At 44.7% G+C, this 84,180-nt stretch carries 69 protein-coding genes, 1 tRNA gene, 1 rRNA gene, 2 riboswitches and 1 other annotated feature; of the genes, 12 read left to right on the forward strand and 59 right to left on the reverse strand.

The genetic code is table 11. From position 1 onward, the window contains the following. The 46 genes from G9G57_RS23165 to G9G57_RS23390 form a co-directional block, all read right to left on the reverse strand. Window positions 1-172: ribosomal RNA gene (locus G9G57_RS23165) — 16S ribosomal RNA — on the reverse strand; the annotation flags it as partial. Window positions 173-718: 546 nt separating this feature from the next. After that, on the reverse strand, window positions 719-2,392 hold the full coding sequence (locus G9G57_RS23170) for a LysM peptidoglycan-binding domain-containing protein (protein WP_164965605.1): 1,674 nt from the start codon (window positions 2,390-2,392) through the stop codon (window positions 719-721). A 158-nt stretch (window positions 2,393-2,550) separates the two neighbouring features. Beyond that, entirely contained in the window at window positions 2,551-3,435 is an 885-nt protein-coding gene (ilvE, locus tag G9G57_RS23175; RefSeq protein WP_164965606.1) for a branched-chain-amino-acid transaminase, read from the reverse strand. A 17-nt stretch (window positions 3,436-3,452) separates the two neighbouring features. Then, on the reverse strand, window positions 3,453-4,352 hold the full coding sequence (pheA, locus tag G9G57_RS23180; protein WP_016818437.1) for a prephenate dehydratase: 900 nt from the start codon (window positions 4,350-4,352) through the stop codon (window positions 3,453-3,455). Next, window positions 4,349-5,317 (reverse strand): homoserine kinase, encoded by a 969-nt coding sequence (gene thrB, locus G9G57_RS23185; RefSeq protein ID WP_164965607.1) that lies wholly within the window; start codon window positions 5,315-5,317, stop codon window positions 4,349-4,351. Before thrB ends, pheA begins: the two co-directional genes overlap by 4 nt. A 27-nt stretch (window positions 5,318-5,344) precedes the next feature. After that, window positions 5,345-6,631 (reverse strand): homoserine dehydrogenase, encoded by a 1,287-nt coding sequence (locus tag G9G57_RS23190; protein ID WP_164965608.1) that lies wholly within the window; start codon window positions 6,629-6,631, stop codon window positions 5,345-5,347. A 41-nt stretch (window positions 6,632-6,672) separates the two neighbouring features. Further along, the gene (locus G9G57_RS23195; protein ID WP_013372659.1) at window positions 6,673-7,110 is read right to left on the reverse strand and encodes an ACT domain-containing protein; all 438 of its coding nucleotides are present in this window, start codon (window positions 7,108-7,110) and stop codon (window positions 6,673-6,675) included. A gap of 157 nt (window positions 7,111-7,267) precedes the next feature. Next, window positions 7,268-8,578, reverse strand: coding sequence for a GTPase ObgE (obgE, locus tag G9G57_RS23200; protein WP_019688406.1), 1,311 nt, complete (start codon window positions 8,576-8,578; stop codon window positions 7,268-7,270). A 13-nt stretch (window positions 8,579-8,591) separates the two neighbouring features. Continuing rightward, the gene (locus G9G57_RS23205) at window positions 8,592-9,329 is read right to left on the reverse strand and encodes a Spo0B domain-containing protein (protein WP_164965609.1); all 738 of its coding nucleotides are present in this window, start codon (window positions 9,327-9,329) and stop codon (window positions 8,592-8,594) included. Window positions 9,330-9,475: 146 nt separating this feature from the next. After that, the gene (gene rpmA, locus G9G57_RS23210) at window positions 9,476-9,793 is read right to left on the reverse strand and encodes a 50S ribosomal protein L27 (RefSeq protein ID WP_013311590.1); all 318 of its coding nucleotides are present in this window, start codon (window positions 9,791-9,793) and stop codon (window positions 9,476-9,478) included. 5 nt (window positions 9,794-9,798) lie between these two features. Beyond that, the gene (locus G9G57_RS23215; protein WP_164965610.1) at window positions 9,799-10,137 is read right to left on the reverse strand and encodes a ribosomal-processing cysteine protease Prp; all 339 of its coding nucleotides are present in this window, start codon (window positions 10,135-10,137) and stop codon (window positions 9,799-9,801) included. A 13-nt stretch (window positions 10,138-10,150) separates the two neighbouring features. Next, the gene (gene rplU / locus G9G57_RS23220; protein WP_013372663.1) at window positions 10,151-10,462 is read right to left on the reverse strand and encodes a 50S ribosomal protein L21; all 312 of its coding nucleotides are present in this window, start codon (window positions 10,460-10,462) and stop codon (window positions 10,151-10,153) included. Between the two features lie 13 nt (window positions 10,463-10,475). Continuing rightward, window positions 10,476-10,562, reverse strand: a sequence feature (ribosomal protein L21 leader region). A gap of 96 nt (window positions 10,563-10,658) precedes the next feature. Next, window positions 10,659-11,843, reverse strand: a complete 1,185-nt coding sequence (locus tag G9G57_RS23225; RefSeq protein WP_164965611.1) for an Rne/Rng family ribonuclease — start codon at window positions 11,841-11,843, stop codon at window positions 10,659-10,661. Window positions 11,844-11,891: 48 nt separating this feature from the next. Continuing rightward, entirely contained in the window at window positions 11,892-12,770 is an 879-nt protein-coding gene (locus tag G9G57_RS23230; protein ID WP_016818430.1) for a M50 family metallopeptidase, read from the reverse strand. Further along, window positions 12,763-13,608: a peptidoglycan DD-metalloendopeptidase family protein gene (locus G9G57_RS23235; protein WP_019688408.1), complete on the reverse strand. Its 846-nt coding sequence runs from the start codon at window positions 13,606-13,608 to the stop codon at window positions 12,763-12,765. The genes G9G57_RS23230 and G9G57_RS23235 overlap by 8 nt, the downstream gene beginning before the upstream one ends. A 292-nt stretch (window positions 13,609-13,900) precedes the next feature. Further along, window positions 13,901-14,698 carry a septum site-determining protein MinD gene (gene minD, locus G9G57_RS23240; RefSeq protein WP_013372668.1) on the reverse strand — a complete coding sequence of 266 codons (798 nt, stop codon included), beginning with the start codon at window positions 14,696-14,698 and terminating at the stop codon, window positions 13,901-13,903. Window positions 14,699-14,701: 3 nt separating this feature from the next. Then, window positions 14,702-15,364, reverse strand: a complete 663-nt coding sequence (minC, locus tag G9G57_RS23245; RefSeq protein WP_017427422.1) for a septum site-determining protein MinC — start codon at window positions 15,362-15,364, stop codon at window positions 14,702-14,704. A gap of 82 nt (window positions 15,365-15,446) precedes the next feature. Continuing rightward, the gene (gene mreD / locus G9G57_RS23250) at window positions 15,447-15,977 is read right to left on the reverse strand and encodes a rod shape-determining protein MreD (RefSeq protein WP_013372670.1); all 531 of its coding nucleotides are present in this window, start codon (window positions 15,975-15,977) and stop codon (window positions 15,447-15,449) included. Further along, window positions 15,977-16,798: a rod shape-determining protein MreC gene (gene mreC, locus G9G57_RS23255; protein ID WP_016818427.1), complete on the reverse strand. Its 822-nt coding sequence runs from the start codon at window positions 16,796-16,798 to the stop codon at window positions 15,977-15,979. The genes mreD and mreC overlap by 1 nt, the downstream gene beginning before the upstream one ends. 55 nt (window positions 16,799-16,853) lie before the next feature. Next, window positions 16,854-17,888 carry a rod shape-determining protein gene (locus G9G57_RS23260; RefSeq protein WP_013311600.1) on the reverse strand — a complete coding sequence of 345 codons (1,035 nt, stop codon included), beginning with the start codon at window positions 17,886-17,888 and terminating at the stop codon, window positions 16,854-16,856. 106 nt (window positions 17,889-17,994) lie between these two features. Then, window positions 17,995-18,687: a RadC family protein gene (gene radC / locus G9G57_RS23265; protein ID WP_016818426.1), complete on the reverse strand. Its 693-nt coding sequence runs from the start codon at window positions 18,685-18,687 to the stop codon at window positions 17,995-17,997. A 14-nt stretch (window positions 18,688-18,701) separates the two neighbouring features. Continuing rightward, window positions 18,702-19,310 carry a Maf family protein gene (locus G9G57_RS23270; protein WP_044788183.1) on the reverse strand — a complete coding sequence of 203 codons (609 nt, stop codon included), beginning with the start codon at window positions 19,308-19,310 and terminating at the stop codon, window positions 18,702-18,704. A 22-nt stretch (window positions 19,311-19,332) separates the two neighbouring features. Continuing rightward, window positions 19,333-19,575 (reverse strand): DUF4321 domain-containing protein, encoded by a 243-nt coding sequence (locus G9G57_RS23275; RefSeq protein WP_013372674.1) that lies wholly within the window; start codon window positions 19,573-19,575, stop codon window positions 19,333-19,335. A 121-nt stretch (window positions 19,576-19,696) separates the two neighbouring features. Then, complete coding sequence (locus tag G9G57_RS23280) at window positions 19,697-20,974, reverse strand: SPOR domain-containing protein (protein WP_164965612.1); 1,278 nt, start codon at window positions 20,972-20,974, stop codon at window positions 19,697-19,699. 166 nt (window positions 20,975-21,140) lie between these two features. After that, window positions 21,141-22,520 (reverse strand): UDP-N-acetylmuramate--L-alanine ligase, encoded by a 1,380-nt coding sequence (murC, locus tag G9G57_RS23285; RefSeq protein WP_038978209.1) that lies wholly within the window; start codon window positions 22,518-22,520, stop codon window positions 21,141-21,143. Window positions 22,521-22,526: 6 nt separating this feature from the next. Continuing rightward, the gene (locus G9G57_RS23290; RefSeq protein ID WP_016818421.1) at window positions 22,527-23,903 is read right to left on the reverse strand and encodes a bifunctional folylpolyglutamate synthase/dihydrofolate synthase; all 1,377 of its coding nucleotides are present in this window, start codon (window positions 23,901-23,903) and stop codon (window positions 22,527-22,529) included. A gap of 36 nt (window positions 23,904-23,939) precedes the next feature. Next, window positions 23,940-26,606 carry a valine--tRNA ligase gene (locus G9G57_RS23295; protein WP_017427418.1) on the reverse strand — a complete coding sequence of 889 codons (2,667 nt, stop codon included), beginning with the start codon at window positions 26,604-26,606 and terminating at the stop codon, window positions 23,940-23,942. A gap of 434 nt (window positions 26,607-27,040) precedes the next feature. Beyond that, window positions 27,041-28,372: a LysM peptidoglycan-binding domain-containing protein gene (locus G9G57_RS23300; RefSeq protein ID WP_044788185.1), complete on the reverse strand. Its 1,332-nt coding sequence runs from the start codon at window positions 28,370-28,372 to the stop codon at window positions 27,041-27,043. 125 nt (window positions 28,373-28,497) lie between these two features. After that, window positions 28,498-29,409, reverse strand: coding sequence for an RluA family pseudouridine synthase (locus tag G9G57_RS23305; RefSeq protein ID WP_164965613.1), 912 nt, complete (start codon window positions 29,407-29,409; stop codon window positions 28,498-28,500). Next, on the reverse strand, window positions 29,406-30,710 hold the full coding sequence (gene hemL, locus G9G57_RS23310) for a glutamate-1-semialdehyde 2,1-aminomutase (protein WP_025365649.1): 1,305 nt from the start codon (window positions 30,708-30,710) through the stop codon (window positions 29,406-29,408). Before hemL ends, G9G57_RS23305 begins: the two co-directional genes overlap by 4 nt. A 31-nt stretch (window positions 30,711-30,741) precedes the next feature. Next, window positions 30,742-31,740, reverse strand: a complete 999-nt coding sequence (hemB, locus tag G9G57_RS23315; protein ID WP_017427414.1) for a porphobilinogen synthase — start codon at window positions 31,738-31,740, stop codon at window positions 30,742-30,744. Window positions 31,741-31,788: 48 nt separating this feature from the next. Further along, complete coding sequence (cobA, locus tag G9G57_RS23320) at window positions 31,789-33,345, reverse strand: uroporphyrinogen-III C-methyltransferase (protein ID WP_017427413.1); 1,557 nt, start codon at window positions 33,343-33,345, stop codon at window positions 31,789-31,791. Between the two features lie 4 nt (window positions 33,346-33,349). Next, on the reverse strand, window positions 33,350-34,276 hold the full coding sequence (gene hemC, locus G9G57_RS23325) for a hydroxymethylbilane synthase (protein WP_017427412.1): 927 nt from the start codon (window positions 34,274-34,276) through the stop codon (window positions 33,350-33,352). A 1-nt stretch (window position 34,277) separates the two neighbouring features. Further along, window positions 34,278-34,925, reverse strand: a complete 648-nt coding sequence (locus G9G57_RS23330) for a precorrin-2 dehydrogenase/sirohydrochlorin ferrochelatase family protein (RefSeq protein WP_016818413.1) — start codon at window positions 34,923-34,925, stop codon at window positions 34,278-34,280. Window positions 34,926-34,933: 8 nt separating this feature from the next. Beyond that, a complete protein-coding gene (ccsA, locus tag G9G57_RS23335) occupies window positions 34,934-35,761 on the reverse strand; it encodes a cytochrome c biogenesis protein CcsA (protein ID WP_016818412.1) in 828 nt (275 codons plus the stop codon). A 16-nt stretch (window positions 35,762-35,777) separates the two neighbouring features. After that, the gene (gene hemA / locus G9G57_RS23340) at window positions 35,778-37,172 is read right to left on the reverse strand and encodes a glutamyl-tRNA reductase (RefSeq protein WP_017427411.1); all 1,395 of its coding nucleotides are present in this window, start codon (window positions 37,170-37,172) and stop codon (window positions 35,778-35,780) included. Between the two features lie 246 nt (window positions 37,173-37,418). After that, window positions 37,419-37,817, reverse strand: coding sequence for an adenosylmethionine decarboxylase (gene speD, locus G9G57_RS23345; protein ID WP_025365654.1), 399 nt, complete (start codon window positions 37,815-37,817; stop codon window positions 37,419-37,421). A 265-nt stretch (window positions 37,818-38,082) separates the two neighbouring features. After that, window positions 38,083-38,670, reverse strand: coding sequence for a hypothetical protein (locus G9G57_RS23350; protein ID WP_016818410.1), 588 nt, complete (start codon window positions 38,668-38,670; stop codon window positions 38,083-38,085). Window positions 38,671-38,957: 287 nt separating this feature from the next. Beyond that, a complete protein-coding gene (gene yihA, locus G9G57_RS23355) occupies window positions 38,958-39,569 on the reverse strand; it encodes a ribosome biogenesis GTP-binding protein YihA/YsxC (RefSeq protein WP_013372691.1) in 612 nt (203 codons plus the stop codon). 18 nt (window positions 39,570-39,587) lie between these two features. Continuing rightward, window positions 39,588-41,924 carry an endopeptidase La gene (gene lon, locus G9G57_RS23360; RefSeq protein ID WP_044788190.1) on the reverse strand — a complete coding sequence of 779 codons (2,337 nt, stop codon included), beginning with the start codon at window positions 41,922-41,924 and terminating at the stop codon, window positions 39,588-39,590. A 110-nt stretch (window positions 41,925-42,034) separates the two neighbouring features. Continuing rightward, window positions 42,035-43,762 carry an ATP-dependent protease LonB gene (gene lonB, locus G9G57_RS23365; RefSeq protein WP_016324658.1) on the reverse strand — a complete coding sequence of 576 codons (1,728 nt, stop codon included), beginning with the start codon at window positions 43,760-43,762 and terminating at the stop codon, window positions 42,035-42,037. Window positions 43,763-43,979: 217 nt separating this feature from the next. Then, entirely contained in the window at window positions 43,980-45,098 is a 1,119-nt protein-coding gene (ispG, locus tag G9G57_RS23370; RefSeq protein ID WP_017427410.1) for a flavodoxin-dependent (E)-4-hydroxy-3-methylbut-2-enyl-diphosphate synthase, read from the reverse strand. 110 nt (window positions 45,099-45,208) lie between these two features. Beyond that, window positions 45,209-46,465, reverse strand: a complete 1,257-nt coding sequence (gene clpX / locus G9G57_RS23375; protein ID WP_013372695.1) for an ATP-dependent protease ATP-binding subunit ClpX — start codon at window positions 46,463-46,465, stop codon at window positions 45,209-45,211. Between the two features lie 12 nt (window positions 46,466-46,477). Continuing rightward, entirely contained in the window at window positions 46,478-47,068 is a 591-nt protein-coding gene (gene clpP, locus G9G57_RS23380; protein ID WP_016324659.1) for an ATP-dependent Clp endopeptidase proteolytic subunit ClpP, read from the reverse strand. Window positions 47,069-47,477: 409 nt separating this feature from the next. Next, window positions 47,478-48,791 carry a trigger factor gene (gene tig / locus G9G57_RS23385; RefSeq protein ID WP_017427409.1) on the reverse strand — a complete coding sequence of 438 codons (1,314 nt, stop codon included), beginning with the start codon at window positions 48,789-48,791 and terminating at the stop codon, window positions 47,478-47,480. Window positions 48,792-48,934: 143 nt separating this feature from the next. Further along, window positions 48,935-49,867: a hypothetical protein gene (locus tag G9G57_RS23390; RefSeq protein ID WP_016818406.1), complete on the reverse strand. Its 933-nt coding sequence runs from the start codon at window positions 49,865-49,867 to the stop codon at window positions 48,935-48,937. Between the two features lie 237 nt (window positions 49,868-50,104). On the opposite strand from G9G57_RS23390, the gene G9G57_RS23395 reads away from it, so the two are divergent. After that, window positions 50,105-50,178: transfer RNA gene (locus G9G57_RS23395), tRNA-Arg, on the forward strand. 216 nt (window positions 50,179-50,394) lie between these two features. Continuing rightward, complete coding sequence (locus G9G57_RS23400) at window positions 50,395-51,159, forward strand: exodeoxyribonuclease III (RefSeq protein WP_016818629.1); 765 nt, start codon at window positions 50,395-50,397, stop codon at window positions 51,157-51,159. A gap of 75 nt (window positions 51,160-51,234) precedes the next feature. Here G9G57_RS23400 and G9G57_RS23405 read toward each other — a convergent pair whose 3' ends face one another. The 5 genes from G9G57_RS23405 to G9G57_RS23425 all read right to left on the reverse strand — a co-directional run bounded on the left by G9G57_RS23405 (window position 51,235) and on the right by G9G57_RS23425 (window position 59,097). Continuing rightward, on the reverse strand, window positions 51,235-54,474 hold the full coding sequence (locus tag G9G57_RS23405; RefSeq protein WP_164965614.1) for a cellobiose phosphorylase: 3,240 nt from the start codon (window positions 54,472-54,474) through the stop codon (window positions 51,235-51,237). A gap of 18 nt (window positions 54,475-54,492) precedes the next feature. Beyond that, on the reverse strand, window positions 54,493-55,839 hold the full coding sequence (locus G9G57_RS23410; RefSeq protein WP_164965615.1) for a GH1 family beta-glucosidase: 1,347 nt from the start codon (window positions 55,837-55,839) through the stop codon (window positions 54,493-54,495). A 23-nt stretch (window positions 55,840-55,862) separates the two neighbouring features. Further along, a complete protein-coding gene (locus tag G9G57_RS23415; RefSeq protein WP_017427404.1) occupies window positions 55,863-56,681 on the reverse strand; it encodes a carbohydrate ABC transporter permease in 819 nt (272 codons plus the stop codon). After that, complete coding sequence (locus G9G57_RS23420; protein WP_016818625.1) at window positions 56,681-57,574, reverse strand: carbohydrate ABC transporter permease; 894 nt, start codon at window positions 57,572-57,574, stop codon at window positions 56,681-56,683. Before G9G57_RS23420 ends, G9G57_RS23415 begins: the two co-directional genes overlap by 1 nt. 194 nt (window positions 57,575-57,768) lie before the next feature. After that, a complete protein-coding gene (locus G9G57_RS23425) occupies window positions 57,769-59,097 on the reverse strand; it encodes an ABC transporter substrate-binding protein (RefSeq protein ID WP_164965616.1) in 1,329 nt (442 codons plus the stop codon). A gap of 293 nt (window positions 59,098-59,390) precedes the next feature. Between G9G57_RS23425 and G9G57_RS23430 the strand changes: the two genes are divergently transcribed. Next, on the forward strand, window positions 59,391-60,431 hold the full coding sequence (locus G9G57_RS23430; RefSeq protein WP_164965617.1) for a LacI family DNA-binding transcriptional regulator: 1,041 nt from the start codon (window positions 59,391-59,393) through the stop codon (window positions 60,429-60,431). 90 nt (window positions 60,432-60,521) lie between these two features. On the opposite strand, the gene glpK is transcribed toward G9G57_RS23430, so the two are convergent. Together glpK and G9G57_RS23440 are read right to left on the reverse strand one after the other, a co-directional pair. Further along, window positions 60,522-62,015: a glycerol kinase GlpK gene (glpK, locus tag G9G57_RS23435; protein ID WP_164965618.1), complete on the reverse strand. Its 1,494-nt coding sequence runs from the start codon at window positions 62,013-62,015 to the stop codon at window positions 60,522-60,524. Window positions 62,016-62,046: 31 nt separating this feature from the next. Next, window positions 62,047-62,871, reverse strand: coding sequence for an MIP/aquaporin family protein (locus tag G9G57_RS23440; RefSeq protein WP_164965619.1), 825 nt, complete (start codon window positions 62,869-62,871; stop codon window positions 62,047-62,049). A 318-nt stretch (window positions 62,872-63,189) separates the two neighbouring features. Here G9G57_RS23440 and G9G57_RS23445 point away from each other — a divergent pair, with 318 nt between their 5' ends. The 4 genes from G9G57_RS23445 (at window position 63,190) to G9G57_RS23460 (ending at window position 67,916) form a co-directional block, all read left to right on the forward strand. Next, window positions 63,190-64,671, forward strand: a complete 1,482-nt coding sequence (locus tag G9G57_RS23445; protein ID WP_164965620.1) for a PTS transporter subunit EIIC — start codon at window positions 63,190-63,192, stop codon at window positions 64,669-64,671. Between the two features lie 197 nt (window positions 64,672-64,868). After that, window positions 64,869-66,158 (forward strand): ABC transporter substrate-binding protein, encoded by a 1,290-nt coding sequence (locus G9G57_RS23450; protein WP_107734856.1) that lies wholly within the window; start codon window positions 64,869-64,871, stop codon window positions 66,156-66,158. Window positions 66,159-66,191: 33 nt separating this feature from the next. Further along, a complete protein-coding gene (locus tag G9G57_RS23455; protein ID WP_016818618.1) occupies window positions 66,192-67,067 on the forward strand; it encodes a carbohydrate ABC transporter permease in 876 nt (291 codons plus the stop codon). 21 nt (window positions 67,068-67,088) lie between these two features. Further along, a complete protein-coding gene (locus tag G9G57_RS23460; RefSeq protein WP_107734857.1) occupies window positions 67,089-67,916 on the forward strand; it encodes a carbohydrate ABC transporter permease in 828 nt (275 codons plus the stop codon). A 546-nt stretch (window positions 67,917-68,462) separates the two neighbouring features. Here G9G57_RS23460 and G9G57_RS23465 read toward each other — a convergent pair. From G9G57_RS23465 to G9G57_RS23480, 4 genes are all read right to left on the reverse strand, one after another. Beyond that, on the reverse strand, window positions 68,463-69,995 hold the full coding sequence (locus G9G57_RS23465; protein ID WP_102998265.1) for a radical SAM protein: 1,533 nt from the start codon (window positions 69,993-69,995) through the stop codon (window positions 68,463-68,465). Continuing rightward, window positions 69,961-71,634 (reverse strand): ATP-binding cassette domain-containing protein, encoded by a 1,674-nt coding sequence (locus G9G57_RS23470; RefSeq protein ID WP_164965621.1) that lies wholly within the window; start codon window positions 71,632-71,634, stop codon window positions 69,961-69,963. Before G9G57_RS23470 ends, G9G57_RS23465 begins: the two co-directional genes overlap by 35 nt. Before the next feature lie 246 nt (window positions 71,635-71,880). After that, window positions 71,881-72,528: a hypothetical protein gene (locus G9G57_RS23475; RefSeq protein ID WP_017427401.1), complete on the reverse strand. Its 648-nt coding sequence runs from the start codon at window positions 72,526-72,528 to the stop codon at window positions 71,881-71,883. Then, window positions 72,522-73,850: a radical SAM/SPASM domain-containing protein gene (locus G9G57_RS23480; protein ID WP_017427400.1), complete on the reverse strand. Its 1,329-nt coding sequence runs from the start codon at window positions 73,848-73,850 to the stop codon at window positions 72,522-72,524. The genes G9G57_RS23475 and G9G57_RS23480 overlap by 7 nt, the downstream gene beginning before the upstream one ends. A gap of 575 nt (window positions 73,851-74,425) precedes the next feature. Here G9G57_RS23480 and G9G57_RS23485 point away from each other — a divergent pair. Continuing rightward, window positions 74,426-75,172, forward strand: a complete 747-nt coding sequence (locus G9G57_RS23485) for a LytR/AlgR family response regulator transcription factor (protein WP_017427399.1) — start codon at window positions 74,426-74,428, stop codon at window positions 75,170-75,172. Window positions 75,173-75,570: 398 nt separating this feature from the next. Then, window positions 75,571-76,191 carry a sensor histidine kinase gene (locus G9G57_RS26100; protein WP_226888823.1) on the forward strand — a complete coding sequence of 207 codons (621 nt, stop codon included), beginning with the start codon at window positions 75,571-75,573 and terminating at the stop codon, window positions 76,189-76,191. 125 nt (window positions 76,192-76,316) lie between these two features. On the opposite strand, the gene G9G57_RS23495 is transcribed toward G9G57_RS26100, so the two are convergent. Next, window positions 76,317-77,735, reverse strand: a complete 1,419-nt coding sequence (locus G9G57_RS23495) for an alanine/glycine:cation symporter family protein (protein WP_038978208.1) — start codon at window positions 77,733-77,735, stop codon at window positions 76,317-76,319. A gap of 158 nt (window positions 77,736-77,893) precedes the next feature. Further along, window positions 77,894-77,988, reverse strand: a riboswitch (glycine riboswitch). Between the two features lie 11 nt (window positions 77,989-77,999). Then, window positions 78,000-78,084: riboswitch (glycine riboswitch) on the reverse strand. Window positions 78,085-78,252: 168 nt separating this feature from the next. Beyond that, complete coding sequence (locus tag G9G57_RS23500) at window positions 78,253-79,710, reverse strand: glycoside hydrolase family 1 protein (protein WP_164965622.1); 1,458 nt, start codon at window positions 79,708-79,710, stop codon at window positions 78,253-78,255. A gap of 211 nt (window positions 79,711-79,921) precedes the next feature. Between G9G57_RS23500 and G9G57_RS23505 the strand changes: the two genes are divergently transcribed. The 3 genes from G9G57_RS23505 to G9G57_RS23515 all read left to right on the forward strand — a co-directional run bounded on the left by G9G57_RS23505 (window position 79,922) and on the right by G9G57_RS23515 (window position 84,058). Then, window positions 79,922-80,893, forward strand: a complete 972-nt coding sequence (locus tag G9G57_RS23505) for a LacI family DNA-binding transcriptional regulator (protein ID WP_017427396.1) — start codon at window positions 79,922-79,924, stop codon at window positions 80,891-80,893. A 233-nt stretch (window positions 80,894-81,126) separates the two neighbouring features. Continuing rightward, complete coding sequence (licT, locus tag G9G57_RS23510; RefSeq protein ID WP_016818607.1) at window positions 81,127-81,975, forward strand: BglG family transcription antiterminator LicT; 849 nt, start codon at window positions 81,127-81,129, stop codon at window positions 81,973-81,975. A gap of 226 nt (window positions 81,976-82,201) precedes the next feature. Next, complete coding sequence (locus tag G9G57_RS23515; RefSeq protein ID WP_164965623.1) at window positions 82,202-84,058, forward strand: beta-glucoside-specific PTS transporter subunit IIABC; 1,857 nt, start codon at window positions 82,202-82,204, stop codon at window positions 84,056-84,058. The last annotated feature ends 122 nt before the right edge of the window (window positions 84,059-84,180 follow it).

Raw genomic sequence — 84,180 nt, forward strand, 5'->3', positions numbered from 1 at the left:
TAGCTACCGTTTCCGGTAGTTATCCCTGTCTTGTGGGCAGGTTGCCTACGTGTTACTCACCCGTCCGCCGCTAGGTTAATTAGAAGCAAGCTTCTAATTAACCCCGCTCGACTTGCATGTATTAGGCACGCCGCCAGCGTTCGTCCTGAGCCAGGATCAAACTCTCCATTAAAGACGTTACAAAGTAACGTCAACCTGTTTCATCTTCATCCACTCCAAGGAGAAGAACCGAAGATGAAACAATATAGAAAGAGCGATTAGCTCATGTTGAAACTGACGAGATAAAATATCTCTTTTGGATTTTGTAAACAAAATCCGTACTCACTCGTTGTTCAGTTTTCAAAGATCAAACTTGCGTAACTCTTTACTTTAACTCACTTTGTTTCTTCACCGCATCTCAGCGGCGACTTAAATAATATATCATGTTTCTTTTATCTTTGCAACACTTTTTTTAAGAGAATTTTTCAATTAATTCTAATTTGTTTTTATGTTGCTAATCATCTTGTAAAAGACAACTATAAGAATATACCACATGACTACGCTAATTAGCAACATCTTTTTTAGTGACATTATTCATGTGTAGGATTACTGCATTAAAAAAAGAGACTATCATTCTCAACTAGCAGAATAACAGCCTCTTTAACATTTATTCCTTTCACCTTATGACTAACAAATCGGGACGGTACTAGTGTTTACCTCTTTCTTATATTTATCTGCGTCAGTCATTAATCCATGGATTTTGACGTGCACGAGCACTATAGGATGAGGAGCGAGATCTTCCTCCTGTCGATTTACGGGATTTATGCTTCTTAACAGTAGCATGTTCACTTGAAACCTTGGCTTTAGATGTTTCTTCCTTGGATGTACTGCTAGAGTTGTCTTTTGATTTGCCTTTAGACGCGCTATCGTCTTTTTTTGAAGAAGCACCTTCATTTTGCGATGGAATAGTCAGATTGTTACCTACCTCTTGCGTTCCCGGAGAGGCTGACGCCGACTCGATGTTTCCTTCCCGGCATCCGCAGTCTGGCATAAACATATAGGGCGTTGTATATCCCTCTAATGGATACATAGGTGCATTTCCATGTGCGAACGGATGATATGGATGATTCGCGGCGTGTTGAGCCATTGGTTGGCTAAAGTCGGACACGTATCCACTTGCAGGCATACTATATTGTGGTCCTCCCCATGCGTTGCCCCACTGGCTACCCTGGACTGCACTCTCTGGTTGCTGCTGCGGACCCCCTTGGTGGATAAATGGAGGATAGACAGGATAGGATGTATTTTCAGACGCTTCATGACTCGGATAATATCCAGGGGTGCAGCAGCAATCTGAATAGGCAGGATAAGGTGTGGGATGAGCATGTATGGGTGCTGCTGTCTGCACAGGTCCCCAGCACCATGGATGCTCACAGTCATGATGATAGCCCTGATCTGCAACTACAGTAGGAGAGGCATGTTCTGCAAAGGAAGTATTTACAGGAGCATTCCCCCAATTCTGAGGAGACCCAATCCCCGGATACAACGAGTTCGGCATTGCATTTATTGGCGGACTGTAATCAAATGTCGGTTGCTGTAATGGCCATGAGGAATTTTCCATCGGCTTCGAGCTTGTGCAGCCACAAAACTTTTCAGTTACAGGTTGCTTTTCGATATTAATTGGAAGCTGCGGTTTAGGTGCAATCGGTTGAGTGACTATAGGTTGGGTGACTATAGGTTGCATTTGTTGAGGTGGGGCAGGTTGAGTAATTATGGGCTGCAATTGAGGTGGAGCAGGATTTACAGGCGCCATATTGACAGGTGCCATGTTCACGGGTGCCATATTGACGGGCGCCATAGGAGCTTCAGGCAGTTTTAATTCAGGAAGCTTAGGAGGATTCACTGTTTCTTTCGGCTGTGTCATTTCTTCTTTAGGGCTAGGCATATTCTCCGGTTTAGGCTGTGTTAATTCCGCCTTGGGCTGGGTAAGTTCTTCCTTGGTCGGGGATTCGGTTTTAGGCTGTGTCATCTCTTCTTTCACTGCGGTATTTTTTTTATTCATAGAAAGATCAGATGCGTTTTCTTTGTAGTGTGGAATATTAACTGTTTCTCCAACCAGAAGTGCGTTCGGGTTTTTAAGTTGGGAATTGGCATCAATAATTATCTTAAGCGGTACATTCCACGCCTTGGACAACTTCCATAACGTATCACCTTGCTTAACCTTGTGTTGATAGACCGTTGACGGCTGTGTTTCCATCGTAACAGGATCTGTCGGAATTTTGATTTTCTCACCGATGCTCAACTGATTAGGGTCTGCCAATTGGGGATTGGCGGCAATAACTTTCTCTAGTGTCACATTATACTTCTGTGCCAGTAAGTATAGAGTGTCACCTTTTTTGACGATGTGTATTTTCACAGGTCACAAACCTCCTAGACTTTCGTTCGGGCGGGATAAACGCCCGGCTTCTGTTATTACATCCTATGCACCTCCCGGGCGAATGACCCCCTACAAACAAAAAAATCCTCTCAACCGAATACTCTTACAAGCATTCAGTCAAAAGGATCTCGATTATTTTAGTCCTGCCACACTTTATAGCCATCCTGATCCACAATCTTCCGGAACTCAGCCAGAAGCTCCAAAGTCACTGGACCAGCAACACCGGAGCCAATCGTACGACCATCTACTTCATAAGCTGCAATCACTTCTGCCGCAGTTCCCGTAAAAAACACCTCGTCCGCGACATATACATCATGCAATGTAAAAGGTTGCTCCTTAAGCGAATATCCAAGCTTAGCACACAAATCGATGATAGCATTACGAGTAATCCCCTCAAGCGCTCCCAAATAACAAGGCGGTGTGTACAACACTCTATTTTTGACAATGAAAATGTTGTCAGCAGAACCTTCCGTCACATATCCTTGGGAATTGAGCATAATAGCCTCACCTACACCAGCATAGTTAGATTGGATCTTCACCAGGATATTGTTGAGGTAGTTCAATGATTTAATCTTTGGATTCAAAGCATCCGGGATGTTGCGACGCTGAGAGACAGAGATTGTCTTCAGGCCTGTCAAATAAGCTTCTTCCGGGTAAATGGCGAGCTGCTCGACGATAATGATGACACTCGCTTTTGCACAACGAAGGGGATCCAAACCTAGATTTCCAGCACCACGGGATACAACCAATCGAATATATCCATTACGCATTTCGTTAAGTCGAATCGTTTCAGCCATGGCTTCCAACATTTCATCAGGAGACAACGGAATGTTCAACTGAATAGATTTCGCAGAATCATACAGACGCTCTAAATGCTCCTTACATTTAAAAATATTTCCGTTATAAATACGAATACCCTCAAATATACCGTCTCCGTACAAGAAACCATGGTCATATACGGAAACCTTTGCGTTCTCCTTAGTTACATGCTGCCCATCCAGATAGATCCATTGTTCTGCCATTACAACCACACCTCCGATTAATGTTCCTTCAAAATAGGTTCGATCGCTGCTTCAACATACTTGTAGCTTGGATAAGAGCCAAGAATGCGTACATGGCACCCCAAAGCCTCGATCTCTGCAAAGGCTGCCGGAAGCAAAACGGAATGCAGAGATTCCAGAACTTCAATGTAAAAATAATAATTCCCCAATTGCTTTTTGGTCGGACGCGATTCAATACGAGACAGGTTTAACCTGCGCCATGCAAATGCAGATAAAACCTGATGCAGCGCTCCCGGGAAATCCTGTGGCGGCGTGACCAAAATACTGGTTCGCTGGCCTTCTGGCGTACGCGGGAACCTTACAGGTTCATGTCCAATCAAGACAAAGCGGGTAAAATTGTTATCGTGATCCGTCACCTTGCTGGCCAAAATGTCCAATCCGTGTTTGGCAGCCGCAAGCTTGGTTCCGAGAGCGGTCCAACCTTTACCTGGGTTATGTTTAACAATTTCGACGGCTTCGGCCGTACTTCCTGCACTCTCCAGCTCAGCTTGAGGAGCGAAAGCTTGTATGAATTCTTTACATTGGGGAAGCGCTACAGGATGGGACATAATTTTGACCACTTTGCTCAAATCCAGCTCGTCCTGATCCCCAAGAAATTCACTACGATGTCCAATAAGATTTTGAATCGAAGGATATACCCATTCCGCCTGCATTGGAATGTCTACCTCATGTACAAGCCAGTCCATATGCAAACTCACAGAGCCGTCAATCGTATTTTCAATAGGAATTACACTATAGTCTGCCTGTCCCTTGTCTATTGCCTGAAATACGTCTGCTATATGTTTGTAAAATAGAAGTTCACAGGGTGTATCTCCTAACAAATATTTAATCGCTTCATGAGAAACAGTCCCCTCAGGAAGAAGTGCAATTCGTTTCATATCGTAAGTTCCCCTTTAATCATATCCATAAAAGGGTGTGTATTCCCTTCCGTATATACTTTAACCCCTTCAACCTCTGGGCGCAATTTCAAAACAGACGCAGTGATCCCTTCTTTGTTCATTGTCTCCGTTAAATACTGTTCAAGCTCCGCTTTGCGATTTTCCCGTTGATCCATCAATGCCAGCAACGTCGGTCCAGCACCACTAAGGGCCACACCCAATGCACCATAATGGTGCGCATCCTGTAGGATCTCTGTCATACCCGGCACTAGTGCCGCGCGGTAAGGCTGATGAAGCTGATCCCGCATCGCTTCGGCGATTAGATCTGTTCGGCCCGATGCCAATGCCGCTACCAGCATTGAAGCATGACTTATATTATATACAGCATCCTTCAAGGATACGTGGGTAGGCAGGACCTCTCTGGCCTTCGACGTAGACAGTTGAAAATCTGGAATAACTACCATTACCTCTAGATTAGCATCCGGTTCAATCCGTAAGTGCTTGGCATGCTCGCCATCCCACATAGCAGTAATAATACCACCAAACAGAGAGGCTCCGACATTGTCCGGATGCTTTTCGATAGCGCTTGCCATGTCAAATAGCTTGGAATCCGACAGAGGCGAGCCAATCAGCGTATTAGCAGCCACCAGGGCACCTACAATGGCGGAAGCACTGCTGCCCAAACCACGGGTAAGCGGAATATCCGAGTACATCGAAATTTCCAGCTCAGGAACAGATACACCTGCTTCACGAAAAACCATTTGTGCTACCTTGTAAATCAAATTGGTTTTATCTTGGGGAACGCCATTCATTTGATCTCCGTACAGATGGTAAGCTGTCTGCTCGGCCTCTTTTAATTCAATCCATGCGTATAGAGACAACGCCATGCCCAATGTATCAAAGCCAGGTCCTAGGTTAGCCGTACTCGCAGGCACGCGCACTCTTGCTGTTTTCAAAACGGTCATACAAATGATTCCTCCTGCTTTTATTGACTATCCCTCTACCCGATATACACTCTTGATGCGGCGAATCACGTCCAAAGTTTCAAAATGCTCTAAAACCTTTTTCATACTTGCTTTGCTAGCTAAATGAGTCACGATAATAATTTCAGCATCGGGATTAGTCTCATTCGGTTGCTGCACGACAGATGCCAAACTGACATTGAATTCAGCAAATACCTGCGTAATCTGTGCCAATACCCCCGCTTTATCATCCACGTGCAAAAGCACGAAATTTTTGAAATACACGTCTTCGTCATTGCAAATTTTTTTAGGATTGTAGGGTACGATTGCTTTAAGCCCATTTACGCCGAGTTTGAGGTTTTTCACTACAGCTACCAGGTCAGCCACAACTGATGTAGCTGTTGGCATTTCACCTGCACCTGCACCATAAAACATGGTTTCACCCACCGCTTCACCATGTACATAAACTGCGTTGAACACCCCGTTCACCGAAGCTAATGGATGCTGCTTGCGCACCATAGTTGGCTGAACATTAATCGTAAATTCATCACCTTGACGCTCTGCAATGCCAAGTAATTTCATTTCATATCCTAATCTTTTAGCAAAAGCAATATCTTCACTGGTTACCTTGGAAATGCCGCTCACGCTTACATCCTTGAGCTCTACATTGGAACGGAAACCAAGGGTCCCAAGTATCGCCATCTTTCGGGCCGCATCCAATCCTTCGACATCTGAGGTCGGATCAGATTCTGCGTATCCAAGCTCTTGGGCTTCCTTAAGAACCTCCTCATACGAGGCTCCTTCCTGGCTCATTTTAGTTAAAATATAGTTTGTTGTCCCGTTCACAATCCCCATAATGCGGGTAATACGGTCAGAGGAGAAACCTTCGATGAGCGTACGAATGATCGGTATACCGCCCGCTACGCTAGCCTCATAAAAAATATCACATTGTTTTTCCTGTGCCTTTGCCAATACTTCAGAACCGTGCAATGCCATTAAGTCCTTGTTGGCCGTTACAATGTGCTTGCCCCTCTCTAGCGCTTCGAGAATGTACTCCTTCGTCTGATCAATCCCACCCATGACTTCGATAATCACATCAATTTCAGGATCTCGAATGACTTCCCACGGGTCCTCCGTAAGCTTGGCGGTGTCCACTTCAATGGCACGATACTTATCTATGTTTTTTACAGCTATTTTTTCAATGACGATCGGTGAACCGACTTGTCTGCTCAAGTCTTCCTGATTACCCTCAACGATTCGAACGACTCCCGTACCTACAGTCCCCAAGCCTAACAATCCTACTTTGACCGGTTTCATCCATTCCCCTCCTGCAACTTTTATCTAACGAACTGTATCGCTCAGCCTTGCCCAATCAGGCGGACCCGCTTGACTCCAGAAATGCTCTCCAAGCCCTCCAGCAGAACACCCAATTCATCACTAAGCCTGGACATTTCTACTGAGATGACTACGTTGGCTCTGCCTTGCAGTGGAATACTTTGCTGGATCGTCAGCACATTACCTCCGTAATCTGCCACTCTACCGAGCACCCTGGACAGCATGCCGGATTGATGCTCTAGATCAATAGAGATATTGACAATTCGCTCGCGCTCCAACTGGTTAACCAAATGTATGCCATCTTTATATTTATAAAAGGCGCTTCGGCTTAGCCCAACTTGCTCCACGGCATCATGCACGGTTTTAACATCTCCCGAAGCCAGCAGCAGTTTTACCTGTATGGTCTTAACAATAGCTTCAGGCAAAATATCTTCCCGTACCAAGTAATAGCGCTCTTTCAAGAACGTCCTCTCCTCAAAGACTTATGTTTTTGTATAGAGGACATTATATCGAAACTCTTGAAAATCGGCAAGCTAACAATACAAAAAACGGCTACTGCCTTCTATAGAATTCCCTATAGTGCAGTAACCGTTCAGGTTTTAAAGCCTTATTTAATTTTTAGTAGTAGCTGCTACCTTCTACAAATTCGAACTCGAAATCAGCAATGCGGACAGATGTACCATCTGTGGCACCACGCTTGCGTAGCTCAGCATCCACACCCATATGACGCAACGTTCTTGCTAATTTTAAGATAGCATCGTGTGAGTTCATCTGCATACGCTTCATCATGCGCTCAATTTTGGGGCTGTGCACCACGAATGTGTCGTTTTCACGTACGATCGTAAAGCCCTCGTCTTCGGCCGTATCCAACTTAAATACCTTACGTTCATTGACTTCTGCTACTTCCTCAACAACCGGCTCGTCCGGTATTTGATCCAACAGATCAGCAGCCCGATAGAGCAGTTCCTTTACACCCTGACGTGTCAAAGAGGAAATAGGCATGATTTCAAGGTCAGGACGTATCGCAGCAATTTGCTCTTTGAAGTGAGCAAGATTTTCTTCAGCTTCCGGCATATCCATTTTATTGGCCGCCACAATTTGTGGACGCTCAGCCAGAGCTGCATTATATTGCTTTAATTCGTCGTTTATTTTGGTCCAGTCTTCAAACGGGTCACGCCCTTCAGAGCCCGCCATATCCACAACATGGATAATGATTCGCGTCCGCTCAATATGCCGCAGGAATTCATGACCCAGTCCAGTGCCTTCATGAGCTCCTTCGATCAAACCAGGCAAATCGGCCATCACAAAGTTCCGCTGATCCCCCACATCTACGACGCCCAGATTTGGGGTAATCGTTGTAAAGTGGTATGCGCCAATTTTAGGTTTTGCGGAAGATACAACTGACAACAAGGTAGACTTTCCTACACTAGGAAATCCGACCAAGCCTACGTCAGCCATCACTTTTAACTCAAGTGTAATATAACGTTCTTGCCCCTCCGCACCGTTTTCAGCCAATTCAGGCGCTGGATTGCTCGGTGTAGCAAAACGAATATTACCGCGTCCTCCGCGTCCTCCTTTAGCTACAACGACCTGTTGGCCATGACGTGTCATATCTGCCAATACTTCACCAGTGTCATCATCCATGATAACTGTTCCCGGTGGTATACGGACGATCATGTGCTCTGCGTTGGCTCCGTGTTGGCTTTTGTTGCGACCTTTTACTCCACGCTGGGCTTTAAAATGCCGTTGGTATCGAAAATCCATCAAGGTGCGCAAACCCTCATCTACACGGAAAATCACATCTCCACCGTTCCCTCCGTCACCACCAGCTGGGCCACCATTAGGAACATATTTCTCACGGCGAAACGCAATTAATCCGTCTCCACCGTCACCGCCTTTAACAAAAATCTTCGCTTTATCTACAAACATGGTTACACCTTCCTTATGTCTGGCACTGCATTCGAATTTGAAGCATATCTCCTGTAGGGAGCTTCTCTGTTCGAAGGCGTTCACTTCCGAGTACGGATCTGACCTGCTTTAGTATATTTAAATCGGCAGGTATGTCACTTCCTTCAAAGCGGACGATAACATCATTCTGATCCATACCGAAATAAAGTGTCAATCTGCGCACTTCTCCCCAGGACGACCGGCCCCCGCCATATTGATACGCACGCACCGTTTGTATGACGGCCGAGGCAAGCGACTCGCCGTCTTCGGGAGACATGACAGCGTCTAACTTTAACTCTTCCTCAACCTGTACCGACAATTGTAAATTTCCGGCGTTCACGCGAAAAGACTGCAAATAAAACACCAGCGAGGGAATACCCAGCTTAGATATTTTACTGTCTTCCGACACCCGCCCTTTTATTGTTTCCACATAAGCAGCTGATTTATCATGCTTATTCATACGAATATAGCCATAAAGCACCTGTAAATCATTCATCCAGTCATGCCGATGATGGTTAAGCGTCGCTATCGCTGTACGCTCAAAAGAACGCAAAGCAGCTTTCCGCTCAAGTTCAACCTGTCTATGGGTATACCACATACCAAAACAAGCAGCAGCTACAGCCCACACAGCTAGTATGATAATCGTTAATGCTTTGGGATAGAGCAGTGAAAAAACCAAAGGAATCAGAATGGAACCCAACGCCAGATAAGGCGCTCTTATCCGCTGGAACATGGCTTCTCTCCGTTCTGCGATAATTAAATGGACTAGTCAACAACCTTAATCCAGTATAGCACAGACTAACTTTCCAGTTCATTACCATCATGCAAAAAAGCCTCCGACAAAAGTGCCGGAGGCTTTTCAGCGTGTCTAAGCCGCTATTAAGCTTCTACAGTAGCTGCTACTGGAGCAACGTCGATCGGGTAGATGCTCACCTTTTTGCGATCACGGCCCCAACGTTCGAACTTCACAACGCCGTCCACTTTCGCGAACAGAGTGTCGTCCTTACCGATGCCCACGTTCGTGCCCGGGTGAATTTTCGTTCCGCGTTGACGAACCAAGATGCTACCGCCGGTAACTGCTTGACCGTCAGCACGTTTCACTCCAAGACGTTTCGATCTGCTGTCACGTCCGTTTTTTGTGGAACCTACACCTTTTTTCGATGCGAATAACTGAAGATCCAATGTCAATTTCAACATGATGTCTACCTCCTTCTTTGTTTATTTTCTATTTGAATATACTTACCGTATGATTCAGCAATGCTTGTCAGCATAATCACCATGGACTCCAACAACAGTTGAACCTGTGCGTTCGCATCATGATAACTTTCAGGAGATAGATACGCGCTTAAAAAGCCGTTTTCCATTTCCGTTTCCACTTCAACGTCCGTAAGAGCTACAATCGAATTGACAGTTCCTACGGTTACCGCTGAAACACCAGCACACACGATATCTTCGCCAGACTTAGCAAAATTCGCATGGCCTTTAACAGAAAACCCCTGTATGCTGCCATCCTCCAGTCGTATAATACGCACGATAATCAATTATCGCACCCTCTTACGCTTGGATTTTTTCAATCGTCACTTTCGTGTACGGTTGACGATGACCTTGCTTCACATGGTAGTTCTTTTTAGGTTTGTATTTGTATACAACGACCTTTTGACCTTGACCATGCTTCTCAACTTTAGCCGTTACAGAAGCTCCAGAAAGAAGCGGTGTACCTGCTGTCAAGCCATTGTCGCCGGACACTGCCAGAACACGATCGAACGTTACAGTTTCACCATCATTAGCTTCCAACTTCTCGATGAACAATACGTCGCCCTCTTGAACTTTGTATTGCTTACCACCTGTTTCGATAATTGCGTACATTTGCTTGCACCTCCTTATGTCTCAGACTCGCCTAATAGCAGGTGGCAGTTTCTTTAAGATACTGCACTTCAGTACCTGATTGGAGCGGTTACAGCATGTGCAGCCAATCTTACGCATCACACATACTAAATGATTGTAGCACAAGCTTCGTACACATTCAACCTTTAGTTTTGAAATAATTTTGATTACGCACGTTCTATACGAGAGTCTTTTCTTCACGCACTTTTTTGCGGGTCATTTCCAGTAAACCTAACCGCGTCCAACCGACAACATAGGATTTAGTCCGGTCCTTTTTTAATCTTGCCTCCAGCACAGAGGATACTTCCCTACGATTCTCCTCTTGTTCCATATCAATAAAATCAATGATGATAATACCACCAATATCACGGACACGTACCAGGCGGGCAATTTCTTCTGCTGCTTCAATGTTAGTCTGGGTCACCGTCTCTTCCAGATTACTGCCGCCCGTAAACTTCCCAGTATTCACATCAACGACGGTCAATGCCTCCGTATGATCAATGACAATGTATCCGCCACCCTGAAGCCATACCTTTCGCGCAAAATCGCGTTCCAGCTGCTCATGAATGCCATAAGCTTTGAAAATCGTTTCTTCTGCACTGCGAAATATACTTACATGAGCTTTCGCAGAACCGATCTGTTGCAGCATTATTTCTGCATCCTTTGCTTGCTCCTCACTGTCAATGACCAGTTCATCCTGCTCAGGTGTAAACACATCGCGAATTAAACGCTGAACGATACTCAGATCTCGGTGCAATTCACACGGTGCGGAGTGTTCGCTCGCTTTACGCTGAATAGCCACCCATTGCTTACGTAGTTGATTCAGATCATTTTCAATCGCCTCTATACTCATTTCCTCTGAAACCGTACGAATGATGAGCCCTTCCTCACCCGTGCGTAGCTGCTCTCCCATGGCTTTCAAACGGGCACGTTCTCCCTCACGCTCAATCTTCTTGGATACGGCCACATAATCAGCCCGGGGCATATATACAATCCAGCGGCCCGGAAGTGAAAAATGAGTGGTCACCCTGGCTCCTTTGCTACCAACCGCCTCTTTTAATACTTGTACTACAATTTCCTGCCCCACCTTTAACAGTTCAGAAATGGACGGCTTTACCTCTGGTTGCTTGTCCAAATGGGCATGAAGTACGTCATCCACATACAAAAAGGCATTCTTGCGCTGTCCAATGTCAACAAAGGCGGCTTGCATTCCCGGTAGCACATTGACCACCCTAGCTTTGAAAAAAGAACCTAGAATTCCCCGTTTTCGCGGTAGTTCAGCCGCATATTCAACCAACCGTCCCTCTTCCAACAGTGCCATTTGGGTCATCTGCTGTTGGCATTGTACAATCATTTGCTTCATGGTTTTTCAACCTCTCTGAATACAGCCTCTTCCTCAATTCATAAAACATTATTTGGGCTTGGATTCTCCACCATTTGGCGGGCGTGCCGCAAAATAAGAACGTATAAGTCGTTGTTCCGGCAATACAGCTACAATCCGTCCCTGTTCATTCATAACGTAAACCATATGATATCGATCTCTTCTGAAAAGACGCAAAACAGGCTCCAAATGTTTCACTGGCAGGGATACAATAGGTAAAGCAATGCTTCCTTTAGCCGCTTCGCGGTAAAAAAGCTCGTCCCTCCCCAGCAAAAAACGTATAAAACGGTAAGGGATATTCCGATAATCCACAATATTAGAATAAAGCAAAAAAATCCCTACCGCCAGCAGATTTAAATGTAAAGGCTCATCTTGCCTTAATAACGGCGAAATACCATACAGGCAAAACAGCAGACTGGTTACGATACTGGCTCTAAAAGTCCATACTAATGTGCGATGATAAGAAAAGAATAAGCTGATCAGCGACTGTAATATTTTCCCACCATCGAGCGGTAAAATGGGCAACAAATTAAACAATGCAATAACAGCATTCCCTTGAATTATATAATTTACATAATCATGCTCCAACCCACTCACATGCCTAAGCCACAAAAGGATGATGATCATGATTCCGTTTTGCAGGGGGCCCGCTAGGGCAATGACAATCTCCTTCCACGCATTGAGCTTCCCCTGATCTTCAATGACAGCCACTCCTCCAAAGGGTAACATCTGTATGGAAAGTAAGCGCGCTCCCAGCAACGAAGCAGCTGTCGCATGACCTAGTTCATGTATAAACACCAGTGTAAATAAAGTCATGATCTCAATGAAATGTCCAGTTAATACAGAGGTCAGCATAACCAGTACAAACAGTGGATGCAGTGATAAGGTCACCCCTCGGACATTAATCAAGGGCTACCACTTCCGACGGGTCAATGTATTGATCCCCTCTTTGAATTGCCAAAAATAAAGTTGCCACCTCACTACCGCCGTGATTTGCTGGCAATACACCGATCTCTTCACCCTCCTGAACCCAATCGTTCACTTTTAAGATAGAGCGTGAAAGTCTTCCGTAAGTTGCTGTGATGCCACCAGTGTGACGAACTGTAACCGAAATCCCACTTTTGGGATGGTTTAATACGTCTAATACACGTCCTGCATCTATACTTTTAACAGCGATTGCCCCGTTATCGGTAACATTCGGCGTAATTTCTACTCCTTTAAGGCTCAGTACAAACGGCTGTGTTATATTGCCTTCAATCGGTGGAGAGCCCTTTCGACTAGCGTCTACCTGGTTCGTTTCATGCTCCTCGCCAAAAATCGGTAAAAAGGAAGGAGCTCCGTCAAAATAAGTTTTATACCATTGTCCGGCGGCTACAAAATCCATGTCCTTATTCAAGGCATCCGCGACAAACATTCTCAAATTTACTGCATAGGGAATATCCCAGCGAAATAAGCCCCATACCACTCCAAACAACACTGTTGCTATGACAGTTCTGCGCCAAAAGGAACTCCAAAAAGACGGACCACGATTTGCCCCAAAAGATTGCTGCCAACGTTGTCGATCATTTTTCCACTCGGTTTCTGGGTCTCTGGGCGAGTTGGCACTGACTACAGGCATCGATTTCATTTCTCTGTACCCATACCTGTTCTGATCTATGCCTGAGGAATACGCCTCCGCTTTGTTTCCCTCGATTAGCTGCTGTATACGTTCTTTTCTGCGCTGCTTGATTCCGGAATTTTTGTCCATCTTATTCAGCCCCCTCAGCGAGGTAAGTTTATTACATCTTATGAGGACGGGCTTCAACTTATGTTGTCCGGGTGGGAATTACATACCCTAAAAAATCAAAAAAACCGGCGCTAGCGCACCGGATATGTTTTGTATTTATAACATTTATGTAATGACCTAAATTTACGAACCATTATCATAGAAATTAAAAAAGCAAACCAAAAACACTTAAATAAGTTGCCACTTATTTAAGTGTCTAGTATTACAAATGAACGCTACTGTAACACTTACCTTAGAAATCTTCCTGTTTTCCTTATCCACCCATACCAAAAAATTTCTTAAAGCGTGTCATCACGCTCTTCTTCTGGTCCAGCTGCATAAGAGGCACAGTATCGCCCAAGATTCGTCTCGCAATGTTCCGATAGGCAATCGCTGCCTGTGCATCCGGATTCATAACAGTAGGCTCTCCTGTATTAGCTGCTTTAATTACCATTTCATCATCCGGTACAATCCCAATAAGGTCTATGCTAAGCACTTGTAGAATCCCATCAATATCTAACATATCTCCGGATTTAACCATACTATTGCGAATGCGGTTAACCACTAATTTAGGTGATATCACATGTGAACTTTCCAGTAAACCAATGACCCGATCTGCATCGCGTACAGCAGCATTTTCTGGAGTAGTTACAACAATGGCCTGATCCGCACCGGCAATGGCATTTTTAAAGCCTTGCTCAATACCCGCAGGGCAGTCGATCAATATATATTCAAAATCCTTCTTAAGCTCTAAAATAATATCCTTGACCTGCTCCGGCGTAACAGCACTCTTGTCCTTGGTTTGAGCAGCTGGCAGCATATACAACTCCTCAAAACGCTTGTCCTTAACCAGTGCCTGATTCAGACGGCAACGACCTTCCGCTACATCAACAAGGTCATAAATAATCCGGTTTTCCAGACCCATCACAACGTCTAGATTACGCAAACCGATATCCGTATCCACCAAACACACCTTTTTGCCGAGCAGTGCAAGCGCTGTTCCTATATTGGCTGACGTCGTCGTTTTGCCGACGCCGCCTTTTCCTGAAGTGACGACGATAGCCTCTCCCATGTGCTACACCCCTTTGAACACGTTAAAATCGCGGCCCAGACGCACAATATTGCTCATTTTGTCTATTTGCATAGCGCCATCCTTGAGATACGCAAATTCCATGCCGGATTCACGCGTCTCCCATTCATCTGGTGGACGGCTGATCATTTCGGAAATTCGCAGCTGTGTTGGTGCAAAATAGGAGGCCGCGATAATCGCTTCACTATTTCCCTCCATCCCTGCATGCGCCATGCCCCGCAGAGCGCCAAGGACATAAATATCACCGGTACAAGTTATAATTCCACCCGGGTTAACATCTCCCAAAAAGAGTAAGTTTCCATCGTGATGAAGCACTTGTCCTGAGCGGATAATCCCTGTCACCGTGTGAATGGGGGGCTTGCCCTGCACTACCGCAGGCAATCCGGGTGATTCTACAGACCTGATGAGCAGATTACCCTTCTGCTTTAAAATCTCCAGAATACTTTCCTTCTGCTCCTCCGTTACTTCCCGACTTCCCAGCTTAATATCCACATGAATGATCGGGCCTGTTAAAATATTTTGATGACTGTGCTCCAGCTTAAAACGCAGCTCACCCAGCAAATCCTCAAATTCGCATTGATCGTCCAGCAGGAATACCAGGCCATCTTTGATGCCTTTAATCGTGACATGATTCGATTTCACCGCCATTAGCCTGTCCCTCCTATCTCAATCATTTCGTCCCCGGGACGTCAAATCCCTGCTAACCCGGACAAAATGTGTGTAAAAAGACCTAGACAGTCTCTTCCTTTTTCACACGGGTACCCAAACGCTGTAATTGCTTGCGAACAGGGACATAAATGATGAGGGCAAACAGAAAATGGATAAATAAATCAGGAATCATATACTGGGCAAGTGCCCAATTGAAAGTCTGATGATTCAGCTGGAACAGCTGATCAATGGCAAAGAGCATAGAATCCAGCAAGAAACTACCAATTAACACGGCCGCCATCATAATGGGCATCGGTGCACGTCTAGCTGTAAACACAAGCCCTAATAAGTATGCAGACAATCCCATTGCAAAAGAATAAGGGCCAATGATAAACCCGTAGTACACTACGTCATGAATAAGTCCAAAAACAATACCTAGCACCAACGCTGTATGACGGCTGTAATACACAGATACAAACAAAATTACGACATACACAAAATTTGGGACCATTCTTGAATGCCAACTATCCGGGAGAAGCCACGGAAGAATCGTTCCTTCAGCTATAAACAAGACAAACAGCAGCAGTATCAAAACCTGACCGCGCATCTTCATTATTCCGGTACCTCAGGAGTGTAGAGGACGAGCAGTTCTTTCCAATCCACAAAGCTGGCTGCCGGTTTAATAATCGCTGTCCGTGTTTTGCCGAACTCTCCAACCTGAATTTTCTCCACCGTTCCAATCATTAGGTTTTTGCGGAACTTCCCGCCTGCACCAGACGTAATAATCTGATCACCCTTTGCGATTGGATCTTTTTCTTCAATGCGAGTCATTTGAAATCTGTTCGTACCCGGATCATAGCTTTCAATCATACCAAACGATTGATTTTCCTTACCCAAGACTGTCGCTGCAATAGCATAAGAATTCGGATTTTTAGGGTCCAATGTAGTCAACAGCGTAACGGTAGACGTAAAATTCCCCGTGCGGCTAATGACTCCAACAAATCCTTCAAGTGAACTGACTTCCTGACCAACCTTGGCTCCATCCTTCTCACCAATATCAATCACGAGCGTTTTGGAATCATTGCTAACACTGTTCACTTGAGCAACACGATAATCATAATTATTTTTCGCCTTTTGCGTTTGGGTGAACTTCAGTTCATTCTGCAATCTGGCATTTGTCTCAACATAATTATGAGTCTGAATCTGGTCACGAGTCAGCTTAGCCACGGCTATTTTTAACCGCTCATTTTCTTCGTAAATACTACGCATATTGCCAATATCTTCAAAGAAGCCCGCTATTGCTGAAGCGGGCCTGTAAAAGATACCTTGCACAAAGCCAATTGAATCTCTGGCGAACTTCTCGGGCCAGGTTAAGGAACTTCTCTGTCCAAGTGTAATCCCCATAAGGGCAATAAACAGAACGATTCCGATCAATAGAACAAATAGTCTTTTATTGCCAAACAGCTTAAACAGTTCCTACACCCCCGATTCAACGTTTGGAACGGACGGCAGAACTGCTGCGCGATTTGAACAAATGGATATTTTCCAGTGCTCTACCCGTACCGATTGCCACACAATCCAGAGGATTTTCCGCTACGATCACCGGCATTCCGGTCTCACCTGCCAACAGCTTATCCAGGTTGCGCAGTAGTGCTCCACCACCAGTCAGTACAATTCCTCTATCCATGATGTCCGCCGCCAGCTCGGGAGGGCATTTTTCCAATGTTACTTTGACTGCGTCCACGATCGCATTCACGGTGTCTGACAATGCTTCGCTAATTTCATCGGAGGTAATCGTAATTGTCTTCGGCAAGCCTGTAACCAGATCGCGTCCGCGGATTTCCGATGTTTCCACTTGCTCTAATGGCATTGCTGAACCAACTTCCATTTTCAACTGCTCAGAAGTCCGTTCACCAATCATCAGGTTGTATTGACGTTTCACGTATTGAATAATAGACTCGTCCATTTCATCGCCAGCCACTCGTACAGAACGACTTGTTACGATCCCTCCCAAGGAAATGACCGCAACTTCGGTTGTACCTCCACCGATATCGACAACCATACTGCCCGTAGGCTCCCATACCGGCAGATCAGCGCCAATTGCCGCTGCAAACGGCTCTTCAATCGTGTACGCCTCTCTTGCGCCTGCTTGCTTGGTCGCATCTTCAACAGCACGCTGTTCCACTGCAGTAATGCCCGAAGGCACGCAAACCATCACGTTCGGATGGCGCGGAAACAATGAACGTTGTGCTTGCGCCTGACGGATGAAATATTTAATCATCGTTGCAGTCGTATCAAAATCGGCAATGACTCCATCCTTCATTGGACGAATTGCACGGATATTTCCCGGTGTGCGGCCGATCATTTTTTTCGCAGATTCCCCAACAGCCTCAATGGTTTTTGTATCTGTACGCAAAGCGACTACAGATGGTTCACGAACCACAATTCCCTTACCTCTTACGTATACAAGCGTGTTTGCCGTCCCCAAGTCAATTCCCAAATCTTTTGTAAAGCCACCCAGCATGATGTTAATCTCCTTTTCTCTTCCCTGAAATCTGTTATCCCTGTATAAACGGTTTATTCAGGCCGGTTTATCCGGTCGTGTTTAAATGTTTGATTTAAATATTATATTATATCAGACCTTGTTCCTTCAAACTTACAAAGGTCCCGTCCCCGATCACAATATGATCAAGCACGTCGATGCCTACGATGTTGCCCGCTTCCATCAGGCGGCGGGTCAACTGGATATCTTCCGGGCTTGGCTTCGGATCACCGCTCGGATGGTTATGAGCGCAAATAATCGAAGCACTGCTGCACTTGATTGCAGCCCGGAATACTTCACGAGGATGCACGATGGCGGAATTCAGGCTGCCCATAGATAGCGTTTCCTGAGCAATGACATGGTTTTTGGTATTTAGAAACAGGCAAACAAAATGCTCTTTCTGCAAATAACGAAGCTGCTCGAACAGCAGATCTGCCACATCCCGCGGGCAACTAATCACCGGGGTCTCCAAGTGGCGTGACAATGCCAATCGACGCCCGAGTTCGATACCCGCTTTTAGCTGTATCGCTTTAGCATTTCCAATACCCTTAATCTGGGTCAACTCGCTCAGACTCATATCCACCAGTTGACGCAGATTCCCTGCCTGCTGCAAAATACGCTGCGCTAAATGCACAGATGATTCACTTTGTGTTCCTGTACGCAGTAGTATTGCTAGCAACTCCGCGTTGCTCAAGGCATCCGCCCCATATGTCATCATGCGCTCTCTTGGTCGTTCTTCATGGGGGAGGTCGCGAAGCATCAGTATTGGCGACTCCAGCATATGTTTATCCCCTTTTATGGACGCAGCACATTTACTCCAAAATCGGACAGCATGTCCGACAGCAAAGAAAGCGGCAATCCTACGACGTTAAAATAACAACCCTGAATAGATTCCACCAACGTAGCACCCATGCCTTGAATGCCATACGATCCTGCTTTGTCAGACGGTTCACCAGTATTTACGTATGCCACAATTTGTTCTTGGCTCAAAGGCTTCATTGTGACCTCCGTTTGGCGATGTCTAACAAGCATCTTGCCGGTTCCGGTATGTATGCAGGCTACCCCGGTGTACACACGGTGTGTTCTTCCCTGCAATGCAGTCAACATGCGAACTGCGTCCGCATGGTCGGCAGGCTTGCCCAATACCGAATCCTCCAGCACGACAATCGTATCACTGCCAATCACCAATCCAGCTTCCTGGGACTGTGCGGCAGTGCGCACGACCGCTTCGGCTTTGCGGGCCGCAAGGGTCTCCACGATTTGCTGAGGCGTCCAGCTCTCAGGCGTGTTTTCATCCGCATGACTCGGCACCACCTCAAAGGGGAGTCTCAAATATGCGAGTAATTCCTTCCTTCTTGGTGAAGTCGATGCCAGAATAATGCGGGGCGTAATTTTCCCGTCCATAAGGGAAGCTCCTTTTCATCAGTTAGAGCCTGCGGTACAGCCAGAATGCGGCGATGATGCCGATCAGACTAAGCAGGCTCAATTCAAAATTTATCGTTATGTTGTAGCTGATAATATCCAGATCCGCTCTCGGCGACCAGGATATCGTAGTGGGGTGGGTCAGAAAGGAAAGGACTTTGACCGATTGAAGGGCCTTAGCAATCCAGGCACCCAAAAGCCAACCGAGCAACAAAAACAGTATAAGCATTCCTACATTTTTTTTCATCCTGATCTTCCCTCGCCATTTTTTGACACCTTCATTATTATACGGTGATTTGTACTGCAATACAAACAGAAATCCGGCATGGGGAACTATTTCCAGTTCCTTGCCGGAAAGTATGGTTAGTCTACTGTTTTATGAATTGAATAAATTCCTTCTCACGCAAAACATATTCCATCATGGAGGACTGAATCTCCCAAATGTGTTCCTTGGCTGTATTCTTGTTATATTCTCCAAGTGCAGAGACTGCGCTGTTCATCGCCTTTTCAAGCGAGGTTGCGGTGGCAGCCGCTTCCTTCGGAAGACCAGTGGGAAGTGCAGCGACATTTTGTGTCCACTGCTGATGCAGATCGTTCAGCTCGCTCATGTCGGAGGCTGACACCGTATTTGAGCCTTCTTCTCTGAGCAAAGTTGAGGAAAGCCCGCTCAGCTTCCCCACTAATAAGTTGCTTAACTGAAAAAAGGTAGTCAGTTTATCACCATTACCTCCGTAAGCCGCTTTTTCGAATCCAGGTAATTCGAGCTCGCGGACATACAATTCCACTCCTTGTGTCTTCAATTGATTACTGAGCAACTTGGCTTGCTCCCTATCCGACGATATTCCTGCATATACCCGGTTTTGATCCTCGCTATCCCCTCCTGCTGCAATGCCTGCCTTCAACAGTTCTTCCTTTGCCTGTAAAGCCCGCTCTGGAGTGCTGAAAACCCCATATTGCAGCAAATAATAGGTTTGTGGAGGCACTTGAGTTGCTACGACGGCGACAGGGGCAGCATTCTCTTTTGCATACGTGTTATCGACATCAACAGATTCTTTAAAAACAGGCACAGCCTCATCAGCAGAAGGATCAGATCCCGGGACCATACCGCCTCCGTTAAACAGTAACAACAAAATATATCCGAACATGCCTCCAGTCACCAACGCGCTGGCTACAGAACCGATTAATCTCCATCTGGAAGGGTGAGGTGGACGCTTTCTATACTCTTGACCGGAATAATAGGTTTCCTCAACCTCAACATCGTCCTCTTCCGGACTTTCCGGTAGAATGTCCGCATCTGACCAGGAAGCTGCCGAACGACCAAAAGGGTCGTCCCATCCCTCTTGTACCCTCAATGTTGGAGTAAAGCGCCGAGTTGCAGTGCGTTTGTTCGTCTCCACAGGCTTACCAAGCTCTGAATGTTGTGTAGTTCGAGTATGTTTCTCCATACTGCTAGTCCGTTCCATCCCTTTATGCTGGTTATCCGTTTGATAAAGCTCTTCATCGTGATATAACTCCGTATCTCTGATCGGGTCACGCTGTCCGTTCGTAAATGACTCATTTTGGTTCGGAAGCACCTGTAGCTTATCCTCCCGGCTTGTTTCCGGCAACTGTTGATCGAACCGGAATGTCATCTTGGCCTTGTTCATGGATGCACTCCCTCCTTGTCCCATACTTCCTCATAGTCTGTTGTATGAGTCAAGCTGAGATAATATGCCTCAGCTTTACAAAAAAAGGGTATCCCGAAACACCTTCGTGTTCGGAATACCCTTCAAAGCTATAATACATTGGCGTAACAGCCCATGTTCATACGTATTACACTTGTTGCCCGCGAAGATGGCGTGCTAACGCGTCGCCAGCTTTCCAGATATCTCCTGCTCCCATTGTCAGCACAAGATCGCCTGGTTGTAACCGATCTTTCAGCTCTTCGATCACAGCTTCTTTGGTTGGTAAATAGATTGCATTCGCATTGCTGTTTTGGACGATTAAATCCACCAGTTTGGAAGAATGCACACCTTCAATCTGTTTTTCTCCCGCTGGTGAATAAATATCGGTAATGATCACTTCACCAGCCTCGCTAAACGCACGGCTGAACGCATCCAGCAGGAAAAAGGTACGACTGTAGCGTTGTGGCTGGAACACGGCAATAATACGCTTGCCAGTTGCTCTCGCTGCACTGATCGTAGCCTCAATCTCTGTTGGGTGATGCGCATAATCATCAATAATCAAAATGTCATTGCCTTCACCTAGCACTTGAAAACGACGTTTCGCTCCATGAAATTCCACAATAGTTGCAGCAATTTGATCAAATGGAATCCCTGCTTCCAGACATGAAATCACGGTAGCCATCGCATTATACATGTTATGTTTACCAGGTACAGACAATTCAATCGTTCCGAGTGCTGTTCCCTTACGGCTCATCGTAAAGCTTAATCGGCGGTCACCCAGTTGGATATCTGTCGCCATGTAATCCGCTTCATGCTCTACCCCATAAGTAATGACCCGAGTTTGGAGCTGAGGCAGCATCTCTCGGATGTTCTGATCATCTGCGCATACAATAGCTGCTCCATCCGGCCGAATTTGGCTCAAGAATTGCACGTAAGCACTTTTTAGGCGATTGAAGTCCCCATCGTAATTTTCCAAATGATCTGCTTCAATATTGGTTACGATCCCCTGCCAAGGATGATATTGTAGGAAAGAACCATCGCTTTCATCCGCCTCGGCAACGACAAACTCGCTTTTCCCCGCTTTGGCGTTCGTCCCCAAATTCGTGATTTCGCCGCCGATAATATACGTTGGGTCAACGTTACATCTCTCCATAACCAGAGCGATCATAGAAGAGGTTGTCGTTTTCCCGTGCGCACCCGCAACCGCTATACCCTTACGTTCGTTAAGCAAGCGAGCCAGCATCTGCGAACGGTGCAGTGTTGGAATATTCAATTCTTCTGCTGCCACCCGCTCTACATTGTCACGTGACAATGCTGTTGAATAGACGACGATATCTGCGCCCGCAATATGTTCAGGCGTGTGTCCAATATATATTTTTGCGCCTTTTGCCGCCAGTTTTTCTGTCAGCTCCTGTGATGCCACATCTGAGCCAGTCACGGTATATCCCATCTCCAGCATGACCCGAGCAATCGCGCTCATCCCGTAGCCGCCGATACCGATAAAATGAACATGTTCCGAAGTAATCAACAAATTTCACCAACCTTTTTCCGAATCGGTTTGATACATAAGGGTAGCCCGTACATCCGCAATAAGATACAGCGTGCCGGACACCACCCCCAGATCTTCCGCTTCCGTATGTGACTGAAGCAGGTTTAAAGCCTTTTTCCAGTCACCTTCTACAATAATTTTTAAATCCGTTTTGGCATAAGACGGCCGCAGCTTCTCCACGAGATGAGCCAAATCAGCGGCATTCATTTTGCGGCGAAAATCGGGCTCGGTCAGGATAAGCGTATCCACTAGTGGCAGTATATGCTGCAAGTATGCCTCATGATGCTTGTTTGATAGCATCCCCATCATTAAAACCAATTTTTTGTACGAATACACTTGTGGGAGACTCTTGGCCAGCGTTTGCGCCCCTTCTGGATTATGAGCCCCATCAAGGACAATTCTCGGCGAGGTACTGACTTGTTCGAGACGCCCTGCCCAGGCAGCTTGCCTAAATCCCTCCAGCAGATCCTCATCATCCAACACAAAAGCCATATACTGACGTAGGACTTCAAGTGCCATCAGAGCTCCTGCCGCATTAGAACATTGATGCTCACCTAACAACGTGATGTCGATTTCCATATGTCGGAAGGGTCCGGCGAATGAAAAGGTCTGACCTGTTTCATTCCCGTTTAACCGTTCATACGTAAATTGTTCTCCTGCCAGGTACAAGGTAGCTCCTTGCTTGGCCGCCGTTTCACGTATGACCTGAATAGCCTCGGGCTGGGAAACACAACTGACGACAGGTACACCCGGCTTGATGATCCCAGCCTTTTCTCTTGCAATCTGTTCCAGTGTATCTCCCAAAATGTCCGTATGGTCATAGCCGACATTCGTAATGACCGAAACGATAGGACTCACGATATTAGTTACATCCATCCTTCCCCCGAGGCCTGTCTCCCATACCACAACATCTGGAAAAGCTACCGTAGCATAGTACAAAATAGCCAACGCTGTGGACACCTCAAACATCGTAGGTGATCCCAACTCACTATCTGCGATTTCTTTCACCAACGGATACAAACGATTGGCCAGTGAAACCAGCGTTTCATCTGGAATATCGGTCCCGTTGAATTGAAAACGGTTCGTAAATCGGGTGATGTACGGAGAAGTAAAGGTCCCAACATCGTATCCACATTTCAGAAGCACAGAGGTTAGAAAGGCACAAGTCGAGCCCTTACCGTTGGTTCCTGCAATATGAATAAATTTCAGATGTCGTTGCGGATCACCCAGCCTACTCATCAGCTGTTCGATTCGTTCCAGTCCGGGTCTAATGCCAAACGGAATCAACCCATTAATCCATTCCACTGCTTCATCATAACTTTGTAAAGGGGCTATGTCGCCGCCCCTGATCGTATCTGACATCCTCTTCACCTTCAGGTCATTTTATTGTGAGTGAAATTATCCCTTGAGTTCTTCAATACGTGCGATAACTTTAGCGCGCTTATCTGAGTAATCGGCTTGCTTGGCCTTCTCTTCCTCGATGACTTTGGCTGGTGCCTTCGCCACAAAGCCTTGGTTGGAGAGTTTTTTCTCCACGCGCTCCACTTCACTGTTCAAATGCTGAAGTTCTTTTTCAAGTCTGCTAATTTCCTGGGCAATATCTAGCAGTCCGGCTAACGGCAGGTATAGCTCTGCGCCGCTAACAATAGATGTCATGGCTTTATCTGGAGCGGTGAACTCTAAGCCTGCGTCGAATTCAGACGTGTTACAGAATCGACGTACATACTCCCCATTGCGGTTAATGATATCAAGAACGGCTTGATCGCCGGGTTTTATGAGCAATTCAATTTTTTTACTCATCGGCACGTTGACTTCAGCGCGGATATTGCGCACAGCACGAATCACGTCGATCAGCAAATTCATTTCAGCGACCGCGTCCTTATCCTCGAAAGCAGGATCGTAAGCAGGCCAAGCGGCCAGTGTGATCGTTTCTCCCTCATGCGGAAGATGCTGCCATATTTCCTCGGAGATAAACGGCATGAACGGATGAATCATGCGCAGTGTCCGATCCAAAACGTATGCAAGTACGGATTGTGTTTTCTTTTTCGCCTCTGCATTATCGCCATATAGGGAAAGCTTCGCAAACTCAATGTACCAGTCGCACAAATCATCCCAAATAAAGTTATACAGAAGGCGACCTGTCTCGCCAAATTCATAAGCATCTATTAGACGCGTGATGTCGCGTGAAGTTTCGTTTAGACGGTGCAGAATCCAACGGTCAACGGTGCTCAAGTCACCAGTAATGTCTATATCTGCCGCAGTGACGCCTTCCAGATTCATCAGCGCAAAGCGTGATGCATTCCAGATTTTATTGGCAAAGTTACGCGCCTGCTCCACACGTTCCCAGCGGAAACGAAGATCTTGTCCAGGTGTGCTGCTGGTGGAGATCATATAACGCATTGCATCGGTACCATATTGGTCGATCACGTCGAGCGGATCAACACCATTGCCCAGGGATTTGGACATTTTTCTTCCGTCCGCGTCACGAACCAAACCGTGCATAAGTACATCCTTGAACGGAATCTCTTCCGTGAACTCCAGCGCGGTAAAGATCATACGCGATACCCAGAAATAAATAATGTCATAGCCTGTCACCAGAACATTCGTCGGATAATAGCGTTTGAGATCCTCTGTCTGCTCAGGCCAACCTAGGGTCGAAAACGGCCACAAAGCAGAGCTGAACCAAGTATCGAGTACATCCTCATCCTGTTTGAGCTTTCTACCGGCATATTCAGGCAAAGTGGTAGGGTCCTCCGCCGATACAATAACTTCTCCGGTTTCCTCATCATACCAAGCCGGAATACGGTGTCCCCACCATAATTGACGGGAAATACACCAATCCCGCACATTTTCAATCCAATGCAGATAAGTACGCTCAAAGCGATCCGGTACAAAGTTTACACCGTTGCCAGCCTTCTGTGCTTCAATCGCCTTAGCTGCCAGAGGCTTCATTTCCACGAACCATTGCGTCGACAGATAAGGTTCTACAACTACGCCAGAACGCTCACTATGACCTACTTGGTGTACATGCTCTTCAATACGAATCAGTACACCCTGCTCTTTCAAATCAGCGACGATTTGCTTACGGCAATCGCTGCGATCCAGTCCCTGATATTTGCCTGCTTCAGCATTCATCGTTCCCGTCTCGTCCATCACCGTAATTTGAGGCAACTGGTGACGTTGACCCATTTCAAAGTCATTCGGATCGTGAGCCGGTGTGATTTTAACCGCGCCGCTACCGAAATCTTTATCTACATAGTCATCCGCAATGACCGGAATTTCACGCCCGATGATTGGAAGCACAAGCGTTTTGCCGATCATTTGCTTATAGCGTTCATCTTCTGGATGTACAGCTACAGCCGTATCGCCCAGCATCGTTTCAGGGCGTGTAGTGGCTACAGTAATAAATCCGCTACCGTCTTTCAGAGGGTATTGCAGGTGATACAGATTTCCGTTCACCTCTTTGTATTCCACCTCAATATCCGACAATGCGGTACGTGCAGCGGGGTCCCAGTTAATGATGCGTTTACCGCGATAAATCAGACCCTTTTTGTACAGTTTAACGAATACTTCGCGTACCGCTTTGGACAGTCCCTCATCCAATGTAAAACGTTCACGAGAATAATCGAGAGAAAAACCCATTTTCTCCCATTGATTGTGGATATTGTCCAGATAAAGATCTTTCCACTCCCACACTTTCTCCAAAAACTTCTCACGGCCCAAATCATAGCGAGTCAAACCTTCTTCACGTAGCTTCTGCTCTACTTTTGTTTGAGTAGCAATACCTGCATGGTCTGCCCCTGGCAGCCACAAGGCATCATAACCCTGCATCCGCTTGGCGCGGATAATAATATCCTGCAAAGTAAAGTCAAGAGCATGTCCAATATGCAACATACCCGTAACATTCGGTGGTGGAATAACGATAGTAAAAGGCTCTGCCTCTGGATGTTGCCCGGCACGGAAATAGCCCTTCTCCATCCACGTTTTGTACCATTTTTGTTCTGCTGATTTGGGATCGTACGTTGTTGGCATTTCCAAGGTTGTCTTGTTGTCTTGTTCTGACATATCAGGATACCTCCATGATTTTCAATTGGCAAATAAAAAAAGCCCTTCATCCTCAAAGGACGAAAGGCTGTTCTCTCGCGGTACCACCTTTGTTTCACCCCTAGTGCATGTATCCACTGATCCATTACACATGGTGTGACACTTTATGCAGATAACGGTTGCGGACCGGCCTTATTCTACCGTGAACCTCTTACCTTCCGAAGGAATGAAATGAGGAACCGTTCAAACAGGCGACTCCCGGGTGACTTCGGCCAGTAGCTTCCTGCGGAACCTCACAGCGCTGCAATTCCACTCTCTGAAGGGCTTGCTGCCTACTCTTCCCGATCTCAGTCTTTCAATAACTATACCACATCATACATTTCCCATTGACTATAGTCAACACCCATTTCTCATTGACGATAGTCAGCACTTCGTCGCATGTTTCAGCAACCGAATCAAGGGATGTACAATACCTGCCCTTCTTCTACATGATGCTCTGCCAATCTATTATACAATTGAAGCTCCCGTGTGCTGAGCTGATAACGGTCTGCTATCGTTTCCAGTGTATCCTCGCGCTGTACAATGCATAACCGCACCTTGCGGAAAGGCGTTTCATCCTGTGTATGGAAAAAAAGATTTTTCCACTTGGCATCCTCACGCTCTTCCTCGGCTTTCTGATCCTGACCTTGCGGTTCATGTTCCAGCTGCTGCTGGTGTTCGGCTTCCTTCACCGAACGGCTGGATTGAAGCAATGATGAGTAGACAACCGGGTCCGGCTCGTCTGCTCCTTCATTCTTTTTACTGTTAAGCGCCACGCGCATCTCTGGCTTTTCCTCAGTAAAGGTATCCTGAACTTCATGGTTTACCTGTTCTGACGCTTCAGGCCTGAAGTCAAAGTCATTCGCCTGACTTGCTTCCAACTGCGGCTCCAGATAAATCTCCGACTCTGTGGCAGAATGGGGCTCTGACAGCAAAGGGTCGTATGCTACATTGGGAGATGCAGAGGATACTTTGGGCTCGTTCCCTTCCGTCTCTGCTTCCTCTTGCTGAAATGCCCACACTTCCGACGCCTCCTGCTCACGCTTAACTTCGGAAGAGCTGTCTTCAACTACTTTTCCCGTCCACGGCTCATAATATCGGTTCGGATCTACTATCGGATCATAAGCTTGATGCTCCAATGATGGCTTCTGTTCCCCTTGATCCTCTGACGACTGTTCCCAGTAAGCTGACTCTTGTTGTGCTGGTACTTTGTATGAAGTTTCCGGGTCTGAAATGTTGTTGTATACCGAGTCTTGGGTAGAATAAGCCTCTTCGTGACGATGCTCTCCAGCGCCGTAAAGAGATGGAGCCGGATGTTCAGGTGCATGCACCACAGTAAATTCCTCGTCCAGCCAAACCGCCGTCTCCTCTGCATGCGAGCTTTCCACCCCATGCAAAGAAAGCACCCCTGTAATGTTTAGACTACGTAAAGAGAGCAGGTCCACATCAAAATTTTCAATCTCCACGGAGATATCTTCCAATCTTCCTACCCGGTTAAGCGGAATGGTAATTTCCACAGGGATCAAATGATGAAGCTCGCTCGTGATCTGTTCAGGTGTGCGGTACACGCCCTCCAGCAGTAAATGCCCTCGCAAAGCGGCATGGTCGCCGTGGGTTACAACCTGAATGCGTGGCAGAAGCTCAATTTCCTCCAACTCGGCAATCCCGGCAGCTTCCTCCGTCAAATGAATGCGTTCATAGATATCAAAACGCAAGCCTTGCGGCTGATCATTCTGTTGTTTATTCAAGGATGGCATCCTCCTTTGGGCAGCCTCCGCACATCCTCTGACTCGTGTCAGGCGCACGGAAACTCCATATTGCAAACCGTTTCTAGGTTCAAGTATATGCGCCAAAATAGAAGGCATGCCATCTTTTATAGCTGTTTGTGCAGCTTTTGAAAATCATCCGGCCAAGCATCCTCGACGATAATCGTTTCGCCGCTCAGCGGATGACAGAAGGTAAGGCGCTCTCCGTGAAGGGCCTGTCTGCCAAAATCAGCAGCACGACCGCCGTATAATACGTCCCCAAGTAAAGGATAGCCAGCATGACTAAGATGTACGCGTATCTGGTGCGTCCGACCTGTCTCCAGCGTCAGATACACGAGACTGACCGCACTCGGACCACTCCCCCATACTTCTCCAACTTCCACATGGGTAACCGCCTTCTGTCCAGTTGGGGATACACGGCGGCGCTGTTTATGATGCCTATCCTTGCCAATCGGCCAATCCAACGTCCGCAGCGATGGAGGTACTTTCCCTCGTACCAAAGCTACATAACGACGACCGATGTCCTTAGCTCGCATTTGTTCGTCCAGCTTGAGCAACGCAAATTCATTTTTGGCATATAGCACCGGGCCTGTCGTGTCCACATCCAGACGATGTACATGCCGTACTGCTGTATGAATGTCGTTGATTTCATAATAGGATGCGACAGCATGATCCAATGTTAGCGGACCATCCTTTACACCACCGTCTGGATGGACCGCCATCCCCGCTGGTTTGTGTACAACCAAGCAAAAATCATCCTCGTATAGTATCTTCAAATCATACCAACGTGGGATGACGCCGAGGTCCACTACAGGAAAAAGGGCCAGCCGCAGCCGGTCCCCTGTAAGTTCAATCCCTTTTTCATGCCGTAGCCTGCGCCACAGCTTGTCCGGTAATCCCAAACGGTTCAGCAACCAGCGGTCCACAGCTTCAGCGCGATTTTCATCAGTTGCAATTTCTCGCCCTGGTGTGACTTCCAGCCACGGTCCTCTTCTTTTCCAGCTACCTTTCCAACTCATAGACGTTTGAGCGCGCGATAGTTCGCTTCAATGGTCGCATCAATATCCTCAACGGTATGCACACCTGATACGAACATGCCCTCAAATTGAGATGGAGCTACACTAACGCCCTCATTGACCATTTCAGTAAAGTAACGGCGGAAGTGGTCCTGATTACTCGTTTTAGCAGTGTCAAAATTGACAACCTTCTCGTCTGTGAAGAACGGACACACCATAGAACCGACACGGTTAATCGTGACAGGAATCCCCAGCTCTCGCGCGTTACGTTCGAATCCGGCTTGAAGCCGTGCTGCCCGTTCTTCCAAACGATCATATACTTCCGGTGTCAGCAATTTTAGCGTCGAATAACCTGCTGCCATAGCCAGCGGATTTCCGCTCAGCGTACCCGCTTGATAGATCGGGCCAGATGGTGCAATTTGCTCTAGAATGTCGCGACGGCCGCCATATGCACCTACAGGTAGGCCACCACCAATCACTTTGCCCAGACACGTAAGATCCGGCGTCACACCAAAGCGCCCTTGAGCAGAATGAAGTCCTACCCGGAATCCAGTCATCACTTCATCAAAAATCAGCAGACTTCCGTACTGTCGGGTTACCTCACGCAAACCTTCCAAAAATCCAGGCTGTGGCGGTACAACACCCATATTGCCGGCTACTGGCTCGACAATAATCGCAGCAATCTCTTCGCCAAATTTCTCAAAAGCCAGCTTCACCGACGCCAAATCATTATAAGGGACAGTGATTGTATGTGTGGCCACGACTTCAGGTACACCCGGACTATCAGGTAGACCTAGGGTCGCAACACCAGAGCCCGCTTTAATCAGCAAGCTGTCCGCATGACCGTGATAAGAACCTTCAAATTTAAGAATTTTACTGCGTTTCGTAAATCCACGCGCGAGTCGGATCGCACTCATTGTTGCCTCGGTTCCCGAGTTGACCATTCGAACAATGTCCATAGAAGGAACACGCTCACATACGAGCTTGGCCATTTCCGTTTCCGCAAGCGTTGGGGCTCCGAAGCTGGTTCCTTTTACAACAGCAGCCTGTAAGGCTTTAACCACTTCAGGGTGCGCATGACCCATAATAAGCGGTCCCCACGAACATACATAGTCTATATAGGATTGACCGTCGATATCATATACACGTGATCCTTCCCCACGATCAATATATACCGGTGTTATACCCACGGATTTAAAAGCTCGAACCGGACTGTTTACGCCACCCGGAATATATTGTTTTGCCTCATCAAAGGCTGCTTTGGAACGCGTATCCTTGCGTACCGTTCGTTGTTCGTCGATCATTCTAATCACTCCTGTCTTCTGAAAAATACACTTATTGCTTCAACCATCTTGCCGCATCCTTGGCAGAATAGGTAATAATCATATCTGCACCGGCACGCTTCATGCTTGTCAGAATCTCCAGCACCATCGCCTTTTCATCAATCCAGCCTTGGAGGGCTGCCGCTTTGACCATTGCATATTCACCACTGACATTGTAAGCCACCATAGGCAAATCAAATTGGTCCTTAATGGTGCGCATTACATCCAGATAAGAAAGAGAAGGCTTCACCATCAGCATGTCCGCACCCTCCATCACGTCAGACTCCGCTTCCCGCAACGCCTCACGTGCATTGGCAGGGTCCATCTGATAGGATTTGCGGTCACCAAACTGCGGCGCAGAATCAGCAGCTTCACGGAAAGGACCATAAAAAGCAGACGCATATTTGACGGAATACGACATAATCGGAATATGTGAAAAACCTTCCAGATCGAGTCCCTGCCGAATCGCCTGTACAAAACCGTCCATCATATTAGAAGGAGCGATAATATCTGCACCGGCTCTGGCCTGAGAAACGGCTGTACGTACCAGCACCTCCAGAGATTCATCATTCAATACTTCACCGCACACTTCACCATCATGCTCATGCATGTGTACCATTCCGCAATGTCCATGGTCCGTAAACTCACACAAACAAGTGTCTGCTACGACCAGCAGTTCGGGATAACGCGATTTGATCAAACGAGTAGCTTCCTGAACAATACCGTTGTCTACAAAAGCTGAAGTCCCTACACTGTCTTTGGTTTCTGGTATGCCAAACAGGAGCACAGCAGGAATGCCAAGCTCACTAATTTCTTTCAGTTCTTCCTCCAGCCGATCCAGAGAAAAACGGTATACACCTGGCATGGAGCTAATCTCCTGTTTCACTCCAGTACCAAATGTTACGTAGATCGGTTGGATAAAATCAGACGGATTCAATACCGTTTCACGCACCATACTGCGGATGGCAGCTGACTGACGCAAACGACGATGTCTGGTAAAAGGGACACTCATAATTACAAACCTCCATTTTTTTATACATTCATTTGTAAAAATTAAAATTTATAATGTCATAACCGTACTTGATTGTTTCCAGTCACATAGAGATTGAATTAGACTTTCGATAGTCGCCTTCTCTGACATCAAACTGACAGTCAATCCGGCTTGGGTTGCTGTCTCACCAGTCAAGGGGCCAATCACAGCGATAGTAACTCCCTCCAGCAGCGATACTGGATCACTGATCCCCATTTGTCTGAGGGCTTCCATGAAATAGGTTACGGTTGAGGAACTGGTAAACGTAATCGCGTGAATGGCACGCTCCTCCAGCAGCTTGAGAAGTTCATCATCCTGTGTGTTGGCAGCCAGCACCGTTTGATACAAATCAGCCTCGGTCACATGCAGTCCCATCTCTCTCAGCTGCTCCGGCAGCCATGAGCGAGCGAGATCACCTCTTGGAAGAAATACGTTTTGCCCTGCTTGCAAATCTTGCTCAAACGTTTCAAGCAGTCCCTCTGCCTGAAAAGGACCTTCGATCTGTTCTGCTACAATTCCGTGTTTTCGAAGTGCGGCTGCTGTAGCTGGTCCCACTGCGGCAATACGAGCTTTGTATAGCGCACGTACATCCTTGCCCTGTTCCTTTAAATGAGTGAAAAAGTATTCCACTCCGTTAACGCTGGTAAAAAACACCCAGTCATATTCAGGAAGTCGCGCAAACGCCTCTTTGATTTTCTGTTTTGCCTGCTCGTCCGAAGGGACGACGGTCTGGATAACTGGGAACTCATAAGGTTCGCCGCCAAGCTCCTCAATCCGGTGAACCAGACTGCTGGCCTGCGCGCGTGCGCGAGTAACCAAAATTCGCTTCCCAAACAAAGGCATATCCTCTGCCCATTTTAACTGTTCACGCTGATTGACCACTTCTCCGACAACGATGACGGCGGGCGGTTGAAAATTCGCTGTCTTCACCTTGGCTTCAATATCCGCCAGCGTACCCACTAGCGTATCTTGCTCGGCGCGGGTCCCCCAACGGATCAAAGCAACTGGAGTATCGGACGGCTTACCATGCTTTATCAGTTGATCACTGATATAGCCGATCTTCGCTACACCCATCATAAAGATCAGTGTACCCGTTGCGTTCGTTACTTTATCCCAATGAATACTTTTATCTAGTTTATCAGGACTTTCATGACCTGTAATGATAGACAGCGACGAGGCCATCTCCCGATGCGTAACAGGAATGCCTGCATAGGCAGGCACGCTGATGGCTGATGTGATGCCAGGTATGATTTCATAGGAAATACCGTGTTTACGTAGTAGCCCGGCTTCCTCGCCGACTCGCCCAAAAATAGTGGGGTCTCCCCCTTTGAGCCGGACGACTGTCTTTCCTTCCAAGGCTAAATCCACCAGCAACTGATTAATTTCCTCTTGCTTCATGGTGTGACGATCTGGCAGTTTGCCGACATATATTTTTTGGGCCCCTGGCTTCATCAGCCCCAAGAGGCGAGGGCTTGCCAGTCTGTCATACACAATGACATCGCCCAGTTGAATGCACTCCCAACCCTTGACCGTAATTAATCTTGCATCTCCGGGTCCTGCACCTACTAAATATACCTTTCCCACCATTCCACTATCCCCTCACCTGCGCCAGAATCTGTTCCGCTCCTTTGGCTATCAAACTGGCCGCCACCGCTTCTCCCAGCTTCTGCGGATCATTTCCCTGGAGCGTTTCCTTCAAAATAACCTCGCCATCTGGCGAACCTACCATCCCTGTGAGGCTGATTTCTTGATCAGCCCAAACCGCATGAGCTCCGATTGGCACTTGGCATCCCCCATTTAACACACCCAGAAAGGTTCGCTCAGCCGCAACCGTGGCCGAGGTATCCTGGTGGTTGTAGAGTTTCAACAATGCCAATAGCTCTTCATCGCTCGCACGGCATTCAATACCGAGCGCTCCCTGTCCCACTGCCGGTAAGCACGCCTCCTCTGGTATATAGGACGTAATTCGGTCTTTCCAGCCCATCCGGTGCAAACCTGCTGCTGCCAAAATGATGGCGTCAAAACCTTCCGTCTCCAGCTTTTTCAGACGGGAATCAATATTGCCACGTACTGGCTCTAATTGTAGATCAGGTCGCATGGACTTGATTTGACTGGCTCTGCGCAAGCTGCTTGTGCCTACCTTCGCTCCTGAAGGCAAATCCTCCAGACTCTTGGCGCCCAATGTAATTAGGCAATCGCGTGGGTCCTCACGGCGCGGTACAGCGCCATTGACAAGACCTTCCGGCAATTCGGACGGCATATCCTTCATACTATGTACTGCCATATCAATCTCACCAGCCAGCATGGCCTGTTCAATCTCTTTGACAAAAAGTCCTTTGCCACCCACTTTGGACAAGGTTACATCCAATATTCGATCACCCTTGGTCAGGATTTTTTTGACGACAAATTGTAAATCCAATCCATGCTCCGCGCACAGCGCATTCAAATCCTCAATGACATGCCCGGTCTGAGTTAACGCCAGAGCGCTCTGTCTGCTGCCTACCACAATTGTTCGCATGTTATTCCTCCTGATTTTGCGCAATCCATAGATCTATTTCTTTTTCGGTCCAAGCCATAAATTCATGACGTTGTATCTGTTCCAAAATTCCGCTGCTCGCCAAGCGTCTTAATAGTTTGGTCCTTTGCTGTGGGGAACTTATCTTACGTTTGATGACCTGTCGCATATCGTGCATAAAATCCAGATAAGGCTCATATTCACTACCGAACAACGTATCCAAGGCTGATGTAATATCAGCGGTCACAGCGGGGCCTGCCCCTTCGGTGGAAATACTAATCGTCAGTCTCCCTCGTCGGATGATGCCCGGCGTTATAAAATCTCCCTCTTCCGAGCGATCCGCCACATTTACCAGTATACCCCTTTGTCTGGCCTCATGCGCAACCTTATTATTCACTTCTCTCTGGTTCGTAGCGGCATATACAAGAAAGGCTCCCTGGAGGTCACCCTCGCGATATACGCGATTTACCCAGTGGAGCTGCTTGTGATCGGCCAGGATCTGCAAATCCGGCGTTATATTCGGGCTAATGACGGTAATGGATGCCCCACTTTCCATCACCCCCTTAACCTTTCGTTCCGCAATCCTGCCGCCGCCTACAACACAACAGAGCTTATTGTTACAATTCAACGAAATCGGGACAAAATGCTGCAAGTGGCTTTTCACTCCCCCGTCCACTGATGAAATACAGACCAGGAATTCAGCAAAAAATTAAGAATGAGTAGCGTGTAGCCAACCAAAGACCACTTTGCCATGACCAGGCCAGAACGCTGGTTCAATCTTTTGCTCACTAAAAATACAATATACACGCATAAGGCAATCGCTGTCATCAGCACTTTGGTATCTAGCAAAAGACGCCAGCGTTCCTCGGCAATAATAGAAATAACAGCAACAACAATAGAAACTCCCAGCAAAGGAGTACCAATTAAAAGCGCCATATGTGTATACCGATCCATCATTTCCAGACTCGGCAGGCGCTTGATCGTGTCATTCCATTTCTTGACTTTCAATTTACGATGCAAAAACAGATACAACCCCGAAAATACAGCCGCTACCGTCATCGCGACAAAGCCAAGATTAGCCAGCGCAATATGAATCAGAAGCAGCCCATGTACGGTATGCCAATTTCCAAGCGGGTTGTCGATCGGCTCCATCCATATATTGTTGAGCACAAGAACAGCAAAACTAATGATATTAAGCAGCAACACCGCAAATTCCGATCGCTGATAACGTGACAGAATCAAAGAAATCAGTACCAGGATAAATGAGAACAGAAACAGAAAGTCGTAGGTCACAAAAATAGGAAGATGCCCTTCATTCCAGGTTCGCATTCCCATAAAAACAAGCTGGAGCATTACAACGACAATAAGAAGCCCTGTACCTGTCCGTTTAGCATTCGCATTGCGACGAATTCCATCCGAAAATACAAACAGAAGGCTCAGGGCAAAAACATAAATCATTGAATCATATATAAGCATGCCTGAGGCCACGTCTGTTCACCCACCTTTACAGGCTGGCCGGCGCAAACGACGCTGGCAAAGCCTGAGCCTGACCGGTTTTTCCATGAACACCAGCCTCCGGTTTTATTAACGCAGATGCATCGCTTTTATCTACTTTCTGAGCGGCGTCCTCCAAACGATCCTCCAGAGCAAAAATGTGGCTAAACATGTCTAGCGCCTCATTTCCCTGCTTTTGGACAGCCAGTTCCTTAACCCGATTGATCGGATCATGCATCATCTGATTCAGCATACTCTTCGTCAAACGGCTTATCACTTTACGCTGCCGTTCATCCAGCTCGGGAAGCTTGTTATACAAGCTTTCCAGCGTATCCTGATGTATAGACTCCGATTTTTCCTGTAATGCACGAATCACCGGACGCACTCCCATCGTTTTCAACCATTGATAAAACTCGCTAAGCTCATCTTCAATCATATGCTCGATTTTTGCAGCTTCAGTACGGCGCATTTCCAGATTGCTCTCCACGATCCCTTCCAGGTCATCAATGTCATATAGGAAAACATTCTGCAATTCGCCAATAGCTGGGTCCAAATCGCGTGGAACCGCGATATCAATCATAAACAAAGGACGAGACTGACGACGTTTCATACTGGCTTCGACGCGATTGCGATCCAGAATATACCCCTGAGCACCAGTCGAGCTAATCACAATATCCACATCCGCCAACCGATTTATGCCTTCCTCCATCGTAACTGGCGTTCCGTTAAACTTGGAGGCCAGATCCTCGGCGCGGGACAAAGTTCGATTTGCTACAATAACCTCGGCAGCTCCGCCGCTGTACAAATGCTTAACGGTAAGCTCGCTCATTTTACCGGCACCGAGAATCAGTACCTTTTTATCCGTAAACATCCCGAAAATCCGTTTGCCCAACTCAACTGCTGCATAGCTAACAGATACGGCGCTTTCTCCAATAGACGTCTCCGAATGGGCACGCTTGCCCAATGTGACGGCCTGCTTAAACAACATATTAAACCACGTTGCTGTAATTTTTTGAGATTGAGCCTGAAGAAAAGCATTCTTTACCTGTCCCAAAATTTGTGTTTCTCCGATGACCATAGAATCCAGACCACAAGTCACACGGAACAAATGCCGAATTGCCTGCTCGTCCTCATATATATATAAATGTTGTGTAAACTGATCACGAGGAATACCAAACCATTGTTCCATAAAACTGCGTATAAAATAACCGCACATGTGAAGGCGGTCAACCACAACATATATTTCAGTCCGATTGCAGGTTGCGACAACTACGCCCTCCAACACACTTTTGGTAAGTTTGAGTTGTTCCAGCGCTTTTGGCAAATCCTGTTCTGCAAATGTAAACCGTTCTCTGACTTCCACAGGCGCCGTACGATAATTCAACCCAACAACGACGATGTGCATTGTAAAATTCACCTGCCTAAACTGTAATAAGAATACTCACTGTTATCATAAACTATGTTAATTATATCACAGAAGTCCGAATCCCCTTCGGCTGTTTTATGAATTGTTTATGAAAATTGGATGGCTTTCATAAACATCCAGCACGTTCTGTATGATTTAGTTTAGTGTAAACCACTTTTAAAACAAATAACCATGGAAATGTTCCATGGTTATGATATAGGACGCACACGGCTCCATAAAGGAGATTTACACCAACTCAGCCAGCTTGCACTCCGGGGATTCCACCTGAAGTTCTCCCAAGCCGCGAATCAGCTTCTTCGCATATGTTTTTTTCGGTTTTAGAACGGATACCAGGTAATCAATAGCTAACTGCGGATCAACAGTCTCACCGCAAGTATAACAATCAATAGCGGCAAACCCTCTCTCAGGATACGTATGAATAGAGAGATGACTCTCCGACAACAGTACAAGCACGGTAGCTCCCTGTGGTTCGAATTGCTTGGATTGAACGGACATCACCGTTGCTCCGCAAGCTTCAGCAGCTTCAACTAATTGAGCCTCCAGAAACTGCGCATCATTCAGTAATTCAAACTCAACACCCCAAGTATCTACGGCAACGTGTCTTCCGAAAGTTGAGTATTCCAATTCCATCTTTCGGTTCCCCCTTCCTAGGAATAAAATGTTCGAAAAAAATTTCATCCGCTAGGACCTACGTCATTCACTTCCCGAGGGATAACCTCTCGCAACATTCAATGTCCTGAGTGAATCCTGGTTCCTATATTCATTTTCAACGAGATTAAAAATAACATCTATGTGCAGCAAATGCAATCATTTTTTTGGAATAAAAAAGCCCCTTTCGGTAAAGAAAGGGACTACACTGTATAACAATTCATTCCATATATTCAGCCTTCTAAGCTTCCAGGGCAAATAATTTGGAGCAACTCATCCGAAGCTTGTGGTCAATCAGTTCCAGCTCAGAGAAAGTACGCGCCAGATTCCGCTCATCAAGTAACGAATTAATGAGATTGTATACATCTGCTATTTCCTTTTCGACGTTCTGATGTTGAAAAAGCTGTTGCAGCTCTTGCGCTGTATTTCTATATTCAAACACCAGCCTGGAGCCTTCTGCATTCTTTTCCATAATTTTGCGAACCGCACCTTCATTATAAAAATACACCATAGTGAATCCTTGATACATGCGGTAAACAATACCTTCACCCTTAAAACGAACAAATAGTTGGCGTATAAACAGGGTTAGCTGTGGATGAACTAAGCGGCAAGTTAATTCACAGACAAACGCTCCCTCTTTGGCTTCAAAAAATAAATGAACTTCCTCACCCGCAATATGCTCCAGAACGATTTCCTGTCTTCCGTTATCCAGAACTTTAATGCGGTAATGCACCTGAGGATCATTCACTGCCTGTAAAAATTCGTCCATTTGGGTTTCTGACAAGGTCAAAGTGGTTTTTACATACTCTGTGGCTAACCGCTGTGCCATACCAATCTCCTCAATTCTTTCCTCAAACCTGTAGTGTAAGCTTTATGCTTTATTATACATCAGACCCGCAGCGCTTTCTTGCGCATCAAATCATAAATATCCGGCATTCATCGGAAATAAACGGAAAATAACGGAGTCGCAGCTGCATTATCCACCATATGCTCACTTTTATGCTTAAATCCCACGATTTCCTTTGTTTATTATATATTATTCCTACCAATTTAATGAGTTTAACGTTTTTAATCCAACATCACGAAAAAAAGGCGTCCTTCAGGACGCCCCTAACCTTACAATTCCGTCTGCTCTTCGTCGTCATTCTCGATATAGCTGGAGATGACCGACCACAGCTCTTCCTTGCCCATGCCTTCTTCGGATGAAAAGGGGATAAACAAACCCCCGGGAAGTATTCCGAGTTCCTGCTTGATTACCTTATAGTGCTTTTCTCGCCGTGTTTTAGGGATTTTATCTGCTTTTGTGCCTACAACACAGACCGGAAGCCCATTATGACGCAGCCAGTCGTACATCATGATATCATCCTTGGACGGTGGGTGGCGTAAATCCACCATTTGAAGCACCAGTTTAAGCGGCTCACGTTCCAGCAAATATGATTCAATCATCTGCCCCCAAGCCTTGCGAGACGTTTTGGATACCTTAGCATAACCGTAACCGGGAAAATCCACAAAATAGAGCTCATCATTAATCCGGTAATAATTGAGTTGCTGGGTTTTACCTGGCGTAGAACTGGTACGAGCCAAATTTTTACGGTTAATCATCCGATTAATCAGTGATGATTTTCCAACATTGGAGCGCCCCGCCAGAGCAATCTCTGGCAAAGCGTCCACAGGAAACTGATCCGGGCCAACCGCACTTATTATAAATTCTGCTTTTGTTACTTTCATTGTGTCTTTAATTCCTCTCTAATGTACCCTTGCCTGCTCAACCAAAGCATGCTTTAACACCTGATCCATATGGGCAACGGGGACAAATTCAACATCCTGCCGGATACTGTCGGGAATATCCTTCAAATCCCGTTCATTATCTTTGGGAAGCAGAATTTTTTTGTAGCCTGCCCGATGGGCAGCCAGCGACTTTTCTTTCAAACCGCCAATCGGCAATACGCGACCGCGCAAGGTAATTTCGCCCGTCATCGCTACATCCTTGGATACATGACGGTTGGTTAAAGCGGAAATTAATGCGGTAGCAATCGTAATTCCAGCAGATGGGCCATCCTTTGGTATCGCTCCCTCAGGAATATGAATGTGGATATCATTTTTCTCATAGAAGTCCAGTTCAATGCCCAGATCGACTGCCTTGGAACGAGTGTAGCTGAATGCCGCCTGCGCGGATTCTTTCATAACGTCTCCCAGTTTACCCGTAAGAATCAGTTTCCCGCTACCAGGCACGACCGTCACTTCAATCATCAGTGTTTCACCACCGACCTCGGTCCATGCCAAGCCTGTAACCGTACCGATCTGATCCTCCAGTTCTGCTACACCGTAACGGAATTTGGCGATACCCAAATAATCTTTCAAATTATCCGGTGTGATTTGAATCGGTCCTTCACCACCGGAAACAACTGACTTCGCTGCCTTGCGACACAGAGAAGCCATTTGCTGTTCAAGATTTCGCACACCGGATTCACGGGTATATTCGCGAATGACACGCAGCAGCGTATCCTCCCCAATAACCAATTGTTCCTCTCCCAAGCCATGCTCTCTCTTCTGCTTAGGCAATAGATATCGATTGGCGATTTCCAGCTTCTCCAGTTCGGTGTAGCCGGGAATATAGAGCGTCTCCATACGATCCATCAGCGGACGTGGGATATTATGTGCAGCATTGGCTGTCGTAACAAACATCACGCTGGACAGATCAAACGGCAACTCAACAAAATGGTCACTGAACGTGTTGTTTTGCTCAGGATCGAGCACTTCGAGCAATGCCGCCGATGGATCGCCCCGGAAGTCGGAGGCCATTTTATCAATCTCATCCAGCAAAAAGACTGGATTAGATGTTCCTGCGGTCTTCATTCCCTGAATAATCCGACCCGGCATCGCGCCAACATAAGTCCGGCGGTGACCACGGATTTCCGCTTCATCCCGCACACCTCCGAGAGAGATGCGAACAAATTCCCGACCCATGGATTTGGCAATCGAGCGAGCCAGCGAGGTCTTGCCGACTCCTGGCGGACCTACGAGACACAGAATGGGTCCCTTAATGGTCTTCACCAGTTTGCGCACGGCCAAATACTCCAACACCCGCTCCTTGGGCTTATCCAGCCCGTAATGGTCGTTATCGAGTATTTCTTCTGCTTTGACAATATCAAGATCATCATCGGTAAACTTGTTCCACGGCAAGCTTAACAGCCAATCGACATAATTGCGGATGACACCACCCTCGGCAGAGCTTGCCGGCATTTTTTCCAGACGGTCAATTTCCTTTTCGACCTTCTCCTTCACCGGAACCGGCAACTCTTGTTCACTTAGCTGGTTGCGTAGTTCTTCAACTTCTCCTGCGCGACCTTCCTTCTCACCAAGTTCCTTCTGAATCGCCTTCATTTGTTCACGCAGATAATACTCCTTCTGCGTCTTTTCCATCTGCTTCTTCACACGCTGGTTGATTTTACGTTCCAGCTCCAGCACTTCACGCTCATTGTTTAAAATATCTAGAAGCTTCTCCAGACGCTGAGTTACGTCGATCGTCTCCAATATATCCTGCTTTTCCTTAATTTTGAGCGTCAAATGGCTTGTGATCACATCAGCCAGGCGTCCTGGCTCCTCAATATCAGATACCGCAGCGAGAGTCTCCGGTGTTACCTTTTTGGACAAATTGATATAATGCTCGAACTGAGTTAATACAGTGCGCATAAGCGCATCCGTTTCAGGCTGCACATTTTCTGCCTCGTGCAGTTCCTTCGCCATTACCTCGTAATATTCTTCATTGTCCGTATATTGAATAATCTCAGCACGTTCCAGCCCTTCCACCAATACTCGAATGGTTCCGTTGGGAAGCTTGAGCATTTGGCGTACTTTGGCTACCGTGCCGACTCGAAAAATATCCTCTTGTGTGGGTTCTTCAATATTAACTTCTGATTGAGAACACAGGAGAATCAAATTGTCTTCAACCATCGCTTTTTCCAAAGCCTTGACCGATTTTTCCCGGCCCACATCGAGATGTAGAACCATGCTCGGGTAAACCAGAAGTCCTCTTAAAGGCAGCAAAGGAAAACGACGACCTTTTGTCTTGGTGGGTCCCATCGCTTTCGCACCTCCAGTGATTCTCAGGTTCCGGATTTTACAATCCTCACGTTGCTATCTTTCATATTTTATCAAATGTTTTATAAAAAAACCAATGAAAGACTAGTTCATTAGCAAGATCCTGTATCTGAAATCGTCCCATTATGCGTTCCATCCGCCTGTAACAAGGAGGACTGGGATGGGCGAAAAGTCTCAATTGGCGCATGTACAGGCGCATCCGTCGTCATCTCTTCTCCAAACACATGACGGAACACTTCGGTCACCGACTGTACAGGGATGACTTTTAGGCCTTCAATGCTATCAAAAAGAGCTTGCCAGTTGTCCTGCGGAATGATCACTTTTTTGGCTCCAGCCTGAAAAGCAGCTTCGACCTTGGCTAATACGCCGCCAATCGGCTTGACTCGGCCATGGATGCTAATCTCGCCAGTCATGGCAATTTCATGATCCACTGGAATTCCCCGCATTGCAGAAGCAATAGCTGTTGCCATTGCAATCCCTGCCGACGGACCATCTACTGGTGTCCCCCCAGGAAAATTGATATGCAGATCGTAATTGGAGGGGGATAAACCGAGCGTACGCAAAACAGTCAGAACATTTTCCACAGAGCCTTTAGCCATGCTCTTACGACGTAGTGTTCGGGAGTTACCTCCGATCTCTTCTTCATCCACAACACCCGTAATATTATAGCTTCCCTTTCCTTCGGGAACCGGAACCGCAGTAACTTCAATTTCCAGCAGCATGCCCATGTTCGGACCGTATACAGCTAATCCGTTAACGAATCCGATTTGCGGCAAGCCCGGTATTTTTCGATCAGGACGGGGTTGAATTTGGCTACTACCCGCTACCCATTCCACGTCCGAAGCATCGAGTCGTTCCCTTTTCTCGGTAAGCGCCAAACCAGCAGCAAGCTGGATCATATTGACTGCCTCCCGGCCGTTGGTCGCATAACGCTGTACAACCTCTACTGCCTCTGGACAAGGGCCAAAGCCTAGCTTGTGTACAGCATCTTCAGCAATACGAGCAATCTCCTGCGGTTGCAGGGCACGGAAATAAATTTCCATACACCGGGATCGAATAGCAGGTGGCAGCTCGTGCGGCGAACGGGTCGTCGCACCTACCAAGCGGAAATCCGCTGGCAAACCGTTTTGGAAAATATCGTGAATATATGCAGGAGTATGCGAATCTTCAGAATTGTAATATGCACTTTCCAAAAATACCTTTCGGTCCTCCAGCACTTTCAACAGCTTATTCATCTGCGTTGGATGCAGCTCGCCAATCTCATCAATGAACAGCATCCCTCCATGAGCCTTCGTTACAGCTCCGGGTTTAGGTTGAGGGATACCTGCTACACCCATCGCTCCTGCCCCTTGATAGATTGGATCATGTACTGAACCAATTAACGGGTCCGCAATACCACGTTCGTCAAAACGGGCCGTTGTGGCATCAATCTCCGTGAATTTAGCATCCCCCTTGAACGGGGAAGACTGATTTTTCTTAGCTTCTTCCAGCACCACGCGCGCCGCAGCCGTTTTCCCTACACCAGGGGGGCCATAAATAATGACATGCTGCGGATTCGCACTGCATAACGCCGCCTTGAGCGCACGTAGCCCGTCCTTCTGACCGACGATATCCTGTAACGTGGCAGGCCGTGTGCGTTCAGCTAGCGGCTTAGTAAGTGAAATAGAGCGCAATTTGCGCAACTTATCCAATTCCTTCCGAGATTCCCGATCCACCGCACTACGGTTCGTTTTCTGGCTCCGCAGAAGGTTCCAGAAATACAGACCAATAACAATCCCGAAAAACATTTGCACCAATAACAATATCATAGTCAAGTCCATCGTATTCCCTCCGTTTCTCATCTCAGCAATTTGAAAATGCTGTTCTATGAAAGACAGTATTTCCTTTTCCACGAGAGCTAAACGGCTGTCTTTCAAAAGATCAGAGAGAAATACAAAAACGCCGCGAAAAACAGTTCTGTAGCAGAGCTGCTCTCCACGGCGCTTAAACGATGACCATAGTTTATGATTATACCTGTTTTAAAATAACCGCTTTTGCCTACACCTTCTCGGCAGTGTGACGCTCTTCACGTCCCGGTATTTTACCTGTTTCCTCATAAGCCTTGACGATGATATCAATTTCTTTTTTCAATTCGTCAACCATTTCAGCCTCAGGGACTTTGCGAATCATCTTTCCATAACGGAACAATAGACCTTCTCCACGTGCTCCGGCAATTCCGATATCAGCTTCCTTCGCTTCACCCGGACCGTTAACTGCACACCCCAGTACGGATACTTTAATCGGCACCTTGAGTTTTGCAATGTAATCTTCTACTTCGTTCGCAATAGAGAACAGATCAATATCCAGACGCCCGCAAGTCGGACAAGAAATCAATGTAGCTGCATTCGTGATCAACCCAAACGTTTTGAGCAACTCCCGTGCTACCTTCACTTCTTCGACCGGATCGGCACTTAGCGAGATACGCATGGTGGACCCGATACCAGCTGCCAACAGTGCTCCCATACCCGCTGCGCTTTTAACCGTTCCAGTAAAGAGTGTACCGGCTTCGGTGATGCCCAAATGGAGGGGATACTTAATAATTTCAGCTGCCTTCGTGTAAGCCGCAATCGCCATTGGAACGTCAGAAGCCTTCAGTGATACGATAATATCATGGAAATCAAGTTCTTCGAGTATCCCGATATGGTACAGTGCACTTTCTACCATCGCTTCTGGCGTAGGGTAGCCATACTTATCCAGTAAATGCTGTTCCAATGATCCGGCGTTCACACCAATCCGAATCGGAATCCCTTTTTCTTTACACGCCTTAACGACTGCTTCCACTTTTTCACGTCGTCCAATGTTGCCTGGGTTAATACGAACCTTGTCAATCCCATTTTCAATCGCCAGTAGAGCCAGCTTGTGATTAAAGTGAATATCTGCAACCAGAGGAATATGAATCCGCTTCTTAATTTCCTTAATAGCTGCGGCAGCTTCCTCATTGTTGACGGTAACCCGCACTATCTGACATCCGGCTTCTTCCAAGCGAAGAATCTCAGCTACTGTAGCTTCCACATCTGCCGTTTTGGTTGTACACATGCTTTGGATGATGACTTCATTGCTGCCGCCAATCGTCAGATTCCCGACTTTAACGGGACGTGTGTCTTGTCTTAAGAACATGTACTTTTCTCTCCCATTAACGCCAAACCTCCACCCCATAAAACCTCATACGGGTTTAGTGAAGTGGAGATCTGGCTTCTCATATTGTAGAGATCGCGAAGTATCAATCCTTAGGCGCTCTCTTCTTGTTTTTTATCCTTATCTGTACCACCGAGTTCCGGTGCGATTTTATCTTTTACTACCTGCTCGTTGATGACGCAAGTCGTCACATCATCACGGGAAGGAACTTCGTACATAACGTCGAGCATAATACCTTCGATGATTGCACGAAGGCCACGGGCACCCGTGTTACGCTTGATCGCCTCACGAGCAATGGCTTCCAGAGCATCTTGCTTAAATTCCAGCTGCACATTGTCCAGTTCCAGCATCTTCTGATATTGCTTGGTCAAGGCATTTTTTGGTTCAGACAAAATACGAACCAATGTCTTCTCATCAAGCGGCTCCAGCGTAGAAATAACTGGCAAACGTCCTACGAATTCCGGAATCAGACCGAATTTCAGCAGATCCTCTGGCAATACCATGGAGGTATATTCGCCTGGTTTCAGATCTTTTTGTTCACTAGTCGCGTTAAAGCCGATGACCTTCTTACCGATACGACGTTTGATCATTTGCTCCAGACCATCAAAGGCACCACCGCAAATGAACAGGATATTCGTGGTATCAATTTGAATGAATTCTTGATGTGGATGCTTACGACCACCTTGCGGAGGTACAGAAGCAACTGTGCCTTCCAAAATTTTAAGCAGCGCTTGCTGTACACCTTCACCCGATACGTCACGCGTAATGGACGGGTTTTCGGATTTGCGGGCTACTTTATCAATTTCGTCAATGTAGATAATGCCGCGCTCGGCTTTTTCTACATCATAATCGGCTGCTTGAATCAGTTTCAGCAAAATGTTTTCAACGTCTTCACCCACATAACCCGCTTCCGTAAGGGAAGTGGCATCTGCGATAGCAAATGGGACGTTCAAAATTTTAGCCATGGTTTGCGCAAGTAACGTTTTACCCGAACCTGTAGGTCCAAGCATCAGAATGTTACTTTTTTGCAATTCCACATCATCAATTTTGTTTTGTGTATTAATACGTTTGTAGTGATTATATACCGCAACAGACAATGATTTTTTCGCTTGATCCTGACCAATAACATATTGGTCCAGAATTTCACGGATTTGCATTGGTTTTGGAATGTCTTTCAGATCTACTTCTTCTTCATGACCCAATTCTTCCTCCACAATTTCCGTGCACAACTCGATGCATTCGTCACATATATATACGCCCGGTCCGGCAACAAGCTTGCGAACCTGATCCTGAGATTTACCGCAGAAAGAACATTTTAATTGTCCTTTTTCATCATTAAATTTAAACATAGAGCCACCCCTTTACAGATTAATCGGTTTAGACAGCACCTGGTCAATGATACCGTATGCTTTCGCCTCTTCCGCTTCCATGAAGAAATCCCGGTCAGTATCACGTTCGATTTTTTCGAGGGGCTGACCTGTACGCTCCACATAGATTTGATTCAGCTTGGCACGTGTTTTGATAATCCAGTCCGCATGAATCAGCATGTCGGAGGCTTGCCCCTGAATGCCGCCGAGCGGCTGGTGAATCATAACTTCACTATTGGTAAGTGCATATCTCTTGCCTGGTGCACCAGCTGTGAGCAATAAAGAGCCCATACTAGCAGCCATACCTACACAAATCGTCGATACATCCGGCTTAATGAATTGCATTGTATCATATATACCCATGCCTGCAGTAACAGAACCGCCTGGCGAGTTAATGTACAAATTAATGTCCTTCTCCGGGTCTTCCGCAGAAAGGAACAATAGCTGTGCAATGACGAGATTGGCGACATCGTCATCAATCGGGCCACTTAGGAAAATGATGCGATCCTTAAGCAACCGCGAGTAAATATCGTAAGATCGTTCTCCTCGATTCGTTTGTTCCACAACCATAGGGACGAGACTCATCACGACCAACCTCTTTTCTTTATTAAAATGAACACCTGTATTCATCCGCTTCCTTAAGTCCCATTAAAACGGAAGCGGCAATCATGAAACGTGAACACCTTACAAAATATTTTAACATGTTCAGAGTCTCGTGTCATATTTGCCTGTGCTCATATATAAAATGCAGGCTATTTACAGACGTCCTGCCGAGACCTTCTCATATTTAACCATGTTTCGTATGTATGTGCAAATGTACGGTAGTGACTTATGTAAAACAGAAAACACCATTCACAGCGCTTTCCATAAACGACTAAAATTTGGATTGTCTAAGGTAAAAATAAGGCACGTAACTTTCACTACGTGCCTTATCCTTATCTAATTACTACGTTGCAGCCTGTTACAGCATACACCGTATATTTTATCGTTTAAATTACTCAGCAGCTGCAGCTGGCGCTTCAACTTCTTTGCTGTTTTCAACCAGCAAAGCGATTGTTTTGCGCAGTGAGATCTCTTCTTTCAAGTTAGCGAACGAGCCGTTACTTTCCAGAATGCTGCGGATCTCTTCTACAGAACGTTTGTAAGCATCCGCCATGTTTTGCAGCTCTTCATTAATTTCCGCTTCGGAAACTTCGATGTTTTCTGCTTTAGCCACTTGCTCCAGCACGAGGTTGTTGCGTACGCGCTTCTCAGCATCAGCTTTCATTTGCTCTTCCAGGTCTTCTTTGCTTTGACCGGAGAAGCCGAGGAACATTTCAAGATTCATGCCTTGGCTGCGCAGACGGTTGTCGAAATCGCGAACCATGTTTTGCACTTCACTCTTAACCATTGCCTCAGGAATGTCGATTGTTGCATTTTCAGCAACTTTCTCCACTACAGCGCCCTCACGAGCTGCTTTAGCTTCGTTTTCTTTGCGTTCCAGCAATTGCTTTTTCAAGTCTTCCTTGAATTCAGCAAGTGTGTCAAATTCACTTACATCTTTAGCAAATTCATCGTCCAATTCAGGAAGAACTTTGCGTTTCAGTTCATGAACTTTCACTTTAAATACAGCTTGTTTACCAGCGAGGTCAGCAGAATGGTAGTTCTCAGGGAACGTTACTTCAACGTCCTTGGAATCACCAGTGTGCAAACCAATCACTTGATCTTCAAAGCCAGGGATGAAGGTATTGGAACCCAGTTCCAGAGAATACTTCTCAGCTTGTCCACCTTCGAACTGTACACCGTCTACGGAACCGTCGAAGTCAATGATAGCTGTATCGCCGGATTGAGCAGCATCTTCATCAACGACAACCAATTCAGCATGACGTTGTTGCAGGCGCTCCAGCTCTTGAGCCAGTTCTTCGTCGCTTACTTCGATTTTGCTTACAGGCACTTCTACGCCTTTGTAATCGCCCAAAGTTACTTCAGGTTTAACAGTAACTTTTGCTTTGAATTTGAAAGTTTCGCCTTTAGCAAATTGATCAATTTCAACATCTGGGCTATCTACTGGGAAGATGTCTGTTTGCTCTACAGCTTGGCTGTATGCTTCTGGCAACAGGAAGTCAATTGCATCCTGGTACAGACTTTCAATGCCATAACGTTTTTCAAAGATAGGACGTGGCACTTTACCTTTACGGAATCCTGGTACGCTTACTTGTTTAACCACTTTATTAAAAGCTTTGTCGAGTGCAGCGGCTACACGATCCGCGTCTACCTCAACTTCAAGAACCCCAAGGTTCTTCTCTATTTTCTCCCAAGTTGCTTTCATTTTATGCTTTCCCCTCCAACAAAATCTTCACTTAGTTTTCATTACAATCAACGCACACAAAATAACCACTATAGTATATCTAACATTACTGTCTTTTTCAAGAGCAGCCCTTGAATGCTTTAACAGGTAAACGTTTCCGGTCATTAAGGAGTGTTCATTCCCGCCGCTACGAATAATCGCATCGACCGATATGCTTGCTCAAAACGGAAGCGTAGTGCATCTGTAATGCCATATATAGCGCGGGTTTCTTCTTCATTATTGTTCCCGTTCAAACTTTCCGAAACGGTCTGATGGAGTGCTGCTGCCCAAATATCCGGCATTCCGTCCTCTTCTACCAACATTGATCTATAATCTTTCGTACCGTACACGGCCATCACAAACTGTGACCACAGCTCCTGTGCAAAATAGAATAGTGTGGGCTCATGCACTTCAGTCTGGTCGGCTACCCGTTCCAAAATACGCATAATCGCCTCTGGAAACTCATCAGGCTGTAACGGAACCGTTTCAATATCGATTTCTGTCTTTTCATCCCCTCGTCTGATTTCTATCGTCCCTTCCATTCCGCGGCGTCTCAATGTCTGTAGAACACGGAATTGGAGAAGAGGATGGATTTCCCGTTCAGTAATCCAGCGAAGCAAAGCATCGTCGATCTCCGGCAGTTCCAAGTAAGATAGCTGTTCCAAAGCTAGAATCGTCTGTTCGGATAACGGTTGATCCATAGCCATCTGCAAAAGCTTGTTACCGTAGCCTGCATCCTGTTCCTGCTTAAAACGTGCATGACGGCGAGCCAACTCAACTTCACTGACTTCGTCTTCTTCCACATTGTCCGTTACCGCTCCGCTGTCAGCATACTGTGGAAATGCAGCTTCCAACCATTGTGATAGAGCGTTCCATTCATCGTATTGTTTCTGCTCCTGTCCCTGACACTGCATCAAAAAGCGCAGCATCGCCATCGCCTCTCCGTAACGTTCGTTTTCAAGCATCACCGTAAGTTGAATTTGATAGTAGTCCAGTGTCTTCGGAAACAATACGATATTATTTTCTTTTGTCGTCACCTTGGAGTCCTTTATTTTCAAGGCACCCCCTCTCCTCCGCAAGCTAAGTATTTGTAGATTATATGAGAAACAGCAGCCGAAGTTCAACCACTCGTCTTCAACATATTCACCTGTATTCTAACATACCCTTTTATAAGGCAAAAAAAACGATGTGTAGTCTGAATTTATGTGGTGTAGAGCCCAAATAAACGATAAATGCAAAATAAGACTTGAATCTTTTTCATCCATATGATATATTAATATTCGCTTGAATTTTATGTCCCAGTAGCTCAGCTGGATAGAGCAACGGCCTTCTAAGCCGTCGGTCGGGGGTTCGAATCCCTCCTGGGACGTATAGCCGAAGCTTCCTATTTAGGAAGCTTTTTTTATTTTCCAGCGAAATAGGACCCACCGTGAACGTTGGAGCCCAGCATCGTATTACAACCTATTTTAATGTAGAAAAGGCTGTTTCCGTAGCGCTGTTCGAGCGCTTGTCTGGGACAGCCTTTTAATCGAGGATATACCCATTACACCGCTTGACTGCGTGGAGTAGTAAGGAGTAATTTCAAATGAAATTAATATCTTGGAATGTAAATGGCTTAAGAGCCTGTGTAACCAAAGGATTCTATACTTATCTAAAAGAAACGAATGCCGATATTTTTTGCGTACAGGAAACGAAGCTTCAAGAAGGACAAATCCTCATGGAGAACATGGAGGAATACATGCAATACTGGAATTATGCTGAGAAAAAAGGGTATTCTGGCACAGCTATTTTCACCAAAATCAAGCCGCTCTCTGTGCATTATGGACTTGAAGAAAATGAAGAACCGGAGGGTCGAACCCTTACGCTGGAATTTGAAAAATTTTATCTTGTCAATGTGTACACACCGAATACCAAACGGGATTTATCCCGATTGCCATACAGGCTCGAATGGGAAGACCGTTTTCGCAACTATCTGCAACAACTAGACACTCTGAAGCCTGTCATCATTTGCGGAGACTTGAACGTGGCTCATCAGGAGATCGATCTCAAAAATGCCAAAGCCAACTACGGAAATGCTGGCTTCACGCCCGAGGAACGAGACCGCATGTCACAGCTGCTCAACGCTGGATTTATAGACACCTTCAGATATTTTTATCCTGATCGAACGGATGTTTATTCCTGGTGGTCCTATATGCCAAAGGTGAGAGAACGGAATATCGGCTGGCGGATTGATTACTTCCTCGTCTCGGAGCGGCTTCGTCCGCTTTTAATAGATGCGAGTATTGATTGCCATATTACAGGCAGTGACCACTGCCCTGTTATATTAGATTTGCAAGATATTTCCGCGTAATTCCGCACTAATACAAGAAATTAGGGTCTTAAAAAGCCGTCATGCTCCGTTTGGCAGCATGACGGCTTAAATGAATTAAAGCGATCTCTCCAGATGCACCTCGATACGAGAAACCAGCCGGTCTCTCACATCCTGCGCCTCTTTTTGGTCTAATACAGCCTGGTTTATTGTCTTCTGTTCCTCATTGCTATAATGCAGTATATACTGTTTCACTATGCAGTCCGGCGCGTAAGTATCCATGCGACTTGTATTATAATACGTCACCTGGCAGCTTCCGAGAAAGCAGAAGGTTAACTCACCTGTAGCTGTGAACAGCCAGCCTGGCAACTTGGGCTCCAGCTTCAAGGTAAGCCCCCTAGAATCATAGCCAAATGGCTGCCCGCCTGTCATCATCCATAGCCACATATGAATAAATTCTGCCGTTGATCCACTCAGCCTCGCAATATAGCCCGTTCCATGCAAACTTGCATCAGGATTAGCACTGCTAGCAATAAAGGAACTGTTTTCCAGCGTACTTCTTCCATAGATCGCAGCGTCCATAAAAGGGGGTAGCGCTTTTTGGATGTCGGCAAAAAATTCAGTGTATAGACCCACCTTTAAACACTCAAGTAAATATTTATATTCCATATGCATAAATATCGATTCATTTTCCAGCCACCCTGGCGTGAAAGCTCTGGAACGGCCCAGTTCAAACGGCTGCCCCGCCAGACTCTCATTCACCTTATACATACCCAGCTTTTTGTCGTAAAGCTCGCTCTGTCTGATTTGTCGATACAGCTTGCGCCCATTTATAATGTCGCCAGTTACTTTCATAGCCCGGGTTGGCCCTTCTAGGAAGAACGGTATATCCTTGCGTTTAAAGGAATGTATATTTACAAACATCCCCCCGTTCTCATCCTCCTGTACCTCGAATTCTTTGGCTTCATAATAAAAGAAGGTTGGGTATATCCCCTTTCCTATACGCAGAGCCTTATCCATCCCCTCTTGAATCTTACGTTCAGCCCGCTGCAAAAACACCAGCACATCATCAAAGGATAATGCTGCTTCGGTCCCTTCAAATCCAAAACGAACCGTTTCGCGATATGCTTCTCTAGCATCCGAAATCCGTGACCAGAAGCCATGATCGGCACTACCATTCCCAGGCTCCGCATCATTAAAATCGTGGTAGTACTCTTCAACTGCGAGCCCTAATTCTTGGATCAACCTGGCGACCTCTAGCGGTAGTCTCAGCACAAAGTCTGCCGAAAGCTTCATCTGTGCATGTATTAAAAATCTTACGAGTCGCTGTAACTCGCATAGCTCACTAAAGCCCGAAGCAAACAGCCCCGGAAGTCCGTTCATGGAATCATTCCATCCTGGTTTCCCCGCCTCCATCTCAATTCCCAAGCCTTCTGGATCTAATGTAGACAGCTTGATGGCTGCCAAGGACAGCAGCTTCTCGTACAAATTGGACTTGTAAATCTCTCCGTTGCCTCGTCCGGTTCGAACCCAGTGAACATCACGACTCCGCATGTGAAGTTGAGCTTCCTTCTCCTTGCTTTCTACAACCGCTCCGTACTGACGAATACGTCCATCCTTCATCTGCACGTATTTGTTTCGGCGCGGCTGTACCCATGCCGGACTGTCGTAATACATGTACTCCCTGGTCGAGAGCAGGAGTTCTTCTTGTTTGTCTGGAAAGATACTCAAATAGCTTTCGATTAGATCCATATTATAAGTCCAATGGTCGATCCAGAAGCCTTCACCAAAATCAGCCTCATAGCATTGTTCGGAATGCTTGAGGGCTTCGATCACAAATGTCTCTACCGTTTGCTTTAGTCCAATATTGTCATGAATGATGTGCTGAATCAGCTCGCCCGGGGTAAATGATGATTGAAAAAAAGTACACAAAGACGAATGGGCCGCCACTTCCACCTGTTCCAGCAACGGTTCGAGCTCTCGTATTTGAAAGCTACAGCCTTTTACAACAAGCGGATTATAGCCATCCGGCTGAATCAGGCTCATAAACAAACGAATATTAAAATCTCCGACGTCCGGGTTAAACCACACATCATTTCTCCGATTCTGGTTCGCATCGCGGAAATTACCATTTCCTTGAGAATAATACCCCGCCTGAAGTTTGAAAAAATTATAGTCTCGTTCCAGATCCCCATGCTTGCGCGAAAATACATGATACACAAAGGGTTGCTCCGTGCCGTTGTCCAGCAATAATGGATAACCACCACGTAACAGATTATCCAGATAGCTCTGACGACAGTATTCGTCAAACAACGGAATGGATGTCTGCGTGGCCATTCCATCCGTCAACTCTTCAACTAACGTTCTAGCTTCCTTCGCCTTTTGATCGATATAAGACATCGTTGCAATTTCTGTAATCCGTTTATTGATCAATTGAATATCATTCACATGCCCGATGACCGAACAGTGATTTACAGCTGTACCTGCCGCCAATCGTGCCGCATAACCGCTAAACCCACAAGGCACTTTATTCGTCGTCACTGGCTGCTGTGATATCAGGTCTTCAACACGTGTATGGATAAAGCAATCAGGGAAGGTCAGGGACGTATTTTCACCAAATATAATGGACGGATCGACAATGGGACGTACTAGTCTGGCCTTGCCATCCTGCTCCACAAAGCTATACATAAAATGTCCCGCCTCAATCTGATGGACCTCACTTGTATCCGCTGTACTTCCACGTACCTTATAGTAAGGTATGCCGTTATTGAGGTTATACACATCCATCCAGCTTTTCAGTGTATATCCAAGCTCCTTGTAAGCCGTATTGTCAATACCGAAGGGCAGCACAGCCGGCATGCCATCCAGCACCTCCAGCTCAAGTTCTTGATCGGAATGATTGACAATCTCAACCTTGCGCACCAAAGCAGCGTAACTTTCATGAGGAAGCGTAAAATATTGCACACGCACCTCCAGCCCTATATCTGGATGAAGGCTATTAATTTCCAGCATATGGCGGGATATTAACATTTTTTGTTGCTCATGCTCCAAAGGACGCACAACCGAAAACGGCTCCATATAGCTCCACTCATCCTGCCTTTTTACCTTTAAAAAGGTACGGAAGCCATGGATCGGTACGAGACTATAGCTGCGGTTAGCCGGAAAAAATTCCATAATCGCTCCATTTTTATCCTCCACACCAAAGCTCGCAATTCCTTGTCCACGATTAACATAATACGCCCACAGGGGAATCCCCTGAACACCAGCAATGCCGGGCAAGAAACTGGAAAAGGGCTTGGCATGCGCAAAATTTTCAATCACAAAACGTCCTTGATTGTCAAAATAATACGGCTGCATCGTATCCCCCTTTTCTATTTAAAACCCGTTCTTTGCCATCATTTGCTTGAACCATAGCGCACTTTGTTTGGGAGTCCGTTCCTGCGTCTCGTAATTGATATGCACAATGCCAAAACGCTTGCTGTAGCCCCAGGCCCATTCAAAGTTATCAAGGAAAGACCAGACAAAATACCCCTTGAGCTGGCCTCCCTCTCTAATGAAGCGATGACAGGCCTTTAAATGTTCTTCAATATAGCGCTGACGCCCGGTATCCTCAATCTGCCCATTTACCAGTTCATCCCTCATCGCTGCTCCATTTTCCGTAATCAGAATGGGCAAGCCCTTGCTAAAATCCTTCTCAATCCGTGTCAGCAGCTTATAAAAAGATTCAGGGTGAATCTCCCATCCCATGTCCGTTACTGGCTCCTCCATGTGAACCTGCTCTACTTGCAGCAACGAAGCGTCGTTCGTTGATCGAATGATGCTGCGGGAATAATAGTTAATGCCCAAAAAATCCCCTGGTTGCTGAATCAGCTCCATATCACCATGCTGTACAAAATCCAATCCATTCAGATACGTTCCGTACCATTCCACCATATCTTCAGGATACTTTCCGTTAAACAATGGCTCCGCAAACCAACGATTAATAAAGCCATCTCTTCTGATGGCAGCAGCCACGTCCTCGGGTCGCTCGGAAGCCGCATCCACATGTTCCATGTTCAACGTAATGCCAATCTTACCCGTTAACCCTTTCTCCTTGTGCAAATTGCTGGCAATCCCATGACACATCAGAATATGATGGGCGGCAGTAAAGGCTTCCCTCCAGTTCTCATGGCCAGGGGCATGCTCTCCTGTACCATAGCCCAAAATAGAGGCGCAATAAGGCTCATTTATCGTATTCCACCAGTTTATCCGCTCGCCGAATCGATCCATGATTACAGAGGCATACGTTTTAAAATGTTGGATAGTCTCTCGCTGTGTCCATCCACCCTCGTCCTCAATCCACTGCGGTAGATCCCAATGATACAGCGTCAGCATCGGGATCAGTCCAGCCAACTCAATCTCATCCAGCAGATGCTCGTAGAAGAGCAACCCCTCTTCGTTAATAATGCCAGGCGCGGGCATAATACGTGGCCAAGCTACAGAAAAACGATAATGTAAAAAACCAAGCTGTTTCATTAATTGCACGTCTTCTTTAAAGTGGTGAAAATGATCACATGCTACATCTCCACAGTCCCCTCCGATTACCTTCCCGGGGATTTGACAAAAAGTATCCCAAATGGAGGGCGTTCTGCCGCCCTCATCTGTACCCCCTTCAATTTGATAAGAAGAGGTTGAAGTTCCCCATATAAACGTGGCAGGAAATATAAAGGTATTCTCGCTCATACTCGGTACCGTCCTTTCAGGAATCAAGACTTCACAGCTCCAGCCATTGCACCGCCGACAATAAAGCGCTGGAGGAAAATATACAAAATAACCAGCGGGAGTGTAACAATCAAGATACCGCAAGCAAGCAGCGGCCAGTTGTTCATGTATTGTCCATAGAAAGAGAACAGTCCCTTGGTCACTGGCTGATAGGCGGGATCAGACAAATAAATGGTAGGACCTATAATGTCGTTCCATGCACCAATGGCTGTCAAAATGATGCCTGTCGCCAACACGGGCTTCATCAGTGGTACAAGAATCGTGAACAAATAACGTGAATAACCGCATCCGTCCATTGCAGCCGCTTCATCCAGCTCTCGGGAGACAGACTTGATATACCCCACAAACATCAGAAAAGCGATGCCGGTACCTGTCGTTTTCAGCAAAATAAAACCAAGCTGTGTATTGTACAGTCCCAGACTATTAATAAGGGCAAATTGCGGAATTAGCGGATTGGGGAGATACATGGAAATCAGGAAAAACACATAAAAGAAGGTGCTGAACTTAACATATCCCCGTGCCAGCGGAAAGGCGGCAAACACGGATATAATCAGGGTTAATAACGTAGAAACTCCTGTATACAAAATACTGTTCCACATATATTGAGAGAAATTCCCTTTATCCCAAGCATCCATGAAATTCTCCAAACGCAGACCCTTGGCTAGCGCTACAGGATCCATCAAATACTCGCTTTGCGTCTTCATTGATACATTAAAAAGGTAGAAAAGCGGGAGTACATATAACGAAAGCATGAGCAGTACGATGGTGTAGCTCACTATTTTGGTTCCTTTGCTACTGCTCATTACATTTCCACCTCTCTTCTGCGCAAGTAATAGAGTGCAATCATTGATACCGTAAACACGAATACAAACTGGATCATCGCAACTGCGGAAGCAAGACCATAATCTGATGTCCCGGAGCCAAAGGCTGTGGCATATACATCAAATGCAAGTGTCGTCGTGTTGAATTTACCCCCTGTCAGCACATAAATAATGTCAAAGGTTTGCAAGGCGCCGATAATGGATAGCAGCATATTGACGGTAAAGGACGGTGCAATCATTGGAAAGGTAATATTTTTGAACGCTTTCCATCCAGAAGCGCCGTCCATATATCCCGCTTCATATAAGTCACTAGGAATGGATTGGAGTCCAGCTAAGAAAATAGTCATCGAGTAACCCATGTACATCCAAATTTGCACAAAAATGACCAATTCAAATGCAATATCATAATCCCCAAAGAAGTTGGAGCTGGTTCCAAAAAAGTTCAGCAATGCTTGCGCAGGACCGCCAAGCGGATTGGCAAGCAGCTGCCAGATCAGACCGGATACCGTTACCCCGAGCACAACGGGCAGAAAAAATACAGAGCGATATAACACATCACCTTTGAGCTTTTTATTAATAAGGATAGCCATGAATAGCCCAACTGCGTTTTGGATCACAACCACCGCTACGGCAAAATATAAGGAACGGCCAATGGAAGCAATACGATCTCCAGAATCGGAGGAGGTGAAAAAGGTCGTGTAATTCTCAAATCCGATAAAATTCCACGTCTGTCCCGGAACCCCGGTAGCATCTGTAAAGGAAAAAAGCACGGTTACCATAGAGGGTCCAAAACCAAGAAGCAAATAGAGCAGCACCGGAATACTCAGCAGAAGATAGGGCATTATCCGGGCAGCACCCTTTCCAAAGGGATACATGGGTCTCACACCTTTTCACATTATTCGGGATTTTGCAAAATTCGATTCCAGTCGCTCCAAAGTGTAATATATAGACGAACTAGACCATTTCGATCTATATATTATTCATTGAAAGTCGCTTATTGGATTTTTGCAAAGTCCTCTATTATGGGAGCTTTACAGTTTTCATTTGTTTTCCTGTAAAATCTGTAGATTTATTTAGGGGCTGCCGCATCCCAGTCTGCTTGAGATTTCTGCGCAAGCTCCAAAGGCGTTTTTAACGGACCGGCAGGCGCCAAAAATTCCGCATGTACACTGGCTTCCTTAATGTACTGTCCAACATTCTTACGATTGATAAACAGCTGATCCCAAGAGAGCTTGAAGTTTTCCAGTGAAGGCTGGATTTCATTAACGAAATCGCTGCTTATCTTCACATCAGACTGTGTTGGCAAAAATCCAGCAGCATTCACAAAATCCGTGTAGTTCTGTTTCTCAGAGAGCATTTCAAGCCATTTGATCGCATACTCCTTGTTTGGTGACTTTTCTAGTACCATCCAGGTCATATCATACTTGCCTGCCAGGTTTTTATTTTTGGCGGGGTCGTTACTGCCCGGGATCGGGAAATAACCAAATTTCAGCTCTGGATTGGCTGTCTGAATCGTAGTTGCATCCCACGTACCATCCGCAATCATCGCTACACGCCCGGAAGCAAATAAGCTTGGCAAGGTTCCATAGTCAATTCCCATAAATCCACCAATGGCATTGTTCATCAAAATTTGTGATTTTTCCAGCACCTCAAGCTGGACAGGGTCAGTCAGTTTTGTTTTACCTGTCCACAACCCTTTGATGTATTCCAACTGATCATCATGGATAGAGGCCTGAAGCCCTTGGACAGCAAGGTTGATAGGCCATACATCTTTACCGCCGAAACCAATCGGTTCTACACCGTTATCCTTGAGCACCTTCATAACATTCACCAGTTCGTCCCATGTCGTGGGCACAGCAAGATTATATTTTTCAAAAATCTCTTTGTTGTAAAACAGACCTGTCAGGGCCACCTTACCCATGTTTACACCGTATACCTTGTCGTTATAGGTCATGGCATTTTTGACATCTGTAGGATTATAGTTTTTGATAAAAGCTTGATCTGACAGATCTGCAATGAGTCCTCCCTCGATCCACTGCTTCCACATCGGATCAGCAGCTCCCTTAGACCATTCCTGTGGGGCGCCTACGAAGCTGAATTTCAGAGGAATAATATCTGCATCACCGGTTGAACCCGCATTCATACGCGTTTGCATCAGTTGATCATAAGTGGAATCAGCAGGAACCGTCGTATACTCCACCTGAACATCAGGATACTTCTCTTCAAACTTTTTATTAAATTCCTTGATGTAGTTATTGATGTTCTCCTGCTGCCAATGAATAATCTTTAACGTGACCTTTTTATTCCCGTTCTGTCCAGCTTCGCTGCCTTTGCCGCAAGCGGCTAACAACACAACTAAAGCGGTTACAATAAATAAAGAAAGACACTTTTTCAGCATTGCAAAATTCCCCCTGTAATCTTAGAATAAATGCATTTACTTTACGAAAGCGGTTTAGTTAATTACAGCTACTATTATGTATCGAATAGCCTGTATTTGTAAATAGCAATTTGTAAATTATCAAAAAATCATTAACTATCGTTAAATCGAACTTCATTATCCATAATATATTAGGATTTATCCTTTAATAGCACGGTTGACTCTCTTCTATGAGGTAGCATAGAATACGAGTAATCATTAATTTTAGAATGCAAAGTCAATTTAACTAAATCAGTTTAGTTGCGGAGGATTCCATGAATATAAAAACAATAGCTAGTATGGCAGGCGTTTCAGTAGCGACGGTTTCGAAAATCATAAACAATTACACAGATATCAGTGAGGAAACCCGGCAGCGAGTACTTAAAATTATGGAGGAAACAGGCTATAGACCTTCCTCCTCGGCTAAAACACTTGCTACCAAAAAATCCAATCTGGTAGGCGTTATATTCGCTGGCAAGCTGAATGTCGATTTTAGTCATCCTTTTTTTGTGGACATCATTAATGTTTTCAAAAAGCAGATTGGCTTGCTCGGTTATGACCTGCTGTTTTTTTCAAATGAAAAATTTCTAGATAATGGAGAGGACTATTTGGCTCGCTCGAAATATTTTTCAGTGGACGGGTGCATTATTATTGCTGGGGACGAAGTGGAGAAAAGTGTTTTCGATCTCGACGCCAGTCCTATCCCCTGCATCGGTGTCGATATTGAGCTAACCGGAGCCAGTTCCTGCTACATTATGTCCGACAATCAAAAGATCTCAATGAAGGTTGTTGAGCACTTTTACATGAATGGATACCGCGAGATGGGTTTTATAGGCATTGAACGCCCCTCCTTGGTTATTAAAGAGAGAGAGGAAGCATTTATCGCTTCACTAAAGCGGTTTAGCCTTGATTTCAGACCTGAATGGATCGTGTATGGTAAGGACTATGCGGCAGAGGATGGGTACCAGATCGCAAAGGCGTGGATACAGCAAGGTGATTTACCAAGAGCTATTTTTGCGGCTACCGACCTGCTTGCCTTTGGCGCCATCCGTGCTTTTAAGGAAAGCGGCTTGAGGGTACCCGAGGATATCGCCGTAGTAGGATGTGATGATATTGAAGCTTGTCGTTATACAGATCCTCCGCTGACGACTGTAAAACAAGACAAGCAAAAAATAGGCCGTCTAGCCGCTATGGTGCTGTTTGACCTTATGAATAAACAAATGAATACAAAATGTATTAAAGTAGAGCCCGAACTAGTCATTCGTACCTCCTGCGGAGCTCGGCAAAATTGGAACCATACGAGGATCAAGGGATAGCATATACCTTAAAAAGGGTGACTCCTGTCGAGTTCAGAAGTCACCTTTCTGCAATTTAATTATCTATCTAAAGACCTTTCGTTTAAGCTGCTACTTGTAGGCCATCGTTGCCTTCACGGCCTTTTTCCAGCCTTCGTACAGGCTGTCACGTGCTGCTTCATCCATCGTAGGGGTAAAGGAAGTTTCCACCCTCACTCGCTTACGAAGTTCATCTGTACTCTTCCAGTATCCAACCGCCAAGCCTGCCAGACATGCGGCACCCAGCGCTGTTGTCTCATGGATGACCGGCCGTTCCACCGTCGCATCCAGAATATCGCTCTGGAATTGCATCAGAAAATTGTTCAACACAGCTCCACCATCCACTCGCAACATCTTCACCGTAATACCTGAGTCAATCTCCATGGCTGTAAGCACATCCTTGGTCTGATAAGCGAGCGACTCCAAGGTGGCGCGGATAAAATGCTCTTTTGTGGTTCCCCGCGTCAGACCGAACATCGCTCCACGCACCTCGCTATCCCAGTAGGGGCTGCCTAGTCCGACAAAAGCGGGTACAAGATACACCCCTTCTGTAGAGGAAACACGGGCCGCATAAGGCTCACTGTCCTTCGCCTCACGGAACATGCGCAGCCCGTCTCGCAGCCACTGGATCGCCGAGCCCGCAACAAACACACTCCCCTCAAGTGCGTATTGCACTTTGCCTTCCTCCAGTCCCCAAGCGATGGTCGTGATCAGACCGTGCTTGGATTCAACAGGCTGATCCCCCGTATTCATCAGCATAAAGCAGCCTGTGCCGTAAGTGTTTTTGATCATTCCTTTTTCATAACAAGCCTGACCGAACAAGGCTGCCTGCTGGTCACCTGCTGCACCAGCGATCGGTACATTCTGACCAAAAAAATGATAATCCACGGTGTGCGCATATACCTCGGAAGAGGGCCTTACCTCAGGCAGCATGATTTTTGGAACACCCAGAATGTCCAGCAGCTCTTCATCCCACTTGAGCTCGTAAATATTGTACATCAGCGTTCTGGCCGCATTGGAGTAGTCTGTTACATGAGCCTTTCCGCCGGATAGTTTCCAGATTAGCCACGAGTCAATCGTACCGAATAACAAGTCACCTCGTTCCGCCTTTTCCCGCGCGCCTTCTACATGATCCAGTATCCACTTTACTTTAGTGCCTGAAAAATACGGGTCGATCAATAACCCTGTTTTGCTGTGAAACAACTCCTCATGCCCTTGCCGCTTCAATTCTTCGCAAATATCCGCGGTTTGGCGTGATTGCCATACGAGTACGTTATACACGGGTAATCCTGTATTTTTGTCCCACACGACCACTGATTCACGCTGATTGGTAATGCCGATGGCAGCAATTTGTTTTGCTTTTACACCGGATTCGGAAAGACAGGAGGCAATAACGCCCAGAATAGAACTCCAGATTTCATTCGCATTCTGCTCTACCCAGCCGGGGTGAGGAAAATATTGCGGAAATTCCCGCTGGGCCGAGTACACCACATCTCCTTCGCTATTGAACAAAATCGCTCTTGAACTTGTCGTTCCCTGGTCTAGTGACAAAATATATTTTCCCATGTTCATCTCTCCCCGTGTAAATCCATCGTTTTTACGCTGTAAGCTTGTGATCCATTTTATGATTTTTATAAATACGACTAATACGGAAGGTAATCAAGAGTACAACCACGATAACCCCTAATAAAATCCAGAACGCCGGAGTCATACTCCCCTTAAAAACGGCCTGATAAAACGGCCCTGCGAAAGATCCCCCCAATAGCGGTCCTACAATGGGCACCCATGCATATTTCCAGTTGGATGCTCCCTTACCGGGTATCGGTAGTAAATAATGCATCAGACGCGGCCCAAAATCCCTCGCTAGATTGATGGCATAGCCCGTTGTGCCTCCAAGGGATAAACCGATACTGACAACCAAAAAACCAACAATTAGCGGTTTAAGGCCGTCTGTAAACGAATTGGCACCAAACGACAGTAAAGCAAGAACAAAGATAAAAGTACCTATCATTTCACTAAGCACGTTACCAAACGGATGATCAATAGCTGGTCCTGTCGCAAATACACTGAGTTTGGCTGCTGTGTCCTCCGTCTCTTTCCAGTGGGGCCAATAATGCAAAATGACGATCACTGCACCCGCCATGGCTCCAAGAACCTGAGCCACAATATAACCGGGAACATCCTGCCATGGAAAACTACCCTGAAATGCCAACGCGAGTGTAACTGCGGGATTCAAATGCGCTCCGCTGATTGGACCCACCGCATACACCCCAATAGCTACCGCAAGCCCCCACCCCAATCCGACCACAATCCAGCCGGAAGCGTGGGCAAAAGACTTTTTCAGGGACACCCCTGCGCACACTCCGCCACCTAGGGCAATAAGAATCATTGTCCCTATGAATTCGGCTGCGTATGGCGACATACAACCAACCTCCTCAATAGATCATCCGATTTTGATCGTTTTCATCGCGCAAAAAAAAGAAAAGCCATCACAAACCAACCCTGTGCTGTAACATGGGATGTCTGCGTGGCTCTCTTGTCTCCGTCACGATTATTAACTTAAATTTGATATTATATAAGCATGTAAGCGATGTCAACTGCGGATTTACGTCCTCTGATATCCTAAAATAATCGTTGACCATGTTAGATTGCCCGATTTATGATGTAAAAAAATGGCTGAATGTAAGGATTTCAGGATGAATACGACACTCCCAAACTTGATGATGAAGGGAAGAATGTTATGCTGAAATTTCTGCAAAAAATCGGCAAGTCATTAATGCTTCCAGTAGCTACATTACCCGCCGCAGGGATTTTGCAAGGGCTGGCTCTCATTAATTATGAGACGGATATTCCGCTTGGCCCTGGAGTTGGTGGATTTCTGAATCATTATGTCACTCCTTTTCTGAATGAAGGGGCGGGTGCTATCTTTGGCAATCTGGTGCTCATTTTCTCCATCGGTGTTGCTATTGGTCTAGCAGGCGACGCGGTAGCCGCACTTTCGGCAGTCATTGCCTATTTGGTGCTGACCCGTATTTTGGCGGCCGTACCGGGTATATTTGCGTATATTCCAGACGACGTCAAGCTGGACATGGGCGTATTGGGCGGTATTTTTATCGGCGGATGGTCTGCTTATCTGTTCAAAAAATATCACAATATTCAGCTTCCAGATTGGCTTGGCTTTTTTTCGGGCAAACGTTTTGTCCCCATGATTACCGCCTTCACGACCATGATTTTAGCCATTCTGCTTGGCATGATCTGGAGTCCAATACAAGATGGCATTGCAGCCTTCGGCAACTGGATTGTTGGCTTTGGTGGAATCGGGTCAATGGTGTTCATGATTGCCAATCGACTGCTGATCCCGCTCGGTCTGCATCATGTGCTGAACTCGATCGCATGGTTTCAAATTGGGGACTATACCAACGCTGCAGGTGAAGTTGTTCATGGTGACCTGACACGTTTTTTCGCAGGCGATACATCGGCGGGTATGTTCATGTCCGGTTTCTTCCCCATTATGATGTTCGCTCTGCCAGCGGCGGCTCTCGCATTCATCCATACGGCCAAGTCGGAAAAACGTAAAGCTGTCGCTTCCATCTTTATCGGCTCTGCACTAGCGTCGTTCCTGACCGGTATTACTGAGCCCCTCGAATTTTCTTTTATGTTCATTGCACCTCTGCTTTACGGCATTCATGCTCTGCTAACAGGTCTGAGCGGCCTAGTCGTATACCTACTGGATGTCAAACTCGGCTTTTCCTTTTCAGCAGGACTCATTGACTATCTGGTCAATATGAAGCTCTCCACCCACCCATTGCGAATGATCCCGATCGGGCTTGTCTTCGCCTTCATTTATTATTTTCTGTTCCGCTTCATCATCCTCAAATTCAACCTAAAGACTCCCGGGCGCGAAGACGATGTAGATGACACCCTTCTATTTGAGGCTAACAAATCCATACCCGTTGGAAAAGCAAGCGCCTCATCCGGCCCCCAGTCCAGTCAGGCAGGCCAGGTCCTAACCTATCTCGGCGGTTCAGACAATATCCAAAGCATTGATGCCTGCATCACGCGGTTGCGTCTTGTCGTCAAGGACGACAAAGCGGTTAACGATCAAGCTCTTAAGCAGCTCGGAGCGTCAGGAATTATCAGGCTTGGGAACGGTACCCTACAGGTTATTTTCGGTACTCGATCCGAAGCTCTGAAAGATGAGATACAACGATTGATGTCATGAAGCTAATCCCCTGCCTTAAGCACGTGCGATCTTCCTATAACAGACGCACGTGCTTTTTTTTATGGATAAACGTTTCAAATTTTTTGTTTTTGGTTAAGGCAATGCACATAAATGGGTAACAGCTTCATATGATGGAGCTAAACCATTTACAACTTGTTCAGTAGGCAGATTATTCAGACAGCAAGGAGGGAAATGATGTGAAGACAGTACAATGGCAATGGCTGGTATTATGTCTTGCTTTTCTCACTATGATTAGTGGTTGTAGTGGGTCCCTATCCTCTAAAGGTCAATCATCTGAAGTTAATTTGTCAAACAGCAAAAAGATAACGCTTACATTGTGGTACTGGAACCGTTCTATTGACGATGAATTGCTCGTCCAAGCCGAAAAACAGTTTCCCAACATTGAATTAAAAACTCAAAAAATAGGCGGTGACTTTAAAGCCAAGCTGAAGACAACGCTCGCAGCTCGTTCCGGTGAACCGGACATCGTAGCTCTGAACGACTGGATGGTGGAGCTATTCCCGAGTGCGGATCGTTTTTATGATCTAAAGGAACTCGGAGCAGACCGACTGAAGGATCAATATTTGGAATGGAAATGGAATCAGGGCATCACTCCTGATGGTAAAATGATTGCATTTCCCATGGATACTGGGCCTACCGCCCTCTTCTATCGAAGCGACCTGTTTGAACAGGCAGGCTTGCCAAGTGATCCTGAACAGGTCAGTGCCTCGATTCGCACATGGGATGATTATATGGCAGCCGGAGAACAACTTCGGCAGAAATTCGGAAGCCATTCATTTTTGGCCGATAATATTGTAAACGTTTACAATCAGGTACTCGCTCAACATACGAACCTGTACTTCAAGCCGGACGGAAGTTATATCGGTAATCAATCTCCTGACATCCGCCTGGGCTGGAAAACCGCTGTGGATTTCCACAGGAAGCATCTGCTCGCCAATGCAGATGGCTGGACTCCTGAATGGAATGCTTCGGTCAATAACGGCAAAATCGCCTCGTTCGTAGGGGCAATCTGGATGAAGCAAGTTCTCACAGAAGCCGCACCGGATACAGCGGGCAAATGGAGAGTCGCCCGTGCTCCTGGAGGAGACGGCAATCTGGGAGGGTCTTTCATCTCTATCCTCAAATCTAGCCAACACCCCAAAGAAGCCTTTGAAGTTCTGACCTGGCTGCAAAGCCCGGAACACCAACTGGAAGCCTACCATAAAATCGGCCTGTTCCCATCCACTCCCGGCGTCTATGACGATCCAGTGATGGAGACACCCGAGCCTTTCTTTGGTGGTCAGGCCACTGGCCTCATTTTTGCTGCCTCCGCACGTCATGTGAAAAATAGCTATTTCGGCGAGCGCTATCCTGTCATCCACGGCATTGTGACCCGTCGTCTTGCCAATGTGGCCAAGCAAAATGCCGATCCCGACTCATTATGGACGGAAACAATGCAACGAATTGAACGGGAATTACAGCGGTAAAAAATAAAACTTCAAAAAAGGCGTGTGGACAATATGCTGAGAGAAATCTGGAAGCACCGGGCTGTTTATGCTGCGATCTCGCCATTTTATTTGCTGTTTGGCATCTTTGGCTTGTTTCCGATTGGCTTTTCATTGTACCTGGCGTTTCACAAATGGGACGGGATCGGAGACATGACCTACAACGGCTGGGGCAACTTTCGTTACCTTGTGACAGATAACGAATTTTGGCAGGCTGTAGGTAATACGTTTGTGATCTGGGTGTACGCCACGATTCCAATGCTATTTCTAGCACTCATTGTTGCCTTTCTGCTTTATGCCCCTTTTGTGAAAATGCGCACCTTATGGCGAGTTGGATTCTTCCTGCCCAATGTGACATCTATTGTTGCTGTTGCCATCATCTTTGGCGCCTTATTTGCCAACAATTTTGGATTTCTCAACTACCTTTTGCAGCTCTTGGGGCTACCTATGATCCAATGGCTGAATGTGCCATGGGGTATCCAAATCGCCATTTCTTCCATGGTCGTCTGGAGATGGATGGGTTACAACGCCATTATCTATCTGGCTGGGCTCCAGAGTATCCCACATGTGCTGTATGAGGCCGCCAAAATAGACGGGGCAACCGGAGCGCAAGCTTTTTTCCGCATCACCATTCCGATGCTGCGCCCAGTCATTCTGTTTACGGTCATTACGTCCACCATCGGTGGCATGCAGCTGTTCACCGAGCCACAGGTCCTGGTCGGTAATGACGGCGGTGCCGGGGCAAGTGGCATGACCATCGTTTTATACCTGTACCGCGAGTCGTTCATTAACAACTATTTTGGATATGGCGCTGCTGTCGGATGGGGCATGTTTCTCATCATTGCTCTATTCTCCATCATCAATTGGAAACTCGTTCAAGGTAAAAAATAACGATGGAAGGAGCTTTACCACATGATACAGACACGTGCAAAATCCATTGTTTTATATGCCGGGCTGTTGGTAGGTATCATCCTGTCGATGTTTCCATTTTACTGGCTAATCGTCATGGCAACCCGTACAACCTCAGACATCTATCGTTTTCCGCCACAATTGTGGTTCGGCAGCCACTTCCTGGATAACATCACGAGAGTATTGCAGCAGATTGATTTTGCCGGCGCCTTTTTGAATACCCTTTTTGTAGCCAGTTCGATTACCCTATTGGTGCTGTTTTTTGATTCACTGGCCGGTTTTGCATTCGCAAAGTTTGATTTTCCGGGCAAAAAGGTGTTATTCGTCATTCTGCTTGCAACAATGATGGTCCCTTCACAACTTTCGCTCGTCCCCTCATTTGTCATGATGGCTTCCTTTGGATGGGTAGGTACGTTCAAAGCGCTCATCATCCCAGGTATGGTAAATGCTTTCGGCATTTTCTGGATCCGCCAGTATGCAGAAGAATCTATTCCCAAGGAGCTCCTGGATGCGGGGCGTATGGACGGGTGCAGCTTTTTTCGACTGTACTGGAATGTAGCACTGCCGATTTTACGCCCTGCGTTCGCTTTTCTCGGCGCATTTACCTTTATAGGAGCTTGGAATGATTACTTATGGCCATTAATCGTTTTAACGGATGAGCGCAAATTCACCCTCCAGATTGCATTGTCGCAGTTGAACGGGATTTACAATACGGATTATGCGATGGTCATTGCTGGCACCCTGCTGGCTGTACTTCCTCTTATTATTTTGTTTCTTTTCATCAGCCGCCAATTTATTTCCGATCTTGCCGCTGGAGCGATCAAAGATTAGCTTCACTTGATTCCCCTTTTACTTGCTCTAAAGCGTCATCGAAACTGGACTTAAGCTCTGGAGAGGACTTGCACAACTATGAGCTCCGTGCGATTTTATTAATTGGAACGACTGCTCTAAATGGAACCCTCAAATAGGCTACTTCCGAGGCTGGGTCTACACACGATTGAACATGTACTGTCTACCTGTTATCCATATTTCCTTGTAAATTAGCCTCCATAGTTATCTAACGATTAATAAAAATCGCTTCCACTCATTTAACAGAGTAGAAGCGATTTTTCAAAAATTAAATAAACGTTTCTCTAATAGGTCAACTTAAAGCCATATCATAGTTTGCACTACTATTCATTTGCCTATCAGAGCGACATTTACATGCACAATTCGAGCCATGTCCGAAGTCATGAAGTATATTATTAGCACCGGAAGAACAAATACAAGATAAAGGAACAATTCCAAGGGTATTTGCCATTAAAGGCTTCCTTCCAAATGGATTTACAATTCTCAATTTATAATCCTCCTTCGACTCGTTTTGATTATAGATTGGAATTACACCAATGTAATATGGTTTAATTCCTCTAATAAATGTGGTTTGTGTTCCAAGATAGTATGATAGCTTATTAATGCATGTTCCAGCATATCTAAAGAACGCCTACAAGCTATTCTCTTTTTTTCGATATTAAACTTATCACTATCGTAACATTCGACGTAACAAACCGAACAAAGGCGTATAGCCCAACATTTGGAACACTGAGACAAACTCTCCTTACCATAGTCATCTATATAACGATCGATTAATACAGATTCGTCTATACCACTATAAACGTTTCCAACTGAAGGTGATTTTCCAATGCGCTCGCATAAATGAAAGTCTCCATTTACCGTTACATAAATTCTTCTTGAGGCAGGTGAACAGCAGCCGTTTAAGCAATAGTCCGGGTAAGGAGTTTCAGTTAAAATCCTATCATGTATTATTGAGAATTGTTTGTGTAAAAAATCGATTGTAAAGGGAGTATTTTTTGATATAGAAGTATTATTTAACATTAGATCAATTGTCCAGTTCCCTACAGGGTTATCATAACAATGCATAGAGCTTTTTTCAGTAATCGTTTTTTCTATGTCAGACGAGTGTCTCACATAAGAAATATTTTTAGTAATATCCTTAGGTACCCACGAAAGAGAATTGAAGAAATTTTGAATTTTTTTCATAACTACATCATTAGCTGGTCTAGGTGTTACCATGCTTAGCGATATAAGAGAATTACTCTTTTCTCCATAAGCATTAATTAGATGTTTAAGACCATTAATTGCCTTGTCATACGTGCCCTCACCATTTTTAAATACCCTCCTACAATCATGTATTTCCTTTGGACCGTCAATACTACAAACTACTCCAAAGTTAGGAACTGTAGATAGATATTCTGCGATTTCAGCAGTCATTAAGGTTAAGTTTGTTGTCATTGAAAATGTTAAATCTTTATCAGCACCATTTTTTAAAGTATAGTCTACACAATGCTTTAATAATTTAAATTCTATTAATGGCTCCCCGCCATAAAAAGTTACCGCCACTTTTTTACCTGAGTTTTTCAGAGTATAATCGATTGCTAACTCTGCTACTTGCCAGGACATGTGCCTGCGTCCAAATTCCCTGAAGTCTATGTTCCCTGAATGATATATACAATAGTGGCATGCCATATTACATTGTTCGGTCAACTCCAGAGTAACCTGTTCTAGATGACTTCTTGCATTTTCTAAAACCTCATCTTTTGATAGTGCAAAGGATAAAAGAGGAGGTGCTTGGAATAAATGCTGTTCCTGCGCAACATGTATTAAGTCAATTAGAATAGTCAATGTATCATCATTAACTTTGGTAGTTTTTATTACCTCTTCGATATCTCCGTACACTTGTAAGTTATTTAGAAATACATACTCTATTTCAGTGCATTCCATAACTTTGCCTGTGCCCACATCATACAAATAGGATTTATTCTTTGTCTGAAACAACTTAAACAATCGTGAGTAATTCCCATACTGTTTTTTGATGTTTCTAAAGAACTCCATAACTGTGGAATCCAATATCATCACGTTCCTCTTGGGTTTCAATATTCAAAATATGGTCACATGCTGCTAATAGTCTCTGGTCATGTGATACTACAATTGTTATCCTTCTTGACTTTTGCTTGGTCAATATTTCTATAAGTCCACTTACACTCTTTGAATCTAAGGCTGATGTGGGCTCATCAAGAATCGTTAAGAAAGAATCTTTACTTAATGCACGAATCAAAGCTAATTTTTGCTTTTCACCACCAGAAAAGTTGCTTCCATTTTCATTTATTAGTATATTTTCAAGGTTAGCTTTTGTTATTATCTCTTCAAGCCCAAAAGCTGTTATAAGCTCATCTTGATTACTGGCAATCTCTTTTGAAAAAGTAATTCCAAATTTCAAATATTCCTTTATTGGTAGATTTAAAAACTCCGGATTCTGTTCTACATAAGAAATTCTATAACGCCTCATATCAAGCATATCTATATCTTTGATGGAGCAATTATTAAAAGCTATTTCTCCTGTGTAAAGATCACTATAAAGACCTATCAGAGTATTAAGTAATGTTGTTTTGCCTGAACCATTGTGACCACAAATCCCGTAAATTCCCCCCTTAAAAAAATCATAAGAAAAGTCTCTAAATACGCTTTCCTCGGAATATTTAACACCTAATTGTTTAATACTTATTTTCTCTAAATCTTCAAGTGTTGTACTACCATAAATATCATTTTCAGAGTTCATAACGTCATTTAACCGTTCTATCGATACTTTCGTCTCTTGGTATGAACTTGCTAAGCTTAATAAATATGAAGTTGACGAGATGATCATTGAAAGGTACGTGTTAATTATGGTGAACTGCCCTATACTCATTTGGCCAATTACAACTTTATGACCTCCAATTCCGATTACAAATATATAGCAGATGATCAATATAAATTGATTTAGATTGGAGAAAATATAATTAGTTTTTACTTGTGAAGTCGCAACTCTAAATAATGAATTAAATGCTTTATTTAGCCGCTCATTCATTTCATTAAAGAGTACATTCTTCTTTATAAAAACCAATTTGTTAATTTGTTCGACTTTTTTAGAGTAGTATTCATTTGCTTCTTTTTTGTATTTCAGATTTGCTTTATACAATTTTTTTCTAAAAACCACATATGTAAATATATAACAAGGAATAAGCGAGAAAATTATAACGCATAGTAGTACATCAGCTTTTAAAACAATAATACCACTGATAATTATTGTGATTACTTGCAATACTAAGTTGGAAATATTATTTGAAAAAAAGTCAACTACTGTGGATGAATCATTATTAATTTGGTCAACTAAGTATGCATTATCCTTATCTTTGAAGACCGACAGTTTAGTTTTGAATATCTTTTGATAGATATCATTGCAGATTTCGTATAATAATAAATTATTCAATTTCGTAGAGAAAAGGGCAGTTAAATATTGTATGAGAATGTTTACTATATTTATAATCCCCAGTAACAGTACAAAATATAAAATGATACTTATATTACTTTTTGATACTAAATAATCAATATATATGCCTGTGATGTAAGGAACAATAATTCCTATAATCCACAATACTGAAGTAACAACAATGTAAAAAAATACATACTTGCGGGTTTTTGAAAGGTATTTTTTCAAGTATTCTAGGACTATCATATTCATCACCTATGTTTCATATTAGGTAAATCTTAGCGAGATGCTAAAAACAGCATCTCGCTAAGTAATGTTACTTCTCTTAAGCTACATCTTGTAGGAACAAGAAAGAGTGCAGCCACTTGAACCGTGGAAAGGACAATGTGCACTTACTTGTACAGCACTTTTTACCAATACGTCCATAGTTTTTCCCTCCTTAAAATTTAATTTATATAAATAACATACAGTTTAAAAACTATATGCTACTTATCACTTTTGAGCTGCAATAGAAAATGCACTGTTTTCAAGCGTGATATTTATCTTTGCTTTACCTGCACCATTTATATAGTTATATGTTAAGTTTGGTCTAAACAATGGCCATCCCGCAGGAACACTTAATGCACTTGCAGTCGTCTTAACTGTAACTGTGTAATCCGAAGCTCCTTTACTAAAAGTTAAGGAACCTGAACCTTTTGTATTGTCATAACTAATGGCTTTTGAGTATCCTACAGGCACCCGAACTGACATTGAGGAACCATCTACACCTGTGATATCAAGATTAGTATTTAGCTCTGGAAGTGAAACTCCAGACTTTGTACTTTCTACCGTTATTTTTTCATAACTTTTATCAGGAATTAAAATATTAACTCTGTCGGAAATGCCGTTAGCTGAGCCTTTCCCCTTTACTGTGATGTAAATTGTAGATCCACTTAATGTAGAAGTGACAGTATACAAGGATTTGTTATACTCATAACTAAAATCACTTGCTGAAGTTTTTGTAACGGTGACATTACAATTTATAGCCGTTAGATTGATATTCTTAACATCATTTGAAGCTGCATTACTTGAAGCACCTAATGGCATCCCCATAAGTAAGAAACCACATAAAACAATACACATTTTTTTTAGCATTAACATGATTCAGAAACCTCCTTCTTATTTTCCGTTAATTGTCCAGCCAGTAATACTTTCGTGCACTCGGTAATATACTCCTGCAAATTATAACGATATTGCTCACATATGTTAAAGTCTGCCATTCTATTATGAGGACATCCTCCTAAACACACAGGTAAGTACTTACAGTCTGAACATTTTTCATCTTCAGTAGGATCATATAATAAATAACAACCAAGAAGCTCAGTATTCCATTTCACTGATGTATCTTCATTTATATTTCCAACACACTGCTCAATAATTCCAATATCGCTCCAACATTTATATAAATGACCAAGAGGATCAATAACGAAACTATTATATTTGTCCGCAGAACAATAATTACCTTTAGGTGCAGGATAAATATAACTAATTGGGATATCATTTTCCGACATAAATTTTAAATTAAATTTTGAATACATCTCGTCTGTCAAGCACTTAGTTCCCTCATACTTTCCATTCGTCGGCGTAACTAATCCTAGATAAGGTATTACATTTTCCAATAAAGAATTTTCCTTTAAGAATCCTACGATTTCATGTAAATTCAACCAGTTGTCTTGGTCAGTATTTATTCTCATAAATATCTTAATCATCCCTTTAATTTGCTTGAGGTTATTCATTATGACATCAAATGTCCCTCTTCCACTTACTAAAGGGCGTCTAAGATCATGTACTTCTTTAGGACCGTCAACAGTGACTTGAATATCATTTACTCCACATGATATTAACGTTTGAACTTTTTCTTTATTTAAAAGATAGCCGTTTGTAATGACACTGGCCGTATATTGTATATTGTTTTCTTTACATATTTCCAAAAAATCTTCCGATATCCTAACTATCTGCTTCATTGCAATCAAGGGTTCACCGCCATACCATGTAACATTAAGAGTGTCAAGTTTACTAGCATTTGCTTTAACAAAATTGACTATACTTTGAGCTGTTTCTTCACTCATAGTTTTGTTATGATATTGGTCTTTCTCAAAACAGTATACACATCGAAAATTGCAGGCCATTGTAGGGGCAATTGTTAGCATTAAATTAGAAGATTCAAACCGATTTTTTAAGAGGTTTACCTTTACATATGCTTTTTCATTCATATTATCTTCTACGATATAGCCACATTCGATAAGATTTTTAAGATAAGTATCATTATTTATTGCCAATCCATTGTTTGTAAGTTCACAAAACTGTTTATAGTACTCCGGTTCAAGAACTGCCAATGCACCTGTTCGAGAATTATAAAGTACCGTTTTATCGGTATTTTCAATAATGTCATTAAAAATAAAGTTATATTGCGAAGCTTTCATTTTAGCCCTCCTTAGAATGGATGCGGTCCCTATGTAATTATGAATCGATTAACTAGTGACAAAATTCACATAAGTTTTAAAAATAAGATGTACGCTCATTCTGAGTTGTAATAGCATTCTCGCAGTGCACACTAGCCACCAAGAATAGATGTCCATCATCCGAAACCGGACTGAATTTAAAAGCCATCCTACACCTTTATAGTTTATTCATATACTTTATTCTCTCTGGACAATATCTATACTAGATAGCTTTTCCTTCTCGGCTTTTAATGTAGCATAAGGCAAAAAGAAAAAATAAGCTTGTATCCTGAAATGCAAAAAAGTCCATCTCAACGACCAAATATGTCAGCTTCATGTGAGATTAATATTTTTGTTACCTATTCTAAGCAATAAAGAAGAACGTATCCATTCCCTCGCCTGGGCTACGTCCTATCCACAGTATAAGTATGCATTTGAACTTTTACTAACAAAAATTCCATAACCTGATGGTAATTTTTTTCATATGTAAAACATCACTTCGAATAGACTTTTTTTACAATATACTGGATTTATATAACATATTTGAGGTGGTCTATTTGTTTCAAGTTGCTGTTTGTGACGATGATCCCGCAATGCATAAAATTTTACAACACTTTTTCATGTGTATGTCAGTAAGTGAATCCTTTGATTTTAATCTACAATTCTTTTTATCTGGGGAAGATCTAATCAAATCTTACAGTTCACAAGAGCGATACCCCTTTCATATTATCTTGTTAGATATTGAAATGAGGGAATTATCGGGAATTGAAACTGCAAAACTTATTCGCCTTTTTCCTGACCGAGAAGTTCAAATCATATTTCTAACTAACTATCCAGAATACATGCTAGAAAGTTTTGAAGTACAAGCATTTCAATATTTACTTAAACCCCTTACTTATAAACTCTTTGTAGAAAAAATAAATAAACTATGTCATTATATGCGTTCTTCAGTATCCCACTTTCTGTCTGTGAAAAATAAAACTGAGCATCTTGTATTGAGACACTCTGAGATCATAGCCATCTCAAAAGGTGAAAACAATTACATCCATAATGAACTTTGTATTGCAACGGATTCACACAACTATTTTATTTCTGGAACGTTGAAAGCGGTTTATGAACAATTAAAATATCCGTTTGTGTTTATACATAGGTCAATAATTGTGAATTTAGTTCATATACGTAAGTTTTCAGCTACTTCTGTTATTATGTCAAACGAACAAGAATTCCCTGTAGGTCGTTCTCACGCTAAATCACTTCGTGAGGCGTATGCTCGTTTTATAATTTCTCGTTTTCAGGAAGGGTGAGTTTTTTGAATCATTGCGTTTACATTAATGTCACCTCGTTTTCTAATTACTCTTTATTTTTATTTAGCACAACAAAGCAAAGTCATTTTTCCAATCCAATAGTTAACCTTTTTTTACTTTTCGCCTCTTTACACTTCATACTTATTACAGTACTAGTAGTTCATTATTTTAAAAAAGGAAGAAAATACAAGATAGGGATTGTGTATTATTTTGTAATATTAATAGGAACATCGTTTAACTTGCTCATACATTACGGTTTATTTTCTTTTATGAAACATAATTTATTCTTTATAATGTCAATCATCAGTATTCTTGGAATGAACGTGATTAATGTCTTTCTAACGGACAAGTTGATAGAAAAGTCAAACCTCTCATGCTTTTTTCAAAAGCAAATGCTGATGCAAGAAAAACGTTATAAAGAAACAATTCGATCTCTTAGTGATATCAAACGAAGTATTCATGATTTCAAAAAACAGTTAATTTTTGTCCGTGCTTGTTTACAAGAACAGAGGACGGAAGAGGGTGTTAATCACATCAACCAAACTCTAAAAAATATAGACTCACCAAAACTTCATATAACAACAGGACATCTCGTTATTGATGCTTTAGTAAATCATACTTTCAGCATCGCTAATAAAAGTGGGATAGCTTTCTTCCATCAAATCCATATTAACCCGGCAAATATTAGTATTGGAAGTCATGATCTATGTATTGTCTTAGGTAATGTTTTCGATAATGCTATTGAAGCTGTAATGCAGCTTCCTAGAAAGAAAGAGCATTCAATTCATTTGGAAATTTTCACCGATAATATTGCCCTATGGATTTATGTTCGCAATTCAAAAAGTAATTATCTCAATACAGCATTCTCAACCAAAACATACAATCCCCCTTTAAAAAAACATGGGTATGGATTACTTAACATCCAGCAAGTGATAAAGAAATATGGTGGTTATTTAAATACAACTATTACGGATTCGCATTTTCAAATTACGATTATGCTCCCATGTAATAACTCTTAGGTTTGTAAACGTTATGGATTAAGAGATATTCAGAATAAATAAAATGTCGGTAATCACCAGTCTTATAACCTAAAAAAAGGAGTACCCTCAAGCCTGTGATGGCTGAGGATACTCCCTTTTAGTATTTATGAATTTACCGTTTGTCCCTTTTCTTCTACTTGGATAGCCGCCCCTACATTGGCACCAGCAAGAATACCCTTGTTCTTATTAGGATACAAAGAATTCATATAAGTCCGGGTTTCTGCAACAACAATTCCCGACAAGCCGAGCAGTGCAATCAGGTTCGGAAAAGCCATCATGGCGTTAAAAATATCTGCCAGCAGCCAGATGGCATCGAGCTTGATGAACGCGCCTCCGGCAACCAGTACGATGAACAGATAACGGTATGGTTTAATCCACTTGACCCCAAGCAAATATTCAACACAGCGTTCCCCGTAGTAGTTCCAGCCAAGTATCGTTGTGAACGCAAATAAAATAAGGCTAATCGTCACGAGCTCTGCTCCAGCCGGAAAGGCACTGGAAAACGCATGCTGAGTCATCAGACCTCCATCATCATTTCCACTCCATATTCCCGTAACCAGCAATGTAAATCCTGTCAAATTACAAATAATCATCGTATCGATAAAAACGCCCGTCATGGATATTAGCCCTTGTTCTGCGGGCCATTTCGTCTTAGCTGCTGCTGCTGCGATTGGCGCACTTCCCAAACCAGCTTCATTTGCAAAGATCCCTCTGGCAACTCCGCTTCGCATCGCCAGCATAATCGTGGCTCCGGCAAATCCACCCGTCGCAGATGTTGTCGAGAAAGCCCCTTGTAATACTAGTGCGATCGCATGAGGAAGCTCTCCTGCAAACTTAATGAGTACGATTAAACAAACCACGATATAGAGCCCCGACATGAATGGAACAATCTTTGTGGATACCTTGGCGATACTTTTGAGTCCTCCAATCGTAACAACAGCCGTCAACACGGAAATAATGATTGCTGTAACTACTGTTGGCACGCCAAAGCTACTTTCCGTAGAAGAAACGATAGCCTTTACTTGCGGAAAAGTACCGATTCCAAATAGTGCTACAAGAATACCAGAAAAGGCAAACAACATCGCCAGCGGCTTGAAACGGCGGCCAAGCCCATTTTCAATATAATACATCGGTCCACCCGAAAATTGTCCGTTCCGGTCTTTAACACGGTATTTAACGGATAATAGCCCTTCCGCATATTTGGTTGCCATCCCGAAAAAAGCTGCAACCAGCATCCAGAATAATGAACCGGGCCCACCCAGTTTGATCGCTGTTGCGACACCGACGATACTTCCCGTACCTACAGTAGCTGCAAGTGCCGTACTCAATGCTCCAAAGCTACTGACATCCCCGCTGCCTTCGTCCGGCGCTTTACCAATTAGCTTGAGCGCTAAGGGCAATCGAATAATCTGAAGCATCTTCAGACGGATCGTTAGCCACAACCCAGTGCCCATGACGAGAATTAGAAGCGGCGCTCCCCACATCCAACTGTCAATCGTTTCTAACACATGTACCAAATTCATTTCAACCCGCTCCTTCAGCATAGTAGAAAACAAAAAAGAGTCAAATCTGTTGATTCGACTCTTGGAGAGGTTAAAGGCACGAAAAAATACAACCATCTTGTGCAGGATTTCACCTCTAAAAGCTTATAAAAAGCCTAGGGCTATCCCTGTCACAGGTTATTCGCGTCTCTGTCCTTTTGCCTGAGAGTTTAAGCAGATGTGATCTGCGGTGCACCTTCGGCGCCCAATTAAGGGTCTCTCCAGAGTTCTGTCCGTTTACGGTCCCTGCTCGTTGCTGTAAATCAGCCTAAGCACCTGAGAGTTTTGCCCCTTCGGTTGGAACTTTCATTCCATCTCCCGCAAACATCAACCAGACATATGAAATTTTTATTCATTATACAGAAAAATTTCAGCTTATTACAAGTGAAAAATTTGTGAAGCCCTCTGAAAGAATCAATAGAGTGTCTATACAAAAAGCGGGTACAGCAGATTGCATCCTGAGGATTTTCTCTGCTGTACCCGCCAAAACGATATGGAATTACAATTCTTCACCGTTGGTTGCTATCACATTTTTATACCAGTTAAATGAGTCCTTTTTGGAGCGTTGAAGCGTTCCGTTACCGTCATCATCCAGATCAACGTAAATAAATCCGTAGCGCTTGGACATTTCGGACGTAGACATGCTCACAAGGTCGATAGGTCCCCAACTGGTGTAACCAATCAGATCAACACCGTCAGCAATCGCTTCCTTCATTTGGGCAATATGCTGACGCAAGTAATCAATGCGATACGTGTCATGCACAGAGCCGTCTTCTTCTACCTTATCATACGCACCCAGGCCATTTTCCACGATGAACAGTGGCTTTTGATAGCGATCATAAAACGTATTCAGTGTAACACGCAGGCCGATCGGATCGATCTGCCATCCCCAGTCGGAAGACTGCAGATACGGATTTTTCACACCGCCTATCAGGTTCCCTGCTGCCTTTTCGCCTTCTGGCCCTGCCGATACGGTCAAGGTCATATAGTAACTAAATGAGATAAAATCGACCGTGTTATTTTTCAAAATTTCGGCATCGCCGGATTCTGTCTGGATCACAATATTATTTTCTTCAAAATAGCGGTTCATATAGTTGGGATATTCCCCACGAGCATGCACATCCGTAAAGAACAGGTTCATTTGATTTTCATGCTGTGCTTTCAGGATATCTTCTGGGTTACACGTATGTGGGTAGCTTTCAATGCGGGCCAGCATACAGCCGATCTGAGCGCCCGGAATGATCTCATGTCCCCGTTTGGTCGCCAATGCACTTGCTACAAATTGATGGTGCAATGCTTGATATATCGCTTGTTGCTTGTTTTCTACACGGTCAATAACCACACCGCCGCCTGTAAACGGGCTCATAGTCATGACATTAATTTCGTTAAAGGTCAGCCAGTATTTTACTTTATCCTTATAGCGTGTAAATACCGTTTCGGCATATTTTACGTAATGATCCACGACTTCGCGTCCCAACCAGCCATTATACTTCTGTGTCAGACCTAGCGGTGTTTCATAATGCGACAGTGTTACCAAAGGCTCAATACCATACTTGCGCAGCTCATCGAATACATTGTCGTAGAATTGCAATCCCGCTTCATTCGGCTCGGCATCATATCCATTCGGGAAAATCCGCGACCAGTGGATGGACATCCGGAATACTTTAAAGCCCATTTCTGCAAACAAGGCAATATCTTCTTTGTAGTGGTGGTAAAAGTCCACACCTTCACGCTTTGGAAAACGGACGTTTACCTTCCCTGCCAAGATGTCCTCCAGTCGTTCGGACGAAATTTCTATAGCATGATCGTTCTTACGTTCTGATTTAGGTACATAGGCTATCATGTCTGCGCTGGATAGACCTTTTCCATCTACGTCAAAAGCACCTTCCAATTGGTTGGCTGCAGTTGCCCCGCCCCAGAGGAAGTTTTTCGGGAATCCTTTTAGCGTCTTCGTCATGGTATGAAAACCTCTTTCCTTAATTTAATGTTTTCACTTTAGTCAGTAACCCGTCAGGTGCTGCAATGCGAATCCATAACTAACGGTAACCGTTCTCCTTTGAAATGCATCGACAGATGCTTTAAAATAGACGTAATGCCCTCATAAAGCATCCTAATTGTTGTAACGCGTTTCATGTCAAGTATTTTTTTCTTAGGTGAGGAGAAGCATCATGTCGAATCTTGATCAAATTGCAAAACTGGCGGGCTTTTCCAAAGCTACGGTATCCAGAGTGTTAAATCAGTCCCCCCATGTAAGCCAAGAAACCAGAGCTAAAATTTTAAAAATAATGCAGGAATTGGATTATGTTCCTAATCGGAATGCGATCTCTCTATCCAAGGGTCAGACGCTTCAGATTGGTATCATCACTTCAACTATCAATGAAATTGTGCTGGCATTTCTGGACAGCTTTGTGGAAATCGCAGGCCAATATGAATTCCAAACCATTATTTATACTTCGGGAGAAGACAAAAAGAAAGAGCTTCAAGCTTTCGAGGATTTAAAAAGAAAAAGAGTCGATGCGCTGGTCATCATTTCCTGCGTGAATGACACTGATTTTTTGAGTACCTATTGTAAATATGGACCGATCGTGGCATGGCAACGTATGGAGCATACCGATATTCGCTCCGTCGCTATGGATCAATATGAAGGATACATGTTAGCATTAAAACATTTGATACAAAAAGGCTATACACGTATAGCCAATGCTTTTGGTCGTCCGAGCAGCATCAATACTCACAGCAGACAACGAGCCTATGAGCAGATCATGAGTGAACACAATCTGCCGGTGCTGCCACACTGGAACTATTCTTCTATTTATAACATTCGTGATGGCGAACAGGTCGTGCGCAATTTGTTACAGCATCGTGAGGAATTTCCGGAGGCTATCTTGTGTGCTAACGATTATGTAGCAGTGGGCATTCTCTGCGAAGCGCGCAGACAATTGCTGAGGGTACCGGAAGATCTGGCGATTGTTGGGTTTGATAACACGGAGCTGGCGCACACCATGGGGATTACAACGGTTCAAAATCCCATTATGGCTCAGGCGGAAAATGCTTTTTTCATGCTTTCCCCTCAGCTGATTGGACGCCAAATGGAGCTTCATTCGCTAGAATACAGCCTCATAGAGCGTACGACTACTTAAGGGCACAATTGACTTGCAAATTAGGCAAATGGGCCTTGATATGAAATATTTTTTGTCGAAAGAGAATAAAATATGTTGAAATCGCTTTTTTTTGTGCTACAATAGCACTATATCGAAGGATTGTGACCGGTGATGCGGGCAATGCCTGAGTTCAATTGAGTGCTATTGCTAACAATAGTGTTGAATTGTGCTTGGGCATTTTTTATTGGTAAAGGATGGGAGGGGGAACTTCAATGATTATTGAGAAGGTGCTCAATAACAACGTCCTGTTGACTAAAAACGATAAAGGCAAAGAGGTCATTGTCATGGGAAGAGGTATTTCCTTCAAAAAGGTGGCTGGGGACCAAGTCGATGATCATAAAATAGATAAGATTTTCATGTTAAATGAAAACGAGTTCACGGCCAGACTAACTGAGCTGCTAAACGATATTCCTGTGTCTCATCTGGAGGTCGTGAATGAAATCGTGACCCATGCAGCCGAAGTGCTGGATACGGAGTTAAGTGATAACATTTATTTAACATTGACCGACCATATTCATTTTGCCATACAGCGGGAAGAAAAAGGATTGGCACTCAAAAACGCGATGCTGTATGAAATTAAACGCTTTTACAAAAAAGAATTTGCAGTTGGGCTGGATGCTCTACAAAAAATTGAAAATACGCTCGGTGTAAAATTGGGCGAAGACGAAGCGGGATTTATCGCATTGCATATGGTGAATGCGCGGATCGACGGTAACGAAATGAAGGCTACACTAAAAATGACTGAGATTGTCCAACACATATTGAATATTATTACGTATCATTACGGGATTGTGCTGGATGAGTCTTCTTTTAGCTATTCGAGATTTTTGACCCATTTGCAATATTTTGCAATGCGAGTGATTCGCAAAGAGGTCATTCACAGTGGTGAAGAATTTTTGTACAACCAGGTAAAGCAAACATATACCGAAGCTTTTGCTTGTGCCCAAAAAATTAATGAATATCTGGAAAAAACTTATGATCAATATTTAAGCAAGGATGAATATGTATATCTAACGATTCACATTCATCGGGTAACTGAGCGTAATAACATATCAGGCTAAAAACTTCATATCCTCATCGTTCATGGATTGTGACTGGTAAGGCAGGCAAAACCTAAACTGATGGTGAAATCAACGTTCCCTCATAGAAGGAGTGCGCAGTTTTCACCACGAGTTTAGGTTTTTCTTGTTTACAAGGTTAAAAAAGATGCACGCCGGCGCATCTCAGCAACAAATGTAAACGGTAAATCCTATCAGTAGCAAGAATAACACTTAAGGAGTTCTGAACATGAGTGATAAAGAGCTATCCAAAAAAATAGTGACTCTCGTTGGCGGCGAAGAGAATGTCAATTCGGTATTCCATTGCGCTACACGCTTGAGATTTAAATTAAAAGATCGCACAAAAGCAGACAAAGCTGCACTGGAAGCAACACCTGGTGTCATTACAGTGGTGGAAAGCAGTGGCCAGTTCCAAGTGGTCATTGGTAACAATGTAGGTCAGGTCTTTGAGCATATGATGGCAGAAACAAATCTGCAGGATGCAGATAATCCAAATGCGAAAAAAGAAGAATCTTCCGAAAAAACGAATTTTCTTGGCAAAGCGGTCGATATCATTTCCAGCATTTTCTCACCTCTCTTGGGTGCTCTTGCCGGAGCTGGTTTGCTCAAAGGGATTATGGCCTTAATTGCGTCGCTCCATTGGATTGATACTGCAAGCGGTACGTATCTCATTCTGAACGCCGCTTCGGACAGCGTGTTTTATTTCTTGCCTATATTCCTAGCTATTACATCGTCCCGTAAATTTAAGACGAATGCTTTTGTATCGGTCGCAGTTGCTGGAGCCCTCGTCTACCCGGATGTTATTGCAGCGGTGGACCATCCGGCAAAACTGGCTTTTCTCGGGATTCCAATCATTCTGATAAAATATAGTTCCAGCGTAATCCCAATTATTCTCGCGGTATGGGTACAGTCCTATGTGGAACGTTGGTTTAATTCCTTTGTTCATCAATCGGTTAAAAACATTATCGTCCCTATGCTATCACTACTAGTTGTTGTTCCGTTGACGTTTTTGGCCTTTGGTCCAGTCGGTAACCTGATCAGTCAAGGCTTGGCGAACGGTTTTACATGGGTGTACAATTTAAGCCCATTGATTGCCGGAGCTGTTGCTGGGGCATTCTGGCAAGTATTTGTTATTTTCGGCGTACACTGGGGCTTCGTTCCTATTATGCTGTCCAATATTCAAACATTGGGTTATGACACGATGCTTCCAATGCTTACAGCAGCCGTACTTTCTCAAGCAGGTGCAACACTGGGGGTATTCCTGAAATCACGAAATACTCAAATGAAAGCTTTGGCTGGTTCTTCTACACTGGCAGCTGTATTCGGGATTACTGAACCTACAATTTATGGTGTAACTTTGAAATTGAAAAAGCCTTTCATCTATGCTTGTATTTCTGGTGGTATTGGGGGCGCGATTATCGCTTCCGGCGGAGCAACTGCAAAATCCTTCTCCCTGCCTAGTTTACTGGCGTTGCCAACTTATTTTGGAGCTGGGTTCTTGTGGGTTGTTATCGGCTTACTCGTTGCCTTTTTACTTGCAGTTGTATTGGTTATGATTTTGGGCTTTGATGATCCAAAAGAAGAAGCTGCAAAAACAGAAACAGCACCCGTAAAAAAAGAAGTAGCAATCGAAAAGGAAATCCTCGTAAGTCCGCTGCAAGGTAAAGTGCTGCCATTGGAACAATCTTCTGATGTTGCTTTTGCTTCAGGCGCTATGGGGAAAGGAATCCTGATCGATCCTACAGAGGGTGTGCTGACTTCTCCGGTTAACGGAACGATTACGACAGTATTCCCGACCGGACATGCCATCGGTATTACTTCCAATGACGGAGCAGAAATTTTGATTCACGTTGGTGTTAATACAGTGAAGCTGAAAGGACAATTCTTTGACAAACGCGTCAAAGAGGGTGATGTGGTGAAGCAAGGACAGTTGTTGCTTGAATTTGATATCGAACAAATTAAAGCGGCAGGCTATACAACGACTACGCCGATCATCGTAACCAATTCCGCTCAATATCTGGATGTACTGAACACCATGGAAACGGAAGTGAAGCGTGAGGATTACTTGTTGACCGTTGTAGTCTAACGTTTAACTTTCAGACTAAAAGAAGCTTTCCTAATGGAAAGCTTCTCAGATTGTCGAGAAACCCCGTCTTTTTGAGACGTGGTTTTTTTTCTTTACATGAGAGATCTCTGGTCTCTGGAAAA

This window comes from Paenibacillus sp. EKM211P (assembly GCF_011066175.1).
Lineage (GTDB): Bacteria > Bacillota > Bacilli > Paenibacillales > Paenibacillaceae > Paenibacillus > Paenibacillus polymyxa.

Bases quoted from the DNA above. Each gene is read 5' to 3' on its own strand.
- minD (WP_013372668.1), bottom strand. From the start codon at position 14,698: ATGGGAGAGGCTATCGTCGTCACTTCAGGAAAAGGCGGCGTCGGCAAA.
- G9G57_RS23445 (WP_164965620.1), top strand. From the start codon at position 63,190: ATGCTGAAATTTCTGCAAAAAATCGGCAAGTCATTAATGCTTCCAGTA.
- minC (WP_017427422.1), bottom strand. From the start codon at position 15,364: ATGGCGGTGAAATCGAATCATGTCACGATTAAAGGCATCAAAGATGGC.
- G9G57_RS23235 (WP_019688408.1), bottom strand. From the start codon at position 13,608: ATGGACAAAAATTCCGGAATCAAGCAGCGCAGAAAAGAACGTATACAG.
- G9G57_RS23350 (WP_016818410.1), bottom strand. From the start codon at position 38,670: ATGGCACAGCGGTTAGCCACAGAGTATGTAAAAACCACTTTGACCTTG.
- hemA (WP_017427411.1), bottom strand. From the start codon at position 37,172: ATGCACATCGTCGTTGTTGGGTTGAATTATCGTACGGCGCCTGTGGAA.
- tig (WP_017427409.1), bottom strand. From the start codon at position 48,791: ATGAAAGCAACTTGGGAGAAAATAGAGAAGAACCTTGGGGTTCTTGAA.
- ispG (WP_017427410.1), bottom strand. From the start codon at position 45,098: ATGTTCTTAAGACAAGACACACGTCCCGTTAAAGTCGGGAATCTGACG.
- G9G57_RS23500 (WP_164965622.1), bottom strand. From the start codon at position 79,710: ATGACGAAGACGCTAAAAGGATTCCCGAAAAACTTCCTCTGGGGCGGG.
- hemC (WP_017427412.1), bottom strand. From the start codon at position 34,276: ATGCGAACAATTGTGGTAGGCAGCAGACAGAGCGCTCTGGCGTTAACT.
- mreD (WP_013372670.1), bottom strand. From the start codon at position 15,977: ATGAAGATGCGCGGTCAGGTTTTGATACTGCTGCTGTTTGTCTTGTTT.
- G9G57_RS23190 (WP_164965608.1), bottom strand. From the start codon at position 6,631: ATGAAACCGGTCAAAGTAGGATTGTTAGGCTTGGGGACTGTAGGTACG.
- G9G57_RS23410 (WP_164965615.1), bottom strand. From the start codon at position 55,839: ATGAGCGAGAATACCTTTATATTTCCTGCCACGTTTATATGGGGAACT.
- G9G57_RS23415 (WP_017427404.1), bottom strand. From the start codon at position 56,681: ATGAGCAGTAGCAAAGGAACCAAAATAGTGAGCTACACCATCGTACTG.
- G9G57_RS23290 (WP_016818421.1), bottom strand. From the start codon at position 23,903: ATGTCAGATACGATCAGGGGCGGCGACATAGCCCCTTTACAAAGTTAT.
- G9G57_RS23260 (WP_013311600.1), bottom strand. From the start codon at position 17,888: ATGCTGGGTGGCTTTACAAAAGATTTGGGAATTGACTTGGGGACGGCA.
- licT (WP_016818607.1), top strand. From the start codon at position 81,127: ATGATTATTGAGAAGGTGCTCAATAACAACGTCCTGTTGACTAAAAAC.
- G9G57_RS23400 (WP_016818629.1), top strand. From the start codon at position 50,395: ATGAAATTAATATCTTGGAATGTAAATGGCTTAAGAGCCTGTGTAACC.
- G9G57_RS23515 (WP_164965623.1), top strand. From the start codon at position 82,202: ATGAGTGATAAAGAGCTATCCAAAAAAATAGTGACTCTCGTTGGCGGC.
- G9G57_RS23460 (WP_107734857.1), top strand. From the start codon at position 67,089: ATGATACAGACACGTGCAAAATCCATTGTTTTATATGCCGGGCTGTTG.
- lonB (WP_016324658.1), bottom strand. From the start codon at position 43,762: ATGGACTTGACTATGATATTGTTATTGGTGCAAATGTTTTTCGGGATT.
- G9G57_RS23505 (WP_017427396.1), top strand. From the start codon at position 79,922: ATGTCGAATCTTGATCAAATTGCAAAACTGGCGGGCTTTTCCAAAGCT.
- clpP (WP_016324659.1), bottom strand. From the start codon at position 47,068: ATGAGTCTCGTCCCTATGGTTGTGGAACAAACGAATCGAGGAGAACGA.
- G9G57_RS23465 (WP_102998265.1), bottom strand. From the start codon at position 69,995: ATGATATTGGATTCCACAGTTATGGAGTTCTTTAGAAACATCAAAAAA.
- G9G57_RS23440 (WP_164965619.1), bottom strand. From the start codon at position 62,871: ATGTCGCCATACGCAGCCGAATTCATAGGGACAATGATTCTTATTGCC.
- clpX (WP_013372695.1), bottom strand. From the start codon at position 46,465: ATGTTTAAATTTAATGATGAAAAAGGACAATTAAAATGTTCTTTCTGC.
- G9G57_RS23495 (WP_038978208.1), bottom strand. From the start codon at position 77,735: ATGAATTTGGTACATGTGTTAGAAACGATTGACAGTTGGATGTGGGGA.
- G9G57_RS23430 (WP_164965617.1), top strand. From the start codon at position 59,391: ATGAATATAAAAACAATAGCTAGTATGGCAGGCGTTTCAGTAGCGACG.
- hemB (WP_017427414.1), bottom strand. From the start codon at position 31,740: ATGAGTGTCCCTTTTACCAGACATCGTCGTTTGCGTCAGTCAGCTGCC.
- rplU (WP_013372663.1), bottom strand. From the start codon at position 10,462: ATGTACGCAATTATCGAAACAGGTGGTAAGCAATACAAAGTTCAAGAG.
- G9G57_RS23225 (WP_164965611.1), bottom strand. From the start codon at position 11,843: ATGAAGCAAATGATTGTACAATGCCAACAGCAGATGACCCAAATGGCA.
- G9G57_RS23455 (WP_016818618.1), top strand. From the start codon at position 66,192: ATGCTGAGAGAAATCTGGAAGCACCGGGCTGTTTATGCTGCGATCTCG.
- G9G57_RS23475 (WP_017427401.1), bottom strand. From the start codon at position 72,528: ATGTTAATGCTAAAAAAAATGTGTATTGTTTTATGTGGTTTCTTACTT.
- yihA (WP_013372691.1), bottom strand. From the start codon at position 39,569: ATGAAAGTAACAAAAGCAGAATTTATAATAAGTGCGGTTGGCCCGGAT.
- radC (WP_016818426.1), bottom strand. From the start codon at position 18,687: ATGCTGGAGTCGCCAATACTGATGCTTCGCGACCTCCCCCATGAAGAA.
- ilvE (WP_164965606.1), bottom strand. From the start codon at position 3,435: ATGGCAGAACAATGGATCTATCTGGATGGGCAGCATGTAACTAAGGAG.
- G9G57_RS23425 (WP_164965616.1), bottom strand. From the start codon at position 59,097: ATGCTGAAAAAGTGTCTTTCTTTATTTATTGTAACCGCTTTAGTTGTG.
- G9G57_RS23295 (WP_017427418.1), bottom strand. From the start codon at position 26,606: ATGTCAGAACAAGACAACAAGACAACCTTGGAAATGCCAACAACGTAC.
- G9G57_RS23270 (WP_044788183.1), bottom strand. From the start codon at position 19,310: ATGGACGGGAAAATTACGCCCCGCATTATTCTGGCATCGACTTCACCA.
- G9G57_RS23420 (WP_016818625.1), bottom strand. From the start codon at position 57,574: ATGTATCCCTTTGGAAAGGGTGCTGCCCGGATAATGCCCTATCTTCTG.
- rpmA (WP_013311590.1), bottom strand. From the start codon at position 9,793: ATGTTGAAATTGACATTGGATCTTCAGTTATTCGCATCGAAAAAAGGT.
- G9G57_RS23480 (WP_017427400.1), bottom strand. From the start codon at position 73,850: ATGAAAGCTTCGCAATATAACTTTATTTTTAATGACATTATTGAAAAT.
- G9G57_RS23275 (WP_013372674.1), bottom strand. From the start codon at position 19,575: ATGAAAAAAAATGTAGGAATGCTTATACTGTTTTTGTTGCTCGGTTGG.
- hemL (WP_025365649.1), bottom strand. From the start codon at position 30,710: ATGATCGACGAACAACGAACGGTACGCAAGGATACGCGTTCCAAAGCA.
- lon (WP_044788190.1), bottom strand. From the start codon at position 41,924: ATGGGACCCACCAAGACAAAAGGTCGTCGTTTTCCTTTGCTGCCTTTA.
- G9G57_RS23305 (WP_164965613.1), bottom strand. From the start codon at position 29,409: ATGAGTTGGAAAGGTAGCTGGAAAAGAAGAGGACCGTGGCTGGAAGTC.
- G9G57_RS23280 (WP_164965612.1), bottom strand. From the start codon at position 20,974: ATGAACAAGGCCAAGATGACATTCCGGTTCGATCAACAGTTGCCGGAA.
- G9G57_RS23470 (WP_164965621.1), bottom strand. From the start codon at position 71,634: ATGATAGTCCTAGAATACTTGAAAAAATACCTTTCAAAAACCCGCAAG.
- glpK (WP_164965618.1), bottom strand. From the start codon at position 62,015: ATGGGAAAATATATTTTGTCACTAGACCAGGGAACGACAAGTTCAAGA.
- obgE (WP_019688406.1), bottom strand. From the start codon at position 8,578: ATGTTTGTAGATAAAGCGAAGATTTTTGTTAAAGGCGGTGACGGTGGA.
- pheA (WP_016818437.1), bottom strand. From the start codon at position 4,352: ATGAAACGAATTGCACTTCTTCCTGAGGGGACTGTTTCTCATGAAGCG.
- thrB (WP_164965607.1), bottom strand. From the start codon at position 5,317: ATGACCGTTTTGAAAACAGCAAGAGTGCGCGTGCCTGCGAGTACGGCT.
- G9G57_RS23205 (WP_164965609.1), bottom strand. From the start codon at position 9,329: ATGTTCCAGCGGATAAGAGCGCCTTATCTGGCGTTGGGTTCCATTCTG.
- G9G57_RS26100 (WP_226888823.1), top strand. From the start codon at position 75,571: ATGCAAGAAAAACGTTATAAAGAAACAATTCGATCTCTTAGTGATATC.
- cobA (WP_017427413.1), bottom strand. From the start codon at position 33,345: ATGGTGGGAAAGGTATATTTAGTAGGTGCAGGACCCGGAGATGCAAGA.
- G9G57_RS23405 (WP_164965614.1), bottom strand. From the start codon at position 54,474: ATGCAGCCGTATTATTTTGACAATCAAGGACGTTTTGTGATTGAAAAT.